Genomic DNA, 115,343 nt, shown 5'->3' on the forward strand with positions numbered 1-115,343 from the left:
TCGGCAACTCGATGTGCCGGTGATCGGCTTCTATCACTCCGACCTGCCGCTGCTGGTGGGCAACCGCATGGGCCACTGGGTCACGCCGAATGTCGATGCGTACGTGCGCAAGTTGTACGGCAATTTCGACCGGGTGCTGGCGCCCAGCCAGGTGATGGCCGACAAGCTCAGCGGGCTGGGCGTGCGCAACGTCTTCGTGCAACCGCTGGGCGTTGACCTGCACACCTTCCATCCGGATGCCCGCGATGCCGGACTGCGCAGCGAGCTGGGGATTGCCGAGGACGCGCGCCTGCTGATCTTCGCCGGTCGCGGTTCCAAGGAAAAAAACCTGCCGGTGCTGCTCGATTGCATGAAGCGCCTGGGCCCGCGCTATCACCTGTTGCTGGTCGGCTCGTCGATGCCGGCGTCCGTCCCGGACAATGTCAGCGTGATCGACCGGTTCTGCCCCGCCGCGCAGGTCGCGCGGCTGATGGCCAGTGCCGACGCGCTGATCCACGCCGGCGATCAGGAAACCTTCGGCCTGGTGATTCTGGAGGCCATGGCCTGCGGGATTCCGGTGGTGGCAGTGGCGGCCGGGGCGTTCGAGGAAATCGTCAGCGAATCCTGCGGCCTGCTCTGCGCGCCGAACAATGCGCAAGCCATGGCCAATGCCGTGCGCGAACTGTTCAGTCGCGGGACTGGCGTACTCGGCCAGCAGGCACGCCAACATGTCGAACGGCATTACGCCTGGGACACAGTGGTCGACAGCCTGCTGGGCCATTATCACGCCGTGCTCGGCGATTCGGTTCCTCGGGTGGCCAATGGCTGAATTTCACGAGCGCCCGGCGCTGATGCTGGTGCTGCATGACGTGGCGCCCTCCACGTGGGGCGATTATCAAGGGTTCGTCGAAGCCGTTGACCGGTTGGGCAATGTCCCGATGACGTGGCTGGTGGTCCCGGATTTCCATCGACACGATGCCCTTGAAGCCCATCCGGCGTTTTGTCGAATACTCGACGAGCGCGTCGCTCGCGGCGATGAACTGGCCCTGCACGGCCACTTTCATGAAGACACCGAACCCGGCCCGCGCACGGCACGCGACTGGTTCATGCGCCGGGTCTACACCCATGAAGGCGAGTTCTATCAGTTGTCCCGTGAAGCCGCCCTCGCCCGCCTGCGCCCGGGCATCGATCTGTTTCGGCGCCACGACTGGCCGCTACACGGTTTCGTCGCCCCGGCCTGGCTGATGAGCGCCGGCACGCGCCAGGCACTGCGCGAATTGCCGCTGCGCTACACCAGCGATCCGCAACATCTTTATCACTTGCCGGATTTCACCGCGGTCGAGGCCCCGGGACTGGTGTGGAGCGCACGCAGCGCCTGGCGTCGCGGCATGTCGAAGGTCATCAGCGAACAGCGTGAGCAGCGCTGGCGTCAGGCGCCGGTGATTCGTCTAGGCTTGCACCCGGTGGACATGCGCCACCGGTTTTCCCGGGATTACTGGTGGCGCACCCTTGAACGATTGCTGGCGGACGGACGCGTGCCCATGACCAAAATCGACTGGCTGACGCGCCAGTGCACTCAAGCCGAGCGTGCCGCTTGAGCCGCGGCATTCTGTTGCTGATCGGCCTGCTGGTGGCCGTGGCGGTGCCCGTCCTGCTCGGGGGCGGCGAGACCTGGGAGCGCCTGCAAGCCTTTCCGCTGCGCTGGCTGTTGATCATGTTCGCCATGGTTCTGCTGTGCTGGGGCATCAACACCTTGCGCCTGCGGCTGCTGCTCGGCGATCAGCGTGACCGGGTCACGCCCGTCAAAAGTCTTGGGGTGGTGATGGCCGCCGAATTCGCTTGGTGCGCCACGCCCGGCGGCAGCGGAGGGCCGTTGACGATCATGGCGCTACTGGCGCGCAGCGGCGTTCGTCCGGCCCGGGGCAGCGCCGTGTTTGCGATGGATCAGTTGAGCGATCTGCTGTTTTTTCTCTGCGCCCTGAGCGGGATCCTGATCTACGCGCTGTTCCAGCATCTCAGCGACCGTATGGAATGGCTGCTGATCGTCAGTGCCCTGTCCTTGACCGGTGGTCTGTTCAGTTGCGTGCTGGTCGCGCGCTATCACCGTCGATTGATTCGCCTGAGCGGGCGACTGCTGGCCGGGATGAACGTCGAACCGCGTACCCGACGGCGCTGGGCGCGGCAGTTGCTGCACTTTCTGGCCGCTTTCACCGATGCGCTGAAATTGCCGTGGCAGACATTGATCAAGGTGTTCGTGCTGACCTGCGTGCATTGGTCGCTGCGATACAGCGTGCTGTATCTGGCGTTGCGCGGGCTGGGGGCGGATGTGCAGTGGGCCTGGACGTTTCTGATCCAGATGCTTTCGCTGGGTGCGGGGCAATTCAGCCTGTTGCCGGGCGGTGCCGGTGCAGCGGAATTGACCTCGGCGGCGCTACTGGCGCCGATGGTCGGCAAATCGACCGCGGCGGCGGCGATCCTGATCTGGCGGGTGGTGACGTATTACTTCTATCTGCTGGTGGGTGGCCCGGTGTTTCTATTGATGCTGGGCCGGCCGTTGCTGAAAAAACTGCTGAGCGTCAGACAGGCTTCTTGAGCTCATCCTCTTCGTCCTTGAGTTGTTCCCACAGTTCGGCAGCACCGGGAAACTCCGTACCGTCCTCCGGGCTCAGGTCATCCGGGTCATAGCGGCTCAGGCAGCCCTCGCCGAGGGTGGCGGGTGCCTTGGAAGTGGCTTTGTCCAGTGGATCGCTCATCGGTATGTCCTCAAGGTCCATGAATCGCTCCCACGCTCTGCGTGGGAGCGCACCTGAATCAGAACACCACGGTCTTGTTGCCGTGCACCAGCACGCGGTCTTCCAGGTGATAACGCAGGCCACGGGCCAGCACCATCTTCTCGACGTCACGGCCGAAACGCACCATGTCTTCGATGCTGTCGCTGTGGCTGACGCGTACCACGTCCTGCTCGATGATCGGGCCGGCATCCAGCTCTTCGGTCACGTAGTGGCAGGTTGCACCGATCAGCTTCACGCCGCGCATCGAAGCCTGGTGGTACGGCTTGGCACCGACGAACGACGGCAGGAAGCTGTGGTGAATGTTGATGACCTTGTGCGCGTACTCGCGGCACATGTCCGGCGGCAGGATCTGCATGTAGCGCGCCAGCACCACCACTTCGGCGTCGTGCTGCTTGACCAGGCGCGACACTTCGTCGAAGGCCGGTTGCTTGTCCTGCGGATTGACCGGCACGTGGTAATAAGGAATGCCGTGCCACTCGACCATGCTGCGCAGGTCGTCGTGGTTGGAAATCACGCAGGAGATCTCGCAATCCAGCTCGTCGCTGTGCCAGCGGTGCAGCAAGTCAGCCAGGCAGTGGGATTCGCGGCTGGCCATCAGCACCACGCGTTTTTTCTGCTCGGTGTCGGTGATGCGCCAGTCCATCGAGAACTCTTCGGCGATCGGTGCAAACTTCTCGCGCAACACCTCGATGCCGAAAGGCAGGGAATCGGCACGGATTTCGTGACGCATGAAGAACCAGCCGACCTGGTTATCCGAGTGGTGGCTCGCTTCGGTGATCCAGCCATTGTGGGCCGCCAGAAAGTTACTGACTTTGGCAACGATGCCAACGCGGTCCGGGCAAGAAATCACCAGCCGAAAAGTGCGCATGAGGGGGAAACTCCAGAACTTCGCAAAGGCCGCCATTCTAGCGACTGCGCGGGAAAACTGCAGTATTGATGACCCTCGCAGGCTCACGGCAGCCCGTCGCAGCCTTTTTGACGCTCGTAAACGCCAGAATGATGGCACTGCAACAGCCATGATTGAACAGACCTGTGTGAATATCTGTGAAGACTCCATCACATTATTTAACTGAACATTCAATTCAGGGCTTTTCAACGTAACTAATTCAAATAAAAACCCCGGTTAAATGTTTACTTGATGAAACAGCCTGACTATTATTGCCGCACTGTCCCCTGCCATCGCGCACTTCCACATAAGGTAGTAATCATGTCCTTGATCAACGAATATCGTGCCACCGAAGAAGCTATCAAAGAGCTGCAAGCCCGTTTGAAGAACCTGTCGCAAGACGACAAACTGCAAGCCGAGCTGGAATTCGAAGGCAAACTGCGCACACTGATGGGCGAATATTCCAAATCCCTGCGTGACATCATCGCGCTGCTGGATCCAGAGTCCAAAACCAAAGCACCACGTGGCGGCGCAGCCAAAACTACCGGCACCAAGCGTGCTCGCAAAGTTAAACAATACAAAAACCCGCACAACGGCGAAGTCATCGAAACCAAAGGTGGCAACCACAAAACTCTGAAAGAGTGGAAAGCCAAGTGGGGCGGCGACGTGGTTGAAGGCTGGGCTACCCTGCTGGGCTAAGCCGCAACCCTTGTCGCAGAGCGCTTCTGTGACACAAAAAAACGCCAGCGAATGCTGGCGTTTTTTTATGCCCGGCATTCAAGCGCCGGACATGTTCGATTTCAAAGATCCAAACGTTTGCGCAATGCCTGGACATAGTTCTGCCATTCAACCAACACCTCGGCCTGCATCGGTGCAGCACTAAGCAGCCATTGCTCCATGGCCTCGGCAAAAGATTGCAAGGTATTAGGGGCGCCCCACTCCGGCGCGGACAAGCGTTGCCGGCAAAAGATTTTCCAGCGTTCTTGCTCTTCGAAATTCAACGTATCGGGAAAGTTACGTGCTCGATATCGAAACAACAATTCAGGCAAACGTTCATCATCGAACGGCCATTGCTCTCGCGCCAATTGAGCAGGATCGGTCGTCCTCACTTGCTCACATAAACGACGATCGCGATCACCGATAAATCCGTCGTACAACTGTTGTTCGGGATCTTCACTCGAGGTGAAATCTTCGCTGGCATAAATCGCCGAGACTTTATCTTTCCAAACTTGTTGTGCGTCACTTAGTCGCAATGCACGCGCCTGATACAACGCCATGTCCAGACCCAGACGCTGCTGATCTTCAGCTCTCAGCACCGACAACGGCGCCACCACCGGGCACTTGTTGATGTGAATAAGCTTGAGCGGTACCGGCAACTCGCCTTCGGCCAGGTCGTCCCGCCGGGTATACAGGCGCTGGCGCAACGTTTCGACATCAAGGTCGAGCAGCCCCTGCGGGTCCAGGTGCAGATCACAGACGATCAACGCGTTCTTGTTGCGCGGATGCCAGGCCAGTGGCAGCACCACGCCGACATAACTGCGCGCAGCGGAGAAGCGGCCGGAAATGTGCACCATCGGCTGCAACAGGCGAATCTGATCCATGACCTTCTGTTTGCTGCGCAGCTGGAACAGCCAGTCATACAGCTTCGGCTGCTTCTCGCGGATCAACCGGGCCAGGGCAATGGTGGCGCGCACGTCCGACAAGGCTTCGTGCGCATTGCCGTGATCGATGTTGTTGGCGGCGGTCAGACGTTCGAGCTTGAGCGTCACCTTGCCTTCGTCATCGGTCGGCCAGACCAGACCATCGGGGCGCAATGCGTAGGCAGCACGCACTACATCGATCAGGTCCCAGCGACTGTTGCCGCCCTGCCATTCACGGGCATAGGGATCGAAAAAGTTACGGTACAGGCTGTAGCGGGTCATCTCGTCGTCGAAGCGCAGGGTGTTGTACCCCGCGCCGCAGGTGCCGGGAGCCGCGAGCTGGGCGTGAACCCGAGTCATGAAATCAGCTTCGCTCAAGCCCTGTTCGGCGAGACGGCTCGGGGTAATGCCGGTGATCGCGCACGCCGCCGGGTGCGGCAGGATGTCTTCGCTGGGCTGGCAGTAGAGATTGACCGGCGCGTCGATTTCGTTGAGTTCGTGGTCGGTGCGGATCCCGGCCACCTGCAACGGGCGGTCGCATCGGGGATTGATGCCGGTGGTTTCGTAGTCGTACCAGAAAATGGAAGTCACGGGCGGTTCCTGAACTGAAGATCGGCAAAGTCTAGGCGTTCAAGCGCCGTCGCGGCCAGCGCCGCATCATTCAGTCACCTTTGGTTGAAGGATGTGTATGACATAGTTATGTCGTTTCCCCCCGAGAGACTGCTAGCATCGGACGCACTTGCATCCCGATCCGGCAACATCAGGTAGCCCATGCTCGAGACCACAGCACCGCCAAGGAAAGCACCGCTGGCCCCGCCATTGGATACGCGGCACCAGGTCGAAACGCCGGAAGGCATCGATCTGCCGCTGCGCCCCGCCGGCCTGATGGTGCGTGCCGTGGCGTTCACCATCGATCTGGGGTTGCGCGGGCTGATCCTGGGCCTGCTGCTCATGGTGCTGGCGCTGCTTGGCAAACTCGGTATCGGCCTCGGTTCATTGCTGCTGTTCGTGGTGAGCTGGTGGTACATGGTGTTGTTCGAAGTGCTGCGTCAGGGCCGCTCGCCGGGCAAGCAATGGATGGGCCTGCGGGTGGTGCACGACGATGGCACGCCGGTCGGCTGGTCGGCGTCGCTGCTGCGCAACCTGCTGCGTTTTGTCGACCTGATGCCGTTCGGCTATTTCCTCGGTGCGATCAGTTGTCTGCAACACCCGACCTTCAAACGCCTCGGCGACATCGCTGCCGGCACGCTGGTGATCTACAGCGAACGTCCGCTCAAACGTCCGCAATTGCCCGATGCCGAACCCCGCCGCTCACCGATCCCGCTGACCCTGACTGAACAACGCGCCCTGCTCGCCTTCGCCGAACGCCAGGGTGAACTGTCGACGGCGCGGGTCAACGAACTCGCTGCACTGCTGGCCCAGCCGCTGCACATCAGCGCGCCGAAAGCCGTCGGCGAACTCAACGGCATCGCCCGCGGCCTGTTGGGTCCGACATGAAGCAAAGTCTTTTCGAATCCCGCCACAAGGCCGAATGGGAGCGTTTCACCCTCGCCCTCGAACGACTTGAACGCGGCAAGGACACGTCGCAGGTGGCGGAATTTCCCAAGGCCTATCGGCGACTTTGCCAGCATCTGGCCCTGGCACAGGAACGTGGCTACAGCAGTTTTCTGGTCGACTCGTTGCAACAGCAAGTGCTGCGCGGCCATCAACAGCTTTACCGGCATCGCAGCCAGCTCGGCGCTAACGTGTTGGGCTTCATCCTGGCCGGCTTTCCACGGTTGGTGCGCGCCGAATGGCGCTTCGTGCTGGCCGCCGCCCTGTTGTTCTTCGGCAGCCTGGCCGGTTTCGGTTTACTGGTTTTCCTGTTTCCGGAGCTGGTCTACAACCTGATCCCCGCCGATCAAGTCCGCGAGATGCAGAGCATGTACGACCCCGCCGCCGGCCATCTCGGGCGTTCGGCCGAGCGCGCGGCGAGCGAAGACTGGGTAATGTTCGGTTACTACATCATGCACAACATCGGCATCGCCTTTCAGACCTTCGCCAGCGGTTTGCTGCTGGGAGTGGGCAGTGCGTTTTTCCTGCTCTACAACGGGCTGATCATCGGCGCGGTGGCCGGGCATCTCAGCGAGATCGGCTTCGGCCAGACCTTCTGGTCGTTCGTGATCGGGCACGGTGCGTTCGAACTCAGCGCCATCGCTTTGGCCGGTGCGGCAGGACTGAAACTGGGATGGGCACTGATCGCGCCGGGACGCCTGACACGAATCGAAGCCCTGCAGATTGCGGCGCGCCAGAGCATCCTGCTGGTCTGTGGCGTGATGCTGTTTCTGTTGATAGCCGCGTTTATCGAAGCCTACTGGTCGTCACGCACCGGAATTTCGCCGCAGACCAAATACCTGGTCGGCGCCGGGCTCTGGCTCTGCGTGGCGCTCTATCTGCTGTTCGCCGGAAGGACCCGCCATGCGCCTGAGTGACGCGACCGTAGCGATCCGTCCGCGCACTACCTGGGAGGCCATGGACCTGGGCGTGCTCATGAGTCAGCAACATCGGCGCCTGCTGATGACCAGTTGGGCCATCGTCACCCTGCCGCTGTTCGCGGTGCTCAGCCTGTTGCTGTGGGATTCACCGTCACTCGCCGTGTTCATCTTCTGGTGGCTGAAACCGGCCTACGAACGCCTGCCGCTGTACATCCTGTCCAAGGCGCTGTTCGGCGAAACGCCCACCTTGAAACAGGCCTTGCGCCAATGGCCGCGCCTGCTCAAGCCGCAACTCATCGCCAGCCTGACCTGGCGCCGCTTCAGCCTGAGTCGCAGCTTCCTGCTGCCCGTGCTGCAACTCGAAGGCCTCGGCGGTACTGCCCGCCAGCAGCGTTTGCAGGTACTGCTGCAACGCAATGCCGGCGCCGCGCAGTGGCTGACGATCATCGGCGTGCATCTGGAAACGGCGTTATGGATCGGCCTGATGGTGTTGTTCTACCTGCTTCTGCCACAACAGGTCGAAACCGATTGGGACTGGCAAAGCCTGATCTTCGCGGCCGACTACGAATGGCGCTGGCTGGAGCATCTGACCAATGCGTTCTATGCGCTGATCCTGGTGATCTGGGAACCGGTGTATGTCGCCTGTGGGTTCAGCCTGTATCTGAACCGCCGCACCGTCCTCGAAGCCTGGGACATCGAACTGGTGTTCCGCCGCTTGCGCCAGCGTTTGAACAACAGCGCAATCGGCTTGCTGCTGGTGGTGTGTCTGCTATTGCCGGGCGTGCCTTCAGTCTGGGCTGCCGACCCAGTCACTGCTCCGGATGCACCGCGTCTCTTGAACCAGCCGCTGACCAGCGAGGCGTCCCGCAACAGCATCAAGGCCTTGCTTGAACAATCGCCATTCAAGAACAAGGAAACCGTCACCCGTTATCGCTTTGGCGAAGATCCCGAGGCTGCCGAAAAACCCAGGGAAGGCGAAGCACCACAATGGCTGAAAACCCTGCTCGACTGGCTGGACGGCCGACACCTCGACGGCCTGGCCAAGGCGATTGAAGTCGTGCTGTGGGGCGCAGTGATCATTGGGATTGGCTGGCTGGTCTGGCGTTATCGGGATTTTCTGCAAGCGTTCGTCGGCCGCCGTCCGCGCTTGCCCGAAGCGAACAAAAGGCCCTTGCCGCATCAGGCTTTCGGTCTGGATCTGCAAAAGGAAAGCCTGCCCGATGACATCGCCAGCCATGCGGAACAGCTCTGGCAAACTGAACCGCGCGCTGCACTGGGTCTGCTGTACCGGGCGCTACTCAGTCATCTATTGCACGACTTCAACCTGACCCTGAAACCCGCCGACACCGAAAACGAAGTGCTGGCCCGGATCGAACAGTTGCAGCGTCCGGATCTGCTCACTTATAGCCGTCATCTCACCGGCCACTGGCAGAACATGGCCTACGGGCACCGCGTACCGGCGGCGCATCTGCAACAGGAATTGTGTGAGGGCTGGCGCAACCTGTTCGGCCACGGAGCCAGCCGTTGAACCGGCGCGCGCTCTGGCTTTTGGGTGGCGCGCTGATCGTTGCCCTGCTCGGTGCGCTGGGCATTTATCTGTACCTCAAGGCCACGCCTTACCAGGCCGAGGTCGATCACGGTCCATCACCCGCTGCACAAGCCAATCCTTATCTGGCGGCGGAGATGTTTTTGCGGGAACGCGGGATCGACGTCAGTCATGCTGAAAGCCTCGCCGTGTTGCCCGATATCGATCCGCGCCAGCACACACTGCTGATGTTCAACGACCGCTCGAAAATGACCCCGCGTCAGGTCGATCAGGTTCTGAACTGGGCCCGGGCCGGCGGAAGGCTGGTGTTCGTCGCCGAATCGATCTGGGATGAAAAGACCGGCCAGAGCAACGACCTGCTGCTCGACCGCGTGCAACTGCATCAATCCTTCAGCAAGGATCTCAAGGATCCGCCGCCGGATGCTGCCGAAGACCCCTGGCCCAATCTGACCAAGCTCTATCTGGAAGACGAAGACGCCCCGGCCTATGCCGGGTTCGACACCGCGTTCCACCTCGACGACCCGAAAAACCTCGCCCAGGCCTGGGCCAACAGCGCAAAAGCCACGCACATGATGCAACTGGCTTTCGGCCTCGGCACGATCACCGTGGTCACCGATGCCGATCTATGGAAAACCCCGGCCATCGCACAACACGACAATGCCTGGCTGCTCTGGTACCTCAGCGCCGACACGGCCGTGACCTTGTTGTACAACACCGAACACGACGGTCTGCTGACCCTGCTTTGGCGTTATTTCCCGCAAGCCATCGTCGCCCTGCTGGCGCTGATCGGCCTGTGGCTATGGCATGTCGGCGTGCGTCACGGCCCGGTGCAGGCGCCAGCTCCGAGTGGTCGTCGACAGTTGATGGAACACCTGCGCGCCAGTGCCGATTTCATCCTGCGACACAACGGCCAACAGACCTTGCTGCAAGCGTTGCAGCAGGACGTCCTGCGCCGCGCCCGTCACCGTCATCCCGGTTTCGACCAGTTGAACGTCGCCGAACAATGGCTGGTGCTGTCGCGCCTGACCCGCCAACCGACCCGTGCCATCAGCCAGGCCCTGAGCCCGGGACCGAAGCGGCGTCTGTCCAGCGCCGAATTCTGCCGTCAGGTCGCCCACCTGCAAGCCTTGAGGAACACGCTATGACCGAACACATCGAACCCGGCTCGCCCAGCCACGCGGCCCAGCAACGCCAGCGCGCCAGCCAGTTGGCCCAAGCGGTGCGCGGTGAATTGCAGAAGGCGCTGATCGGCCAGAACGCTGTGATCGACGACGTGCTGACCGCGCTGATCGCCGGCGGTCACGTGCTGCTCGAAGGCGTTCCCGGCCTCGGCAAAACCTTGTTGGTACGCGCCTTGGCGAAATGCTTCGGCGGCGAGTTCGCGCGCATTCAGTTCACCCCGGACCTGATGCCCAGCGACGTCACCGGCCACGCGGTCTACGACCTGCAGACCGAACAATTCAAACTGCGCAAAGGCCCGCTGTTCACCAACCTGCTGCTGGCTGACGAGATCAACCGCGCCCCGGCCAAGACGCAAGCCGCCCTGCTCGAAGCGATGCAGGAACGTCAGGTCACCCTCGAAGGCCGGGCCCTGCCGATCGCTCAACCGTTCATGGTGCTCGCCACGCAAAACCCGATCGAACAGGAAGGCACTTATCCGCTGCCGGAGGCCGAACTCGACCGCTTCATGCTCAAGGTGCGCATGGATTATCCCGACGCCGATCAGGAGCTGGACATGGTGCGTCAGGTCAGCCGCTCGACCCGCGCCGACATGCTCGACGTGCAGCCGCTGCGCACCGTGTTGCAGGCCAAGGACGTGCAAGCCCTGCAACGCATCGCCAGCGATCTGCCGCTGGACGATCAGGTCCTCGACTACGCCGTGCGCCTGGCCCGCAGCACCCGCACCTGGCCGGGGTTGACCCTCGGCGCCGGGCCACGCGCCTCCATCGCACTGGTGCGTTGCGCCCGCGCCCGGGCCTTGTTGCGCGGCGGTGAATTCGTGATCCCGGACGACATCAAGGGCTGCGCACTGGCGGTGTTGCGCCATCGCGTACGCCTTGCACCGGAGCTGGACATCGAAGGGCTGCAAGTCGATCAAGTCCTTCAACAACTGCTCGACCAAGTACCGGCGCCGCGCCTGTGAAACCCTCGCGCCTGCTGTTGATCTGGCTGGCGATCCTGCTGGCCATCGGCATTGTGCTGGGCGCGTTGCAGGCGCTGAACGTCGAGGTGCCTTCGAGCCTGCTGTCGATCAACTGGGGATTGTTGCTGGCGCTGTTGGCGTTGAGCCTGCTGGACGCGCTGCGCCTCAAACGCCTGCCCTCGCCCCGCGTGCAACGACAGATGCCCGGCAGCCTGGCCCTCGGTCGCTGGAGCGAAATCCGGCTGGAAGTCGAACACGACCTCGACCCACCACTGACCATTCAACTCTTCGACCACGAACCCGACGGCCTCAGCCACGAAAACCTGCCGCTTTCCACCGAGCTGCAACCCGGCCAGCGCAGCCTGATCGGCTATCGCCTGCGCCCGCTCAAGCGCGGCCACTTCACCTTCGAAATCTGCGAACTCAACCTGCCGAGCCCCTTGGGCCTGTGGTCCGGCAAACGCCTGCTGAACATCACCGACCACACCCGCGTCTACCCCGACTTCGCCCGCCTTTATGGTGGCCAACTGCTGGCGGTCGACAACTGGCTCAGCCAGCTCGGCGTACGCCAGCGCCAACGCCGTGGCCAAGGGATGGAATTCCATCAACTGCGAGAATTTCGCGAAGGCGACAGCCTGCGCCAGATCGACTGGAAAGCCACCGCCCGCCATCGCACACCGATTGCCCGGGAATACGAAGACGAGCGGGATCAGCAGATTGTTTTCATGCTTGATTGCGGGCGACAGATGCGCAGTCAGGACGGCGAGCTGTCGCATTTTGATCATGCGTTGAATGCGTGTCTGCTGTTGAGTTATGTGGCGCTGCGGCAGGGGGATGCGGTGGGCTTGTCCACCTTCGCCAGCGATCAGCCGCGGTTTATTGCACCGGTCAAAGGTACGGGGCAGCTCAAGGTGTTGCTCAACGGTGTTTACGATCTGGATAGCACGCGGCGTTCGGCGGATTATCCGGCGGCGGTGAATCAGTTGCTGGCCAGACAGAAGCGTCGGGCGTTGGTGGTGATAGTGACTAACTTTAAGGATGACGATGATGAGGCGTTATTGGTTGCTGTCCAGCATTTGAGCCAGCGACACAGAGTTTTGGTGGTATTCCTACGGGAAAGAACACTTGAGGACGTTCGGCTATCACCCGTTCAAACCATTGAACAAGCGCTGAATTATTGCGCGACAGTGGACTACCTCAATGCCCGAATAGAGTTTTATGAAAAGGTAAAAACTCGCGGAGTATCCGTGCTGGATCTGTATCCACGTGAGTTGGAGGCAAATCTACTGTCTCGGTATCTACAGTTGAAGATGGCAGGCGCTTTTTAATCTGCGAGCATCAACAACTCCCTATTCTGAAGGGTTTTGTTGACGCTCCATTAGCCATGCCAGGAATTCGTGATTGGCGATCAGACAACTAGTTAAACTTAACCCAAAACAAAAGATTTCGATCTTTCTGACCACGAACTTCCAACTCAACAAAAGCGTGCGGGCCCAAAGCATTCGTACAGTCAAATATCCAACCCACTCCGTCATTGGCGTCCATCAGCTGATAGTCTATCGTTGGCGGGGTAACCAGCACTCCAATGTCTTGCGCAGGGTAGTAACTACGTTCAGACCAGATCAACCGTACTTCTTTTCCAATATAAAAATTATCAAATGGAAGTAAACGCACCGTATGTATTTGTCCTTTTTCAAAGGCAAAATGTGGCTGAACACGCCCGTCGATCAACAGCGTCAGCGAGTCGCTATGTCGCACCAATCCCGAAAGTGGCAGATCCGGTAGCTGCGGGCTGCTGAACTTCAGTTTGAAACGCCCGATAGGCGAGAACTCGCCGTCAATTGACACCTTCCATTGCATTGGCGACTTATCAAGAACACGTTTCTCTCCCAGTTCCGGATCAAACTTTAATCGCTTGAGCTCTGTATCTTGAACGTCTTCCAGCGCGACACTTACCCACTTCCGCAACCAGCTTTGCTCTGCAAAATGAAGCTCAAGAAAACCGCCCTGCTTATCTTTCGAAAACAACTGGAGCTCTCCATCAACCAGTCCAATGGGAAAACGATCCATTGTAAGCTTGAACTCTCGCTGCCATGTAATCGAGTCTGTTTCCGCTGAAATCTTCATACTCTTCACCTCCCGCCCAATTAGACCACCCTCAACAATTGCATCCAGCCTTCCATCTCGAATCGGAGGAATCCGGAACACCACCCGGCTACAGCCGTCCGCACCAGTTTCTGTTGGTTCAATCTTGATTCCATAGAGTGCCCACTTTACTGAAACATTACGCAGCGGCTTACCTGAATGGGCCGAAATAACCGAGACAGTCGCAGTAACCTCTTGTCCAGGAAGACCGCTCGTCACATCAACGATCAGTTCTTCAATCCGGCGAGGTTCATTCACTGAATAATTCATATAAACAGAAGTCGAGACTGCGCCCCCGACAACGACTGCACGAACAGTGCCTGGTCCAGCGTGTTGGGGGATGAAATCTATTGTCGTCAAACCATGAAAGTTAGTAGTCGTTAATTTTCGCGGCTGCTCCGGTAACTCAAACTCGACCTGCACATTTGCCATCGGCTTGCCGGTCAACGCATTCGTCAATCGAACTTGGAAAACAACAGGCATTCCCCAATCGACAATCTGAAGTGCACCGGTTCTCGCTTCGATGTTCGCGGCGATGGCTTTAGAACCCAATGACATGGGTTGAGGTGGAGACAATTCCAGCAAACGACTGGCGGCCAATCTGACAGACATACTGTGATCCTTGACGCCATCCGCAATGAACGAGCATGTCAGCCCATTTGCCGTCATATCGCGAAACTCACCCAATGGTTCAGTGAACTTGAGTCCGAGCTCGCTTGACCCGGGATTACTCAGACCAAACGCCAGCGCTTGATGGCGCAAGGGATTGTTTTCATCGGCCACAATGCGAAAGTCGAACTCTTCGCCATGCCTCGGAAAAAGAGCGCGTTGCGCCCAAGGTTGATCGAATGAATCTGTGATCAACCGCAGACTTGGCCACGGATCGACCGGCAAGGTATTGAGTTCAAAATGCTGCTCGACCTTTGTTTGATCGTAGAGATTGAGCGCAGTCGCGCTTAAGGCACTGATACCCGCGCTCTGCGACTGTGCGTCATACACTGACCAGCCATTTGAATCTGTCGGAGTGCTAACTGGACCTGCACTCCCCACCCGCCATCCAATCAGCGAAGACTCGACCGGCCGTTCGGCAAATGCCGAGTAGAACTGCGCTTGCACTCGCGCACGCTGTCCCTTGCTTAACACCGGATCAATGGCCGGTCCGCGAGCGGCAACTACTTTGATTTTATTGTGGCCCAGTTTCAATTGAGTCTGCGCCGTTAGCGACTCATCACCGATCATGACGGTCTCGGTCAACGTCATCTCGGCATTGGCCGAGCTATCGGCTAAATCCATTTCCCTGCGTGCGCCCCCCGCTGTCATGACAACATCAGTTGGCAATGGTGGGGTGATTATCAGCCCGGCGGGCATCGGTGAAACGGTGGTCTTCACCGGCAATCCGTGCAAAGCACTGATCCCTTTTGGCATCAGTGCATATTGGTGAGTAGCCCAGTGGCAAAGGTAAAGCGTGTCGATACCCGGTACAGCCGAAACATGATCAAGCATCACGAGGGATTCTGTTTCGAGCTTTTCATGCAACAGCCGCAGAGGGAGTTCGCACTCTTGCGCCAAGTGAGAACTGCTGAACACCAGACTTGCCAGTCCACTGACATCGGCTAATGAACCTATCAACCATTCGAGACCATCAAGCCCCATTGAACGGGATACACCCGGCAACGGATCCATATCGAATCCCGGCAGGGCTGGCACTCGTTTACCCCAACCCAGAGCAATCGACCTGCCGATAAAGGTACTGCCCTCAACAGGGTCAATGCGCAAGTTATGCGTCCTGCCTCGTCGGCAGACTGCACCCAGCAACACCCGATCAAGCGGCTTCCCGTCCAGAGAAACTCTGACTTGCCCGTTCCAGGAGCTGGTTGCCACTGATTCGATGGAAAATGAATGTTCCTGCACAGGAGCATCCTCGTGACGCTGGACTTGCGCAGTAATAGGGTAGTCACCGGCAACGGTTGGCCGATTATCCACACTCGCCCAGCCATCCACTCCCGTGAGGGATTTGACCCTACCGGTCGGTGTATAAAACTCGACCTCGACATTGCTGACAGGTTGTCTGTCGCGCCTTTGCACTTTCACCATGCACGTAACGACGTCGCGCTCGCCCACCACCGGCGATTTGTTCGGCCCCCAGGTCTCGCCGATCTCGATTCTGTTGTAAGCCAGCGACAGGGCATTGCCTGGCGATAAATGCTGCAACCCGGAACAACCGAGGGCCCAGTAAAACTGGCCGTCGCGCTTGTCCTCGAAGTTCGTTGTCCAGAGGACTGTACCGTCAACTACAGGCGCAGGAGCCCCGAAGTCCGGTTGAGCGGTTGCTCCGACGTCCTCTGGAGAATCACCACGTGCCCAGATCAGGAAAAACTTGGCGTTGCTCAGAGGATGCCCCGCCGGTATGTCCAGATTGACGAGGAAGCGCTCACCGCGTTCCGGATAGCGGGTCTTCGCCCCCCAGACGGCCGGTGCCCCACCATCGAACCGAGCCTGAAAGGTTTTGAACGGATCTATAGCAAACGCCTGAATCTCGAAGGTTTGCGTCGCTTCGCCATCGTCGGACAAAGGGCTGGCAACCACGGCGATAACCCTGCTCACCCCCTCCTCGGTTGGCGTGTGCCGATACGTCGCACAACCTTGAGCATCAGTGAGTGCCCGGTGCAGAACCTTCCCGGCCTTACCCTCTACCCGCCAGACCACCTCACTCGCAACCGGTGCATGGGTATAGGAGGATCTGACCTGAACCTGCAGCTCCACCCATTGGTTGTACTCGATGACCGGGCACGTCTCGGCCTGTTTGAGCACGAGCAGCTCCAAGAGGTGATGCCCCCAGGAAACCAACAGCGGACACGCCGGCGCCGAGTATTTGCTGTAAATCTTCGCCTCCAGTTCACGAGGCGCTTCGCCTGACACGTCTGGAGAATCCAGTAACCAGTGCAGACTGATGAGCTGAGATTTTCCCAACTTGGGCTGGGCGGTAATGGCCTCCATCGGGTTGGTGTCAAACCACAGGTTGGCCTTGAGATCTTTCCAAACACTGCGCGGATGAACCTCAAACGAAACCTTGTGATGTTGATCCCCGGTAGCCCCCAGGCAGATCGGGACGACGTTGCCCGCGTCGAAACGTTTGCCATCAATGAGAACGGCCAACAGCCCCAACTCAGGAAGATTCAGCCTTATCTCTATCCCGGTCAGACGAATTTCCACAGAGTTGGGTTCGCCCACAGCCCTTGCCGGGCTTCTCAAATAGATCTCCAGCTCATCACCCGCTTGTAAACCCAGCCTGTCCGGCAAATCCTCCTGCCTCTCGATCAGATCAATCGTCAAAGGATCGACATCCTGCAACTCTGGTTTCGTCGGCAATTCGATTTCGAGCTTTTCGTTACTCTCCCTTTTGTTGACAACCACTAGCCCGGGCGATGACGAATAGGTGTTCTCGTAAAGAAAACGCAGGCTATAACGGACCGCCTCCTGCTGTCCGATCGGCACGATCATCCTTTGCCGAACCGCCGCGCGGTGGGTCAGCGCCATGTACGATACGTTACCGTCGTTCCGGATTTGGACGCCACTCGGATTGTCCACATCCTCCCAGTGGTCATAGCTCTCAGTCATGTCGCCGTTCATCACGAAGTTGTGATCCGTGTCGATGTCTCTTTCGCTCATGATTGCGTCCTCTTAGCCTCGACCTTGCGCTCAGCCTCGTTCACCAGCTCCTGTACTTTTCTGGAGAAAGCCAGATCCCCAACCTTGGCGGTGTAAAACACCTTGATCACGATATCGGTCAGCGATAACAGCATCGGCTCTCGCTTCAAGTGCCAGGGAAACACGATCCGCCAGCGCGAGACGGCACCGGTGTTTTCGAACGGCAGCGTCATGCCTTCGTCAGCTCTAAGCGAAACCACACCGGTATCATCCAGCCCGGTGGACAGGGAGACCTGCTGCCCGCTGCTCAGGTTGATCAGCACATCGACAGGCGCAACGCCCTCACCGGAGTGCAGATACTCCAAAGACTCGTTCGACGGTTTTGTGGCGATATAGCTGCCGACCTGGATCAGATTCGCCACCACATTTTCGAAGGGACCGGTGAGCAACGGCAGACTGACTTCAACGCGAGAAATCTGGCGGCAGTAATGATCGTGGTAGTCGCGATCGAACAGCAGCTGGATCAGCCCGAAATCCAGTGTGCCCTCATTCTGCAAGTGCTTCAGCGCATCATCCCAGTCGTCAAAACCCTTTGGCCGGGTCGCCGGATCATTGAACAGCCTTTGTAGCGAAACGGTCTTGACGATTTCCTGGCGTCGCTCATTGCGTTGCAAATATTCCGACCGCATTCGCAACAGACCGGCCTGCAATGTCGCGCCAGCCGTCAAGCCGCGCCGCTGGTCATGCCAGACATCGGTATCCAGTCGATAGGCATCGAACTCACAGGTTTCCGCTCGCAAGGCTGTCTGAGCGCTCAAGCACAGTGCAACAGCGGCGTCATACGCCTGAAAGTGCAGGGTCTGCAGTTGCCCCATCAGCCACTGGTAAAGTTCCAGATTGGTCGCCCGGGTCTGCAGGAACTCGAACAGATTGAGCGCCTGGCTATTCACGGCAAGAGTGTGTTCCAGATTGATCCTTGCGGCATTGATGGCCCGTTCCTGGCCCGCAATCTGGGCACTGATCGCATTCTTTTCAGCAGTGGCCTGATTACGCAGCAACAGCCATTCCTCTTGGCGACGACGATAGTTTTCGGAGGTGGCCGTCTTGTCGGCCTTGGCGCGCTGCACGTCTGCAGCGATCTGGAAACCAAACCCCACGGCGCTTACCAGGTGACCTGGCTCATGACCACCACTGGCCAATCCGAAAATGTTGGGGAGCGCATGCATGACTGACGCCCCCATTTGAAAGCCGGTGGCCAGAGAAACGAAGCCCGAAGCAGCTTCAATATGCTCTATGACTTTGGACTCATCGGAAGAAATGGGCTTTTTGTACAGGTCGGTGTAGTGCCGCTCACGCTCTTCGGCCATGGTTCTGCTGTGCTGCAACGCGGTAAGGCTCTCGACCTCACGTGCAATGGATTCTTCCTGTGCCCGACGAGCGAATTCGCCCAGCTCAGTCAAATGGCGTTGCTGCAATGTTTCCTGCTGGACACGATCCTGATGTTCAAGCAGACGCTGTACTTCGTTCCCCAGCTCCTGCAAGTGCTGCACGATCTGCAACGCTGCATCGAACAGTACGTTCCAGCGATAGACCGCCACTCGCAACTGTCCGCCCATCGGTCGCACCGGTCCCGCGTTACCGGCTGCCAGGCGGCTCAACAATTCCCTTGGATCCATGGCGGTAAAAAGAGGGATGGACGCAAGCTTGCCGTCGATTGTTCGACCATGACGAATGTTGTCGATACGTTGATCAGGCAGGTCAAAGAACGTCAGCAAGCGCGGGCTGACCGGTATCTTGAAAGAACGCGTGCCGTAGACACCCAAATTCTGAGTACGCGCAGCCCTGACAGGTAAATCCTCTGCTCGCAGCTGCAGTGTCTTTTCAAAATCCGCGAGGGCCGGTCGGGTCTGCATCTCCTTCACGAGATCACCCAGTTCCCTGGCAACCCAGCGATTGACGCTACGGGTATCCGGCCTCGCACCCATCAGCGATCGGGCCCGGACATACTGCAGTTTGGCGGCCGTCAGGCTGTCTCGCGTCATCTGGCGATAGAGCCAGTCGCCCCAGGCGATGAGGTTGTTCACGTAGTCGAGGAAAATCACGATCTTGTAGTGCCAAGGCGATGAATAGGCGATGGCATCCGCATCCCCCGTTGCGGAGACTTCATAGCAATAGCTGATATCGGGCTTTTTCACGTCCAGAGGCCGGCAATGCCAGTATTGCGGTCTTGCCGGAGTATCACCCTGCGCCGGTTTCGTGGGCGACTGCGGCTCGAATATGAAATGCAGCCAGCGCTGGGCCGCTTCAAAACGGTTCTCGTCACGCAGCCGGGCGGCAATCAGGTGCGGCAGGTGAAAAAACAGCTCCCAGAAAAACAGACCGTTGGCGCCGTCAAACGAGCCGTTCGGCTCGATCTGGTTTTCGGGCAAAGGCGGTTCCTTCGGAAACTGCGTCGCCCAGTCAAGCAAAGTCCCGATCGATTTACTGGAGGCCAGCACAAGTTCGTGCCCGATCAACGTATTGAGCCGGACGTATTTCAACTTCAAAACGGTTGCCGGTTGGTTGAAGGCCAGAAACTGGGCGCCCTGCGCATCGGTGTCATGGATATACGGCAATGGCCCATGATCACCGAGCGTGGCGGGGACCCTCAGGACGAGGGTTCGCTCACCGTTGCTTGCGGCGCCTGTCAGCGTCACGGTGATTGTGCTGCTGTTGAACGCCGACCGCTTGATTTCCAGCCATTTGGTTGCCCATCCACCGGAAGACGGGTACTTGTCAGTCAATGGCTGCGGGTCGGTACCGGTGGAGAACTTGATGGCCAGCGTGAAATCGATCCCAGTGCCATCGCCACGTGAGACATGAGCACAATACCCCTGAACCCAGAATGAGTGCTCAGTAGGGCTGTTGCGCACGATATAAGCCTTGATCCCCAGATACTCAGCCAGCGTACCGGGCGTGGTGATCTGGCTTTCAACGGACGGAAACAGCTTCGGCTGCATCTTCTGCTGAAGCGTACGGCGCTCGACAAACAAGTGATTGGCCAGGTAATCCATGACCGCCGTTTCGTCCTTCACCTTGCGAAACAGCGAGTCACGGGTTTCATAGATAGCGACAGACAGCACTGACGACGTACCGACTTTGGGTTGGGCATTGGTCACATGTACCGCCAGCCTTCCCTTGGGATACGAGGTATCGATCTCGTCGCGCAAAATCACCGCAACCAACCGGCACCCCTTCGAAACGTCCTTGTCCGTCTGCAGCAGATGCAAGCGAAAGGGTGGCGACCAACTGTCGTCCAGCGCGATGAACGCCACCAGGACTTCCAGCTCATGGAGGTTTTGCAGTTTACCCTCGTTATCGAAAACGCCCGGGCGCCATTGGACCCAGACCATACATGGCCGGCCTTCCCAAAAGACCATCCGACAGTCCAGCACGGTGTCATCGGTGGGAATGTCGGCAGGTTTCCATTCTCGCCAGGCAGTCGGGTTGACCGATGGCGAGTCGACGGCGAGTTCAATGTGCGCTTCACGCCAGAACCAGTCATAAGGTGCAACGCGTTGCCTGCCCACCAGGTAATAACGCGTGTCCAGCGGATTGGCACCATCCAGATAACCGGTCTCGACTTTCAGATTGCACCTTTCTTCAAAGCTGCGCAGGTAGCGCTGTGCGCCCTTGAGCACCGAATCGTCAGTGATCGCGGTCTGATTCACATGACTCTCAAGAGCCCTGAACAACTCGGTTTTACGGATGCGCACATAAGGCGTGATGTAATCCTCAGGTTTGCACAACAGCAGCATGCTTGCCGACCATGGCCCGTAACTGCCCGCGAGCTCCCACTCTTCCACAAATTTAGGATCGAACTCCCGCCCGTCGTACCCCGGTTCGAGTTTCTGGAACACCGCATGGATGTAGGCCTGCAAACAGCTCACGGCCTCCGCCACCCACGAGGTTTCAATCTCGTCGCTGTCCAGCGGGTCGGAGCGCAGCCATTCCCAGAGCTCATCCGCCGATTGGGTATTCATCGGAAAGGGATGACCGGCCTTGTCATGCTTTGCGTGAAGACAGAAATCAATCAACGCATTGCGACGCAGGGCTGACAGCTCACCTGAGGTTTTGTTGAGCATCACCGTCTCCTGTCACTGTTTGCGTTGCTTGCGGGGCACTGGCACTCGCCGGCGCGCAGGAAGGGCTTCGACAAACTTCACATCGCGAAACGTAACGGACGTCGAATTTTCAGCCGTCGCTTTGACCTTCACGGTAAGCGGCTCGGCACTGGTGAATGTCACCTCGGTGCCTCCTTGCCGGTCAGTCACAGTCTTGATCTCACCCTCAGGCAGCGGATCGAGCTTCCAGGTCACCGATTCGCCTTCGATGGGGTTGTCGTAGTCGTCCAGAGCGATGGCGCGGTAGGTCACCGGCGTTCCGATCAGCACCGTTCTGTCGGGCACGGGGAAAGAGTTTTGGGATCTCAAATGGAGTGAGGCCATATCCGGACCGATCTCGATCCTCGGTGCGGCCGTTTCCTCACCCAGATCCAGCCAGAAAACGGGAGTGACGCTGCCCATCCGGCTGTCCGGGAAAAACTTCACCGTCGCCGTGCCGTTGATGCCGGTGGTGATCATTGAAGGTTCAAACCGGCCCAGCGTGGTGGCGCAATGGACATTGACGTTCAATCGCGGCTGGCCTTCGCGGTTCTCTACCATTACGGTAAATTTGGCAGACTCGCCCGGTTTGTTGGCGATCAACCTGAGGGGATCGGGCCTCGTCGTCCAGCGCACGATCACGTCCAGCCCCACGGCCATGACGTCGTCAGCATAAGTCGGTTCGGCCGTGGTCGTCAGGCTGGCTCTGACAAGGTTTGCGACGTACTCATAGTCGGCATATTCGCTGTCCGGTGGCAGCTTCCCGAGCTCGAGGAGTGTCCTGGCACTCTGACCGGTCTTTTGGGCAAACAAGCGAATGCGTGTCAGCACATCGAGCTGTTGCAGGGTCACGACCAAACCTTTCGACGGATTCACATGGACAGCGCAGATGCGCACCTCATCCACGCTCCAGTTGAACAGCTCGGCGAGCCACTTCGCGGCACGCTCCTGAACCAGCACAAGACCGTGATTGCTCAGGTTGGTCGGCAACGCGTTAATGCGGCGCAGGTAGTCAACCAGCCTCGTTTCCGGCTGATCGCTCATGCCCAGGGCACGTTTGTAGACGGTCAGGTAATACAGTGTTGAAAGGTCGAATGTGTCGGTCGAATTCAGACCGAACCATTGGTGATACCCGGTCGCGATGAAGTGAGTGAGGAACTCGACGCTGAGTTCCAGCCTCGCGACCACGGCGCTGCGTCTCGAGAACTCGGCCAACACCTGCAGAACAGGATCGCTCGGAGGACCCTCCCGCCGCAGCACAGTACCGCTGTCCTTTAAAGCTTCCGGCAATGCAAGCACTTGAGCCAATACGAAATGCACATTTGCGCCGGACCAGCCAAGCACCCGCAGAACCAGATCCGGCTTCAGGCCGCTAAACGCAGCCAACCCTTCCTGCACCATACTGTTCTGACTGGCGCGGCAACGCAGCACGACCGCCAGAATCAGCTCCACCAGACCTGTATTGAGGCTCCCCGTCTCCGACACCACGACCCGCTCCGTCATTTCCCGGGCATAGGCTTCGTAGGTCTGATTTGCTGATTCAACAAAATCACGAATCAGTCCCTGTTCGTCAATCAACGCCCTCAACGCCCGCAACCACTGGCGATTGTTCGACAAGGGTTCGATACCAGCCATTTTCAGTACTTCTTCCGTCACCCGAGCCACCGGGACCTGCCGACGCCATTGATCGAACAGCGAGAGTTGTCTTTCATCGGGCCGGCTCGGCGGCCAGACTGTTGCTTGTTGCACCACCCAGTGCATCGGTAACTGCACGGACTGAGCCCATTGCACGCCATCCTTCAACGCATGCATCACACTCAGTACGTCCGGCTTATCAGCTAATTGTTGGTTGTTGATCTGCGGCACGCCGGCCAGTGTGTTCACCCAGACCAGACCTCCCTTCAGGTTCAACAACAGGACCGCCTCGATCGGAGTAATCCCCAGTAACCGAGGCAGCCTGACCATGCGATAAAAACTGGACACGATCAGCAAGCTGCATTTGAGCTCAGTCAGGCCGTGAGCGGCGGCAATCAGGTTGGCGAGGTAAAAATAGGTTTCCAGATCAATGCCCAGACCTGCGCACAATCGCTTGACCGTAAGCAGATCAGCGGCGGTCACGGGAATCACCGGGAAGATTCGGTCATCAAGTTTCAAAGGACGAGAACCGGTGACACCACTGTTGAAAACTCGATCATATTGGGCACGCTCCGTACCGCGCCCGAATACGGAAAGCGGCCCGATAAAGGCGGCGAAGTCTTCTGCGGTGCATCCAAAGACCTCCCGCAGTTCCTGGAACAGGCCGAGAGCTCGCAGAGTATTGGCTGTGATCCAGTAGCGAGAGGGGGTCGGCGAGGGCACTTCAGCGAGCATTGCCGCAACGATCACTCGATCGGTTTCGTGACTGGCCAACTGCAACCAGTCAGTCAGTCGCACTATACGATGGGCACGTTCAACCCGGCCGGGCTCCATATTCTCGAAACGATTGAGCAGTTCCACGTCGGAATTGACGATGCTGATGGGCGGGGCCTTGGCCTCGTGAACAAAGACAGACCAATGGTCCTTGCCTGTTACAGGGCCCGTGATGAAATCCGGCGCATTTTCGGACAGGAAGGGAGTAAAACCTTCAATCGAAAGCAATGCCTCAAGCCCCGGCGTATCCAGTTTCATTCTTTCATTGAAAACGTGGACGAGCCTCAGATTACCAACCGAAATTCCCTTGAGACCGAGGTATTTCCGGTAGAACTCGTCCGCCCCGCCTGGAAAATAACTCGCCTCGGTCAGGATTGTCCGCTGCGATGGGCTCAACCGTGTTGCTTGAACGAGGGCGTCATCCGACTTGTCGCTCCACGGTGCCGAACGAAGAAAGTACGGATACTGCAAATCGCACAGGCGCACCACGCTGCCCACCGATTCGCCATGCCCCTTCAGTACATGATCGAGCGTGACCCATGGCCAGTGAAAGGGCAGTTCACGAGGAAATGCACTCTGGTTCAATGCCTCGTCGAGGTTTTGAATGGGCCCCAGCGTGGCGGTGATGAAGTGTTCCATGATGTGGCTGATGACTTCCACCGACGACACTGCACCATGAACCGCGTTGACATCGATCAACAGTTTTTCGAGGTCCGTACGTCGGTCAACCAGCGGAAAGTCCTCGCCATCGGTCACGCCCAGCCGATGCATTGCCCAATGCAGAAGGAATGCCAGATACGCCGCAGGCGAATGAATGGCTTCGATCGCGTTCGGCGGGCACAAAGTGTCGAATTTCGGCTCGAACAACAAGGTGTAATTCGGACCGTTATTGAGCCCCGTACGCGCAACAGCCCTGACATCTATGGCGGTCGACTGGTGCTCGATGAACTGCCGCAATACCACGGTCGACAGCACATTGAGGCGCTGCTGGAACTCCCCGGCCTGCTGCCGGTTCAGGCCAAAATCGTGCATCAACCCGTCGACGCCTTTCTGCGCCAGTACGGCAACCGATCCCCCCGCCTTGAAAAAACGTGTCAGTGCCGTCGTGGACGAACGTTTGGGTTTACCGACCGCTTGAGTGAACATCTTCTGAGCGATCTGAGCGGGAGAGCGGTTCATGTTGATGCTCCTGGGTCCGAAACGGTTTCCAGTGAAGGAACGGCGCATTTCGCATGGTGCCTGCAAAGGATTTGGCGTCATTGAGCGGGGCGGCGTCTACTGTCAGAACTGACAGTAGACGCGACCATTGGTCGGATTAAGCCAGGCCTGGCGGTTCGTCAGACGGCGCGACTTCGAATCGCTTGCTGTCCGCTGGCATGGAATGTTTTCCACCCACGACCTGCACGGCACGAGCCCATCGCGGGCCAGCAGGCAGATTTCGCTCCGATGTACCGGTCCAATGTCCGTTGCTGGTATCAATATCCTTGGCATGTTTATCCTCGGAGTCGTACCAGGCGACCACTTCAACCTTCGGACCCGCCAGAGCACCGCCTGCGAATCTGGGCGTTGCTCCCTCCCAACTGCCCTCCGGCGGTTCGTTGAATGTGGGTGAGGGCGCAAGGCGCTGCAGGGGTCTTGCCTCGGACCAACCCGAGTGGAACTCACCCTTGCGCTGCTCGGTGACGAGTGAAAGGTCGGTGCCGGTCCCTGGGATTTCGATCCAGCAAAACCATGTCCCGTCCTCATGGACCTTTGCCCGCCCCAGCTCCGTACTACCCGGCAAAGCAACCACGACGTCATCTTCCGGATATCCGAACCCGCTGATCACCGCAGTACGTCCGACAGCCTCACCAATACCTGGCGTTTCGATGTGTGCCATGTCAGGAACGATCGTGATCTGCACATCCTCGCTAAGTGGCGACTCCTGATCCTTGAAGTACTGCCTGGCGTTCAGTACGCATGGTCCCACTGGCCGTGTGAAATGCTGTTTGAAATACCCATCGCCAAAATGCGGATAAACACGATGGGCAACACCGTCTAGGTATACGTCGACCTCGGTCCGGTCGAAATCTTTCCCTGCTCTGGCATAGCCTTCTACCGTGAATGTCCGGGGGACTGATGTTCTTGTTGTTGGAGAGTTGATCCTTGGCGCATACAAAACCACTTTGAAAGCGACCGAATTGCTGGGCAGCGATTTCAAGTCACCCAGCTCCTGGATGGCGAAAACGGTGTGGGTCACGTAGTCGAGCTCATTGAGCTGTACCGACCAGTCATTCCCTGTTGCGAGCGTCTCTCCCAACCGGTCGAGGGTCACGAAATCGAAAACGATGATCGTGAAACCGTCGATCCCGCCGGTGCCGTGCACTACCGGCAAATGATCCGTTTCCCCTCCGGGTGGCGGGGTAATCACCAGTACGCTCACCACTATGTCGAAGGACATGGATACCGGATTAGAGGGTTGCCCACCGAAAGTTTGCGTGACCGTGACCGTGTGCCTGCCGGGGCGAAACGCCGTGGGGCGCGGGAAGTCCCATTGCCCGTTCTTGTCCGTATCCGTAACCGGATAGGGGGTAGTATCGTCGCTGAACTTGATCGTCAGCACCGCTCCCGGCCAGCATTGGCCAGCAACCGTTGCAAACAAGCCGTTCGGGGTCACTTTTTCGATAACGGCAGGGGGGGCGGAGATGACCACCGAAACAGGCGGCTGAACCAATTCCGATTGCAGCCTTATAAACCTCAAAATGGCCGTTACCTGATACGTCCCAGGAGCCCAACGTGCGGTTGCCGTGCTGGTCCAGGTCGAATCTGCGCTTACTGCAACAATCGGCACGGCCGCAGAATTGGCGCTGTTCAACCGGACCTCGACTCTGGAGGCCGGTTGATTGGGCCAGTTCCTGCCCGTACCGGAGAACGTGGGAATGCCATCCGAGGTGACACTGACACGCAATGTCGGCGGGGGAACAGGCACAGCGACCGTGGTATTCTCCGGCGTGTATTCCGAATAGATCGGCAGCCCTTGAGCGTCGGGCACACTTTGTCGGCCAACGATCGGCGAAGTACCCGGCAACCAATCGGCAAAGAGCAGCGTCCAGGGAGATGTTGTCACGGGGAAGGAGTGAAAAGGCGTCCCGTTGTTCTCGACGTAGAGATAGAACGTCGCGCCGATGTGTCCGACACCTCCGAGGGTCACCTTACCCTGGGCATCGACCTGTACCGTCAGTTTGGTCGGTTGTGGGGGTCTTAGTCTGAACGGGCGATACGGACTTCGATCAGAAGGAATACCGTTGAGTATCTGCTCGCAAGCGAGGCGGACTTCCCCTGGCGGGATGTCGCTCGGGAGAGTGACAGAAGCGCTCCAGCTATCGCCTTGCGCTCGAGTGTTACCAACCACCCTGTCCTCAATATCAAGCATGACCTTGATATCGGCTCCCGCTGCACCACCGGTCCCGCTGACATCAAATGTACGGTTCACGATTGTATTGGCGGGAGGAGCGGTGATGAGCAGGGTGTCGGGTTTGAGATTTACTCTGACGAGCACCGTGTTGGACCATTTTCTGTCCTGCGATGAGGTGACCTGTTCGGCATGAAAAATGAACTCGCCGCTCGGCAAGGATTTGGTCAGCTTAACGCTCCAGCTCGTACCCTGAACGGTGCCCGTCCCATAGATCCCGCCAGTACCTCCTTGCCTCCAGATATTAATTGTTGCGCCGTTGTGGCCTTTGCCAGTCAGCGTTGGCGTGGGAACGGTGATGACATCACCTGCTCTCGGGGACTCGATGGTAACGTCTGCCACGCGGTATACGATCGTGACGACATTGGACTTATCGGACGTCCTTTCACGAATGCTTTGTCTTGCATAGACGGTCAACGTATTCGATGCCGGCATGGAGATACGTGCGCTCCAGTTTTCACTGGTCTGCACAGGCGCTGTGCCTATGACCTGATCACTGCTGTCATAGACACTTACCGTGGCTCCCTCCACTCCGCCCGGCCCCGTCAAATCGAATTCACGCACCTCCGTTTCAGTTCTATAAGTGATGCGAGGAGCAGGGGGCTTGTAGGTGAACGTGTGATACCCCAGAAGAGTGAAATCCTGTTGGGAAGTGTCATACCTCCAATACCATGTAGTGGGAACTTCGTCGTTATTGACCAGAACGGTTCCGGAATACGAGTGATCATGCCAATCACCATCTTGTTCGCCGATTTCATCCCACTTCGGATTCCAATCAGTTGCTCCACGCGCATGGATTGAAAGATTGCCGTCATATCGGTCGTTGTCATAGGCACAGTAACGATGTGTTTGACACGTGAGCGTTCGCCCGTCACGACTCCAGATTCCTGAGATATCAATCTCGGCCCAATACGGAAAACTAGCGTGTGTAGCCTTGATGATGAGTCGCTCTTCCACCAGTGGTGCAAGATCGTTCAATGAGCCCGACGTTGGCAAGTTGTCCGAATTCTGGCTGCCGTTTTCACCAATGACTTCCTCATGATTGTTTATCCAGCGGTCCTTCATCGCCGACAGTGACTTTGTCAGACTGGTCAACCAACGAATCAGTTTAGAAAACATCATGGGTCTCCATGACTCCGCACATTCAACGGAGGCGATATGGGCTCGTTTGCCCATTCAAGTCGAACCACGCCGCCTTTCGCACCTGACAGATCTGACAGTCCCGACAAACGGTAACTCTTCCCACAGCCCGGTCCGGCAGCGTCCTGCAAGTCGTAACAGCGGGCTACGACGCCTTGTGCCATTGCCTACAAATCCATCAGAATCCGCCGGCTTGTGCGCCTTGGCGTTGGCCCGTAACTTGATCCGTGTCGCTGCCAATCAGCGGCCGGGTTTAGTCGCCCGGGAGCAAAGTGCATTGCGTATAAGCGTCATCCAGTCGGGTATTCCCTATCCCCGCACTCGATGGTGGCTGTTCGCAGGGCGCCCTAGGGCGCGCCGGTTTATGCACTCCCGGTCGACTAACCTGCTTACAGCCGCCACCCTTCTCGTTTAGTCGCGAGCCTGGTGGTGGCCCCAACGAGAAGAGTGCTAATACATGAAAAAGCCAACACCAAATCCCCCTTCGGACACCGATCCAAAGGACCCGACCGATCAACCCGACCCGGTTTCCCCCTACGCTTCAGTCGATTCAAAGAAACTCCACGACGCGGCCCATCGAGCCCTCGACTTCTACCTCAACCCCAAAGCTGAAAAATCACGCAACTCCGTGGATCGCGGCATGCAGATGTTCAAGGTCGACCCGGACATCAACCCCGAAGCAATCGCCATCCAGACCTACGAAACCTTTTCTTCGGTGAGCATCCTGCTGCTGGATCTGGCCGACAGCCTGGACGACAAGCCGCGGCATCTGGCGATGGCGATCTATCAGTTAAGCGAGATGGGATTGTTACTGGCAGAGAGGACGCTGGATAACGAGCGGGCGATTGCGATAAACGAGTAAAAAAAGGGCCACAACCTTCGGCAGGTTGTGGCCCTTTTTGTTTTCAGGCCGAGGCAGGCAACGGCTGAAAACTGAAGTACTGCTTCAACGCCTCGACCAGTTGCCCATATTCGGGCGGCGTCCGGTACAGGCTGAAGCCGGCGTCGTAGTGTCGGGGAGTCGCGTCTTCGTGGCACCACAGGCAGCACGCGGTCAGGTCGATGACCTGTTGGCAGCCTTCGCCCAAGGGGATTTTCAGGCGCAGGTTGAATTCGGCACCGATCATCATCGGCAACTGGCTGATCAGCATCAGCCCGTCTTCGGAGACGTTGCCCAGAAAGCCAATGGGTTTGTCGGTGACGCTGTTGAACACTCGCAGAAAATACGGCAACTGGTGCCGTTCGATTCGACGGTCGGTAAACATGAGCGTATCGCCATGCATGGCCCGGTAAACGGGCCGCACTGTGCTTCGGAACGAACCTGCCCGACAGGTCCGCTCTCCCCGCTTCCGGTGTGGCGCTCGCCACGTACTGCTCATGCCAGTCGCAGGTGTTGCGCCGGTACAGAATTCGATCTGCACCGGTGTCATTCGACTATAGCTCACCCTATACAAGCAGCCAGCTTTTGTATGACAACTGCCATCAGAAACGAGTTGGACGTACCACGGCGGCAGCGCTGCGAGTCGGGTAGTGACCCAGGCTCTGCAGGGTTTCCAGACGCGCGCGGGCGCGATAGGCGTATTCGCTGTCGGGGTACGAGGCGATGATGAACTGATAGGTCTGCGCCGCATCGACAAACATTTTTTGTCGTTCCAGGCACTGGCCGCGCATCATCGACACTTCCGGCCACACATAAGGGCGGGCGCGGCTGGCGCGTTCGACCTTGGACAGTTCGAGCATCACTTGCTCGCAGTTGCCCCGGTCGTAGGCGCTGTAGGCGTTGTTCAAATGATGGTTCATCGACCAACGGGTGCAGCCCGTGACGGCGAGGACGCTGAGGGCAAGGGCGGCAATGGGCAAGAATCGCATGGGGGGTTCTCCTGTCTTGTGCTCTGTATCGACCCCTGGTCGGAAATCTTCAGGCGCGTTTGTCCCAAAGTTGCCGCGTTCAATAAAGAAACTATTAAGTAGTGCAAACGAACAATGACTACACCCTTCGAGCATAGTAGCCTTCGCTGGCGCTTGAACCTGAGGAGTCTTTGCATGTCCGTCCGTCGTACCAAAATCGTCGCTACCCTTGGCCCGGCCAGTAACTCGCCGGAAGTTCTCGAACAGCTGATTCTGGCTGGCCTGGACGTCGCCCGTCTGAACTTCTCCCACGGCACCCCCGACGAGCACAAGGCTCGCGCGAAGCTGGTGCGTGACCTCGCTGCCAAGCACGGCCGCTTTGTCGCCCTGCTGGGTGACCTGCAAGGCCCGAAAATCCGTATCGCCAAATTCGCCAACAAGCGCATCGAGCTGAAGATCGGTGACCAGTTCACCTTCTCCACCAGCCATCCGCTGACCGAAGGCAACCAGCAAGTGGTCGGCATCGACTACCCGGACCTGGTCAAGGACTGCGGTGTGGGCGACGAGCTGCTGCTCGACGACGGCCGCGTGGTCATGCGCGTTGAAACCGCCACCGCGACCGAGCTGAACTGCGTCGTGACCATCGGCGGCCCGCTGTCCGACCACAAAGGCATCAACCGTCGCGGTGGCGGCCTGACCGCTCCGGCCCTGACTGAAAAAGACAAGGCCGACATCAAGCTCGCCGCTGAAATGGAAGTCGACTACCTCGCGGTGTCCTTCCCGCGTGACGCCGCCGACATGAACTACGCCCGTCAACTGCGCGACGAAGCCGGCGGCACCGCCTGGCTGGTGGCGAAGATCGAACGCGCCGAAGCCGTGGCCGACGACGAAACCCTCGACGGCCTGATCAAGGCTTCCGACGCTGTGATGGTTGCCCGTGGCGACCTGGGTGTGGAAATCGGCGACGCCGAACTGGTGGGCATCCAGAAGAAAATCATTCTGCACGCACGCCGCCACAACAAGGCGGTGATCGTGGCGACCCAGATGATGGAGTCGATGATCCAGAACCCGATGCCGACCCGCGCCGAAGTGTCCGACGTGGCCAACGCCGTGCTCGACTACACCGACGCCGTGATGCTGTCTGCCGAATCCGCTGCCGGCGCTTATCCGCTGGAAGCCGTGCAGGCCATGGCGCGCATCTGCGTCGGCGCTGAAAAGCACCCGACCAGCAAGACTTCCAGCCACCGCATCGGCAAGGAATTCGAGCGCTGCGACGAAAGTATTGCGCTGGCGACCATGTACACCGCCAACCACTTCCCGGGCGTCAAGGCGATCATCGCGCTGACCGAAAGCGGCTACACCCCGCTGATCATGTCGCGTATCCGTTCGTCGGTGCCGATCTACTGCTTCACCCCGCACCGCGAAGCCCAGGCCCGCGCGGCAATGTTCCGTGGCGTGTACACCGTACCGTTCGACCCGGCTTCGCTGGCACCGAACGAAGTCAGCCAGAAAGCCATCGACGAGCTGGTCAAGCGTGGCGTAGTGGAGAAAGGCGACTGGGTCATCCTGACCAAGGGCGACAGCTACCACACCACCGGCGGCACCAACGGCATGAAGATCCTGCACGTGGGCGACCCGCAGGTCTGAGTGACCGGTTGCTGAAAACGAAAAGCCCTGCCATGTGAATGGCGGGGCTTTTTCATTTCAGGACTTTCAATGCCGTTTGATGAACCCGGTCAACGCCGCCAACGCCTCCGGCGAGCGCAACCGCTGGGTGAACAGCGCGCCCTCCTCTTCGATCACCTTGCGAATCAATTCGCGATCCGGCGCCCGCATCAACTGCTTGCTGATGCGCACCGCCTCGGCCGGCAACTCGTCAAACCGCAGCGCCATCTCCCGCGCCTTGGCCAGTGCCGCTTCGCCACTGCTCAGCGCCTCGGTAGCAATCCCCCATTGCGCCGCCTGCTCACCGGTAAAACCTTCACCCAACAGTAACAACTCCGACGCTTTGGCCTGCCCGAGCAATCGCGGCAGGATCAGGCTGGAACCGAACTCCGGGCACAACCCGAGATTGACGAACGGCATGCGCAACCGCGCATCCCGCGCCACGTACACCAGATCGCAATGCAGCAACAGCGTCGTGCCAATCCCCACCGCCGCGCCGGCCACGGCGGCGATCACCGGTTTGCGGCACTCCAGCAGATTGAGCATGAAGTGAAACACCGGGCTGTCGAGGTCGCTCGGTGGTTGCTGGATGAAGTCGGCGATGTCGTTACCGGCGGTGAAGCACTCGGCGCTGCCGGTGATCAGCACGGCGTTGATCTCGGGGTCGTGATTCGCCTGCTTGAGCGCCTCGGCCAACTGGCTGTACATGGCGCGGGTCAGGGCGTTTTTCTTGTCCGGGCGGTTGAGGCGCAGGGTCAGCAAACCGCGTTCGCGGTGCAGCAGGATGGCTTCGGGCATGGTGTGTCTCGCGTCTGAGAATTCAGCGCTCAACCACGGCTCAGGAAGACATCGGCCAGCAGTTGATTGCGCGGCAGTCCGGCCAGGAACAGACGCTTGGCAAACGCGTCGACGCTGGCAGTCGAGCCGCAGACTAAGGCCAGGGTTTGTCGGGAGACAAGGCGCAGTTGCGCCAAAGCGCCCGGCAACTCGGCCGCCGTCCAACATTCGACGCTGAGGTTTTCCCGCTGCGCGGCCAGTGCTTCAAGGGGTTTGGCCAGGTAATGCCCGTCGGCATCATGGGCCAGATGAATGACGCGGATGGCGCCTCGATGATCGTGACGCAAGGCTTCGCGCAACACGCCGAACAACGGGCCGAGCCCGGTGCCGGCGGCCAGCAGCCACAGCGGACGGTCATGCCAGTCCGGGTCGTAATGCAACGCACCGCCGCGCAGTTCGCCGAGGCGGATCGGGTCGCCGATCTGCAAGCGGCGCGCAGCATCGCTGAATTCGCCGGGCTGGCGGCAATCGAGGTGGAACTCAAGAAAGCGGTCTTCTTCCGGCAGGCTCGCCAGCGAATACGGCCGCGCAATGTGGCCGGCCCACAGCACCAGATGCTGACCGGCGCTGTAGCGCAACGGCCGCTGAGGTGTCAGGCGCAGTCGCAACACGCTGTCGCCGAGCCAGTCCAGCGCTTCGACCGTGGCCGGGCGCCCATCGGTGACGGGGTCGAAGGCGTGTACCTGCAAGTCTTCGATCACCTGACACTGGCAGGCCAGCCGCCAACCCTGATCACGCTGCTCGGCGCTCAGGGCATCGGGGCGACTGTCAGCGGGCAAACCCTGCACGCATTGCACCAGACACGCATGGCAACTGCCGGCGCGGCAGCTATAAGGCACCGCCACACCGTTCTGATTGAGGGCATCGAGCAGGTTGCTGCCCGCCGCCACCGACCACTGTCGTTCACCGACCCGCAGTTCAGGCATCGACGTTCTCCCACGCCGCCGCGCAACGGTTGCGCCCGTCGCGTTTGGCCCGGTACAGCGCCTGATCGGCACGCTGCAAGGCATCGTCCAGATCATCGCCCAGTTCCAGCAGGGTCATGCCGGCGGACAGGCTCAGGTTTTTCACGTTCAGGCCCACCAGTTCAACATCGGTGAAGGCGATGCGCAGGCGTTCACAACAGGCGGTCAGGCGCTCGGCGTTGCAATCGGGCAGCAGCACCACGAATTCTTCACCACCATAACGCGCCAGCACATCGCCGTCGCGCAGACAGGCCCCGGCGACGCCGGCGAAGGCTTGCAGCACCTGATCGCCGGCGGCGTGGCCGTGAATATCATTGATGCGTTTGAAGTGGTCGAGGTCGATCAGCGCCAGACCATGCACCACGTCGGCCTCCATCGCATTCAGCTCGCGGGTGGCCAGCCGCAGGAAGTGCCGGCGGTTGAACAGCCCGGTCAGTTCGTCGGTGGCCACCAGGTCTTCGAGCTGGCGCATCATCCCGCGCAGGGTGTCCTGATGCGCCTGCAAGGCGAACCGGCGCTGGCGCATGCGTTGGCGCGAGGTCTGGACGAAGCGGGCGTAAATCACCAGCCATACCAGCACGATCAGCAGGATGCACACCTGCAACGCGGCCAGCGCCGGGTCGGGTAACTGGAAGTGATAGCCGTCCCACAAGGTGATGGCGCAGAAACTGAAGAACACCAGCATCGCGCAGCGCACGAACGCCCGGCGCGAAAGATGGAACAGACCGAACAGCAGGATCAGCACATAAAAGACCAGGAACTCGCCCCTGGCTTCGTCCAGATGCGCGATCAACCACGTCTGCCAGCCAAGGCCGAGCAGCACCTGGACTTCGGTCAGGCTCGGGTCGGAGAAGCGCAGGTTGCAGCCGGAAAAGAAGATGGCGAACAGGGTCGCCTGGCTGATCACCACCAGCGCGCTGCCGACGGCGACGCCCGCCAGCGAGTCGTTGTAGTGTCCGGTGAAATACGCCAGCCACAGCAGCAGCAAGGCCAATCCATAGGTGGCTGCAGCGAGGGCGAAGCGTTTGAGCAAAAGACGTTGAATGGCGTTATGGGTCAATCGTTGACTCACCGTGCGATAAGAGGCTGACCGAGTGTCCTACTCTACAGACCGGTTGCCACTTTAGTGGCCCAGTCGATAAATGACCATTGATTTTCGGGCCGGGTATTTGGCGTCAAAAACCTGCAGCCATGCGACCAACGAATGACTCCCGGCAGATGTGCCCGCCACCGAGGCGCGGTATACTGCCGCGCCTTTTTAGCGTCGCGCCAGCAGCCCCGGCGTGCCTTGAAAGGTGTCTGCGACCGACCGATGCACCCAAGCCGCAGGCACCTTATTGAATGTTCCCGTCTTTTAGAGGAGCGCGACTCATGACCGTGATCAAGCAAGACGACCTGATTCAGAGCGTTGCCGACGCCCTGCAGTTCATTTCCTACTACCACCCCGTGGACTTCATCCAGGCGATGCACGAAGCCTACCTGCGCGAAGAATCGCCAGCGGCCCGTGACTCGATGGCGCAGATCCTGATCAACTCGCGCATGTGCGCCACCGGCCACCGGCCGATCTGCCAGGACACCGGCATCGTGACCGTGTTCGTGCGTGTGGGCATGGACGTGCGTTGGGATGGCGCGACCATGAGCCTGGACGACATGATCAACGAAGGCGTGCGCCGCGCCTACAACCTGCCGGAAAACGTCCTGCGTGCCTCGATCCTGGCCGACCCGGCCGGTGCGCGTAAAAACACCAAGGACAACACCCCCGCGGTCATCCACTACTCCATCGTTCCGGGCAACACCGTGGAAGTGGACGTGGCGGCCAAGGGCGGCGGTTCCGAGAACAAGTCGAAAATGGCCATGCTCAACCCGTCCGACTCGATCGTCGACTGGGTGCTGAAGACCGTTCCGACCATGGGCGCCGGCTGGTGCCCGCCGGGCATGCTGGGCATCGGCATCGGCGGCACCGCCGAGAAAGCCGCTGTGATGGCCAAGGAAGTGTTGATGGAATCCATCGACATTCACGAGCTGAAAGCCCGCGGCCCGCAGAACCGCATCGAAGAAATGCGTCTGGAGCTGTTCGAGAAGGTCAACCAGCTGGGCATCGGCGCCCAGGGCCTCGGTGGCTTGACCACCGTGCTCGACGTGAAGATCATGGATTACCCTACTCACGCCGCCTCCTTGCCGGTGTGCATGATCCCGAACTGCGCCGCCACCCGTCACGCCCACTTCGTATTGGATGGCTCCGGCCCGGCGACCCTGGAGGCGCCACCGCTGGACGCCTATCCGGAAATCGTCTGGGAAGCCGGCCCGTCGGCCCGCCGCGTCAACCTCGACACCCTGACCCCGGAAGACGTGCAGAGCTGGAAGCCGGGCGAAACCGTTCTGCTCAACGGCAAGATGCTTACCGGTCGCGACGCCGCGCACAAGCGCATGGTCGAGATGCTGAACAAGGGCGAAACCCTGCCGGTGGACCTCAAGGGTCGCTTCATCTACTACGTCGGCCCGGTTGATCCGGTCGGTGACGAAGTGGTTGGCCCGGCTGGCCCGACCACCGCCACGCGGATGGACAAGTTCACCCGTCAGATCCTTGAGCAGACCAGCCTGTTGGGCATGATCGGCAAGTCCGAGCGCGGCCCGACCGCCATCGACGCGATCAAGGACAACAAGGCTGTGTACCTGATGGCCGTCGGCGGTGCCGCTTACCTGGTGGCGCAAGCGATCAAGAAGTCCAAGGTTCTGGCGTTCGCCGAGCTGGGCATGGAAGCGATCTACGAGTTCGAGGTCAAGGACATGCCGGTCACCGTTGCGGTGGACAGCAAAGGTGAATCGGTACACATCACCGGTCCTGCGATCTGGCAGCAGAAGATCAGCGAAAGCCTGGCGGTTGAAGTGCAGTAAGCGCTTCATCTGCCTGTAAAAAAACCGGGCGGTCAGCGATGACCGCCCGGTTTTTTTTCGCCTGCCGTCAGTCGGCACCTGTCAGATCTGACAGGTGCCGCGCCCCATGTCCTCTGTTAGCGTGGAAACTCGGCGTTCAAAGGTGGCGTTGCCATGGACCTTGATGCAGATTCGCTCGTCATTCCGCCCTCCATTATCCCGACAGCGTCCATCGCTACGAAAGGTCGCAGTTGGGGGGAGATCGGTGCGACCGGACAGCGGTCCTACACCTTGCCGCTGCCAACACTGTCAGCCCCCGGCCGCACACTGTTTCCCGAGTGGCAGCTGGTTTATAACGGCAATACGGGCAACAGCAAGTTCGGACTTGGCTGGGATCTGCCGTATCCAGCCATCTCGCGCAAGACCAGCAAGGGAGTACCGCGCTACCTGCCCACCGACTACATGCTGGCAGACGGCGTCGAACTGCGGCCTGAAGTGACGACGCGCGGCAAGATCAAGGCAAAAAAACGTACGCGCGGAAAAGGCAGGAGCGCCAGAACCTATTCAGTGGTGCTCTATATTCCGCGTCTGGAAACGACCTTCACCCGCTACGAACTCTGGACCCCCACCGATGGCGGTCACCCGTTCTGGGTGGTCTTTGGCGCCGATGGCACTCGGTATTGCTATGGCAATACCCTGGATTCCTGCATCCATGACCCGGCAGACCCGAAACATGTCGCTATGTGGTTGGTGAGGGAAGTCAGGAACACCGTGGGCGAAAACATCCTTTACCAGTACAAGGCCGACGACAAAGTCGCTGACGCCCGTTTTGACTACAGCGCCCAACGCTATCTGCGCCAGATCTGTTATTGCAACAAGACCGCCAGTGCCGATCTGTACTGTCTTGATCACGCGCAACCGGAGTTACTGAACTGGCTGTTCCGACTGATCATTGATTACGGCGAACGCGAATGCGGGCATGACGATGTTCCACCGTACGCCGCCGACGAAACCGCCTGGAAGGTTCGTTCCGACCCCTTTCGCATGCATCGCGACGGCTTTGAAGTCGGCACTCGGCGCCTGTGCCAACAGTTCCTGCTGTTCAACGCCATCGGCCCTGCTCCGGTGCTGGTCAATCGCCTGTTGCTGGAACATGAACCGACATCGCATCGATACAACCACCTGAAAGCCGCCCACTACATGAGTTACGACGCGCAGGAGCATATCAAACACGTTACCCCGCTGGAGTACTTCTATGAACGGTTCAGGCCCAATCCATTCCCCCAGGCCTTTCTGGCCCTCGACCACATGCCTGGTCTCGACGACGGCCAGCCCTACCATTGTGTCGATCTTTTCGGTGAAGCCCTGCCCGGTTTTCTCTGCCGGTACGACGGTGCCTGGTATTACCGCGAACCTCTGCGCGGCACGCCCGGCACCGACGAAATCGTCTACGGCCCCTGGACCCTGCTGCCGCTGATTCCGAACATCGACAGCAGCAAGCCGGTGACCGTAATCCTGATTGACCTTACCGGTGATGGCCATCTGGACTGGGTCGTCGCCCAGCCCGGTGGCAGCGGGTATTACACGCTCAACCCGGACGGCACCTGGTCGTTGTTCAAACCGTTCAGCCAGTTTCCCGTGGAGTTTTTCCACCCATTGGCCCAGATGGGCGACTTGAGCGGCGCCGGTCTGGACGACCTCGCGCTGATCGGCCCGAACAGCGTACGGGTGTACGCCAATGCGCGGGAGAAAGGATTCGCGCCCGGCAAGGATGTACCGCATACCCCGGATCAATTGCCGCTGTTCAGCGCCGCCCGCCGCGAACTGGTGATGTTCGCCAACCTGCACGCCAGCGACCGCTCGGGACTGTGCAGGGTTCGCCACGACAAGATCGAAGCGTGGGCCAATCTGGGTCATGGCAGATTCGGCAAGGGTGTCGAGATCAGCGACCTGCCTTTCGAATACAAGCACTTCAATGCTGATCACATTCGTTTCGCCGATCTCGACGGTTCCGGCGCGCCTGCGTTGATCAAGCTCTGTTCCGATCACTTCGAGATCTACTGGAATTACGGTGGCAATGCCTTTGCGCAAGTACCGGAAATCGTCCGGTGGCCCAGAGGCATTCGCTACGACAACCTCTGCCAGGTGACCCTCGCCGACGTGCAAGGCATTGGCTGCGCCAGCCTGATAGTCACCAAACCCCACATGAAACCGCAGCACTGGGTGTATCACTTCGTCAATGCAAGGCCATACCTGCTCACTGGCTGCAACAACAACATGGGCTACAGTGCCACGTTGCAACATCGCAGCAGTGCGCAATTCTGGCTGGACGAAAAACGCCGGGAACTGATGGCTCGCAGGCATCCGGTCTGCCGGTTGCCATTTCCTCAGATGGTGCTCCACTGGCTGGAGCAACTCGATGAAATCACCGGCAACCGGTTGAAGCAGTCATTCGACTATCGCGAAGGTTACTACGACGGTTTCGAACGGGAATTCCGCGGTTTCGGCCGGGTCTGTCAGATCGACAGCGAACTGGAGCCGGGCAAGGCCGAAGACGGCCACACGGCGCCGATGCGGACGACCCACTGGTTTCATACCGGTAGAAGCATCGATCTCGTCCTGAAGGGTATTTGCGAACTCGACCCTGAAATCACACCGCTGGGCCCCACGGTCCTTTCAGCGTTCGATGCCAAACGCCGTAAAGAGCGCATTCGCATGCGGCGCAAGACCGACGATGATCGCGAAATCGCCTACGCCCTCGCCGGTCGCCTGCTGCGCACCGAAGTCTGTCAGGCAGACGACCCCGACCCTGTGCGCCTGTATTCCCTGAGCGAATCGCGCTACCTGGTTCGAGTGGTCAAGGAAAACCCGTCCAGCCTGCTGGTACTGGAACTGGAGAACCGCATCCAGCAATACGAGCGTTGCATGAACGACCCGAACTGTCAGCATGGGGTCAATCTGGCGTGGAACGAATACGGTCAGTTGACTCACGGTGTCGCGGTCGCCTGCGCACGCCGCCGCACCGACGCTGACGAACCGCCCTTCGATCAGGAAGATCAACGACGCGCCTGGCTCGACAGCCACGATGAGCAACAGCAGTACTTTTATCTGACGGAAACCCTTGCCGAACTCATTCACTTGACCACTGACGGCCACTGGCTGCTCGGTTTGCCCTGGCGCCAGCGCGGCAATGCGATGAGGCTCCCCAAAGGCGCACTGCCGGGCCGGTTGCGCGCGGCGGACATCAGTTTCGAAAACTTCGACCGGCATAAAGACAGCACCGAGTGGAAAGTCGCACGCGAACTGACCTCGCTTTCGCAACACACGTACAAGGAGGCTGCCGACAAGATTCTCTACCCGCCGCGCCAAGGACCGACAGAACAGGCTGTGTTCGACAAGACGGCACTGGCAGCCTACGACGGCGTCCCGATTGTCATTAAGAACGAGCTGAGAAAGATCGGCTATAAGCCGATGAATCTGTTTCTCCCCGAAGATTCGAAAGAGGACGAACTGGAAAACCTGTGGTCAGCCCTGAGCGGTTTTTTCACCTTCGCCGACGCTGCCGGTTTTTTTCACGTCACCCACGTGCAACAGACCGAAAGCCATGGCGTGACGCAAATCTGCTGGGATCCAGACCATCTGGTGACCATTGCCATCACCCTGCCGGACGGCTGCGTCACGACCGTGACATACGACTGGCACACCCTTCAGGCGTGCAATGTCAAGGATCCCAACGAGAACATTGAGGAAGTGCTGTACGACGCAGGCGGTCAGCCCATGGTGCTCAGTTTTCATGGCACCGAGCGCGGCGTGCCGGCCGGTTTCGCTCCCCTGTCCGTTTACCCGCCACAGACTGACCTGAGCGTCGAATACGCCCTTGCCAATCCGAAAAAAGTGCTGGTGTCCGCTGCCAGCGTGGTGCGCACCAACCTGGAAAGCTGGATGCCGGTGCTCCCGCTCAAAACCCTGCCCATCAAAAGAAAGGAGTGGATAGCCAAGGGTTTTATCCTGCCTGACGGCCACATTCGTGCCTCGGCGCTGCGCTGGCTGAACCAGCTGAAAAAACGCAGCACCAGCGAACAGACCCTGTTCAAGATCATCCACACGGCTGCCAGGCAACCAGTGCACAGCCTCAAGCTGGTGGGCGACCGCTACTACAACGACCCGCAGCAACAGATTCAGATGAAAATCAGCTACGTCGACGGCTTTGGCCGCGCGCTGCAAAGCAAACAGCTCGTCACGCCGGGCAATGCCCTTGTGGCCAACCCTGATGACGATCTCGCGACCGGTGCCGATGGCAATCCGATCGAACTCCCAGCCATTCAACGCTGGCGAGTGCAGAGTCGTGTGGAATACAACCACAAGGGCGAGACCATCCGGGTCTACCGCCCCTACTTCCTCAATACCCATCGCTGCATCAATGACAGCGCGATGCGCGAGCACGGCCATCACGACCAGATGTTCTACGACGCCTTGGGGCGACCGATCAAAATCATCAATGCACTCGGCCATCTGGCGTTCGACCTCCTGCACCCGTGGTTCAAATGCAGCTACGACTTCAATGACACCGACGACACACCGGCGAGAAAGCCTGCAAAACCCGCGAAACAGCCCGCCAAACCTGCGAAGAAGGTCAAGCCATGAACGCCGGCGTGCATTGGCGCACCCCGACGGTGGCCGTCAACGGACCGCGCGGCGAGGCCATCAGACAGGTCGACTACCTGCGCAGGGTGGCTGGAGAGGATGTGCAGGTACTCATTACCCGACAGCAATATGACGTTGCCGGCCGACTGGTTGCCCAGCGAGACCCGCGTCTGCCCACGCCCAATACCACAACGGTGCAAAGACTTGACGGCGTGGCGATCAGGACGATCAACGTTGACGGTGGCGAAAACACGGTGCTGCAGGGTGTCGGTGGCGAGCTTCTCCAGAATTGGGATGCTAACCGCAATCACCGCGAAATGACCTACGACCCGCAACTGCGTCTGCGGGTCGTCACGGAGAACGGTGCAGCAAACTACGAAACCTTCCGCTACCTCGACGCTTCGGCCGACCCGACGCACAATCTGCGCGGACAGATGACGGCGCTAAGCGATCCATCGGGCACGCTTGCCCTCGACAGCTTCGGCATGCACGGGCAGACGCTGGAAGAAACCCGCACCTTCACGGACGGTAAAACCTGCACCAGCCGTCTGGTCTTCAGCGCCGTCGGCGCACTGTTGCAAACCACTGACGCCGGCGGCCACATACAACAGTCGACCTATGACATCGCCGGGCAACTCGTCCAGGTGCAACTGCGGCTCAGCGGGCAAGCCTTCCAGCCGGTGTTGAAAGGTGCGGATTACAACGCCGCCGGCCAGATCACCGAACAACGGCTCGGCAATGGTGTGACCAGCCGCTGGCACTACCGGGAAGCCGACGGACGCCTGCTTCGGCAATATGCGCAAAAGGCTTCCGAGCCGGCGGTTCATGATCTCGAGTATGAATACGACTGGGTGGGCAACCCCCTCCGCATTGTCGACCACACCTACACACCGACGTTTTTCCGCAACCAGCGGGTCGACGGTGAACGCACCTTTGGCTATGACTCGGTGTACCGCCTGACTTGCGCCACCGGTTACAGCGACGTCCCGCCCAAGGACAACACGGGCCCGCCTCAGCCAACCGACCCACGGGACCGGCGCAACTATGTCGAGACCTTCGAATACGACGACGGCAACAACCTGAAAAAACTGACCCACGTACGCGACGGCAACACCTACACCCGCGAGATGTTCATCGACCCTGCCAGCAATCGCGGGGTGCGCTGGCAACAGGGGGACCCGGTGCCTGACTTCGGCGCCCTGTTCGACCCGACCGGCAATCTCAGGCACCTGCAGGCTGGCCAGCCGCTGGACTGGAACAGCCGCAACCAACTGCAATCGCTGACCCTCGTCGAACATGTCGGCGGGCCACCGGATCAGGAGTTTTACCAATACAGCCAGGGCACAAGGGTCTACAAACGTCACGAAACCCACACCCGCAAAGTCAGCCATGTCGATGAAGTGCATTACGCGGGGTCCCTGGAAATCCGCAGCAAAAGCTCGGGCGAAGAACTGCATCGGATCACCGTCGCAATCGGCGTCGGCGAAGTGTCCTGCCTGCACTGGGTGGCCGGCAAACCATCAGACATCGACGCTGATCAATTGCAGTACTCGCTGAGTGACCACCTGGGCTCAATCACAAAAACACTCGATGGGCGGGCGCTATTGATCAGTGCCGAGGGCTATTTTGCCTTTGGCGGCACCACCTGGATGGCCGCGCGTTCGCAGATCGACGCGGACTACAAGTTCATCCGCTATTCGGGCAAGGAAATGGATGTGACCGGGCTTTATTACTACGGAGCGCGGTATTACGCGCCGTGGTTGTGTCGCTGGGTGAGTGCCGATCCGGCCGGGGATGCGGACGGGCTGAACCGGTATGCGTTTGTCGGAAATAATCCGCTGCGATACGTCGACTCTGTCGGAGCATACAAATCGGAAAGCACAATCAGACATTATTCGGACTTCATTTCCGTCGTCTTCGGACACTCCGAACATTTGCTCCAGCAGCTTCACAACATCTCTCATCAGAAAAACATCAAAAGAAATTTGATGGCGAACCTCGCAGTCGAGACGGTCAAAGGTGTTGCTGGCTACGAAGCAGGCGTTTTCGGCGGAGGGCTTGTTGAGTCGGTGCTTCCAAGCCCCCTGTCCTTTATCCCCTACCTGACCACTGGCGGGCTGATTGGTGGAAACATCGGCGGTGACATCGTCGGAGCGATGATTGACCCGTTCACAAACGAAATCGCCTCCAGAACCGGGATCATGCTCGGCCCGCTGATCCCGCAAACGTCGAAAATGTCAGTCAGTGAAATCAATAAAGGGTTAGGGATCACGGATCCCGTGAGGCAAAACAGAACGTGGCGAGAGACCTCGGATGATCTGGCCCTTCAGATGCCTGAATTTCTCATGAACCGAGTGATGGCGTCGTGGATATCGATTATCCCCGCCGCTCTCGCCATGTTTGCTCGAGCAGTGGAAGCCGAAGACATAAAAAACGGGCTCGACCCGGTGAAGATTAGAAAGATCGAGACAATGCTCTCTGACTGGCAAGCGGCCGTCGAAAGTTATTCCGCCGCAGCAGAGGGAGCGTTTGCTGCATTAGAAACCGATGCTCTGGACCCAGACGGAATTGCTCCGATCAGCCGCTCAGACCTGCAGCAGCAAACCCACGAGACACTTGCCAACATCAGCCGAGCGAAAGCTTCTGTTGCCGCTTACAGGGAGTCGCGGTCCACCGATAACCTGTTTTTACAGCGCCAGCTGCGTCATACCCCGGAAAAACACTCCAGGCTTTACAACTGGTGGACCAAATCTGTCGGCCCGCACGCTCCCTGACTATTGAGATCAGTTGAGATCCGCCAGTCCGTCTCCGACGACTCCATACAAAGACTCGTCATACCTTGGGTGCCTGCCTAAAAAGCCGTCGTGTGATCAATGGCTTTTATGCAGCGATAGCACTGTAGCCGCTCGACGGCGTGCTATCGTGCCCGCCCGTCCTGCCATCCGTTTGCTCCAGCATGCTGCCGACTTCCCGTACCCTGCGTCTGTCGTTGTACACCCTGCTGATCCTCGCCGGCGCCGCCCTCGCCGCGACGCTTGCGATCCGCCATGCCGAACGCCAGGCGCTGGAAGAAGACGCCGCGCGGGCCAATCAGCAACTGGCGCTGTACGCCAATTCGCTGCACACCCTGATCGACCGCTACCGCGCCCTGCCCGCCGTGCTGGCGCTGGACCCACAATTGCGTGCGGCGCTGGCAGGTTCCGTCGATGCCGAACAGCAGGCTGCGCTGAATCTGAAGCTGGAAAAGATCAACGGCGCGGCGCAGTCCTCGACGCTGGAACTGCTCGATCATACCGGCCTTGCGGTGGCGGCCAGCAACTGGCGCCTGCCCAGCAGTTACGTCGGTCACAACTACGGCTTTCGCCCCTATTTCAGTCAGACTCGCACCCAGGGCACCGGACGTTTCTACGCGGTCGGCGTGACCAGCGGGATTCCCGGTTACTTCCTGTCCAGCGCGGTGCTCGGCGACAACGGCGAGTTTCTCGGGGCGATGGTAGTCAAGCTCGAATTCCCCGAACTCGAGCGCGAATGGAGCCAGGGCAATGACACCCTGCTGGTCAGCGATGCGCGCGGGATCATCTTCATCGCCAACCAGCCCGGCTGGCGTTATCGCCTGCTGCACCCGCTGAGCCCGGCGGATTACCGCGAGATCAAGGCCACCCGCCAATACGACAAACAGTCGCTGGTGCCACTGACGCATCTGGCGCTGCGCAGCTTCGACGACAACAGTGATCTGCGCCGCGTCGAAGGCCCGCAAGGCACGGCGGATTACCTGTGGGAATCGCTGCCGTTGAGCGCCGAAGGCTGGACCCTGCATCTGCTGCGGCACCCGCAGGTCTCCTTCGAGGATCAGCGCAATGCCGGGCTCGCCGCCGCCGGAGTATGGCTGGCGCTGGTGTTCCTGTTGCTGTTCCTCAACCAGCGTTGGCGTCTGGCGAAGATGCGCCAGCGCAGCCGCGAAGAGCTTGAGCAACTGGTCGAGGAACGCACCCGGGATTTGCGCACCGCCCAGGACGGTCTGGTGCAGTCGGCCAAACTCGCCGCGCTGGGACAAATGTCGGCGGCGCTGGCCCACGAAATCAATCAGCCGCTGACCGCCCAGCGCATGCAACTGGCGACCCTGCGCCTGCTGCTCGATCATGGCCGGGTCGATGACGCCTACAAGGCGCTCAAACCGGTGGATGAAATGCTCACGCGCATGGCCGCCCTCACCGGCCACCTGAAAACCTTCGCCCGCAAGAGCCCCAGCGGCTTGCGCGAACGGCTGGATCTGGCGACGGTGGTCGATCAGGCCCTGCAATTGCTCGATGCGCGCCTGCGCGATGAACAGGTCAGTCTGGTGCTGCACCTGACCCGTCCGGCGTGGGTGCGCGGCGATGCGATCCGCCTGGAGCAGGTGTTGATCAATCTGCTGCGCAATGCCCTCGATGCGATGCAGGGCAAACCGTGCAAGCGTCTGGAAATCCGCCTGGAAGCCGACGAGCAACTGTGGCGCCTGAGCGTCATCGACAACGGCGGCGGCATCGCCGAAGAACATCTGGGTCAGGTGTTCGATCCATTCTTCACTACCAAACCTGTGGGTGACGGGCTGGGTCTGGGGCTGGCAGTATCGTTCGCCATCGTCCATGAATCCGGCGGGCGCCTGTGCGCCGAGAATGGTGACAACGGCGCGGTGTTCAGCCTGACCTTGCCGATCGATCTGGAGGCGCACATCTGATGCTCAATTCGGTGATGGTGGTCGATGACGAAAGCAGCATTCGCAGTGCGGTCGAGCAATGGCTGAGCCTGTCCGGGTTCGAGGTGCAGCTGTTCAGCCGCGCCGAGGAATGCCTGGCGGCGCTGCCCGCGCATTTTGCCGGGGTGATTGTCAGCGACGTGCGCATGCCCGGCCTCAGCGGTCTTGAACTGCTGGCCGAGGTGCAGCGCCGGGACGCCGACCTGCCGGTGATTCTGCTCACCGGCCACGGCGACGTGCCGATGGCGGTCGAAGCGATGCGCGACGGCGCCTACGACTTTCTGGAAAAACCCTTCAGCCCCGAGACCCTGCTCGGCAGCCTGCGCCGGGCGCTGGACAAGCGTCGGCTGGTGCTGGAAAACCGCGCCCTGCACGAACAGGCCGACAACCGCGCCAGACTGGATGCAACGCTGCTCGGTGTATCCCGTGGCTTGCAGACCTTGCGCCGGCAGGTGCTGGACCTCGCGACGCTGCCGGTCAACGTGCTGATCCGTGGCGAGACCGGCAGCGGCAAGGAACTGGTCGCCCGCTGCCTGCACGACTTCGGTCCGCGCGCCGACAAGCCGTTCGTGGCGCTGAACTGCGCGGCGATCCCCGAGCAACTGTTCGAAGCCGAGTTGTTCGGGCATGAGAGCGGCGCGTTCACCGGGGCCTCCGGCAAGCGCATCGGCAAACTGGAATACGCCGACGGCGGCACGCTGTTTCTCGATGAAATCGAAAGCATGCCGCTGGCCCAGCAGGTGAAACTGCTGCGGGTGTTGCAGGAACAGAAGCTGGAGCGGCTGGGGTCGAACCAGAGCATTCGGGTGGACTTGCGGATTGTCGCGGCGACCAAACCCGACTTGCTCGATGAAGCCCGGGCCGGACGTTTTCGCGAGGACCTGGCGTATCGCCTGAACGTCGCCGAATTGCGCCTGCCGCCGTTGCGTGATCGTCGCGAAGACATTCCGCTGTTGTTCGAATCTTTCGCCCAGAACGCTGCTCAGCGATTGGGCCGGACCTTCCCGCCGCTCAGTGGCGCGCAGTTGAGCCATCTGCTGAGTCATGACTGGCCGGGCAATGTGCGCGAGTTGGCGAACGTGGCCGAGCGGCAGGTGCTGGGGCTGGATGAACCGGTGCAGGGGATCGATCCGGGGCAGTCGCTGGCGGCGCAGCAGGAGGCGTTTGAGGCGCAGTGTCTGCGGGCGGCGTTGACCCGGCACAAGGGGGATGTGAAAGCCGTGCTTGAGGAACTGCAACTGCCGAGGCGCACGTTCAATGAAAAGATGCAGCGCCATGGTTTGACCCGGGAGATGTTTGTCCCCTAATGAAACATAGCGACCAGTGACCGCCCCCCCTGTCAGATCTGTCAGGTTACGCTGCGCTTTGTAACCTCTAGACTCAGGTATCTTCGTCCTGCCATGCGGCAGAGGCACAATGGCATGAATACCTCTCCCCATTGGCGCACACCCTCACTTTCGGTCCACGACAGCCGTGGCCTAGTGATTCGCCAGGTCGCGTACCTGCGCACGGTTGCCGATGAACCTGTAACGACCCTGATCACGCGACAGCACCATAACGCAGCCGGGCAGAGGGTGGAGCAACGGGACCCGCGTCTTGCCATTGCCAATATCTCCAGTGTTCTCAACCTGGCCGCAGAGCCGCTGAAAGTCGACAGCGTGGACGCCGGTTGGCGACTGAGTCTGCCAGGGCTGGGGGGTGAACCCTTGCACCAGTGGGACGAGCGTGGCAGCCACTGGCAAAGTACCTTTGACGATCAACTTCGCCTGGTGGCTGTGGCGCATGACACCCGCCCCGACATAGAGACCTGCGTCTACGCCGATGCAGCGGCCGACGCAGGTTTCAACCTGCGTGGCCAGTTGATCCAACGGGAGGATTCGTCAGGTCATTTGATATTCGACAGTTACTCGATGCTGGGTACATCACTGCGCGAAACCCGCACTTACTTTGATGGCAAGGCGTTCACCAGCAGCCGCGTCCATAGTCCAGACGGCAACGTGCTGGAGCAGACCGACGGCGGCGGACACCGCCAACTGTTCAATTACGACATCGCCGGGCAGATCAATCACGTACAGCTGCAGATCAAAGGACAGATTGACTGGCAGGCAGTCCTGCAGGACGCGAAATATGACGCGGCCGGGCACATCATCGAACAACTGGCAGGCAACGGTGTGGCCCGACGCTGGTTTTACGACCCGGCCAGTCTGCGTCTTCTACGCCAATCGGCTCAGCTCAATGCGCTGCCGCCATTGCAGGACTTCGAATATGAATATGACCCGGTGGGTAACATCACCCGCATTCTCGATCACGTATTCACGCCGCGTCATTTCGCCAATCAGCGAGTCGATGGTCAGCGCGAATTCAAGTACGACTCGCTGTACAGACTGCACAGCGCCAGCGGTTACGATGACGCCGCGCCTCAAGACAACCCGGGGCGACCGCACCCCACCGATCCCAATGACCGGCGTAACTACATTCAAACTTATTCCTATGATGCCGGTGACAATCTATGCCGGATCCAGCATGTGCGTGATGGCCACAACCATATCCGCGAAATGCTCATCGATCCCGGCAGCAACCGGGGAGTACGCTGGACCTCGGGCGACCCCGCCCCCGACTTCGGCTCCCTCTTCGACCGTCATGGCAATCTATTGGCCCTGCAACCTGGTAATCCCCTGCAATGGGATTCTCTCGACCAACTGGAGTGCGTCACTCTGGTACATCGCGATACGGCTCCCGACGACACTGAGTTCTATCGCTACAGCCAGGGTTCGCGAGTTTACAAACGCCATGCGACCTACTCGGCCTCGAACAGCCACTACCACGATGTTTACTACCTGCCGGGGCTGGAAGTCCGGTGCAAAGACAATGGCGAAGAACTGAATGTCATCACCCTCGCCATCGGCGTCGGCACTGTACGTTGCCTGCACTGGGTCGCGCGTGCACCCGCCGGTCTCGATCCGGATCAATTGCGTTTTACGCTGGATGATCACCTGGGTTCGTGCCTGATGGAGCTCGATCATCGGGCACGATTGATCAGCCACGAAGGCTATTACCCGTTTGGCGGCACATCATGGATGGCAGCACGCTCGGAAATCGAGCTGGCCTACAAGTTCGTTCGCTATTCAGGCAAGGAAATGGATGAAAGCGGCCTGTATTACTATGGCGCGCGGTACTACGCGCCTTGGCTGCAACGCTGGCTAAGCGCCGATCCGGCGGGAGTGGTCGACGGGCTGAACCTGTACGGATTCGCAGGCAACAACCCAATCAGTTTTATCGACAACGACGGACAGGGACGTACCCCGTTCCTCGAAACGCGACAAGAACGCGATGCAAGGAAAACGCAAAGCACTGCGGATCAACGGGCCCTCTCAGCCAGCAAGGAACTTTCACACGCAATTGACCGGCATATGAAGATTCTGGAGGTCACCGACCTGCGGGTCCGGGCCGTTGAATCACAACTCGACAATCTCCAGTCGGGGAAAGCGCTGGCCGGGAATGCCGCCAAACGCACCGGTACCTTCGTCGCAAAACAAGCGATCAGTTACAGCGTCGGGATCGGTGTCGGCGCGGTGGCAGGTTCATTGGGCTCAGTCGCAGGCCCCGTCGGTACAGGGATGGGCATCGCTCTCGGGATCGCAGCCAAGACGGCCACCGGTCTGGCTGTCGACTACATTACGGAACAGCAGGGCCTGTCGACGTCAGTCATGCTCAAATCCAGAAAGCTGGATCCGGATAGTATCGTGCGAAAAGGCGAATACAAAACCGCGTCCCTGTCAGGCTACGCTCACATGAAATACCGGAAAACGCTCGAAGGCGCTATGGCCCCCACCGAGCTCAACGTGCTCAAGGCTAGCAAGGAAGCGTCGTCACCGCTCATATCCATTGCAATGACGGCTCACGAATCTCCATTCTCGGGGGAGATTGGTGCCGTTGTAAGCACCCTGGTCGGCGCCACCGAAATCATGTACGAAATCGAAAACGCAAAAAACGGAATGATTCCCGCGGTGCAGGAAAAAATCGAACGGATCAACCAGCACCTGCCCAATTTGATTGATGTATTGGAAGTGGAATTGGCCAAGGTCAATACAGCGTTCAATACTGCCAACCGCGACTCGATTCATACCTTTCGTATGTTCAGCAAGCTCTTCGGCAATGCGCCGGGCGATACTTACTCAAGCGTTGCGGATGCGACAAACGCAACGATTTCAAACCTGAGGAATCTTCACTCCAGAATTCAACACGGTTTCAACTGAGCCATGCTTCCCATGCGAGGAGTTGCCGAAGCTTGAAATCTCGGCAATTTTCCGCTCAATCACCATCGGCAATAAGCGGATTTCCGCTCAACCAATCTTCCCAGCCCCTCTAAACCGGCCCTCCCCCCGTTGGCACAGCTCCTGCTATAGCCCTCGCAGGCTGCGTTTCAACGCGCTCCACAAAAACAATTAAACGAAGGATCCTTCAATGGATAACTCCAACGCCCTGCCTCTTGGGTCGGCTGCCGTGCCGGCCAAAGAACGAACCACCGCCAGTCGCATCAAGTCGATCTTCAGCGGTTCCGTCGGCAACATGGTCGAGTGGTACGACTGGTACGTCTATGCCGCCTTCTCGCTGTACTTCGCCAAAGCATTCTTCCCCAAAGGCGACACCACCGCCCAACTGCTCAACACCGCCGCGATCTTCGCCGTGGGCTTCCTGATGCGCCCGATCGGTGGCTGGCTGATGGGCCTGTACGCCGACAAGGTCGGACGCAAAAAAGCGCTGATGGCCTCGGTTTACCTGATGTGCTTCGGCTCGCTGATCATCGCCCTGAGCCCGGGTTATGAAACCATCGGTGTCGGCGCGCCGATCCTGCTGGTGTTCGCCCGCCTGCTGCAAGGCCTGTCGGTCGGCGGCGAATACGGCACCTCGGCGACTTACCTGTCGGAGATGGCGACCAAGGAGCGTCGCGGCTTCTTCTCCAGCTTCCAGTACGTGACTTTGATTTCCGGCCAGCTCATCGCGCTGGGCGTGCTGATCGTGCTGCAACAGTTCCTGACCACCGAAGAGCTGTACGCGTGGGGCTGGCGCATTCCGTTCGCCATCGGCGCGCTGTGCGCAATCGTGGCGCTGTACCTGCGTCGTGGCATGGAAGAAACCGAGTCGTTCACCAAGAAAGAGAAGTCCAAGGAAAGCGCCATGCGCACCTTGCTGCGCCATCCGAAGGAACTGCTCACCGTGGTCGGCCTGACCATGGGCGGTACGCTGGCGTTCTACACCTACACCACCTACATGCAGAAATACCTGGTGAACACCGTCGGCATGAGCATCTCCGACTCCACCACCATTTCTGCCGCCACGCTGTTCCTGTTCATGTGCCTGCAACCGATCATCGGCGGCCTGTCCGATAAAATCGGTCGTCGTCCGATCCTGATCGCCTTCGGCGTGCTCGGCACGATCTTCACCGTGCCGATCCTGATGACCCTGCACACCATCCAGACCTGGTGGGGCGCGTTCTTCCTGATCATGGCGGCGCTGATCATCGTCAGCGGCTACACCTCGATCAACGCCGTAGTGAAAGCCGAGCTGTTCCCGACCGAAATCCGCGCCCTGGGCGTCGGCCTGCCGTACGCACTGACCGTGTCGATCTTCGGCGGCACCGCCGAATACATCGCGCTGTGGTTCAAGAGCATCGGCATGGAAACCGGTTACTACTGGTACGTGACCGCTTGCATCGCGGTGTCCCTGCTGGTGTACATCACCATGAAAGACACCCAGAAACACTCGCGCATCGTCACTGACTGATCGCAAAAAAACGCGCGAAGGTGCAAGACCTTCGCGCGTTTCTTTCCTGTCCGATTTCCCGATCAGGACAACTCGGCAACGCCCTGTTTGCCGCCATAGCGCTTCTGCGCATAAGACGCGCCCACGATCATCACCAACAGAATCCCCGCCAGCACTGCCGACGAACCGATGGTGCCGAAATCCAGCCCACCCTTCTCATGGGACTTGGTCATCAAGTCGCCCAAGGTCGCGCCAAACGGCCGGGTCAGCACGAACGCCACCCAGAACAGCGCCACCGACGAAATCTTCGTGAAGTACTTGAGCAACACGACCACGCCAATCGCCGAGCCGATCAGCAGCGCGCCACCGGCAAAGCCCAGGCCCGAGTCGTCCGCCAGGTAATCGCCGAGCGCGGTGCCCAGGGTGTTGGAGAACAGAATCGCCATCCAGTAGAACATCTCGCCGCGAAAGCTCTGCACCTTGGTCACGTTGAGCGAGTCGCCGCTCAGGCGCCATGCCGCGAAGATCGCCAGCAGGATCGCGATCAGGATCATGGAACCGGTGGCGTAACCCAGTTCCAGCGTGCGGTCCATGAAGTCGGACATGGTGGTGCCGGCGGTGCTGGTCGACAGGATCACGATCCAGTACAGCAACGGCTTGTAAGTCTTGGACATCAGCTGCGCGATCAGCGTCAGTACAAACACACTGATCAGGATCAGCGAGCTGATGGCGTAGCCGACGTTAAGGGTCATCGACAACAAATCCCCCGCGGTTTCCCCCAGGGTCGTCGCACAGATTTTCATGACCCAGAAGGCCAGGGTGATTTGAGGCAGTTTGTTCATCGCGGGCAACGCTCCAGTGTGTGACGGCCGGTTTTTGGCTTTATGGCCGTGGGCAGACTGGCGTTGCACGGGTGAAAAACCGGTCGGGAATCCATGAAAAATCTGTCACACACGCAAAAAACGGCGATTAATCACCGGTTAATGCCCCTGCCGCATCCTGCACCTACCTGATCGATTAACTGCGCGACGCTCGCTCCGACGACGAAAGCGAATTGAATGCGTCGCCCTTAACATCAAGTTAATCGATTGTTTTTAGCATTATTTTGCGCTTTTTAATCAATTTAGTTGGCGTAGCATGAACCCCATGCGAAACACATCGCCAACGAATTTCGAATCTGGAGAACGACCATGAAAACCAAACTGATCCTCGCCCTGACCCTGTCCGTACTGGCCGCCAACACCTTTGCCGCCGACGGTTCGGACAAAACCAAATCCGCCGACTTCATTTCCGGCGCCAGCGCTGCCATCGAAACCAGCCACTCGGGCGCCTACGCTGCCGACGGCTTCGACAAGACCAACGTCGGCAAAGCCGTTGCTGCTGATGGTTTTGACAAGACCGGCACTGCTGCGGCTATCGCAGCCGACGGTTTCGACAAAACCGGCACCGCCGCTGCCATCGCTGCTGACGGTTTCGATAAAACCGGTACTGCTGCAGCCATCAGCTGATTAGCAGAATGCAGACACCAAAGCCCGGCCATTGCCGGGCTTGTTCATTTCCAAAGGTCGGTATTTGATCTTCGCGGATCGGACTTGCACTATTGGTCGCTTATAGAAGCCTTCAGGATCACCCCGCCATGCCCGATGACATCCATTTCTACGAACCGGCCAACGGCCACGGCCTGCCCCACGATCCGTTCAACGCCATCGTCGGTCCGCGTCCCATCGGCTGGATTTCTTCGCAGGATGCCGAGGGCCATTTGAACCTGGCGCCCTACAGCTTTTTCAACGCGTTCAACTACATTCCGCCGATCATCGGGTTCTCCAGCGTCGGTCGCAAAGACAGCCTGAACAACATCGAGCAGACCGGCGAATTCGTCTGGAACCTCGCCACCCGCCCGCTGGCCGAGCAGATGAACCAGAGCTGCGCGATGGTCGGGCCGCAGGTCAACGAGTTCGAACTGGCGGGGCTGACGCCGGTGGCGTCGAAGGTGATTGCTGTGCCGCGCGTGGCCGAAAGCCCGGTGTCCTTCGAATGCAAGGTCACCCAGATCATTCAGTTGCAGCGCGCCGACGGCGAGACCGTGCCGAGCTGGCTGGTGCTCGGCGAAGTGGTCGCCGTGCACATCGCCAAGTGGCTGTTGAAGGACGGGATCTACGACACCGCCGCCGCCGAACCGATTCTGCGGGGCGGCGGGCCGGCGGACTATTTCCAGCTGGGACCGGAAGCGTTGTTCAAGATGTGGCGCCCGGGGGCGACGAAGTAAGCGCTTACCAGATCAGCTCGGCGTCGTCGGTGACGCCCTTGAGCTTGTCCAGTTCGTTGATCGCGGCTTCATCCGCGGCGATGGCGCCGGGGAAAACCTGATCGTTCAGCAGTTTGTGAAAGCGCGGTGCGCCGCCGTCGACCAAGGCCTTGACGGCGATTGCCGCGTGATAACCCTTGTTGCCGCCCAACTCGACGGGGACTACAGCGGAAACCGCTTCGAAGTGTTCGAACTCTTTACGTGCCATATCGCAGGTCCTGGCTCAATCGGATAAGCCCGACATTAAACATTCAACCGGCGAGTTTGTGTATCGGCGCAGTGCATTGCCCTACGGCCTGTGCGGCCGAGACTTCCTTGAAGGTGTGGAAATCCAGGCTGTTGACCACCAGCTCCTGCACCAGCTCGGCAAAGATTTCCATCGACGGGCTGCTGAAATATGCGGTCATCGATTGCTGGTTGTTCCAGAAACCGGAGACCAGCCACAACTCCGGATCACACTGCGAATGCTGCAAGGCGAAGCTCAGGCAACCGGGGGCGGCACGGGACGGTTCGATCAGGGCGCTCAGGCGCATGCCGAGTTCCGCCGAGCGCCCGGCGCGCGCTCGAACGAAGGCCATATGACTGACGGGAATCTGCTTGGACATGTTCAACCCTCCCAGGGAGTCGCGTGGCAGCCGGGGACGGGCTGCGACAGGATCCAAGGTTAAGGGCCGGGCACGGCTCGCCGTTAGTCGATTCCTGCCGTCGCGTTGCACAATCCTGCGAGACTGTCGTGCAGACCTGTAACAAGTCGTGAATTGCTGTCACCGTCCTGTCACACCGGTTTCGAGCAAGTTTTCCGAAATGCGCCCTGTCATGTCTGGGCAGGCACGCAACGCCATGCAGGATCAGGCAAGCATTTCGCAGGATGTGTCTACCGCTTGCGCTTGCACAAACTTATGCTCTGCTCCCATTCCATCCCTTGCCGAGGAGGCTGTGCATGACGTCATTCGATCGTTTTCAGGCGCCGCCCGATGCCGACATGGAAAAGCAGCGCGCGGAACTGGCGGCCATCATTCGCCGCAACACCTCCGAAGATGGCAGTTATGCCACTGCCGTCGGCTCGCTGTTCATGTCGCGCCACACCCAGTCCCATGACTTCGCCCCGGTGCTCGCACAACCGGCGCTGTGCATCATGGCGCAGGGGCGAAAAGAGGTACGGCTGGCGGACGAGTTCTTCAATTACGACCCGCTGAATTACCTGGTGGTATCGGTCTCGATGCCGTTGAGCGGTCGGGTGGTGAATGTCTCGCCGGAGGAGCCGATCCTCGCCGTGCGCCTGGACATTGATCCGGCGGAAATCACCGCGCTGATCGCCGATGCCGGCCCTATGGGCGTACCGACCCGGCCGACCGGGCGTGGTTTGTATGTGGAGAAGATCGACAGCGCCATGCTCGATGCGGTGCTGCGTCTGGCCCGCCTGCTCGACGCGCCGAAAGACATCGCCATGCTCGCACCGCTGATCCGCCGGGAGATTCTCTATCGCCTGTTGCGCAGTCCGCAGGGCCATCGGCTGTACGAAATCGCCATCGCCAACAGCCAGAGCCACCGCATCAGCCAGGCAATCAAATGGCTCAACGGCAACTTCGAACAGCCGTTGCGCATCGATGATCTGGCGAAGGAAGTGAACCTCAGCGTCTCGACTTTGCATCACCGTTTCAAGGCGATGACGGCGATGAGTCCGTTGCAGTATCAGAAGCAACTGCGCCTGCAAGAGGCGCGGCGTTTGATGCTGGCTGAGGGGCTGGAAGCTTCGGCGGCGGGGTATCGGGTGGGGTATGAAAGTCCTTCGCAGTTCAGTCGTGAGTACAGCCGGTTGTTTGGCGCGCCGCCGTTGCGGGATCTGGCGCGCCTGCGATTGAGTGTCTGATCAGGCGCCGAGCACCCGACACGCCTCACTCGGCAACGTCACCGACACCGGATGCCCGATCCCCAGACCGAAGCCCTGACACGGCGTGCTCAGCGCCGTGAAGGTCACCCCGGAACATTCCACTGTGGTCTCGATGGTCGTGCCGATATCCCGCACAAACGTCACCTTGCCCAGCAGACGATTGCCCGCCGTAGCCTGCGGCGCCGACAGTTGCAGGTCTTCAGGACGAATCAGCATTTTCACTTTCTGCCCGACCACGATGCTGCTGCAGATCGGCACTTGCAGGGCATCCCCGCCCGGTAGCACGACCTTGCCATCACCCAGCGCGGTGGCCGGGAAGATATTCCCGGAGCCGATAAAGTCCGCGACGAATTCGTTGGCCGGGTGCCGATAGATTTCAATCGGCGTCCCCACCTGCTGCACCCGATGCTCACCGAGCACCACCACAATATCGGCCATGGTCATGGCCTCGCGCTGATCGTGGGTCACCATGATGGTGGTGATGTTCAGGCGTTGTTGCAGTTGACGGATTTCCACCTGCATCGACTCGCGCAACTTGGCGTCGAGCGCCGACAGCGGTTCGTCGAGCAGAAGGATTTTCGGATGCGAGGCAATCGCCCGCGCAATCGCCACCCGCTGACGCTGACCGCCGGACAGCTTGGCCACCGGACGGTCGATCATCGGTTGCAGCTGGATCAACTCAAGCAACTCAACGACTCGCGCCTGTTGATCGGCCTTGCTCACACCGCGCAGTTTCAGCGGATAGGCGATGTTCTCGCCCACCGTCATGTGCGGGAACAATGCCAGCGACTGAAACACCATGCCGAAGTTGCGCAGGTGCGCCGGGGTGTGGCCGATGTCCTCGCCGTCCAGGCGGATCTCGCCGCCGGTGAGGGTTTCCAGCCCGGCGATCATTCGCAGCAACGTGGTCTTGCCACAGCCCGACGGGCCGAGGAAGCACACCAGTTTGCCCTCGGGCAAATGCAGGTTGACGTCTTTCACCGCGCAGGCCGAGCCGTAATGTTTCTCGACGTTTTCCAGAATCAGACCAGACATAAAAATCACCTCAAAATCAGAAGGAAACGCCGCCTTCACCGACCAGCTTCTCCAATGCCCAGATCAGGACGAAGTCGATCAGCACGATCAGCACGGCAAACGAGAACACGGTAGGGTCGAGCGATGACACGGTGCGGCTGTACATCCAGATCGGCACGGTCATGACGTCGATGGTGTAGAGGAAATAGGTCACGGTGAATTCGTTGAACGAGACGATGAACGCCAGCAGCATCCCCGCCAGAATCCCCGATTTCATCAGTGGCACCACCACATCGACGATGGCCCGCAATGGCGAGGCGCCGAGCATCTGCGCGGCTTCTTCGACTTCGCTGCCGATGGAAAGCATGGCCGCGGTGCAGTTCTTCACCACGAACGGCAGCGCCAGAATCACGTGAGCAATCACCAGCCGCGAAGTGGTCATGTGGAACGGCAGGCTGTCGAACACCAGCAACAAGGCCAGCCCCAGCACCACCATCGGGAACACCAGCGGCAGCGACATCAATTGCAGCGCCACGCCCTTGCCACGGAACTCGCAACGGGTCAGTGCGTAGGCCGCCGGCACCGCGATCAGCGTGGCGAAAATCATCGTCAGGCACGCCACCAGCAAACTGGTGCCCATGGCCTGGCCGAGGCTCAACACATCGCTGGCATCGGGCGAGACGAAGGTGTGCCACGCCGCCTTGTACCATTGCAGGCTGTAGCTGCTCGGCGGGAAGTCGAGGTTCGACGCACCGCTGAACGACATCACGATCATGGTCAGGATCGGCAACACGGCCAGGAACAAAATGATCCCGGAGAGGATGCCGGCAAACTTGCCGGTATCGCCCGGCAACAGCGACTGACGCTTCTTGATCAGGGCACTCATTGCGAAGCCTCCAGCAGACGGCGACGGCGGCCGGTGATGTATTCGGACAAGGTCATGATGGCGAGCGTGGTGACGATCAGCACCACACCAGCGGCGGACGCGGCAGGCCAGTTCATCAGCGGTGCGATCTGATCATGCACCATCACCGCGAGCATCGGCACGCGCCGACCGCCGAGCAGCAACGGCACCACGAAGCTGCTGGCGTTGTAGGCGAACACCAGGGTCGCGCCGGTGATGATCCCCGGCAGACTCATCGGCAACACCACCTGGCGGAACACCTGAAAGCGGCTGGCGCCGAGGGTGGCGGCAGCTTCTTCGTAGCTGCGGGCGACACCGCGCATGGCGCTGGCAATCGGCAGCACGGCGAGCGGAAACGCGGTCTGCACCAGGCCCATCAACACGCCGTTCTGGTTGTACAGCAACATGATCGGCCGCTTGATCAGACCGAGGCCCATCAGGGTCTGGTTGAGCATGCCGCCGGGGCCGAGGATCACCAGCCAGCCATAGCTTTGCAGCAGCAGGTTGACCAGCAACGGCAACAGCACCGCCGCCAGAAAAATCCTCCGCACGAATGGCGAGGTCAGGCGCGACATGGTGTACGCCACCGGGATCGCCAGCACCACCGCGATCACCGCGCTGATCAGCGCCAGACGCAAGGTCAGCAGCAACGATTTGAGGTAGTAGGGTTCGAGCAACTGGGCGTAACTGGCCAGGCTGAAACCGGACCACTCCGCGCCCTTGGTGCCTACGCTCATGCGCAGCACCAGCAGGCTGGCGGCAATCAGCACGCCGAGAAACAGCATCGACGGCGTGAGGAAAAACCACGCCCGCGCCGTCGGCGAAACACCGCGCGCCGGGCGCACGTCACCCGCGCCGACCGGTTGGGTCAGGGATTGATGTTCCATAGCAATGATCTCGTCAATGGAGAACGAATCTCCCGGGCACCCCGATCATGCGGTGCCCCGGAAGGTCGGCGTCAGGAAGAAAAGATTTCCGTGTAGCGACGAATCCACTGGTCATGCACGGTCGCCAGGAAGGCGTTGTCGTGCATGATCGCCTTCTCCGCGATCTGCTCCGGCGTGAGGATGAACGGGCTCTTGCGCGCTTCGGCGGAGATGATCGCCTTGGCGTTGACCGGGCCGTTGAAAATGTCTTCGGCCATCTTGCCCTGCACCAGCGGGTCGAGGGAGTGGTCGATAAAGGCGTAGGCCAGGTCGGTGTCGCCCGGACGGTTCTTCGGCATCACCGAGAGCATCAGGTCGGTGTAGAAACCTTCCTTCATGCCGAACGTGGCGCCGAGGCCGTAGTTCGGATCGCGGATCTGCTTGGGGAAAAACGCCGGGGCATACAGGCCGCCCATGTCCAGAGAGCCGGTGCGGAACAGCTCGGCGATCTGGTTCGGGTTTTCGCCCAGAGTCACCACGCGGTCTTTCAGCTCCGCGAGCTTCTTGAAGCCCGGTTCGATGTTGTGCTCGTCACCACCGGCCAGTTTGGCGGCGATGATGATCAGGTCCATGGCCTCGGTCCAGTTCGGCGGCGGCAGGAAAATGCTCGGTGCCAGATCGGCGTCCCACAGTGCGGCGTAACTGTCCGGCGCTTCCTTCTGGGTGCGGGTGCTGTAGACCAGACTGTTGCACCACAGCAGGTAACCGATGCCGTGACCGTTGGCCCCGGTGCGGTATTTTTCCGGGACGTCGACCAGATTGGGAATGCGGTTGAGATCGGGTTTTTCCAGCAGTCCGGCAGCGGCCAGACCTTCAGCGCCGACGCCAGCCAGGGTGATGATGTCGTACTGCGGACGGTCACCGCCGGCCTTGAGTTTGGCGACCATTTCCGAGGTGCTGCCGGTGCGGTCGGCAATCACTTTGGCGCCGGTCTTGGCTTCGAAGGTTGCCGCGATATTGCGCAGTGCGGCGAGGCCCGTGTCATCGGACCAGGTCAGCAGGCGCAGGGTCTTGCCGGCAAAGCGGGTGTCGCTGGCACTGGCCCGGATGAAGGGCATGCTCATGGCCGCCGCAGCCACCGAGGCCACGCCGACGGTTTTGATGAATTGACGCCTGTTCAGATCTTGCTCGCCCATGTAGGACTCCCATTATTCTTGTAAGTATGAGACTGATCGCAACCCTTGCATCTGCCTGACCGGAACTGCTCAAGCGCCCGGTTTCAAAGGGCTTGAGCGTGGTCTGCGGGTTCATCCTGAGGTCGTGCAAAACACCTGACTATCGATAAAAACTCATTGGAGCCATGACGCCGGCGCATGCCTCGTTGCGAGGCATGCGCTGACCTTTTTCGGGCATTCAGAGCGCGCGGATCACGTGCTTGATTTCCTGAAATGCCGCCAGGCCCCACGGCCCTAACTCGCGACCGATGCTGCTCTGCTTGTAGCCGCCCCACGCGGTCTGCGGGAAGATCACCTGCGGCGCGTTGAGCCACACCAGCCCCGCCTGCAAGGCGTTGGCGACCCGATCCGCCGTCTCGGCATTGCGCGTGACCACGCTGGCGACCAGACCGAACTGACTGTCGTTGGCCAAGGCAATCGCCTCGGCTTCCGTAGCGAAACTGCGCACGCAGATCACCGGGCCGAAGATCTCTTCACACCACAGCGCACTGTCGAGGGGCACTTCGGTGAAAATCGTCGGCTGCAAGAAATATCCGCGCGGCAGATCGGCGGGACGATTACCGCCACAGATCAGCTTGGCCCCGGCACTGAGGCCCCGGTCGATGTGACCGAGCACTCGCTGGTACTGCGCCTGATTGACCAGCGCGCCCATCTCGACTTCAGGATCGAACGGATCGGCCACACGGATTTTTTCCGCACGGGCCTTCAGACGAATCAGGAATTCATCGGCCAGTTCATCGGCGACCAACACCCGGCTGGTGGCCGAGCACATCTGCCCGGCGTTGAAGAAACCACCTCCGCAGGCCAGCTCCACCGCCAGATCCAGGTCGGCATCTTCCAGAATCAGCAGCGAGGATTTGCCGCCCAGTTCCAGGCTCACGCCCTTCACGGTTTCCGCGGCGCGCTGCATCACTTGCACACCGACGGCGTTGCTGCCGGTGAAGGAAACCTTGGCGATGCGCGGGTCCGCCGACAGCGGCGCACCGACTGCCAGACCGGTGCCGCACACCAGGTTGAACACGCCTTTGGGCAGACCGGATTCGGCGATGATGGTCGCCAGTTCCAGCTCCGGCAGCGGCGTGACTTCCGACGGTTTGAGCACCACGCAGCAACCGGCGGCCAGGGCCGGGGCGAGTTTCCACGCGGTGGTGACCATCGGGAAATTCCACGGCACGATCAGCCCGACCACACCGCACGGCTCGCGACGCAGACGTGCGCTGAAGTCATCGCTGGGCAGCGGCACATTGCTGTCCTGTTTCGCATCGAGGCCTTCGGCGAGTTCGGCGTAGTACTCGAACGTGGCGATCACGTCGTCGACATCGATGCCCGCTTCGAACTGCGGTTTGCCGTTGTTGCTCGACTGCAACTTCATCAGATGTTCGCGGCCGTTGCGCACGCCATTGGCGATGTTGCGCAGGATCGCAGCGCGCTCGGTACCGGTGGTTTTCGACCAGCCTTTGAAGGCTTCGGTCGCTGCCGTTACAGCCTGGTTGACGGCGCTTTCGTCACCGCCATTGACCGTGGTCAGCAGCGCTTCGGTGGCCGGATTGATGACGCGCAGGTGTTCGCGACCGGCGGACCATTGGCCGTTGATGTACAGGCCGTCGAGTGTGGTCGGGAAATTCATCATTGGGCCACCGCCTTCATCCATTGGGTCTGGTCGATTTCGATCAGGGTCGGGCCCTGACGATCGGTGGCGGCGCGCAGTGCACCGCGCAGGTGTTCGGCCGAGCTGATCGCTTCCGCCGCGCAGCCCAACGCCTTGGCCACTCCGATGAAATCCGGGGTGTAGATGTCCACGCCCACCGGCTCGATGGCGCGGTTGACCATGTATTTCTTGATCTCTTCGTAACCCTGGTTATTCCACAGCAGGATGATCACCGGGGTGCGCGCTTCGACGGCGCTGGCCAGTTCCGGCAGGGTGAATTGCAGACCGCCGTCGCCGATCAGGCACACCACCGGCGGACGTGCGCCGTGTTCGAGGTTGCCGCCGAGCCACGCGCCAATCGCCGCCGGCAAGGCGTAACCGAGGGTGCCGTAACCGGTGGACGAGTTGAACCAGCGGCGCGGGCGCTCCGGGTTGAACGTGAGGTTGCCGGTGTACACCGGTTGCGTGGAGTCACCGACGAACACCGCGTTCGGCAATTCGTGCAGCACGGTTTCGAGGAAACGGGTCTGGGCCAGCGTTGGTGCATCCCAGGTCGCGGCCAGGTCTTCACGCAGACGGGCGGCGCGTACCTGACCCCAATCGTTGCGGCGCTCGGCCAGCGGTTTGTGCGACAACGCGCTCAGCAATGCTTGCGCCGCGTTGCGCGAGTCGGCCACCAGCGCCACGTGAGGCGGGTAGTTGCGCACGGTCTGGTCGGGATCGATATCGACGCGCAGCAGTTTGCCGGGGATCTCGAAACCGCCGGCGAAGGTCACGTCGTAGTCGGTTTCCGCCAGCTCGGTGCCGATTGCCAGGATCACGTCGGCATCGGCCACCAGAGCGCGAGTCGCCACCAGGCTCTGGGTCGAACCGATCAACAGCGGATGGCTGGACGGCAACATGCCTTTGGCGTTGATGGTCAGGGCCACTGGCGCGTCGAGCAGTTCAGCCAGTTCGGTGAGTTCGGCAGCCGCATCGATGGCGCCGCCACCGGCGAGGATCAGCGGACGCTGGGCGCCGGCCAGCAGTTCAGTCATGCGGCTCACGGCGGCCGGCGCAGCACCGGCGCGGTCGATGTTGACCGGCACGCTGGTCAGCAGTTCGTCGGCCTCTTCGACCAGCACGTCCAGCGGAATTTCGATGTGCACCGGACGCGGACGCCCGGCCTGGAACAGCGCAAACGCACGGGCCAATACACCCGGCAATTCGGACGCCGACATCAGCGTGTGAGAGAACGCTGCCACGCCGCCGACCAGTGCGCTCTGGTTCGGCAGTTCATGCAACTTGCCGCGACCGCCGCCCAGTTGACTGCGCGACTGCACACTGGAGATCACCAGCATCGGGATCGAATCGGCGTAAGCCTGGCCCATGGCGGTGGTGATGTTGGTCATGCCCGGGCCGGTGATGATGAAGCACACACCCGGTTTGCCGCTGGTACGGGCGTAGCCGTCGGCCATGAAGCCGGCGCCCTGTTCATGGCGCGGGGTGACGTGGTTGATGCTCGAACGGGCCAGCCCGCGATACAGCTCCACGGTATGCACCCCGGGAATGCCGAACACCTGCTCGACCCCATAATCTTCGAGTAACTTGACCAGTACTTCGCCACACGTCGCCATGTCTTTGCCCTTCTTGTTCGTTGAGGCACCGGGCTTTAAAGGAACCGGTGATTGGCCTCATTGAAACGGGCGACCCGTAGCCGCAACAATCGATAAAAGCTCATACTAGCCATGTCCTCACGTCATACCTTGGATCCACATGAAACGACTGCCTCCCCTGCCCGCCCTGCATACGTTTCTGATCACCGCGCAGTGCTGCAACTTCACCCGGGCCGCCGAGCAGTTGCACATCACTCAGGGTGCGGTGAGCCGGCAGATCGCCGGGCTGGAGGAACATCTGGGTTATGAGCTGTTCATTCGCCTGGCCCGGGGCCTGGAGCTGACGGCCGAAGGTCGCGAATGGCTGCCACGGGTGCAGCAGGTGTTCAGCCTGATCGGCGACTCGGTGGAGCAGATCGGCGCCAAGCGCGAGACCCTGCAACTCAAGGCGCCGAGCTGCGTGATGCGCTGGTTGTTGCCGCGCCTGCTGCAATGGCAGCGCGAACGCCCGGACGTGCCGGTGAAACTCACGGCGTCGCTGCAGCACGGGGTGGATTTTCATCGCGAACAGTTCGACGCGGCGGTGATCTACGGCACCGCGCCCCACGACTCACCCGCGACCCTGCATCTGTTCGATGAACAACTGACGCCGGTCTGCTCGCCGACGCTGCTCAACGGTGGGCCGGCCCTGCACACACCGGCAGACCTGCAACAGCATCTGCTGCTGCACCCGACTCACACGGATGACGACTGGACACTCTGGCTCGAAGCCGCCGAACTGCACTTGAGCAATATCGCCAGCGGTCAGCATTTCGAGACGCTGGATCAGGCGATGTCGATGGCGTCCCACGGGACCGGGGTGGCGATCGGCGACTGGTCACTGATCGGCGACGATTTGAACGCCGGGCGACTGGTGATGCCGTTCGATCTGAAGGTGAAGACGGGATTGGGCTATTACATCGTGGCGCCAGCGTCGGAGCCGTCGGCGAAATTGCAGGAATTGATGGGGTGGTTGGTGGAGCAGGCTCATACCCGCTAATCGAGGATGATCTTTCCCACGCCGAACCGGTGATCGTTCCCACGCTCCGCGTGGGAACGATCCAGTACTTAATATCCGACGGTGAACCGCTGACGCGAATGCTTCGGCGTTTCCACTTCGTCGATCAGCGCAATCGCATAGTCGGCAAACGTAATCGAGCTCTGGCCTTCAGCACTCACCAGCAAGTCATCCTTGCCGACCCGGAACTTGCCGGTGCGCTCGCCTTCGACAAACAGCGCCGACGGCGACAGGAACGTCCAGTCCAGCTCCTTCTCCTGACGCAGCGCATCAAGGAACGCTGCACCGGCGCTGGCCTCAGCCTTGTACTCAGCCGGGAAACCGGCGCTGTCGATCACTCGGGTGCCGTCCGGCAGCAACAGCGAACCGGCACCGCCGACCACCAGCAGACGTTTCACCCCGGCCTGTTTCACCGGACCGATCAGCGCGCTGGCCGGCACCGTAGCGAAATGCGCGGCACTAATCACCACATCGTGACCGGTGACGGCGTCTTGCAACGCGGCGGCGTCCAGCACGTCGACATTCTTGCTGACCACACCGGCGCGGGCGCCGATCTTCGAGGTATCCCGGGCGATGGCGGTGACGCTGTGGCCGCGACGCAGGGCTTCTTCCAGCAGTTGGCTGCCGGCACGGCCGGTGGCACCAATGATTGCGATCTTGCTCATGACATTCTCCAGTTGGCTTGAGAGTGCTGCGTTTTTCAGAATCGGGTTACCACTTCATCTCACCCTTGGCGACTTTGGCGCTCAGCTCCAGCGAGCTTTCTTCGCCCAGTGTCGGGTAGCGTTTTTTCATCGCGGCGATCAGCGCGGCAGAGTCCTTGGCCTTGGCGGTTTCTGCGTCGAACGCCTTGATGTAGTCGGCGGTGAACTTCACAGCAGCCAGTGAACGGGCGCTGTCACCCAGGTAGTGACCCGGCACCACGGTTTTCGGTTTCAGGGTTTCGATCGAGTGCAGGGTTTCCAGCCAGTCGGCGTGGGATTGCGCGGTCTGGGTGTCGGCCATCCACACGTGGATGTTCTCGGCGACAACCACACCGCCGACCACGGCTTTCAACGAAGGAATCCACACGAAGCTGCGATCCGGTTGCTTGCCTTCCAGGCCGACCACCTGAAGTTTCTGCCCTTCGAGCATCAGACTGTCGCCCTTGAGCACGCCCGGCACGATGGTTTTGGCCGGCACGTCGGCGCCCATTTTCGGACCCCAGAACGCGAGTTTGCCGTCGACGGTTTGCTTGATGTGATCAACGGTTGGCTGCGAGGCCAGGACCTTGGCATTCGGGAAGGCCTTGGTCAGGGTGTCGAGACCGAAGTAGTAATCCGGGTCACCGTGGCTGATGTAGATAGTGGTCAGTTGCTTGCCGCTGGCGCGGATCTTTTCCACCACTTGCTCGGCCTGGGATTTGCCGAACTGCGCGTCCACCAGAATCGCATTTTTCTCGCCGCTGACCAGCACCGAAGTCACCGGGAAGATCGCGTTGGTGCCCGGGTTGTAGACATCGAGGGTCAGGTTCGCGGCCGCTGCATGGGCAGCAAAGCCGAGGGTGGCGGTGGCCAGTAAAACGCGCTTGAGGGTGGTGAAGCCGATCATGGGTTGCTCCGCTGTTCGAATGCCGTGCTTGGCGATGGGGACAGAGCTTAGTTGCCAGACTCGTAACAAAAAATGCGATGCTTGAACATAGTTTGTTTCTGAAAGCGGGCAAATCATGGATCGTCTCCAAGCAATGCGGGTGTTTGTCACGGTAGTGGATCTGGGCAGCCAGTCGGCGGCGGCCGATCACCTGGACCTGTCGCGGCCGGTGGTGTCGCGCTATTTGGCGGAACTGGAAGACTGGGTCGGCGCGCGCCTGATGCACCGCACCACGCGCAAGTTGAGCCTGACCGCCGCCGGCAACGAAATCCTGCCGCGCTGCCGGCAGATGCTGGAGCTGTCCGGCGACATGCAGGCCGCCGTCAGCGAACCTGCCGATGCACCACGGGGTTTGTTGCGGATCAGCGTCAGCACCTCGTTCGGCCAGGCGCAACTGGCCGATGCCATGGCGGCGTTCGTCAAAGCGTATCCGGGGGTGAACATCGACCTGCAAATGCTCGATCGCACCGTGAACCTGGTGGACGAACGCATCGACCTGGCGATCCGCACCAGCAACGACCTCGACCCCAACCTGATCGCCCGGCGCCTGACGGTCTGCCGTTCGGTGGTTTGCGCCGCGCCCGTCTATCTGCAGGATCATCCGCAGCCGCAGCGCGTAGAAGATCTGAGCCGGCACAACTGCCTGACCCATTCCTACTTCGGCAAAAGCCTGTGGCATTTCGAGGAGGATGGCGAACCGGTCTCGGTGCCGGTGCAGGGCAACATCAGCGCCAACGAGGCCAGCACCCTGCTGCGCGCGACCCTGGCCGGCGCCGGCGTGGCGATGCTGCCGACCTATCAGGCCGGCGTGCATGTGCACAGCGGTGAACTGGTTCGCCTGCTGCCCCATGCCGAGCCGCGGCAGATGAACATCTACGCCGTCTATGCCTCGCGCAAGCACATGCCGGCGGCGCTGCGCTGCATGCTGGATTTTCTGGTGCAGCGCTTTCCCGAAAACCCGCAGTGGGATATCGGGCTGTAATCCCGTTCGCAGAGCCGCTGGCAACTCCACGGCGCTGACCTATGCTGAAAGTAGTACCCAAGGGTATTCGTTCAGAGGTCAACGCCATGAACACCAGAACAAGAAGATACCTCGCGATTTTCATCACCTGCGCGGCCACGCTGGCGCTGTATGGCACCGCGGCGTGGCGCGTGGAACAGTTGCGGCAACTGCCCCGTGAGTACGCGAGCTGCAACTTCGAGCGCTGCATCCCTCACAACGCCACCCTCAACGCCCTGCGCTGATACAGGACGTCAGGCGTCGTCGTTCTGCTCGGCCTTCAAGCGGTCGCGGAACGCCTTTGGCGAGATCCCCACCCGGCGCCGGAACAGGCGCGTGAAGTTGGTCGGATCGGAAAACCCCAACACCTCGGACATCTCGTAAATGGTCATGCTGGTGTAAGTCAGCAGACGCTTGGCTTCCAGCAATTGACGCTCGTGCATGATCTGCAACGCCGGCTGCCCCGCCAGTTCACGGCAGGTGCCGTTGAGGTGCGAGACGGAAATCCCCAGCCGATGGGCCAGGTCTTCGACCTTGACGTGCTGTCGGTACGTCTCCTCTACCAGTTGAATAAAACCATTGAGGTATTCGCGCTGACGTTGCGGGCGTTGCGTGGCGTTGTGACGGTGGATCGCCTGGCGGCTGACCCAGACCATGATCACGCTGACCAGCGAATGCATGAGCATTTCCCGCGCCGGTTGATGGCCGTTGTACTCGGCCTGCAACGCGGCAAACAGACTGTTGAGGTAGTCCGCGTCCTTGCCCGCCGGATAACTTTCGGCCTGGGCCAGGGCCTGCACCGCGCTGCCCAGTTGCGCCTGCAAATGGTTGATCAACGGTGTGGCGAGGGTGACGACAAATCCTTCGACGTCCTCGGAAAAACGGAATCCATGCACCGATAATGGCGGCAGGATCTGGATCGCGGCTTCGTTCAGTTGCGTGCGTTGGCCTTCGATTTCAAGCTCTGCCTGACCTTTGAATACGAAGAGCAACTGGCACAAATCGGCGTGGCGGTGGGGTTTGATTTCCCATTGGTGTTCGCGGCTGCGTTTGGAAATGGTTTCACAGTGCAGCAAGTCAGGGGTCGGCCAGTCCAGGCTTTCACCGTAGAGCTTGAACACCGGAATCGAAGGCAGGTCAGGCTTGTTCATCACTTCAATCCAGGCCTCGAGGTTTGCGGGCGATAATCGCACCGATTGGCAGAATGTACAGGTATCGGCTCAGTTTTCACCTTCAATTGACAGACCCGCAAGGGAAAAATGCAAGCACTCGAATCCTGAAAATCATTCACCGGCCGTTGTCGCGTGAAGCTTGCGAGTCATAAAAACAATGAAAACGCTGAAAACCCAAGTCGCCATCATCGGCGCCGGTCCGTCCGGATTGTTGCTCGGCCAACTGCTGCACAACGCCGGCATCGACACCCTGATTCTGGAGCGCCGGACACCTGACTATGTACTCGGCCGAATCCGCGCCGGCGTCCTTGAACAAGGCATGGTAGAGCTGTTGCGCGAGGCTGGCGTGGGTCAGCGGATGGATGCCGAAGGTCTGGTGCACGGTGGTTTCGAACTGGCCCTCGACGGGCGCCGGATCCACATCGACCTGCAAGCCCTGACCGGTGGAAAAACCGTGATGGTCTACGGCCAGACCGAGGTCACCCGCGACCTGATGGCCGCTCGTCGGGAGACCGGCGGACAGACAATCTATGAAGCCAGCCATGTCGTTCCCTGTGGCATGAAAAGCGACGAAGCCTACGTCACCTTCGAAAAGGACGGCGAAACCTGGCGCGTCGATTGCGACTACATCGCCGGTTGCGACGGTTTCCACGGCGTGGCCCGACAGTCGATTCCCGAGGACTGCCTGAAAGTCTTCGAACGGGTTTATCCGTTTGGCTGGCTGGGGATTCTCGCCGACACGCCACCGATTCACGATGAACTGGTCTACGCCCGTCACGAGCGCGGCTTCGCCCTGTGCAGCATGCGCTCGGCGACTCGCACCCGCTATTACCTGCAAGTGCCGGCCGAAGAAAACGTCGACGACTGGTCGGATCAGCGTTTCTGGGATGAACTGCGCAATCGTCTGCCGGAGGATCTGGCGCACAAACTGGTGACCGGTCCGTCGATTGAAAAGAGCATCGCGCCGCTGCGCAGTTTTGTGGTTGAGCCGATGCAGTACGGGCGGATGTTTCTGGTCGGGGATGCGGCGCACATCGTTCCGCCGACCGGTGCCAAAGGTCTGAATCTGGCGGCCAGCGATGTCAGCACTTTGTTCAGGATTCTGCTGAAGGTTTATCGCGAAGGTCGCACCGAGTTGCTGGAAAAATACTCGGAGATCTGCCTGCGCCGGGTGTGGAAGGCCGAACGGTTTTCCTGGTGGATGACTTCGATGCTGCACCGCTTCGACGAGCATGATGATTTCAGCCAGCGAATCTGCGCTTCGGAACTGGACTACTTTGTCAGCTCGGAGGCCGGTCAAAAAACCATTGCAGAAAATTACGTCGGGCTTCCTTATGAGGCTATCGAATAGCTTCCTACCGACTTACACTGGCGAGCACTCACCCGCTCGCCGTGGCACTGCGGGTCAATCACTGCCCGCAGGTTCGCCCGTGACCAATCTCAACCATCCCGAAACGCCCAAACCGGCCATTCGCAGCGTGCTGGTCGCGCTGATGATGGCGATCTTTCTCGGTGCGCTGGACCAGACCATCGTCGCGGTTTCCATGCCGGCCATCTCCGCACAGTTCAAGGATGTCAGCCTGCTGGCCTGGGTGATTTCCGGCTACATGGTGGCGATGACCGTGGCGGTGCCGATCTACGGCAAGCTCGGTGACCTGTACGGGCGGCGCAAACTGATGCTGTTCGGCATGGGCCTGTTCACCCTCGCCTCGCTGTTCTGCGGCATGGCCCAGAGCATGGAGCAACTGGTGCTGGCGCGGATTTTCCAGGGCATCGGAGCCGGCGGGATGATTTCGGTGAGCCAGGCGATCATCGGCGACATCGTGCCGCCTCGCGAACGCGGGCGTTACCAGGGCTATTTCTCCAGCATGTACGCGGTGGCCAGTGTGGCCGGCCCGGTGCTCGGCGGTTACATGACCGAGTACCTGTCATGGCGCTGGGTGTTCCTGATCAACCTGCCACTGGGCCTTGGCGCGTACTGGGTGGCGCGACGCAACCTGATCGGCCTGCCGATTCCCCAGCGCAAACCAATCATCGATTATCTCGGCACGCTGCTGATGATCATCGGCCTGACCGCGCTGTTGCTGGCGATCACTCAGGTCGGCCAGGGCCATGCGTGGCGCAGCAGTGAAGTGCTCGGGCTGTTCGCTTGCGCGGTGGCGGTGTTGGCGGTGTTCGTCTGGCACGAACGACGCGCCCGGGAGCCGTTGCTGCCGATGCACCTGTTCACCAACCGCAGTGCGCTGCTGTGCTGGTGCACGATTTTCTTTTGCAGCTTCCAGGCGATTTCGTTGATTGTGCTGATGCCGCTGCGCTTTCAGAGCGTGACCGGCGCCGGGGCCGACAGCGCGGCATTGCACTTGCTGCCGCTGGCGATGGGCTTGCCGATCGGCGCGTATTTCGCCGGACGTCGCACCTCGATCACCGGTCGCTACAAACCGCAGATTCTGACCGGTGCGCTGCTGATGCCGATCTCGATCCTCGGCATGGCCTTCAGCCCGCCCGATGCGACGCTGCTCAGCAGCCTGTTCATGTTGCTCAGCGGGATCGCCGGTGGAATGCAGTTCCCGACCTCGCTGGTCGGTACGCAGAATTCGGTCGAGCAAAAGGACATCGGCGTAGCGACCAGCACTACCAACCTGTTCCGCTCTTTGGGCGGTGCGGTGGGCGTGGCGTTGATGTCGGCGCTGTTGCTGGCGTTGTTGCAGGACTCCAGTTTCGCCCACCTGGCCGGCAGCTCGCTGATGAGCGAAGGGCATTCCGGCAACGTGCTGCTCGACGGCCTGAACGCGGCGCCCGGCGATGCGCAGAATGCCTTGCGTGCCGAATTGCTGGTGACGTTCCGGCATTTGCTGATGGTCAGCGCGGCGGTGTCGCTGCTCGGGCTGGCGGCGGCGATTGCGATGCCGAACCGGTTGCTGCGGGGCCGTGAGCACGGCGCCCGCTGATTGATGCCGATGGCTCCCACGCGCGGCGTGGGAGCTTTCAGCAATCAAGCACTGTAATAACCGACCGCCACCAGCATGTTTCCGACCTTCTTCAAGTAGGCATGCTTGTCCTCGACCTTGCCGGTCACCGGGTTTTTCCAGCGGTACTCGTACTCGCCCTCATCCTGTTTGCCGATCAGCGCCAGAATCGGCTCGCCCACCGGTTTGCCTTCCGGGTCATCGACCTTGGCGAAATCGGTGTTGATCAGCCGCAGATTGGTGCCGTGGGCGACGTAGCGCTTGTTGTCGAGATTGACCACGAACACATACAGGTCGTCCTGCAGGTAACCGCCCTTGAGTGAGTTGATCGCGGACAGCGTGCCCTTCTCGTCCTTGGTCAGGTCGGTGGCCGCTTTGTCGAGCAACGCTTTCGCCTGCTCCGCCGACGCACGCGGCAAGTAGTAACCCACCGCCAGAATCCGCTGACCGATGCGTTGATAGTAAACGTGCTTGCGCTCGACCTTGCCGTCGGACCAGTTCTGCCAGCGGTATTCGGCCTGCTGGATGCCGTTGCCTTCCGGCACTTTCAAGGCGTCCTTGAAGGACTTCTGCAAGTCCGGCCCGAGGACTTCGCTGACGTCGCGACCGATCAATGCCGACGACGGCCCGCCACTGGCAAGCATCACGCCCTTGGTGTCGACCACGAACACGTAACGGTCCTTGTCGACGAATTCGCCCTGACGGCTGAACGCCGCGAACGCCTTGTCGCCGTTGTCGTGGTAATAGGCCAGCGCCTTTTCCAGCAAGGCGATGGCGGCCTTGCTGTCATCTTTTTCCGTGGTGGCCGCGTTGGCCTGACCGAAACTCAACAGCAGCACCGCGCCGAGCCAGGCCAGCTTGTGCACAAACCCCATGACGCATCCCTCGTTCTTGTTGGTGTTTCAAGAGCGTAGACGGCCTGAACGCATGTATGGATATTCAGAAAGCTTCTGAATGTTGCTGTGGCGAGGGCGTTCGCGCCCTCGCCACACAAGTGGCTTACGGACGAGCGTTGAGTTGCTGTTGCAGGTTCTGGATCTGCGCTTGCAGGGTGTTGATGTTGCGGGTCATCTGCCCACGGAACGCATCGAACTCGGCGGTGTTGGTGCCACCCTGCGCAGCGGCCGGACGGTTGTCCTGCTCGCTCTTGAGGATGACGATTTCCTGCTCCAGACGATCGATCGCAGGGTTCGACCCACCTTGTTTCTTCAGGGCCGTGATGTCGGCACCGAGGCTCTTGAACTGCGCATCGAAACCCTTCACCTGTGCATCGAAGCTCTTGAGCTGGGCGTCGACCTTGCTGGTGTCGGCCGGCGTGCTTTTCAGCGTGGCCAGTTCGGCGCTCAGGGTTTTGACCTGGGCCTGCAACTGAGTGTTGGCGTTCTGTTGTTCAGTGGCCTGGGCGGTCATCTGCGCCAGGCGCTTGTCCAGATCCGTCGCCTGCCCGGCCACGCCCTGCTGCTGTTTGCTCTGATCCTGAAGCGCACTTTGCAGCTGTTTGATCTGCAGCTTCAGGGCTTCGCTGTCGGTGGTGACATTGGTCTGGCTGGCCACGACTTTGCCGGAAATGTCCTGCAAACGCCCCGCCGCTTCCTCACTGATGCGCGCGAAACTTTCCTGAGTCGCCACCAGTTGCTGCTCCATCAGCGAAATCTGCTGGAAGCTCCACCAGGCCAGACCGATGAATGCGAAGAACAATGCACCGACGAGTGCCCACAACGGTCCGGTGCTGGCGGCTTTGACCTTGACCACCGGCGGCGTGCGCGAATGCACGGAGGTCCGGGCGGTGGTGGTAGGAAAATCGTCGTCATCGAGGGTATCGGCGCGCAGGCTCGGTACATCGTCGAAATCGTCGTGGGCATCGTTACGCATGGACATTGAGGCAACCTTTGTGAAACGCAGTGATGGCAGATTGGTGCGAAGTATAAACCCCTCAGCCGCAGGGATTGACCCTCAAGCGGCAGAGCGGTTCATTGCCGGCCGGCCGATTCGTTTCAACGAATGTCCTGGGCTTTCCACCAACTGCAGAACTCATCGAGAGCCGTCCACAGACTGACTTTCGGATCGTAGTCCAGATAATGCCGGGCGCGACTGATGTCGAGGGTGAAATTTTTGTTCATCACCTGCATGCCCAGGCGCGACAGGGTCGGCTCGGGACGCCCGTGCCAGAGCTTGCACACACCTTCGTTGAGCGCCGCCACGCTGTAGGCCAGACCGTAGGAACGGTACTTGGTGACCTGTGGGACTTCCATCTTTCGCATCACGTAATTGACCACATCCCACAGCGGCACCGGGGCGCCGTTGCTGATGTTGTAGGCCTTGCCCAGCGCGGAGGTGTCGGCCAGCAGGCTGCTGAGCATCGCTTCGTTGAGGTTGTGCACGCTGGTGAAATCGACCTTGTTCAGACCGTTGCCGATGATCGCCAGGCGGCCCTTGCGCTGCATGTTCAGCAAGCGCGGGAAGATGCTCATGTCACCGGCGCCGGTGACGAAACGCGGGCGCAGGGCAAGGGTTTCGAGGCCGAATTCCTGGGCGCCGAAGACCTTTTGCTCCGCCAGGTATTTGGTCGCGGCGTAGTGATGCTTGAAGCGCTTGGGCACTTGTTCTTCGGTCAGGCCGAGATGATCGCGACCGTCAAAGTAGATCGAGGGCGACGACAGATGCACCAGCCGCCGAACCCGTTGTTTCAGGCAGGCCTCAACCACGTTTTCGGTGACTTGCACGTTGCCCTGATGGAAGTCCTGATACCGGCCCCACAAGCCGACCGCGCCGGCGCAATGCACCACGGCTTCGACATCGCTGCACAGCGCACGCACCAGATCCGGATCGCTCAAATCGCCTTGAACGAACTCGGCACCGCGACGCACCAGATGCTCGACACCCTCGGCCCGGCGACCGTTGACCCGCACGTCCAGGCCCTGCTCCAGGGCGAAACGCGCAAAGCGTCCGCCAATGAAGCCGCTTGCGCCGGTGACCAGAATTTTCATGTAGAGCTCCGCTGTCTTTCGTTTTGCCTGATTCGTGAGTCTTGACGCTGGCCGTCAGTCCAACGGCACCAGCCATTGCGCCGACGAGCGCACCAATTGCTCGGTCAACAGCCCGAGCAACTGACCGCCATTGCGCCAATGATGCCAGTACAAGGGCACGTCGATCGGTTTATCTGGCAACAGTTCGCGCAGTACGCCGCGCTCCAGTTGCTCGCGCACCTGTAATTCCGGCACCAGTCCCCAGCCGAGCCCGGCTTCGGTCAGGCGGATGAAACCTTCGGATGACGGGCACAGGTGATGTTCGAAACCGCCATCGACGCCGAGAAAGGCGAGGTAACGATGCTGGAGAAAATCGTCCGGGCCAAACACCAGCGCCGGGGTGCGCGGTAACTGTTCGGCCCGCACGCCGTCGGGGAAATGCCGCTCGATGAACGCCGGGCTGGCCAGCGCCCGATAGCGCATCGCGCCGAGCAACACGCTGCGCGCGCCTGCCACCGGACGCTCACTGGCGCACAGACAACCGGCCACTTCACCGGCGCGCATGCGTTTGAGGCCGACGGTCTGGTCTTCGACGATCAAGTCCAGCAAAAGGTGTTGTTCGGCGCAGAAATCGCCCACCGCCTCCGCCCACCAGGTGGCGAGGCTGTCGGCATTCAGGGCGATGCGCAGGCGCTCCGGCAGGCCTTCTTCATCCAGCGCCGGCACCAGCGTCTGCAAATCCCGTTCGAGCAGGCGCACCTGCTGCACATGGTTGAGCAGGCGCCGGCCAATTTCGGTCGGCGACGGCGGCGTGCCGCGCACCAAAACCGGCTGGCCGACCCGCGCTTCCAGCAGTTTGATCCGCTGGGAAATCGCCGATTGCGAAAGGCCCAGCACCTGCGCCGCCCGTTCGAATCCGGCCTGCTCGACCACGGCGGCCAGAGCGGAAAGCAATTTGTAGTCGAACATCAGTTTTCCTAATGAGCGATCAGCACTATTGGTTTTTCTTATACAGCGTCAACCGGGAGAATAGCCAGCAAGTACTCTTTATCAAGGACCACCCCCATGGCTGGCGAAACCTCATTGACCACCCTGCTGCGCAGCATGAGCCCGCAGCTCAATGCCGGCGAATACGTGTTCTGCACCTTGCGCGACGGTCAGTTGCCGAGCGGTCTGGAGGTCGTAGGCAGTTTCCGTGAGCAGGAAGGCCTGACAGTGATTATTGAACGGTCCCACGCCGAGCGCGCCGGTTTCAGCTTCGACTACGTCGCGGCCTGGATCACCTTGAACGTGCACTCGGCGCTGGAAGCCGTCGGCCTGACCGCCGCATTCGCCACCGCACTGGGCAAGGCCGGCATCAGCTGCAACGTGATTGCCGGTTATTACCACGACCATCTGTTCGTCGGTCAGGCCGACGCCGAACGCGCCATGCAAGTGCTGCGCGATCTCGCAGCCAACGCGGAGTAACCGTCATGTGGCAAAGCTATACCAACGGTTTGCTGGTGGCGTTCGGACTGATCATGGCGATCGGTACGCAGAACGCCTTTGTCCTGGCGCAGAGCCTGCGGCGTGAACATCACCTGCCGGTCGCGGCGCTTTGTGTCGCCTGCGATGCGTTGCTGGTAGCGGCCGGTGTGTTCGGTCTGGCCACGGTGCTGGCGCAGAACCCGACGTTGCTGGCGGTTGCCCGCTGGGGCGGCGCGGTGTTTCTGATCTGGTACGGCAGCCAGGCGTTGCGCCGGGCCTTCTCGAAACAGAGCCTGCAACAGGGTGAAAACCAGACCGTGCGCTCACTGCGGGCGGTGATGCTCAGTGCACTGGCGGTGACGCTGCTCAACCCGCACGTTTATCTCGACACCGTTCTGCTGATCGGTTCTCTCGGTGCGCAACAGTCGGTGCCCGGCGCTTATGTCGTCGGCGCGGCGAGTGCTTCGCTGCTGTGGTTCTTCACCCTCGCGTTCGGCGCGGCATGGCTCGCCCCTTGGCTGGCACGGCCGAGTACCTGGCGGATTCTCGATCTGCTGGTGGCGGTGATGATGTTCACGGTGGCGGGTCAGCTCATTCTGGCTTCGTGATTATTCCAAACAGCTCTGGAACCTCTATCCCACACAGTTGTTGCGTGGTTAAGCCGCACCCCCGGTGCTATGATCCGAACCCTGCGCCGCAAAGAGTAAAAACTCGCCGGTGCATTTCTGGCCGCCCGTGATCGGCCTTGCGCTCACCGCAACAGACCTGATTAGGAGAATCATCATGGCTTTCGAATTGCCGCCGCTGCCTTACGCACACGATGCCCTGCAGCCGCACATTTCCAAGGAAACCCTGGAATTCCACCACGACAAGCACCACAACACCTACGTCGTGAACCTGAACAACCTGGTGCCAGGCACCGAGTTCGAAGGCAAGACCCTGGAAGAAATCGTCAAGACTTCCTCGGGCGGCATCTTCAACAACGCCGCTCAGGTCTGGAACCACACCTTCTACTGGAACTGCCTGGCGCCAAACGCCGGCGGTCAACCAACCGGCGCACTGGCTGAAGCCATCAACGCGGCTTTCGGTTCGTTCGACAAGTTCAAGGAAGAGTTCAGCAAAACCTCGATCGGCACCTTCGGTTCCGGCTGGGGCTGGCTGGTGAAAAAGGCTGACGGTTCCCTGGCTCTGGCCAGCACCATCGGCGCCGGCAACCCGCTGACCAGCGGCGACACCCCGCTGCTGACCTGCGACGTGTGGGAACACGCTTACTACATCGACTACCGTAACCTGCGTCCTAAGTACGTCGAGGCGTTCTGGAACCTGGTCAACTGGAAGTTCGTGGCCGAGCAGTTCGAAGGCAAGACCTTCACCGCTTAAGCTGCACGCCAGACAAAAAACCCGGCTATTGCCGGGTTTTTTTCTGCCCGCAGAAATCATCGAGGGTGCGTCCCATCACAAACAGGGCCTTTTCCCACACGCAAAGCAGCGCTTCTCGCCTTGCTCCCAAGCCACGGCGAACTACCATCAAAAGAGGAAAAATTGTCCGACGCCCCTCAAGTTGGAGGCCAAAACTACCGACACAGTACAAATAGGGCAAATACTCCAGACAGCAGCATTTCGGCCAAGGCCACGGACAAATTTTCCGCGGCTCGATTGTCCCTTTGACTGCCAACACGGGATTGCCAATACTCATGGCAACTTGACGCTACCCGCACGGAACAAGGAATAACCCTTTGAAGCTGGAACTCAAGAACAGCTTGTCGGTGAAGTTGCTCCGGGTCGTGCTCCTGTCGGCATTGATCGTCGGCGTGGTCTTGAGCTGCGCGCAGATCGTTTTCGATGCCTATAAAACACGCCAGGCCGTCGCCGGCGATGCCGAACGCATCCTCGACATGTTCCGCGATCCCTCAACCCAAGCTGTCTACAGCCTGGACCGGGAGATGGGCATGCAGGTGATCGAAGGCCTGTTCCAGGACGACGCCGTGCGCCAGGCCTCCATCGGCCATCCCAACGAAGCGATGCTCGCGCAGAAATCCCGTGAGCTGCAGCATTCCAACAGTCGCTGGCTGACCGACCTGATCCTCGGCCAGGAACGCACGTTTACCACCCAACTGGTGGGACGCGGCCCCTATAGCGAATATTACGGCGACCTGAGCATCACCCTCGACACGGCCACCTACGGTCAGGGTTTCATCGTCAGCTCGGTGATCATCTTCATTTCCGGCGTGTTGCGCGCCTTGGCCATGGGCCTGGTGCTGTACCTGGTCTATCACTGGCTACTGACCAAACCACTGTCGCGGATCATCGAACACCTCACCGAGATCAACCCGGACCGCCCCAGCGAACACAAGATTCCGCAACTCAAGGGCCACGAAAAAAACGAACTGGGGATCTGGATCAACACCGCCAACCAGTTGCTCGAATCCATCGAACGCAATACCCACCTGCGCCACGAAGCGGAAAACAGTCTGCTGCGCATGGCCCAGTACGATTTCCTCACCGGCCTGCCGAACCGTCAGCAATTACAGCAGCAACTGGACAAGATCCTGGTGGATGCCGGCAAGCTGCAACGCCGGGTCGCGGTGTTGTGCGTCGGGCTGGATGACTTCAAGGGCATCAACGAACAATTCAGCTACCAGACCGGCGACCAGTTGCTGCTGGCACTCGCCGACCGCCTGCGCGCCCACAGCGGTCGCCTCGGCGCCCTCGCTCGTCTCGGCGGCGACCAGTTCGCCTTGGTGCAGGCCGATATCGAACAGCCTTACGAAGCGGCGGAACTGGCGCAGAGCATTCTCGATGACCTGGAAGCGCCGTTCGCCCTCGATCATCAGGAAATTCGCCTGCGCGCGACCATCGGCATCACCCTGTTCCCGGAGGATGGCGACAGCACCGAGAAGCTGTTGCAGAAAGCCGAGCAGACCATGACCCTGGCCAAGACCCGCTCGCGCAATCGTTATCAGTTCTACATCGCCAGCGTCGACAGCGAGATGCGCCGCCGTCGCGAACTGGAAAAAGACCTGCGCGACGCCTTGCTGCGCGATCAGTTCTACCTCGTCTATCAGCCGCAGATCAGCTATCGCGATCATCGCGTAGTCGGCGTCGAGGCATTGATCCGCTGGCAGCATCCGGAACACGGTCTGGTGCCGCCGGACCTGTTCATCCCGCTGGCCGAGCAGAACGGCACCATCATCGCCATCGGCGAATGGGTGCTGGATCAGGCCTGCAAGCAACTGCGCGACTGGCACGATCAGGGCTTCGTCGACCTGCGCATGGCGGTCAACCTGTCCACCGTGCAACTGCACCACGCCGAGCTGCCACGGGTGGTCAACAACCTGTTGCAGATGTACCGCCTGCCACCGCGCAGTCTCGAGCTGGAAGTTACCGAGACCGGCCTGATGGAAGACATCAGCACCGCCGCCCAGCACCTGCTGAGCCTGCGCCGCTCCGGCGCCTTGATCGCCATCGACGACTTCGGCACCGGTTATTCATCGCTGAGTTATCTCAAGAGTCTGCCGCTGGACAAGATCAAGATCGACAAGAGCTTCGTCCAGGACCTGCTGGATGACGACGATGACGCGACCATCGTTCGTGCCATCATTCAACTGGGCAAGAGCCTGGGCATGCAGGTGATCGCCGAGGGCGTGGAAACCGCCGAACAGGAAACCTACATCATCTCCGAAGGCTGCCACGAGGGTCAGGGTTACCACTACAGCAAACCGCTGCCGGCGCGCGAGTTGAGCATTTACCTCAAGCAGGCCCAGCGCAGCAACGCAGCCATCCTCTGAAACCTGTCTGCAACGCCCGGTCCGCCGGGCGTGCTCTACGCTGTTGATCCAGCGCAACCCCCGCGCAAATAGGAAATATTTCCAGCTACAACCCTTTACACATAATGCGAAAGATTTGCATTATGTCGCAGCTTTTGCGCACCCCCGCGCCTGTCCACTCAATTACCGAAGCAGGATGTTCGCCATGATTCGTATGCCTCTGGCTACCGCCAGTCTGCTGGCCATCGCTATTTCCCTCGCCGGTTGCGGCGAAGGTAAAGACAAAGAAAAGGCCGCCGCTCCTGCGCCGACTCCGGCTGCGAGCACCGCTGCACCGGCTGCGCCTGCTGCTGCCGGTAAAGTCGACGAGGCCGCCGGCAAAGCCGTTGTCTCGCACTACGCCGACATGGTCTTCGCCGTTTACAGCGATGCCGAATCCACCGCGAAAACCCTGCAAACCGCCATCGACGCGTTCCTCGCCAAGCCGGACGCCGACACCCTGAAAGCCGCCAAGGCTGCCTGGGTCGCCGCCCGCGTTCCTTACCTGCAGAGCGAAGTGTTCCGCTTCGGCAACACCATCATCGACGACTGGGAAGGTCAAGTGAACGCCTGGCCTCTGGACGAAGGCCTGATCGACTACGTCGACAAGTCCTACGAACACGCACTGGGCAACCCGGGCGCCACCGCCAATATCATCGCCAACACCGAAGTACAGGTCGGCGAAGACAAGGTCGACGTCAAAGACATCACCCCGGAAAAACTCGCCAGCCTGAACGAGCTGGGCGGTTCCGAAGCCAACGTTGCCACCGGCTACCACGCCATCGAATTCCTGCTCTGGGGCCAGGACCTGAACGGCACCGGCCCTGGCGCCGGCAACCGTCCGGCCTCGGACTACCTGGAAGGCAAAGGCGCCACTGGCGGTCACAACGATCGTCGTCGTGCCTACCTGAAATCCGTGACCCAGCTGCTGGTCAGCGACCTGGAAGAAATGGTCGGTAACTGGAAGCCGAACGTGGCCGACAACTACCGCGCCACCCTGGAAGCCGAACCGGCTGAAAGCGGCCTGCGCAAAATGCTGTTCGGCATGGGCAGCCTGTCCCTGGGCGAGCTGGCCGGCGAGCGCATGAAAGTGTCCCTGGAAGCGAACTCCCCGGAAGACGAACAGGACTGCTTCAGCGACAACACCCACAACTCGCACTTCTACGATGCCAAGGGCATTCGTAACGTTTACCTGGGCGAGTACACCCGCGTCGACGGCACCAAAATGACCGGCGCGAGCCTGTCGTCGCTGGTGGCCAAGGTTGATCCGGCTGCCGACACCGCGCTGAAAGCCGATCTGGCCGCCACCGAAGCCAAGATCCAGGTCATGGTCGATCACGCCAACAAGGGTGAGCACTACGATCAGTTGATCGCGGCCGGCAACACCGCCGGCAACCAGATCGTCCGCGACGCCATCGCTTCGCTGGTCAAGCAGACCGGTTCGATCGAAGCCGCTGCCGGCAAACTGGGCATCAGCGACCTGAACCCGGACAACGCTGATCACGAGTTCTGATCACAGCGTCCGCGTTAAAAAAGGCGACCTTCGGGTCGCCTTTTTCGTTCAGGCTGACCTGACGTGCATCAAGCAAACGATAATTCCTCTTATTCAAACCCCCTCGCCCTGTTAGACTTTGCGCCTTTAAATTCGCCCCTCTTGCAGGAAGTCTGATGCCCTCGCTGCCTCTTCGCTTGTCCGCACTGTTTCTGGCCCTGGGCCTGAGTGCCTGCGATGACGCCCCGCGTTTCACCAAGGCCGAGCCGGGTGAGGCCCGTTCCGGCGGCGCGGCGACCGTGCGCAAGAGCGATCAGAACGCGTTTTCCCTGCCGGCGGCCAACCTGCCGCCCTCGCGGCGGGTGGACTTCAGTGTCGGCAACAGCTTCTTTCGCAGCCCGTGGGTGATCGCGCCGTCGACCACCACCGCACGCGATGGCCTCGGCCCGCTGTTCAACACCAACGCCTGCCAGAACTGCCACATCAAGGACGGCCGCGGTCATCCGCCGACGCCGGATGCGGCCAACGCGGTGTCGATGCTGGTGCGTCTGTCGATCCCCGATTCGCCGGCCTATGCCAAAGTCATCGAACAGGTGGGCGTGGTACCGGAGCCGGTCTACGGCGGCCAGTTCCAGGACATGGCCGTGCCCGGCGTCGCGCCGGAAGGCAAGGTGCGGGTCGATTACACGCCGGTGCCGGTCCGCTTCAAGGACGGCACCGAGGTCGAGCTGCGCAAACCGGTCCTGCAGATCACCCAGCTCGGCTACGGCCCGATGCACCCGGACACACGTTTCTCCGCACGCGTTGCGCCGCCGATGATCGGCCTGGGTCTGCTCGAAGCGATTCCGGAAGAAGCGATCCTCGCCAACGCCGCCGCACAGGCCAAAGAGAACAACGGCATCAACGGCCGGCCCAACCGGGTCTGGGACGATGAGCAGCAAAAGACCGTCATGGGACGATTTGGCTGGAAAGCAGGCCAGCCGAACCTCAATCAACAAAATGTTCACGCGTTTTCTGGTGATATGGGCCTCACCACCAGCCTAAGACCGTTTGATGACTGCACCGACGCGCAAACCGCCTGCAAACAGGCGCCGAACGGCAACGGCCCGGACGGCGAACCGGAAGTCAGCGACAACATCCTGCGCCTGGTGCTGTTCTACAGCCGCAACCTCGCCGTTCCCGCCCGCCGTGGGGTCAACGATGCGCAAGTGCTGGCCGGCAAGAATCTGTTTTTCCAGGCGGGATGCCAGTCCTGTCACACACCGAAATACACCACCGCTGCCAACGCGGCCGAACCTGAACTGGCCAATCAAGTGATTCGCCCGTACAGCGATCTGCTGCTGCACGACATGGGCGAAGGCCTGGCGGACAACCGCACCGAATTCCAGGCCTCCGGCCGCGACTGGCGCACCCCGCCGCTGTGGGGCATCGGCCTGACGCAGGCGGTCAGCGGCCACACCCAGTTTCTGCATGACGGCCGCGCCCGCAATCTGCTCGAAGCGGTGCTCTGGCACGGCGGCGAAGCGAAAACGGCGCAGCAACAGGTTTTGTCTTTCAACGCCGAGCAGCGTGCCGCGCTGCTGGCGTTCTTGAACTCACTTTAAACACTTAAAAGAATCGGGAGCCCGACATGTTCCGTCCCAAGCTGTTGTTCACCAGCCTTGCCGCACTGGCCCTCGGCGCGTGCTCGCCGCAGGATCCGCAAGCCGTCACCTCGGCGGCCATCGCCAAATCGGTGATCCTGCCGACCTACACCCGCTGGGTCGAAGCCGACAAGCAACTGGCCGTCAGCGCCCTCGCCTACTGCCAGGGCAAAGAGTCGCTGGACACCGCCCGTGCCGACTTCCTGCACGCGCAGAAAGCCTGGGCCGAGTTGCAACCGCTGTTGATCGGCCCGCTGGCCGAGGGCAACCGTTCGTGGCAGGTGCAGTTCTGGCCGGACAAGAAAAACCTGGTCGGCCGTCAGGTCGAGCAACTGGTCAGCGCGCAGCCGCAGATCGACGCCGCCGCCCTGGCCAAGTCCAGCGTCGTGGTTCAAGGCCTGTCCGCTTACGAGTACATCCTGTTCGACGCCAAGCCTGACGTGGCCAACGACGCACAGAAAGCCAAGTACTGCCCACTGCTGGTGGCCATCGGCGAGCGTCAGAAACAACTGGCCGAAGAGATTCTCAGCAGCTGGAACAACACCGACGGCATGCTCGCGCAGATGAGCAAGTTCCCGAACCAGCGCTACGCCGATTCCCACGAAGCGATCGCCGATCTGCTGCGGGTACAGGTCACTGCCCTCGACACCCTGAAGAAAAAACTCGGCACGCCGATGGGCCGTCAGAGCAAGGGCGTGCCTCAGCCGTTCCAGGCCGACGCCTGGCGCAGCCAGTCTTCCATGGAGTCGCTGGAAGCCAGCCTCGCAGCGGCCAAAACCGTCTGGGAAGGCGTCGACAACAAAGGCCTGCGCGGCTTGTTGCCGGCTGAGCAAAAGCCGCTGGCGGACAAGATCGATGCAGCCTATGCGGCGTCGCTCAAACTGTTCGGCAGCACCCAGCGCTCGCTGACCGAAATGCTCAACGATGACGCCGGTCGCCAGCAGCTCAACGACATCTACGACAGCCTCAACGTCGTCCACCGCCTGCACGAAGGCGAGCTGGCCAAGGCGCTGGGCATCCAACTGGGCTTCAACGCCAACGACGGTGATTGATGAGGGCACGTGCCATGCTGCGACGCCAGGCTCTGACTTTAGGTAGTTTGCTGCTGGGAGCAGTGACACTGGGCGGCTGGACGCTGTTCAAACGCAAGGACCAAAGCCCGCTGCTGTTGTCGGCGCGGGACGACACCGACGGCAAGCACTACGCCGTCGGTTATCGGCTGGACGGCACTCAGGTGTTTGCCACCGAAGTCGGCCAGCGCTGCCACGACATCATCAATCACCCGACGCTGCCGATCGCGCTGTTCGTTGCCCGCCGGCCGGGCACCGAGAGCTACCTGATCGACCTGCGCAACGGTGGATTGCTGCAAACCGTGACGTCGCAGCCGAACCGGCATTTCTACGGCCACGCGGTGATCCACCACAGCGGCGACTACCTGTACGCCACCGAAAACGACACCACCGATCCGGGCCGTGGCCTGCTCGGGGTGTACAAATTCGAAGGCGAACGGCTGGTGCACAGCGGCGAGATTTCCACCCACGGTCTCGGCCCGCATCAGGTGTCGTGGATGCCCGACGGTGAAACCCTGGTGGTGGCCAACGGCGGGATTCGCACCGAGGCCGAAAGCCGGGTCGACATGAACCTCGACGCCATGGAACCGAGCCTGGTGCTGATGCAGCGCGACGGCACTCTGCTGAGCAAGGAAACCCTCGCCCAGCAGATGAACAGCGTGCGCCACCTGGGGATCGCCAGCGACGGCACCATCGTCGCCGGCCAGCAATTCATGGGGCCTTCCCACGAGCGCTCGGAGCTGCTGGCGATCAAACGTCCCGGCCAGCCATTCGTAGCGTTCCCGGTACCGGAGCATCAGTTGCAGTCGATGGGGCATTACACCGCCAGCGTCGCCGTACACAGCGACCTGCGCCTGGTGGCACTGACCGCACCGCGCGGCAACCGCTTCTTCATCTGGGATCTGGACAGCGGCGAAGTGCGCCTCGACGCCCCGTTGCCTGACTGCGCCGGCGTCGGTGCGGTGAAGGATGGTTTTGTCGTGACCTCCGGTCAGGGACGTTGCCGCTACTACGATTGCCGTCAGGACGATCTGCTGGCCAAACCGCTGGATTTGCCCGCAGGGCTCTGGGACAACCATCTTCATCTGATGGCCTGAAATTCGCCGCCGACCGCTCGGTCGGCGGCAGCGCTTTTTTCTATCGCCGCCCTTCATACCCTGTAAAAACTGGCAGTTGGAATCCCTGCCGGACTCGGGGTAATGTGCCCGCCTGTCTCGCCTGATTTTCTCCAAGGAACTGGAAATATGCTGCGTCGCCGCATGCTGATCATGTTGGGTGTTGTACTGCTGATCGTTCTGCTTCTCGCCGGTTACAAGGCCTTCTCGATCTATACGATGATCCAGGGCTTTTCCAAGCCGAAGCCGCCGATCAGCGTCGCCGTGGCCACGGCCGTCGAGCGCCCGTGGCAGATGCGTCTGCCCACCGTCGGCACGCTGAAGGCGCTGCAAGGCGTCGACCTGAGTCTGGAGAACGCCGGCACCGTCACCGAGCTGAAGTTCGAATCGGGCCAGAAGGTCAAGGCCGGCCAGCCCTTGCTGCAACTGGACAGCGCCGTTGAAGCGGCCTTCCTCGAAACCGCCAAGGCCGATCTCGGTCTCGCGCAGCTGGATTACGGTCGCGGCAGTCAGCTCGTCGGCAGCAGCGCCATCTCCAAAGGCGAATTCGACCGGCTCTCGGCGCAGTTGCAAAAGAACAAGGCCACGGTCAATCAACTCAATGCGGCGCTGGCGAAAAAACGCATCGTCGCGCCCTTCAGCGGCACCATCGGCATCCGCCTCGTCGATATCGGCGACTACCTCGCCAGCGGCACCAAGATCGCCACCCTGCAGGATCTGAGCAGCCTCTACGCTGACTTCTACGTGCCCGAACAGTCAGTGCCGAAACTGGCCATCGGTCAGCCGGTACAGATTACGGTCGCGGCGTACCCCGGCCAGCACTTCACCGGCGCCATCACCGCGATCAACCCGATCGTCGAAAGCACCACCCGTAACATTCTGGTCCGCGCCACCCTGGCCAACCCCGACGGCAAGTTGCTGCCGGGCATGTTCACCAGCATCGAGGTGCTGCTGCCGGATCCGCAGAAACACATCGTGGTCCCGGAAAGCGCGATCACCTACACCCTCTACGGCAACTCGACGTACGTGGTCACCCAGAAAAAAGCCGAAGACGGCACCGTCGAAAAAGACGACAAGGGCCAACCGGTGCTGATCGCCGAGCGTCGGTTCGTCGAGACCGGCGAACGCCGCGAAGGTCAGGTGATGATCAACAAGGGCGTGCAGAGCGGCGAACAGGTGGTGACGGCCGGCCAGATCAAACTGGACAACGGCGCCCACATTGCCATCAGCGACGACAAGACCCTCGGCGAGCAGAACAGTCCGCCCCGCGCCGACTGATCAAGGAAATCCCATGGCTTTTACCGATCCGTTCATCCGCCGCCCGGTGCTCGCCACCGTGGTCAGCCTGCTGATTGTGCTGCTGGGCTTCCAGGCCTGGAGCAAACTGCCGCTGCGCCAGTATCCGCAAATGGAAAACGCCCTGATCACGGTGACCACCGCGTACCCCGGGGCCAACGCCGAAACCATTCAGGGCTACATCACCCAGCCGATGCAACAGAGCCTGGCCAGCGCCGAGGGCATCGACTACATGACCTCGGTCAGTCGCCAGAACTTCTCGGTGATTTCGATCTACGCGCGCATCGGCTCCAACAGCGACCGTTTGTTCACCGAACTGCTGGCCAAGGCCAACGAGGTGAAGAACAAACTGCCTCAGGACGCCGAGGACCCGGTGCTGAGCAAGGAAGCCGCCGACGCTTCGGCGCTGATGTACATCAGCTTCTTCAGCAAGGAACTGAACAACCCGCAGATCACCGACTATCTGTCGCGGGTGATCCAGCCGAAACTGGCGACCCTGCCGGGCATGGCCGAGGCGGAGATTCTCGGCAACCAGGTGTTCGCCATGCGCCTGTGGATCGACCCGGTGAAACTCGCCGGCTTCGGCCTCAGCGCCAGCGACGTGACCAACGCGGTGCGCCAGTACAACTTCCTCTCCGCCGCCGGCGAAGTGAAAGGCGAGTACGTGGTCACCAGCATCAATGCCAACACCGAACTGAAATCCGCCGAAGCCTTCGGCAAGATCCCGCTCAAGGTCAGTGGCGACAGCCGGGTGCTGCTCAGCGATGTGGCACGGGTTGAAATGGGCGCGGAAAACTACAACTCGATCAGTTCGTTCGGCGGCACGCCTTCGGTGTACATCGGGATCAAGGCCACGCCCGGGGCCAACCCGCTGGAAGTGATCAAGGAAGTGCGCAAGATCATGCCGGAGCTGGAAGCCCAGCTGCCGCCCAACCTCAAGAGCGAGATCGCCTACGACGCCACGCTGTTCATCCAGGCCTCCATCGATGAAGTGGTGAAAACCCTGTTCGAAGCGGTGCTGATCGTGATCGTGGTGGTGTTCCTGTTCCTCGGCGCCCTGCGTTCGGTGGTCATTCCGGTGGTGACGATTCCGCTGTCGATGATCGGCGTGATGTTCTTCATGCAGATGATGGGCTACTCGATCAACCTGCTGACCCTGCTGGCGATGGTGCTGGCCATCGGGCTGGTGGTGGACGACGCGATTGTGGTGGTGGAAAACATCCACCGGCACATCGAGGAAGGCAAGACACCACTGGAGGCCGCGCTCGAAGGCGCACGGGAAATCGCCATGCCGGTGGTGTCGATGACCATCACCCTGGCGGCGGTGTACGCACCGATCGGTTTCCTGACCGGGCTGACGGGGGCACTGTTCAAGGAGTTTGCGTTGACCCTCGCCGGGGCGGTGGTGATTTCCGGGGTCGTCGCCCTGACCCTGTCGCCGATGATGTGCGCCGTGCTGCTGCGCCACGACGAAAACCCCACGGGCCTGGCCCATCGCCTCGACCGGATTTTCGACAGCCTCAAGCGGCGCTATCAGAGCATGCTGCACGGCACGCTCAATACCCGGCCGGTGGTGCTGGTGTTTGCGGTGATCGTGCTGTGCCTGATTCCGGTGCTGCTCAAGTTCACCAAGTCGGAACTGGCACCGGACGAAGACCAGGGCATCATTTTCATGATGGCCAACGCCCCGCAGCCGACCAACCTCGATTACCTGAACACCTACACCGACGAGTTCATCAAGATCTTCAAGGAGTTCCCGGAGTACTACTCCTCGTTCCAGATCAACGGCTATAACGGCGTGCAGAGCGGCATCGGCGGTTTCCTGCTCAAGCCGTGGAACGAGCGCAGTCGCACACAAATGGAAATCCTCCCCGAGGTGCAGGGCAGACTCGAGGGCATTCCGGGCCTGCAGATCTTCGGTTTCAACCTTCCGTCCCTGCCCGGCACCGGCGAAGGCCTGCCGTTCGAGTTCGTGATCAACACCGCCAATGACTACGAGCTGTTGCTGCAGGTAGCCGACCGAATCAAGAAGCGCGCCATGGAGTCGGGCAAGTTCGCCTTCGTCGACCTTGATCTGGCTTTCGACAAACCCGAAGTGGTGGTCGACATCGACCGCGCCAAGGCTGCGCAGATGGGTGTGTCGATGCAGGATCTGGGAGGCACCCTCGCCACCCTGCTCGGCGAAGCCGAGATCAACCGGTTCACCATCGAAGGTCGCAGTTACAAGGTCATCGCCCAGGTCGAACGGGCCTACCGCGACAACCCGGACTGGCTGAACAATTACTACGTGAAAAACACTCAGGGCGAACTGCTGCCGCTTTCGACCCTGATCACCGTGACCGACCGCGCACGACCGCGACAGCTCAACCAGTTCCAGCAACTCAACGCGGCGAAACTGTCCGGGTTCCCCCTGGTGAGCATGGGGGAAGCCATCGACAGCGTGTTGCAGATCGCCCGGGAAGAAGCCCCGGCCGGTTTTGCCTTCGATTACGGCGGCGCCTCCCGGCAGTTCGTGCAGGAAGGCAGCGCGCTGTGGGTGACCTTCGCCCTGGCCCTGGCGATCATTTTCCTGGTGCTGGCGGCGCAGTTCGAAAGCTTCCGCGACCCGCTGGTGATTCTGGTGACCGTGCCGTTGTCGATCTGCGGGGCGCTGATTCCGCTGTTCCTCGGCTGGTCGAGCATGAACATCTATACCCAGGTCGGGCTGGTGACGCTGATCGGGCTGATCAGCAAGCACGGAATCCTGATCGTCGAGTTCGCCAACCAGTTGCGCAAGGAGAAGGGCCTGACACCCCGCGAGGCGGTGGAGGAAGCGGCAGCAATTCGTCTGCGCCCGGTGTTGATGACCACCGCGGCGATGGTGTTTGGCATGGTGCCGCTGATCGTGGCCACCGGCGCCGGCGCGGTCAGCCGTTTCGATATCGGGACGGTGATTGCCACCGGGATGTCGATCGGGACATTGTTTACGCTGTTTGTCCTGCCGTGTGTTTACACCGTGCTGGCGAAACCCGATCCCAAGCCATGACTCAATAAAAAAGGCCCCGCATCAGCGAGGCCTTTGGCTCTTGTAGAGATTTCAATCGATTCAACTCTGCGGCCTCATCCCTTGAGAAAGTCCGAACATGAACAGCAACAGATCATGATCGGGTTGTGTGGCCACGGCGGCTTTCGCCACCCGTGGCATCGGGCAATGCGGGTCGCTCGCCGAGGCGCCGATCACCTGCATGCGTGGCTGTTCCCAGGCCGCCACCGCCAATGATGCAACTGCCAAGGCTCCTACCAGAAACAAACCTCGAGCAATTTCTAGTTTCATCGCTATAAACCCTTGATAGCGCTGCCAAACGCCGTCTCATAAAAGTAGACGAGTTTTTTCCAGTCTGTTGCGCTGAACGACGAGTGGCGGCGCAATTGCTTCATGTCATGGGCGGCCGCGCGATGAGCGGTCAGACGCTGACGGCATTTTTCCAGATCGATCAGGGCGACTTCGACCTTGGCCGAATCACCTTCGCCCGTCACCCGCACAAACACGTGCTTGATGTAGATGCAGCTGTGCTGCCAACGGCCTTTGTGCATGCGAGCCAGGTTTTCGGCGAGGTCCTTGAGCACGCGCTCATAAACGGCTTCGCCATATTGCTCGCGACCGCCACCGGCTTCCCAATGCTCGAGTTCCTGAAAGCCATCGAGGGACTTGGTCACCAACAGTGCACGCCATTTGAATTGCGGGTCGGGCTGGGCACCGCAGAACACGATTTCAGGCACCCGGACACCGAGACGGGAAACCCCGGTCAGCGCATCCAGCTCGCGCAACACGGTCGGCCGCCCGAACGGGTGCAGCCAACTGCGATAGATATGGCCTGTCTGACGCTTGGCATACAGCAGTTGACCATCGCGCCCCACCACACGCTGCACACCACTTTCGCCACCGCGACGCACGTTGGGTTCTTCCACCCATTCACCACGCTGGTTCCAGTAGTAGTCGAAGCGATCCTTGGGAGCGACTTCCGTTTCTGCTGCAAATTGCACTGCCATCCTCTTACCTCTTGCGTAATACGTAGACTCGCCACATGGCATAGAGCGGAATAAAGTCCAGTTGTTCCTGGATCCGGAATCCTGCTTCTTCGAATTCCTTTTCAACTGTTGCGGCCGGTAACACAAACCGGTTCTGGTAACCCTCCTGGCCACGCTTTTGCTCGGCGCGCTTGCGTTTCCAGGCTTTGAAATTGCCGTCCACCCACAGCGAAATGATCACGCTGTCCCGGGTGACACGCTCGAACTCGCGCAGAATCGCCCGGCGGTGCTCGGCTTCGCCGATGTGATGCAGCAGTCGCATGCAGAAAATGCTGTCGACGGCGTTATCAGGCAAGGCAATGTCGAACGCAGACGTGTGCAAGGGTTGTACCCGTTTCACCACATCCGCCGGTTGTGCCTGCATGGCGGTCTTGATCATCGACTCGGAGTTGTCCGCCCCGATGATCACCCGGTTGGGTTTTTCCGCCAGCATCGGCCAGAAACGCCCCGCACCGCACGGCAGGTCGAGGACCAGTCCAGGCTCACCGACCAGGGTCAGCGCCTTGCGGGCCAATTGCAGATCCCGCCAGTTGGACAAACGACGGCCCAGACCGTCCTGGTGTTTACGCAGGTACTTCTGCGCATGCTTGTCGTCGTACTTTTCGGAAAAATCGAGTTTGATCGGGCCGGCCATCACCAGGACTCCTGAATTACTGATGACACCACCTTAAGCAGCGGTGTGTCAGCGTCAGGTCATCCCTTTGTGAAAAAAACGTCATGTAAATCGGCAAACTATTTCAAGGTTATACAGGAATTGGACAGGTTGGCGGGAGTACCCTCATCAACCGGCTGATCTTCAGCGCTTGCCCAGATCGACCTCGAAACGGCAGCCATTGGGCTCCATCGTGCTCAACGTGACGCTCCAGCCTTCGTTTTCACAAATGCGCTGAACCAGCGACAAGCCCAATCCAAGCCCCTCGCCGCGCTTTTCGTTGCCGCGTACAAATGGCTGGAACATGGCTTCGCGTTTTTCCTCGGGAATGCCCACGCCCGAATCCTCGACCACAAAACCGTTCTCATTGAGCGTCAGGCGAATAAACCCCTGCTCGGTGTAGTGCAAGGCGTTACGCAGCAGATTGCCCATCACGGCATTGAGCAGCGTCGCGTTATAACGAGTGTCGGGCGGGTTGCCCGGTTCGAAAATCAACTGCAAACCCTTGGATTCGATGGGCTCGCGCCACAGGCAGAGCAAGCTGTCGGCCACTTGCGCGAGGGTGTGCCGAGGGGCGGCGCCAGCATCTTCGCGCTGGGCACGGGCGAGCATCAGGAAGGTCTGCACCAGCTCGCGCATCTCCTCACTGGCCCGCGCAATGCGTTGAACCTGGGCCTTACCGCGCTGATCGATACCCGGATTTTCCAGCAGCAGCTCGCAGGAGCTGGCCAATACCATCAGCGGCGTGCGCAATTCGTGGCTGACGTCGCTGGTGAACAGCCGCTCCCGCGTCAGCGCCTGACGCAGGCGCCCGAGCGTGGCATCGAATGCCACCGCCAGTTCGCCCACCTCGTCTGCCGCGTAGTCCGGCGCCAGTGGAGGCGCCAGCCCGAGCAACTGGTCGCGATGGCGCACCTGGCGGGCAAGACGCACCACCGGAGCCATCACCTTGCGCGCCAGCACCCAGCCAAGGAACACCGCCAGCGCCAGACTGAGCACAAAGCCCACCAGCACCACGGCGAACAGCACGCGCTCGCGCTCTTCGAAATCGCTTTGATCCTGCAGCAGCACATAGCGGCGGCCATCAACCACCTCGACCATCGCGTGGTACGACAGCTGCTCGCGAAACACTTCATGGAAACCCGAATCCAGGTGCCGCAGGTCCTTGGGCAGCTCGAAGTCGCCCGGCCCGCCGCTGAAGTAGAACAGCTGATCCGGCTCCGGCCGATGGCTCCAGTCCGAGACGTTGTCCATCAGCAGCAGGCGTTGCAGATCCCCGCCCAGCCCGGCGGAAATCAGTTTTTCCTCGACCAGGTGCACGGTCGCGACGATGCCCATGGCAAACGCCCCGGCCACCAGCGCACTCATCAGCGCAAAGGCGATGATGATCCGCTGGGCAAGGCTTTGCTTAAACTCCATCGCGGCCCTCGGCCAGGCGGTAACCCACGCCGTGCACGGTGTGCAGCAATGGCTTGGCGAACGGTTTGTCGATCACCTGGCGCAATTGGTGGACGTGGCTGCGCAGGCTGTCGCTGTCCGGGCAGTCATCGCCCCACAGCGCTTCTTCAAGAATTTCCCGACGCAAAACATGCGGACTCTTTTGCATCAACACCGCCAGCAGTTTGAGGCCGACCGGGTTGAGCTTGAGCAATTTGCCTTCGCGGGTCACTTCGAGGGTATCGAGGTCGTAGCTCAGATCACCGACCTGCAGCGCACGACGACCGCCGCCCTGGGTGCGACGCATCACGGCTTCAACCCGGGCCGCCAGTTCCGACAGCGCGAACGGCTTGACCAGATAATCGTCGGCCCCGGACTTGAAGCCCTGCAAGCGGTCATCGAGCTGATCGCGGGCAGTGAGCATGATCACCGGCGTATCGCGACGGGCGTCTTCGCGCAGGCGCTTGCACAGGGTGTAGCCGTCGATCCCCGGCAGCATGATGTCGAGCACGATCAGGTCGTAATGCTCGGTGGCAGCCAGATGCAGGCCCGACAGACCGTCCTGGGCGCAATCGACGGTATAGCCTTTGAGCCCCAGGTAATCGGCCAGATTGGCCAGGATATCGCGGTTGTCTTCGACCAATAGAATTCGCATGGGCACCTCCTCCGTACACGGTAGCGGCCGTCTTGGCCCGCGCAGCTTACGACCATCGCCGACTCAGGGCTAGGGCGACAAGCCCCACAAATCGAGTCTTTCAACCAAATTCATTCCTTAACAAGTTTTTCACTATCGGTTCACAACCTGACTACAGTGACAACGCGAGACTCTCGCGCCATTAGATATAAGGAATGTAGACAATGGACTTTTTCAAGACGGCGCCTGTGCGCTTTCTGCTGCTGGTCACCGGCGCCTGGCTGGTGGTGTTTCTCCTGACCCGAACCGTGCTGTTGCTGACTCATCTGGATGAGGCCGGCGGCGTGGCATTTTCCCTGTTCGGCATCGGCTTGCTGTATGACCTGGGCTTTCTCGCCTATGCCGCGCTGCCGATGGGCCTGTATCTGCTGCTGTGTCCGCCGGCCCTATGGCGCCGACGCGGTCATCGCTGGTTCCTTCAGGGACTGTTGACGGTCAGTCTGTTCGCCATGCTGTTCACCTCCGTGGCCGAATGGCTGTTCTGGGACGAGTTCGGCGTACGCTTCAACTTCATCGCCGTCGACTATCTGGTGTATTCCGATGAAGTCCTGAACAACGTGCTGGAGTCTTACCCGATCGGCACGTTGCTGAGCATTCTTGCGCTGCTCGCCGTGGCGCTGAGTTTCGCGTTGCGCAAACCTTTCAACGCGGCGCTGGACGCCCCGCTGCCGCCACTGCGCGGTCGCCTGCTCAATGCCCTCGGTCTATTGCTCGTCGCGGGACTGAGCCTGCAACTGCTCAGTCAGGACGCGCCGCGCGCTCAGGGCGGCAATGCCTATCAAAATGAACTGGCAAGCAATGGCCCGTATCAGTTTTTCGCCGCGTTCCGTAACAACGAACTGGACTATGGCCAGTTCTACAGCAGTCTGTCGCCGGAAAAAGTCGCCGGCCAGATTCGTGCTGAATTGAGCGAGCCCAACGCGCGCTTCATCGGCCAGGATCCACAGGACATCCGCCGGGTGATCGACAACCCGGGCACCGTGCGTAAACCGAACATCGTGCTGGTGACCATCGAAAGCCTCAGTGCCAAGTACCTGGGCAGCAACGGCGATGAGCGCAACCTGACACCGAATCTGGATGCCTTGCGCAAGCAGAGTCTGTACTTCAACAACTTCTACGCCACCGGCACCCGCACCGATCGGGGCCTGGAAGCCATCACGCTGGCCATTCCGCCGACGCCGGGGCGTTCGATCGTCAAGCGCATCGGCCGCGAAAGCGGCTTCGCCAGCCTCGGCCAGCAACTCAGTGCCGTCGGCTACGACAGCGTGTTCGTCTACGGCGGACGCGGTTATTTCGACAACATGAACGCGTTCTTCAGCGGCAACGGCTACCGCGTCGTCGATCAGAGCAGCGTCGATGAATCGGAAATTCACTTCAAGAATGCCTGGGGCATGGCTGATGAGGATCTGTACAAGCAGACCCTGAAACTGGCCGATGCCGATTACGCCAAGCAGCAGCCTTTCCTGTTGCAACTGATGACCACGTCCAACCACCGCCCTTATACCTATCCGGACAATCGGATCGACATCAAGTCCGGCAACGGTCGCGATGGCGCGGTGAAATACACCGACTACGCCATCGGCCAGTTTCTGGACCAGGCGCGGCAGAAACCGTGGTTCGACAACACGATCTTCATCTTCGTCGCCGACCACACCGCCGGCAGCGCGGGCAAGGAAGACCTGCCGATCAGCAACTACCAGATCCCGCTGTTCATCTATGCACCAAAGTTGATCGAGCCACGGGAAAACGCGCAACTGGCCAGCCAGATCGATCTCGCGCCAACCCTGCTGGGGTTGCTGAACCTGGATTATCAATCGACGTTTTTCGGTCGCAACCTGCTGCAGGACAACCCGCTGCCACCGCGAGTCGTGGTCGGCAACTATCAACATCTGGGGCTGTTCGACGGCAAAGATCTGGCGATCCTCAGCCCGCGCCAGGGCCTGCGCCGGCATGACGATGCGCTGACCGAAAGCCGCGAGTCCCGGGCCGGCAGCGACGACCCGCTGATCAGCCGCGCCATCACCTATTACCAAACCGCCAGTTATGGCTTCAAGCAACAGCTGCTTGGCTGGAAGGCGCCCAAGGAGGGTGCCGAGCAAATCAGCGAACGTTAATCGAAGCGCCCCGGGCTGATGCCCCGGGGCGTTTCCCGCTCTGGATATGTCATGTCATCAAACGTTGTACGCCCTGCCCCTCGCCCGCTGAATTTCTGGTTGTGCCTGGGGATTCCCGCCGTGGCGGCCGTCATTCTGGTTTTGTTGGAGCTGACTGATCTGGACATGGATCTGGCCCGGCTTTTCTATGACCCGGCTGCCGGTGACTTCATTGGCCGCCACAGCTACTTCCTGGAAAACATCCTCCACGACCGCGCCAAACAAGTGGTGATCGCCTTTTCGGTGTTTGCCATCCTCGGGTTCATCGGTGCGTTTTTCATCGAGCGGCTCAAACCGTTCAAGCGTGAACTGGGTTGCCTGGTGTTGTCGCTGGGTCTGGCCACCTCTTTTGTCACACCGGTGAAAGCCGTGACGGCGGTGCAATGCCCATGGAGCCTCGAACAGTTCGGCGGCCACGAAACCTACAGCAAACTGTTGGATCATCGCCCGCCGACCGACAAGCCCGGTCGTTGCTGGCCGGGTGGTCATGCGGCCACCGGTTTTACCTTGTTTGCGCTGTTCTTCGTGCTGCGTGACCGTCGCCCACGGCTGGCCCGTCAGGCGTTCATCTTTGCCTTCGCGCTGGGTTCGGTGTTCTCGATCAGCCGGATGATGCAGGGCGCGCACTTCTTCTCCCACAACGTGTGGACGGCGATCTTTTGCTGGCTGATTTGTCTGGGCTCGTATTACTGGGTTTTGTATCGCCCGGCAGCCAAGGCTGAAACAAACACGCAGGCCCGTCCGGTCAACGCCTGACACCTGAAACGCGGGCAATAAAAAACCCCGTCTGCTCTCGCAGACGGGGTTTTTCGTTACAGGGGTAAGGCTGGCTTACATCATGCCGCCCATGCCACCCATGCCGCCCATGTCTGGCATACCGCCGCCAGCTGCACCTTCTTTCTTCGGTGCATCAGCAACAGCAGCTTCGGTGGTCAGGATCAGACCGCCGATGGAGGCTGCAGCTTGCAGAGCCGAACGGGTTACCTTGGTTGGGTCCAGGATGCCCATTTCGATCATGTCGCCGTACTCGCCGGTAGCAGCGTTGTAGCCGAAGCTGCCTTCGCCGTTCTTGACCTTGTCGACAACCACGCTTGGCTCGTCGCCGGAGTTGGCAACGATCTGGCGCAGCGGCGCTTCAACAGCGCGACGCAGTACAGCGATACCGACGTTCTGGTCAGCGTTGTCGCCTTGCAGTTCGGTCAGGGCTTCCAGAGCGCGGATCAGCGCTACGCCACCGCCAGGTACCACGCCTTCTTCAACGGCTGCGCGGGTTGCGTGCAGGGCGTCTTCAACGCGGGCTTTCTTCTCTTTCATTTCAACTTCGGAACCGGCGCCAACCTTGATCACTGCAACGCCGCCGGACAGCTTGGCCAGACGCTCTTGCAGTTTTTCACGGTCGTAGTCCGAGGAAGTCTCGGCAACCTGGGCACGGATCTGGGCGATACGGGCTTCGATGTCGCCTTGAACACCAGCACCGTCAACGATGATGGTGTTTTCCTTGGACAGGGTCACGCGCTTGGCGCTACCCAGGTGTTCCAGGGTGGTGCTTTCCAGGCTCAGGCCGATCTCTTCGGAGATAACGGTACCGCCGGTCAGAACGGCGATGTCCTGCAGCATGGCCTTGCGACGGTCGCCGAAGCCTGGAGCCTTGACGGCTGCGACTTTAACGATGCCACGCATGTTGTTCACGACCAGAGTCGCCAGGGCTTCGCCTTCAACGTCTTCGGCAACGATCAGCAGTGGACGGCCGGCTTTGGCAACGGCTTCCAGTACTGGCAGCATTTCGCGGATGTTCGAGATCTTTTTGTCGACCAGCAGGATCAGCGCGCCTTCCAGCTCGGCAACCATAGTGTCCGGCTTGTTGACGAAGTACGGGGACAGGTAGCCACGGTCGAACTGCATGCCTTCTACAACCGACAGTTCGTTTTCCAGGCCCGAGCCTTCTTCAACGGTAATCACGCCTTCTTTACCGACTTTTTCCATGGCTTCGGCAATGATGTCGCCGATGGAGTTGTCGGAGTTGGCGGAGATGGTGCCTACCTGAGCGATAGCCTTGGTGTCAGCGCATGGCTTGGACAGGGCTTTCAGTTCTTTGACGATCGCGATGGTCGCTTTGTCGATACCGCGCTTCAGGTCCATCGGGTTCATGCCGGCAGCGACGGCTTTCAGGCCTTCGTTGACGATCGACTGAGCCAGAACGGTAGCGGTGGTAGTACCGTCACCAGCGTCATCGTTGGCACGGGAGGCAACGTCTTTGACCAGCTGCGCGCCCATGTTTTCGAAACGGTCTTCGAGTTCGATTTCTTTGGCGACGGAAACGCCGTCCTTGGTGATGGTCGGAGCGCCGAAGCTCTTCTCGAGGATCACGTTACGGCCTTTCGGGCCCAGGGTCGCTTTTACCGCGTCAGCCAGGACGTTTACGCCAACCAGCATTTTCTTGCGGGCGGAATCGCCGAATTTAACTTCTTTAGCAGCCATGATCGATATTCCTTAAATACTTTGTAGTAGCGGGAAAATGAGCGGGAAATCAGCCTTCCAGTACAGCGAGAATCTCGTTCTCAGCCATTACCAGCAGGTCTTCGCCGTCGACTTTCACAGTGTTGCTGCCGGAGTAAGGACCGAACACAACCTTGTCGCCGACTTTAACGGCCAGCGCACGCACTTCACCGTTTTCCAGAGTCTTGCCTGGGCCTGCAGCGACGATCACACCGTGGTTGGCTTTTTCAGCAGCCGAACCTGGCAGGACGATACCGCCAGCGGTTTTCTTTTCTTCTTCGCTGCGACGGATAACGACGCGGTCATGCAGAGGACGAAGCTTCATTGTCGATCTCTCCTAATTGTGGTTTTCATCGGCCGGTGTAGTCCCGGCGGGTTTAACGAATCCGGCCTGCGCCGGTTGCGGCTCGTCGAGCGAACCGCGGAAGTCTGTCCGACTCAAAATGTCGGAAACCTTTCGGTGACCGATACATAAGGGCGCATAAGCTTATTACAAGGGCGGGGGCTAAAAAATTTTCACGCAGGCTGCATGAATTCGCCCCACAAACGAACACGGCACCCGAAGGTGCCGTGCCGATGCAGATGTTACTTGGTGTCGCGGTGTTCGAACTCGCCTTCGATCACATCACCTTCACGGCCAAGAGGCTGGCGCGGTGCAGGACCGCCGCGAGGTTGCAGGTCATCGGCGAACGCTCGCTGGCGCATGGCCTGCTCTTCGGCGCGCTGGCGCATTTTGTTGGCGACCAGTCGACGACTGAACGGCAACAACAGCACCAGACCGACCACATCGCTGATGAAGCCCGGCAGGATCAACAGACCACCGGCCAGGGCCAGCATCAGGCCTTCGAGCATGGTCTGCGCAGGCAGTTCGCCGCGGTTCAGGCTTTCACGGGCACGCAGTGCAGTGGCCAGCCCGGCGACGCGCAGCACGAACACGCCGAACATCGAGCCGAGAATGATCAGCAGCAGGGCCGGGAAAAATCCGATCGATCCTGCCACTTTGACGAATACGAACAGCTCCAACACCGGGAACAGCAGAAAGAGCAACAAAAAAGGGCGCATCAAAGTTTCCTCAACGCAAGAAATGCCTTGCAGTAAGCCTTAGATGACGTCGCCCTTTCGTGAATTCAAGCGTCGGCCACCGCATTTTTTGGCCAGACCTCGGCGTGAGCCAGAGAAACCAAGGCCTCGCGCACTTGTATCGGCGTATGACAAGGCGCTTGAAACGGCAGCCAGTACAGCGCCTGACCGATGCGCAGGTGCATGCCTTCGGTATCGATCCCGGCCATTTGTGCCGGGACGGTTTTCGGCAGCCCGGCGAGGTCGACGTAATGGGCGATGGCCTTGGCGTGGTCGCTGTTCATGTGCTCGACCATGCTGATTTCGGCCTTGCCGGCGAACGGGTTGGCCAGGGTCAGGTGATCGACCCAGTGGATCGCGCCGAAGCCGCCGATGTAGCGATGGCGTACCGGTTTGAGCACCCAGAAATCGAAATCGTGGGCCTTGTGGTAATTCTGCGAATCGGGGAAATAACGGTAGTAGCGCTCGGCGGCGGCTTCGATGGCGGTAGCGTCTTCGAGTTTTTCCGCCTCGGCCAGATAGGTCAGGCGACCAACGGCTTGCACATCGTCGGCCTCGCGCTCACCCACCAGCAGCGAGCATTTCGGATCTCTCTGCAGGTTATGGGTGTGCTGGGCGATGCGGCTGATCAGGATCAGCGGCCGGCCCTGCTCGTCCAGGCAGTAGGGAACCACGGAGCCGAACGGAAAACCGGGCATCGATTTGGAGTGGGTCGACAGCACGCCACGGTATTCCTTGAGAAGCAATTCTCGGGCATTCTTAGCCGCTTCAACGCTCAATTTATGACTCCTTAAATAGAATCCGTCGAAAAAACGGACAGGCGCATGGGATTTGTCCCGCACGCCATCGGGCAGTTCTCATGTGCAACAGGCCCTTGGCCGGTGCAGATCGAGAGGCTACCTATAAGGACCACTCTGACCTGCTCTCGGGGGCATGCGAATGCAACTCAACGACAAAGTAATCATTATCACTGGCGGTTGCCAAGGCTTGGGCCGCTCGATGGCCGAGTATTTCGCAGGCAAGGGCGCGAAGCTGGCGCTGGTCGACCTGAACCAGGAAAAACTCGATGACGCCGTCGCGGCCTGCAAGGCCAAGGGTGTCGAGGCGCGCAGCTACCTGTGCAACGTCGCCAACGAAGAGCAGGTGACGCACATGGTTGCCCAGGTCGCCGAAGACTTCGGCGCGATCCACGGCCTGATCAACAACGCCGGGATCCTGCGCGACGGCCTGCTGCTCAAGGTCAAGGACGGCGAGATGACCAAGATGAGCCTGGCCCAGTGGCAGGCGGTGATCGACGTCAACCTGACCGGCGTGTTCCTTTGCACCCGTGAAGTGGCGGCGAAAATGGTCGAGCTGAAGAACAGCGGCGCGATCATCAACATCTCGTCGATCTCCCGCGCGGGCAACGTCGGCCAGACCAACTACTCCGCCGCCAAGGCCGGCGTGGCGGCAGCAACCGTGACCTGGGCCAAGGAACTGGCGCGCTACGGCATTCGCGTGGCCGGCATTGCACCGGGCTTCATCGAAACCGAGATGACCCTGGGCATGAAACCCGAAGCGCTGGAAAAAATGACCTCGGGCATTCCGCTCAAGCGCATGGGCAAACCGGAAGAGATCGCCCATTCGGCGGCGTACATCTTCGAGAACGACTACTACACCGGCCGGATTCTGGAGATGGACGGCGGGTTGCGCATCTGACCTCTGTCACGCAATGAAAAACGCCCCGGTGCACAGGCACCGGGGCGTTTTTGTTTAAACCACAGGCATCAATCGTCGCTGATGGTGATGTTCGGCATCGCCGGCGAAGCCGCTTCCTGCAACACGATCCGCGCGCCGACGTGACGGGCCAGTTCCTGGTAAACCATGGCGATCTGACTGTCCGGCTCGGAAATCACCGTCGGTTTGCCGCCGTCGGCCTGTTCGCGGATCAGCATCGACAGCGGCAACGAAGCCAGCAGCTCGACGCCGAACTGGGTCGCCAGCTTCTCGCCACCGCCCTCACCGAACAGATGCTCGGCGTGTCCGCAGTTCGAGCAGATGTGCACGGCCATGTTTTCCACCACGCCCAGCACCGGAATGTTGACCTTGCGGAACATCTCCACGCCTTTACGCGCATCGAGCAGCGCCAGATCCTGCGGTGTGGTAACGATGACAGCGCCAGCCACCGGGACTTTCTGCGCCAGGGTCAGCTGGATGTCGCCGGTGCCTGGCGGCATGTCGATCACCAGATAATCCAGGTCGCCCCAAGCGGTTTGCGTCACCAGTTGCAGCAGCGCGCCGGAGACCATCGGCCCGCGCCAGACCATCGGCGTGTTGTCGTCGGTCAGGAAGGCCATCGACATCACTTCCACGCCATGGGCCTGAAGCGGCACGAACCACTTCTGATCCTTGACCTGCGGGCGGGTGCCCTCGGGGATGCCGAACATGATGCCCTGGCTCGGGCCGTAGATATCGGCGTCGAGAATCCCGACCTTCGCGCCTTCGCGGGCCAGCGCCAGTGCCAGGTTGGCGGCGGTGGTGGATTTACCCACACCGCCCTTGCCCGACGCCACGGCGACCACGTTCTTGACGTTGGCCAGCCCCGGAATCTGCGCCTGGGCCTTGTGCGCGGCGATCACGCTGTTGACTTCAACCTTGGCCGACACCACGCCATCGAGGTTTTCGATGGCCAGTTGCAGCAATTGCGCCCAGCCGCTCTTGAACAGACCGGCGGCATAACCGATTTCCAGCTGCACGCTGACGCGGTCGCCGGTGATTTCGATGTTGCGCACGCAACCGGCGCTGACCGGATCCTGGTTCAGGTAAGGGTCGGTGTATTGGCTGAGGACGGCTTCCACCGCTGCGCGAGTGACGGCGCTCATGGGCAACTCCGATAACAAGACTGGGAAAAGATGGCGGGTATCCTACCCCTTCTGTCCTCCGGACGGCATGTCCGGCAACGATTTGCAGAGGTGAAATATCTTTCCCGGCGCTTTATAGTGGCCGACCTCCGTTTCATCAAGTAGCGAAGCCCCACATGTCCGAACCACGCAAGATTCTCGTCACCAGCGCCCTGCCCTACGCCAACGGTTCGATCCACCTTGGCCATATGCTGGAATACATCCAGACCGATATGTGGGTGCGCTTCCAGAAGCATCGCGGCAATCAGTGCATTTACGTCTGCGCCGACGACGCCCACGGTTCGGCGATCATGCTGCGCGCGGAAAAGGAAGGCATCACCCCGGAACAACTGATCGCCAACGTCCAGGCTGAACACAGCGCCGACTTTGCCGAGTTCCTGGTGGACTTCGACAACTTCCACTCCACTCACGCCGAAGAAAACCGTGAGCTGTCGAGCCAGATCTACCTGAAGCTGCGTGACGCCGGGCACATCGCCCAACGTTCGATCACCCAGTATTTCGACCCGGAAAAGAAAATGTTCCTGGCCGACCGCTTCATCAAGGGCACCTGCCCGAAATGCGGCACTGAAGACCAGTACGGCGACAACTGCGAAAAATGCGGTGCGACCTACGCGCCGACCGACCTGAAGGATCCGAAGTCGGCAATCTCCGGCGCCACTCCGGTGCTGAAGGATTCCCAGCACTTTTTCTTCAAGCTGCCGGACTTCCAGGAAATGCTGCAGGCCTGGACCCGCAGCGGCACCCTGCAGGACGCCGTGGCCAACAAGATCGCCGAATGGCTGGACGCCGGCCTGCAACAGTGGGACATCTCCCGCGATGCGCCGTATTTCGGTTTCGAGATCCCGGGCGAGCCAGGCAAGTATTTCTACGTGTGGCTGGACGCGCCGATCGGCTACATGGCCAGCTTCAAGAACCTCTGCAACCGCACGCCGGAGCTGGACTTCGACGCGTTCTGGGGCAAGGATTCCACCGCCGAGCTGTACCACTTCATCGGCAAGGACATCGTGAACTTCCACGCCCTGTTCTGGCCGGCGATGCTCGAAGGCGCGGGTTTCCGCAAGCCGACCGGGATCAACGTGCACGGCTACCTGACCGTCAACGGTCAGAAGATGTCCAAGTCCCGCGGCACCTTCATCAAGGCCCGTACCTACCTGGATCACCTGTCGCCGGAATACCTGCGCTACTACTACGCGGCCAAACTGGGCCGAGGCGTGGACGACCTCGACCTGAACCTCGAAGACTTCGTGCAGAAGGTCAACTCCGACCTGGTCGGCAAAGTGGTCAACATCGCCAGCCGTTGCGCCGGTTTCATCCAGAAGGGCAACGCCGGTCTGCTGGTGGACAACAACGCCGCGCCGGAACTGACTGAAGCATTCCTGGCCGCCGCGCCGAGCATCGCCGACGCCTATGAAGCCCGCGACTTCGCCCGTGCCATGCGCGAAACCATGGCTTTGGCCGACCGCGCCAACGCCTGGATTGCCGACAAGGCACCATGGTCGCTGAACAAGCAGGAAGGCAAGCAGGACGAAGTCCAGGCAGTCTGCGCCACGGCGATCAACCTGTTCCGCCAGCTGGTGATCTTCCTCAAACCGGTGCTGCCAGTGCTGGCCGCCGATGCCGAGGCGTTCCTCAACGTCGCCCCGCTGACCTGGAACGACCACACCACCCTGCTGGCCAACCACCAGTTGAACGAATTCAAACCGTTGATGACCCGCATCGACCCGGTAAAAGTGCAAGCCATGACCGACGCCTCGAAAGAAGACCTGACCGCCAGCCAGACCGACACCGGCGCCGCAGCGCCTGCCGGCAACGGCGAACTGGCCAAGGATCCGCTGTCGCCGGAAATCGACTTCGACACCTTCGCCGCCGTCGACCTGCGCGTCGCGCTGATCGTCAAGGCCGAACACGTTGAAGGCGCGGACAAGCTGCTGCGTCTGACCCTCGACATCGGTGACGAGCAACGCAACGTGTTCTCCGGAATCAAGAGCGCCTATCCGGATCCGTCGAAACTCGACGGTCGCCTGACCATGATGATCGCCAACCTCAAGCCACGAAAAATGAAGTTCGGCATCTCCGAAGGCATGGTGATGGCGGCCGGCCCTGGCGGTGAAGAAATCTACCTGTTGAGCCCGGACAGCGGCGCCAAGCCGGGTCAGCGCATCAAGTAAGGTTCTGCCCTGACAGATCCCACAGGCGTGCTCCGTGCGCCTGTGGGATTTTTCATATCTGGCCCGCCCTCCACGGCTGCCGGATAATGCCTAACCTTAAGTGACACACGCCCGTTCCTGCCGGCAGAACCATGACCGAACTCGTGCTTACGCTCTTCAGTGCTGCGCTGATCAACAACTTCGTGTTGCACTGGCCGCTGGGCGTCGATCCGCTGCTGGCGGGCGAACGACGTCAGGTGCATGCGCTGGGGCTGGCTACGTTGTGTCTGATGCTGATTGTCGGCGTGGCGGGTTATGCGATCTGGCATTGGCTGCTGGTGCCGTTGCAACTGGAATTCCTGCGCCTGTTTGTGTTTCTGCCGTTGAGCGTCCTGCTGATCGCGCCATTGTTGAAACTGCTCGCACATTGGCGACCCACGCTGCCATTCGATGGCTTGTGGCCGCTGCTGCTGGGCAATGCCGGTGTGTTGGGGCTGACGCTGATCAACGCGCAAGCGGACAAAGGCCTGTTTCATGCGACAGCGCTGAGCCTTGGCGCCGGCCTGGGTTTCTGGCTGGTGTTAAGCCTGTTCAGCGATTTGCGTGAGCGCACGGCCGACAACGATATTCCCCTGCCCTTTCGTGGCTTGCCGATCCTGTTGATCGGCGCCGGACTGATGGCCGTGGCTTTTCTCGGATTCAGTGGACTGATCAAAACATGAGTCTGATTCAACGCATCGATGCCCTGCTGCCGCAGACCCAATGCGGCAAGTGCGGCCATCCCGGATGCAAACCCTACGCTGAAGGCATCGCCGACGGCGAGCCGATCAACAAGTGCCCGCCAGGTGGCGACGAAACCATCGCGGCACTGGCCGAACTGTTGAAAATCCCGGTGCTGGAGCTGGACATCACTCGGGGTTCGGCGCCCCCGCAAGTGGCGTTCATCCGCGAGGCCGAATGCATCGGCTGCACCAAGTGCATTCAGGCTTGCCCGATCGACGCCATCGTCGGCGCGGCGAAGCTGATGCACACGGTGATCATCGACGAATGCACCGGTTGCGATCTGTGCGTGGCGCCCTGCCCGGTCGATTGCATCGAGATGCACCCGCTGCCTTTGGGCACGCTGCCGGTGGTGGGTGGTCTGGCCGCCAGCCTTGAAGAACAACAGGCCCGCGCGGCCAAACGCGATCACGCCCGCCAGCGCTTCGAACGGCGTAATGCTCGCCTGCAACGCGAAGAACAGCAGAAGCAGGCCGAGCGCGAAGCCCGGGCGCAGCGTGCGGCACAGGTCGAAATCGCCGCCACCATGCTGGATCCGGTGCAGGCGGCGCTGGAACGGGTGCGCGCGCAAAAAGCCGCCAGCGCCGATGCTGCGCTGAAAAAAGCCAAGATCGACGTGGCCATGAGTCGGGCGCAATTGAACAAATCGCTCAAGGCCTTCGGTCATCCGCCGACCTTTGATCAGCAATCGCAACTGATCGTCCTGCAACAGCAGTTCGAAGCGGCCGAACAGGCACTGGCGAAGCTGGAAAGCAGCGCGGCACCTGCGCCGGTCGTGGCCGCCCCGGCGAAGGACGCCGATCTGAAACGGGCGAAAATCCAGTTGGCGATGCGCCGCGCCGAGCTGAAAAAGGCGCAAACCGCAGAAGCCCCGCCAACCGAGATCGCCGCGCTGGAGCAAGCGCTGTGTGACGCCGAACAGGCGCTGCACAACGCCGAAGCCGCCAGCGATCAACCGGCGCCGGAGCTTGTGCGTGTCGAGAAACGTCCCATCGACGACCAGCTGCGTCAGCTGAAAACCGAACTGGCCTACGCGCGTGCCGATCTGAACAAACTGCAACGGCGCGACGGCACGCCCGCCGACATCCTCGAAAAGGCCCGCGCCCGCCTGCAAGAAGCAGAGCGGCAGGTACAAGCCCATGTCATCCATTGAAACCAGAGACGAACGCCTGCAACAGGCAATGAAGCTGGTTTTACTGGCGACATTGCCGGGATGGCTGGCGTTGTTCTGGTTTTACGGTTGGGGCGTGTTGATCAACCTGATCCTGTCCGTCGCCACGGCTTTGTGTGTCGAAGCTGCCGTGACTCATCTGCGCCGGCAACCGCTGCAGTCCACCTTGAGCGATGGCAGCGCGGTGGTCAGCGCGACGCTGCTGGCGATTGCCCTGCCGCCCTATTGCCCGTGGTGGCTGACGGTCACGGCGATCGCCTCGGGCCTGCTGCTGGGCAAACATCTGTACGGTGGTATTGGCCGAAATCCATTTAATCCGGCCATGCTCGGCTTTGCGCTGGCCATCGTGATGTTTCCTCAGTCGATGACCCATTGGCCGGCCCATGGCATGGATCTGACGGCGGCTTTTGGCCAGGTGTTCAATCTGGGCGCGCAACCGGATGCCTGGGTTCAGGCCACCGCGCTGGACAGTCTGCGCATCAATAAAAGCCTGACCATGGACGAACTGTTTGCCGGCAATCCGGCATTCGGTCGCTTCGGCGGGCACGGCGTTGAATGGGTGAACCTGGCGTTCCTCGCCGGTGGGCTGTTCCTGTTGCAACGTCGGGTGTTTGGCTGGCACGCGCCGGTCGGCATGCTCGCCAGCCTGTTCGTCATCAGCCTGTTGTGCTGGAACGGTTCGGGATCCGACTCCCACGGCTCGCCACTGTTTCACCTGCTGAGCGGCGCGACCATGCTGGGAGCGTTCTTCATCGTCACAGAACCGGTGTCGGGGGCAAAAAGCCCGCTCGCCCGCCTGCTGTTCGGCGTCGGCGTGGGCTTGCTGACTTACGTGATTCGCACCTGGGGCGGTTACCCCGACGGCGTGGCGTTTGCGGTGCTGTTGATGAACCTGTGCGTGCCGGCGCTGGAGCGCTTCGCGTTGGCCCGTCAGGCGCAGGTGACACCATGAACCGCACGAGCAGCCTGATCACACTGGCGTTGATTACCGCGCTGGGCATCGGCGTGACGTGGCTGGTGCAACGCAGCAATGCGCCGCAGATCGCCGCCGAACAGCGTCTGCTTGAAAGTCGCAAATTGCTGGACGTGCTGCCGGTCGACTTTTACGACAATCAGCCGCTTGAACAACCTCTGACGCTGACCGACATCAACCTGAGCCATAGTCAGTTGCTGGGCGGTTACCGGGCGAGCAAAAGCGGCCAACCCGTGGCGGTGCTGTTGCGCAGCCGGACCCAAGGCTATGCCGGTAGCATCGAGTTGCTGATTGCCATCGACGCCAATGGCCGTTTGCTCGGAGTGAAAACCCTCGAGCAAAACGAGACACCTTCGCTGGGTGGGCATATCGGCGACTGGCCAAATGGCTGGCTTCAGACCTTTCACGGAAAATCGAGCAGCCAACCGAAGGACGCCGGGTGGGCCTTGAAAAAGGATCAGGGGCAATTCGACCAGATCGCTGGCGCAACCATTACATCTCGCGCGGCCATCAATGCCATTCACGATGCCCTGCGTTACTTCGATGAACACCGGACGACACTGCTCGGGAGCGCGCCATGAATACGTCAGCGACTTTGTCGACCTCAATGATGCTGGTGCTGTTGATCGGCACCACCGACTCCGTGGCGGGTGCGCTGGCGACTCTGTTGATGTTTGCGGTTGTCGTGGGCGTTTACGGTTTGTGCATGGCACCGGTGCGCTCGCGCCTGAGCAGTGAGAGCCTGTTGCCGGTCAGCCTGGTACTGGCCGCGACCCTGGCGGGCTGCGCCGATATTTTTCTGCAACGCGGTGCGCTGCAGTGGCATCAACTGATCGGTCTTTATGCCGGGCTGATTGGCTTGCAATGCGTGGTGCTGGAGCACAATGGATTTTTTCGCCGGCCTGTCCGTAATCGACTGAAACTGTGCGGCCTGTTTGCCGCGCTGATGATTGTGCTTGCGGTGTTGCGTGAGCTGATCGGTCAGGGCAGCATCGGCCATCATCTGTCGGAACACTGGCAAGGTTTGGTTGTGTTCAGCGACGGCCTGCATTTCGCGACGCTGGCGCCCGGCGCCTTCATATTGCTTGGACTGTTACTGGCTGCCCGTCAGGCCTGGACTCGCCCTGCCGCCCTACCCGAGGAAAAGCATCACCCATGAATGCCGCAAAACGTCTGGAGATCTTCCGCAGGCTTCACGAGGACAACCCCGAGCCCAAGACCGAACTGGCCTACTCCTCGCCTTTCGAACTGTTGATCGCGGTGATTCTGTCCGCGCAATCCACGGACGTCGGAGTGAACAAGGCGACGGCCAAGCTGTTCCCGGTGGCGAACACGCCAGCGGCCATTCACGCCTTGGGCGTCGAAGGGTTGTCCGAGTACATCAAGACTATCGGCCTCTATAACAGCAAGGCCAAAAACGTGATCGAGACCTGCCGCCTGCTGGTCGAGTTGCACAACGGTGAAGTGCCGCAGACGCGCGAAGAGCTGGAAGCCTTGCCCGGCGTGGGCCGCAAGACCGCCAATGTCGTGCTCAACACGGCGTTCCGCCAGTTGACCATGGCCGTGGACACCCACATCTTCCGGGTCAGCAACCGCACCGGCATTGCACCGGGCAAAAATGTGGTCGAGGTGGAAAAGAAGTTGATGAAGTTTGTGCCAAAAGAATACCTGCTCGACTCGCACCACTGGCTCATTCTTCACGGGCGCTACGTGTGCCTGGCACGCAAACCCCGTTGCGGCAGCTGTCGGATCGAAGATCTGTGCGATTACAAGCACAAAACTTCTGACGATTGAGCGGCTATTGGTTTTATTGATTTATCGATTGAAAAAATCTTTTTTACCATCTGCTGGAATATCGATATAAGGAGCGCCAAAGGCAGTCTTAGCCTGGAGTTGACCTTATGAGCACCAGCAAAGAGCAATTGGAAGCGGATGACGACTTTATCGCCACGGAGGCCGATGATGCCGAACCTGTGGTTGAAGTCGCCAAGACCAACTTGAGCAAACGCCGAACCATCGACAACCTGCTTGAGGAGCGCCGACTGCAGAAGCAATTGGCCGATTACGATTTTGATCTCTGACATTTGAAAGCCTCCCGAAACGGAGGCTTTTCTCTTTCTGCCTTACGCTGATTTCGATCCGCCCATGATCCGTCAGCGCTGAAACCCTCAGACCAGACCGTTGCGCTGCGCCAGTTCAATCAGATCCACCAGCGAGCGCGCGTTGAGCTTCAATAACAACCGAGTCTTGTAAGTGCTCACAGTCTTGTTGCTGAGGAACATACCGTCGGCAATTTCCTTGTTGGTCTTGCCCCGCGCCAGCTGTTGCAAAACCATCATTTCGCGCCCGGACAGGCGATCGACCATGTCCGCTTCGCTGGCGTTACCAAGACTGGTCCGCACGGTGTGCAACGCCTGGTTCGGGAAGTAACTGTATCCGGACAGTACCGCCTTGATTGCACTCAGCAACTCCGTCAGATCCTGTTGCTTGCAAACGTATCCCGCCGCCCCCGATTGCATGCAACGCATGGAAAAATGTCCCGGTGACTGGGATGTCAGCACGAGCACTTTCAACGGCATCGCACTTGTCGTAAGACGCGCAATGACTTCCAGTCCATCCAGCTTCGGTATGCCGATATCCAGAATGACGATATCCGGCATCTGGTCACGAGCAAGTTGTAACGCATCCACGCCATTATCGGTTTCTGCAATGACTTCGTAGCCATGACGTTCCATCAGCATACGTACCGCAAGACGAATGACGGGGTGATCATCCACGATCAGCACTTTATTCATGGGCAAGTCCAGTTTCGCTGTTCGAATTTTTAGAACCGGCACAATAACGTAGTCATTTCACCCATGGCATGGATAAGTTCCTCTGCACCACCACCGAGAGACGCCTCCTACAGCCAATAAAGATTATTCCTACAGAAAAGACTCACTAACACAAAAAATGAATTCACATCAGGAAGTTCGCCTCTGTCTCGCCTTCTGCGAGGGCGCTCACAACACAATGAAAAATCCTGAACCGGAGATCAACGACCAAAAATTAAAAACAACTGAAAAAACTGAAACAACTTACACATATCACACTTCTGAAATTTAATATAAACACCAAAGACCGATAGCCGTATTTACCCGACCACTTTTAATACGGCAATCCCAAATCAACCAAGACGACGAGAAAGACCATAATCATGAGTAAAGCCCATGCTAAAGATCAACAAGAGAATCACCAACCCCATCAGCGTTATCGCCATCTTCGCCTTTATATCGGAGACTTCCGCTGCAGTTTCCCTGCCCTTCCTCGACAATGACGAGCGGGAGATCTATATCTGGTTTCTGATCAGCTTTCCGTTCTACCTCTTATTTTTGTTCTTCATCACACTCAACTTCAATTACCGCTCTCTCTATGCTCCCTCCGACTTTGACAATGACAAAAACTTCCTCAAGGCTTTCGAAGAAGAATACACACCAACAAACGAGGCAATATCTGCGCCATCGAACATCGAACCGAACACGATAAAACTCCCAAAATCGGTAACCCGGATGTGCATCATCGACATTCGAAAGACACATACCGAATTGGAAATAGAGGAGCTATTGAAAAAACTCCTGCATCCAAACAAGCACTCGCCGAGACTACTCCTTTTTTTAACCGACTCAGTGTCAGACATTTTACTCAAAGAAAATATCGACACTTTGACCAAACAAGGCAGACACTCCCACAGAGCAACGCCCTGTATTATTTACGACACTTATTCATTGAACACATGCGTACTCGGAAAAATTTGAAAGAGAATAAAACGCGGAACAAGAGTCCCATGCAATGCACGATACGCAGTTGAAGGACACAGGAGCGTTGAACGATAACGATCAGCCAAAGGAGAGGGACATCAAAACAAAAACGGCCTTGTCACTACGACAAGGCCGTTTTTTCACATCAGGCCCGAAGGACTCAGAACAGCTTGCGGCCCTTGTTGGCAGCAATGCGCATGCGCAGCGCGTTGAGCTTGATGAAGCCCGCCGCGTCAGCCTGGTTGTAGGCGCCGCCGTCTTCTTCGAAGGTCGCGATGTTGGCGTCGAACAGCGAATCGTCGGACTTGCGGCCGGTCACGATCACGTTGCCCTTGTACAGCTTCAGACGCACAACGCCGTTCACGTTGACCTGGGAGGCGTCGATCATCTGTTGCAGCATCAGACGCTCAGGGCTCCACCAGTAACCGGTGTAGATCAGGCTGGCGTACTTCGGCATCAACTCGTCTTTCAAGTGAGCGACTTCGCGGTCCAGGGTGATCGATTCGATGGCGCGGTGAGCGCGCAGCATGATGGTGCCACCCGGGGTTTCGTAGCAGCCACGGGACTTCATGCCGACGTAACGGTTCTCGACGATGTCCAGACGGCCGATGCCGTGTTCGCCACCGATCTTGTTCAGCGTCGCCAGCACGGTGGCCGGGGTCATTTCGACGCCGTCCAGCGCGACGATGTCGCCGTTGCGGTAGGTCAGTTCCAGATACTGCGGGGTGTCGGGAGCCTTCTCCGGGGAGACGGTCCAGCGCCACATGTCTTCTTCGTGCTCGGTCCAGGTGTCTTCCAGCACGCCGCCTTCATAGGAGATGTGCAGCAGGTTGGCATCCATCGAGTACGGGGATTTCTTCTTGCCGTGACGCTCGATCGGGATCGCGTGCTTCTCGGCGTAGTCCATCAGCTTCTCGCGGGACAGCAGGTCCCACTCGCGCCAAGGGGCGATCACTTTCACGCCTGGCTTGAGCGCGTAGGCACCCAGTTCGAAACGGACCTGGTCATTGCCCTTGCCGGTTGCGCCGTGGGAAATGGCGTCGGCGCCGGTTTCGTTGGCGATTTCGATCAGACGCTTGGCGATCAGCGGACGCGCGATGGAAGTACCCAGCAGGTACTCGCCTTCGTAAACGGTGTTGGCGCGGAACATCGGGAACACGAAGTCACGCACGAATTCTTCGCGCAGGTCGTCGATGTAGATTTCTTTGACGCCCATGGCCTGCGCCTTGGCGCGAGCCGGCTCGACTTCTTCGCCCTGACCCAGGTCAGCGGTGAAGGTCACGACTTCACAGTTATAAGTATCCTGCAGCCACTTGAGGATCACCGAAGTGTCCAGGCCGCCGGAATACGCCAGAACGACCTTGTTTACGTCCGCCATGCCATCACTCCACGGGGTTCTACGGAAAGCCGAGGAGTCTACCGCTCAAACGCGATAATTTACAGAGGCGCGACAGCTTAAGACGACAAAGCGACAGAATCTGTCGAGAGGGCGACGATGACCGGCAGGTCAGGAAGTCGCCGCAGTGTTGGCAGGCGTGCTGGCCTGAGGCGCCGGAGCAGTCGTCGGTGCCACACGAGCCAGGTGCACGTTGACCCGGCGGTTCTTGGCCCGGTTGGCGGCATTGGTGTTCGGCACCAGAGGATAACGCTCACCATGGAAACGCACGGTGATCTGCGATTCCTGGATACCGTTGGCCTTGAAGAAGTCGACCACGGCCAGCGCGCGGCGGCGAGACAGTTCACGATTGGTCAGGCGATTGCCACTGTTGTCGGAGTGGCCGTCGAGTTCGATGTGATTGACCGTCGGATCGGCCTTCATGTACTCGAGCATCACTTGCAGCTTGGCCTTGGCGGCGGCGTCCAGTTCAATACCCTCGCCGGGGAAGCCGATCTGCGATTGTTTGACCTGATCGAAATTCTGCGGGAGCAGTTTCGCCACGCAGGTCTGGTAGTCATTGAACGCCTTGCTGAACTTGACCGGCAACAGGCGTACTTCAGACACACGACCATCGCCCGATGCCCGACGTACCACCGGACTGCGACCGTCCATGAGCCCGCTGATCAGTTGCCCGGCCTGGGACTGAGAACTGCTGAACAGCACGTTGCCGCTGCCCAGTCGAACCGTGCCCAGATTGATATCGCCACGTCCCGGCTGCCACGGCGCGGCCGCTGCCAGCAAGGTCGCCGATCCACCGCCGAGCATGGCGTTGTAGGCGTTCAGGCGAAAGGTCGCCTGCTCGCCGGCCTTGCGCACGAATTGCCCCGAGCCGAAGTCGGTGATCGGCTGTGTCAGACGGCACTCGAACTTGTCGCCCTCGACCGTCCACTCAATGTTCTCCAGACGGGTCTGGTAGGTCAGTGCCATCGCGGGAAGGCTGGCAAACACACTGAGCAAGGCTAAATATCGCTGGCGCACGGGAGGCTCCATTGGCTTCTACAACAAAAAAGACCGAGACATACATCTTTACGGCATACCTATGGGATATCGGACGCTCGTCGCAAAACTTGATAGCGAGTGCCTGCAAGAGTCTTTTCCGGTAGCATTCGCCTCAGTTTGACCCGCCTGGAATCCCCTCATGTCCGACCGCCTGACCCTGCTGCGTCCCGACGACTGGCACATTCATCTTCGCGATGGTGCCGTGTTGACCAATACCGTTGCGGATGTCGCGCGCACCTTTGGTCGCGCCATCATCATGCCCAACCTGGTACCTCCGGTGCGCAACGCCGCTGAAGCCGACGGCTATCGCCAGCGGATTCTCGCTGCCCGCCCGGCCGGCAGTCGTTTCGAGCCGCTGATGGTGCTGTACCTCACCGACCGCACCCAGCCCGAAGAAATCCGTGAGGCCAAGGCCAGCGGTTTCGTGCACGCCGCCAAGCTGTACCCGGCCGGCGCCACCACCAACTCCGATTCCGGGGTCACCAGCATCGACAAGATTTTCCCGGCGCTGGAAGCCATGGCCGAAGTCGGCATGCCGCTGTTGATCCACGGTGAAGTCACCCGTGGCGACGTCGACGTGTTCGACCGCGAAAAAATCTTCATCGATGAGCACATGCGCCGCGTCGTCGAGCGTTTCCCGACGCTGAAAGTGGTGTTCGAACACATCACCACCGGCGATGCCGTGCAGTTCGTCAACGAGGCTTCGGCCAACGTTGGCGCGACGATCACCGCGCATCACCTGCTCTACAACCGCAACCACATGCTGGTGGGCGGAATTCGGCCGCACTTCTATTGCCTGCCGATCCTCAAGCGCAACACGCACCAGGAAGCCCTGCTCGACGCCGCCACCAGCGGCAGCGCGAAGTTCTTCCTGGGTACCGACTCGGCGCCGCACGCCCAGCACGCCAAGGAAGCCGCCTGCGGCTGCGCCGGCTGCTACACCGCGTACGCCGCCATCGAGCTGTATGCCGAAGCCTTTGAGCAGCGCAATGCGCTGGACAAGCTCGAAGCGTTCGCCAGCCTCAACGGCCCGCGTTTCTACGGCCTGCCGGCGAACACCGATCGCATCACCCTGGTTCGTGACGAATGGACCGCCCCGACCAGCCTGCCTTTCGGCGAGCTGACCGTTATCCCGCTGCGCGCCGGTGAAAAACTGCGCTGGCGCCTGCTGGAGGAACACGCGTGAGTGAAGACCATTTCGACGACGAACTGGACGGTCAAGGTGGCGGCGGTTCGCGCCATCCAATGGCAGCACGCTTTCGCGGCTACCTGCCGGTTGTCGTCGACGTAGAAACCGGTGGCTTCAACTCGGCCACCGACGCTCTGCTGGAGATTGCCGCGACCACCATCGCCATGGATGAAAAGGGTTTTGTCTACCCGGATCACACCTACTTCTTCCGCGTCGAGCCGTTCGAAGGCGCCAACGTTGAAGCGGCGGCACTGGAGTTCACCGGGATCAAGCTCGATCACCCGTTGCGCATGGCCGTCAGCGAAGAGACGGCGCTGACCGACATCTTCCGCGGTGTGCGCAAGGCCCTGAAGGCCAACGGCTGCAAGCGGGCGATTCTGGTCGGCCACAACAGCAGCTTCGACCTGGGCTTCCTCAACGCCGCCGTCGCGCGGCTGGACATGAAGCGCAACCCGTTCCACCCGTTCTCCAGCTTCGATACCGCGACCCTCGCCGGTCTGGCGTACGGCCAGACCGTATTGGCCAAGGCCTGTCAGGCAGCCGACATCGACTTCGACGGCCGTGAGGCGCACTCCGCGCGTTACGACACCGAGAAGACGGCCGAGCTGTTCTGCGGCATCGTCAACCGCTGGAAACAGATGGGCGGCTGGGAAGACTTCGACGACTGATCCTCGTCGGGTTTCTTCCGAGCATGAAAAAACCGGCCACATGGGCCGGTTTTTTTGTACCTCGACATTGCGCCTTACAGGGCAGCAGCGTTCTCGGTCAGGTAAGCCGCAACGCCTTCTGGCGAAGCGTTCATGCCTTTGTCGCCTTTTTTCCAGTTGGCAGGGCAGACTTCGCCGTGCTCTTCGTGGAATTGCAGCGCGTCGACCAGACGGATCAGCTCTTCCATGTTACGGCCCAGCGGCAGGTCGTTGACGATCTGCGAACGGACGACGCCTTTGTCGTCGATCAGGAACGCGCCACGGAAAGCCACGCCGCCTTCGGATTCAACGTCGTAGGCCTTGGCGATGTCGTGCTTCATGTCGGCAGCCATGGTGTATTTCACCTGACCGATGCCGCCATTGTTGACCGGGGTGTTGCGCCAGGCGTTGTGGGTGAAGTGCGAGTCGATCGACACGGCGATCACTTCTACGTTGCGTGCCTTGAAGTCGGCCATGCGGTTGTCCAGAGCGATCAGCTCGGACGGGCAGACGAAGGTGAAGTCCAGCGGGTAGAAGAACACCAGGCCGTATTTGCCTTTGATGGCCGAGGACAGGGTGAAGCTGTCAACGATCTCGCCATTGCCGAGTACGGCCGGGACGGTGAAGTCAGGGGCTTGTTTGCCTACGAGTACGCTCATTGATATCTCCTGGTGTAAAAACTTGAAGTTCAGGGTTCGGGCCAGCCTGCCACCCTCAGGCGACAGCCCTGTGACACGAACCCCCTTCGCAAGGGCCGACCATCATACACTGCGTTTTTCGACTGTCCTCAAAGGTTTTTCGCGAAATCCGGGCTGGCATT

General features: G+C 60.2%; 93 protein-coding genes (1 of these 93 only partly in view). 51 read left to right on the forward strand and 42 right to left on the reverse strand.

Translation table 11 applies throughout. The features are described 5' to 3' along the window. The 3 genes in view from gpgS to gpgF are tightly spaced (each overlapping or abutting the next) and all read left to right on the forward strand, a layout consistent with a single transcriptional unit that may run on beyond the window. Positions 1 to 808, forward strand: partial view of an N-acetylglucosaminyl phosphatidylglycerol synthase gene (gpgS, locus tag AC1RT4_RS14885; protein ID WP_493085938.1) — the 3' portion only. The gene continues 305 nt to the left of window position 1, outside the view; the window shows 808 of its 1,113 coding nt (coding positions 306–1,113); its start codon lies beyond the left edge, outside the window; the stop codon is at positions 806 to 808. After that, positions 801 to 1,577, forward strand: a complete 777-nt coding sequence (gene gpgD / locus AC1RT4_RS14890) for an N-acetylglucosaminyl phosphatidylglycerol deacetylase (RefSeq protein ID WP_493085940.1) — start codon at positions 801 to 803, stop codon at positions 1,575 to 1,577. Before gpgS ends, gpgD begins: the two co-directional genes overlap by 8 nt. Next, positions 1,574 to 2,572, forward strand: coding sequence for a glucosaminyl phosphatidylglycerol flippase (gene gpgF / locus AC1RT4_RS14895; RefSeq protein ID WP_085701661.1), 999 nt, complete (start codon positions 1,574 to 1,576; stop codon positions 2,570 to 2,572). Before gpgD ends, gpgF begins: the two co-directional genes overlap by 4 nt. On the opposite strand, the gene AC1RT4_RS14900 is transcribed toward gpgF, so the two are convergent. Further along, positions 2,556 to 2,732: a hypothetical protein gene (locus AC1RT4_RS14900; RefSeq protein ID WP_493085942.1), complete on the reverse strand. Its 177-nt coding sequence runs from the start codon at positions 2,730 to 2,732 to the stop codon at positions 2,556 to 2,558. The two genes, gpgF and AC1RT4_RS14900, sit on opposite strands and share 17 nt — an antisense overlap. Positions 2,733 to 2,790: 58 nt before the next feature. After that, positions 2,791 to 3,639 (reverse strand): formyltetrahydrofolate deformylase, encoded by an 849-nt coding sequence (purU, locus tag AC1RT4_RS14905; protein ID WP_011335666.1) that lies wholly within the window; start codon positions 3,637 to 3,639, stop codon positions 2,791 to 2,793. A gap of 339 nt (positions 3,640 to 3,978) precedes the next feature. Between purU and mvaT the strand changes: the two genes are divergently transcribed. Then, positions 3,979 to 4,356: a histone-like nucleoid-structuring protein MvaT gene (gene mvaT / locus AC1RT4_RS14910; RefSeq protein ID WP_007951234.1), complete on the forward strand. Its 378-nt coding sequence runs from the start codon at positions 3,979 to 3,981 to the stop codon at positions 4,354 to 4,356. 101 nt (positions 4,357 to 4,457) lie between these two features. Here mvaT and sbcB read toward each other — a convergent pair whose 3' ends face one another. Next, on the reverse strand, positions 4,458 to 5,888 hold the full coding sequence (gene sbcB / locus AC1RT4_RS14915; protein WP_493085945.1) for an exodeoxyribonuclease I: 1,431 nt from the start codon (positions 5,886 to 5,888) through the stop codon (positions 4,458 to 4,460). A gap of 180 nt (positions 5,889 to 6,068) precedes the next feature. Here sbcB and AC1RT4_RS14920 point away from each other — a divergent pair, with 180 nt between their 5' ends. From AC1RT4_RS14920 to AC1RT4_RS14945, 6 genes are read left to right on the forward strand one after another with little or no spacing between them, the layout of a single operon-like run. Then, positions 6,069 to 6,794: an RDD family protein gene (locus AC1RT4_RS14920; protein WP_074688372.1), complete on the forward strand. Its 726-nt coding sequence runs from the start codon at positions 6,069 to 6,071 to the stop codon at positions 6,792 to 6,794. Continuing rightward, entirely contained in the window at positions 6,791 to 7,768 is a 978-nt protein-coding gene (locus AC1RT4_RS14925) for a stage II sporulation protein M (protein WP_493085947.1), read from the forward strand. The genes AC1RT4_RS14920 and AC1RT4_RS14925 overlap by 4 nt, the downstream gene beginning before the upstream one ends. After that, positions 7,755 to 9,299 carry a DUF4129 domain-containing protein gene (locus tag AC1RT4_RS14930; RefSeq protein ID WP_493085949.1) on the forward strand — a complete coding sequence of 515 codons (1,545 nt, stop codon included), beginning with the start codon at positions 7,755 to 7,757 and terminating at the stop codon, positions 9,297 to 9,299. The genes AC1RT4_RS14925 and AC1RT4_RS14930 overlap by 14 nt, the downstream gene beginning before the upstream one ends. Continuing rightward, on the forward strand, positions 9,296 to 10,462 hold the full coding sequence (locus AC1RT4_RS14935) for a DUF4350 domain-containing protein (RefSeq protein WP_493085951.1): 1,167 nt from the start codon (positions 9,296 to 9,298) through the stop codon (positions 10,460 to 10,462). The genes AC1RT4_RS14930 and AC1RT4_RS14935 overlap by 4 nt, the downstream gene beginning before the upstream one ends. Then, positions 10,459 to 11,460, forward strand: coding sequence for an AAA family ATPase (locus tag AC1RT4_RS14940; RefSeq protein ID WP_007951240.1), 1,002 nt, complete (start codon positions 10,459 to 10,461; stop codon positions 11,458 to 11,460). The genes AC1RT4_RS14935 and AC1RT4_RS14940 overlap by 4 nt, the downstream gene beginning before the upstream one ends. Then, on the forward strand, positions 11,457 to 12,788 hold the full coding sequence (locus tag AC1RT4_RS14945) for a DUF58 domain-containing protein (protein WP_493085953.1): 1,332 nt from the start codon (positions 11,457 to 11,459) through the stop codon (positions 12,786 to 12,788). The genes AC1RT4_RS14940 and AC1RT4_RS14945 overlap by 4 nt, the downstream gene beginning before the upstream one ends. Before the next feature lie 88 nt (positions 12,789 to 12,876). Here the strand turns inward: AC1RT4_RS14945 and AC1RT4_RS14950 are convergent, their stop codons facing one another. The 4 genes from AC1RT4_RS14950 to AC1RT4_RS14965 form a co-directional block, all read right to left on the reverse strand. Then, positions 12,877 to 17,274 carry an Ig-like domain-containing protein gene (locus AC1RT4_RS14950; protein WP_493085955.1) on the reverse strand — a complete coding sequence of 1,466 codons (4,398 nt, stop codon included), beginning with the start codon at positions 17,272 to 17,274 and terminating at the stop codon, positions 12,877 to 12,879. Beyond that, the gene (locus AC1RT4_RS14955) at positions 17,271 to 21,377 is read right to left on the reverse strand and encodes a Tc toxin subunit A-related protein (RefSeq protein ID WP_493085957.1); all 4,107 of its coding nucleotides are present in this window, start codon (positions 21,375 to 21,377) and stop codon (positions 17,271 to 17,273) included. The genes AC1RT4_RS14950 and AC1RT4_RS14955 overlap by 4 nt, the downstream gene beginning before the upstream one ends. A gap of 12 nt (positions 21,378 to 21,389) precedes the next feature. Continuing rightward, positions 21,390 to 24,983 (reverse strand): Tc toxin subunit A, encoded by a 3,594-nt coding sequence (locus AC1RT4_RS14960; RefSeq protein ID WP_493085959.1) that lies wholly within the window; start codon positions 24,981 to 24,983, stop codon positions 21,390 to 21,392. Positions 24,984 to 25,119: 136 nt separating this feature from the next. Then, positions 25,120 to 28,374: an Ig-like domain-containing protein gene (locus AC1RT4_RS14965; RefSeq protein WP_493085963.1), complete on the reverse strand. Its 3,255-nt coding sequence runs from the start codon at positions 28,372 to 28,374 to the stop codon at positions 25,120 to 25,122. A gap of 478 nt (positions 28,375 to 28,852) precedes the next feature. Here AC1RT4_RS14965 and AC1RT4_RS14970 point away from each other — a divergent pair, with 478 nt between their 5' ends. Further along, positions 28,853 to 29,257: a DUF6124 family protein gene (locus AC1RT4_RS14970; RefSeq protein ID WP_493085965.1), complete on the forward strand. Its 405-nt coding sequence runs from the start codon at positions 28,853 to 28,855 to the stop codon at positions 29,255 to 29,257. Positions 29,258 to 29,300: 43 nt separating this feature from the next. On the opposite strand, the gene AC1RT4_RS14975 is transcribed toward AC1RT4_RS14970, so the two are convergent. Together AC1RT4_RS14975 and AC1RT4_RS14980 are read right to left on the reverse strand one after the other, a co-directional pair. Further along, positions 29,301 to 29,660: a PilZ domain-containing protein gene (locus AC1RT4_RS14975; protein WP_007951248.1), complete on the reverse strand. Its 360-nt coding sequence runs from the start codon at positions 29,658 to 29,660 to the stop codon at positions 29,301 to 29,303. Positions 29,661 to 29,877: 217 nt separating this feature from the next. Next, the gene (locus AC1RT4_RS14980; protein ID WP_493085968.1) at positions 29,878 to 30,264 is read right to left on the reverse strand and encodes a tetratricopeptide repeat protein; all 387 of its coding nucleotides are present in this window, start codon (positions 30,262 to 30,264) and stop codon (positions 29,878 to 29,880) included. Between the two features lie 174 nt (positions 30,265 to 30,438). Here AC1RT4_RS14980 and pyk point away from each other — a divergent pair, with 174 nt between their 5' ends. Next, positions 30,439 to 31,890 (forward strand): pyruvate kinase, encoded by a 1,452-nt coding sequence (pyk, locus tag AC1RT4_RS14985; RefSeq protein WP_007951250.1) that lies wholly within the window; start codon positions 30,439 to 30,441, stop codon positions 31,888 to 31,890. A 66-nt stretch (positions 31,891 to 31,956) separates the two neighbouring features. Here pyk and AC1RT4_RS14990 read toward each other — a convergent pair whose 3' ends face one another. Genes AC1RT4_RS14990 through AC1RT4_RS15000 form a run of 3 tightly spaced genes read right to left on the reverse strand, consistent with a single transcriptional unit; the run spans position 31,957 to position 34,770 of the window. After that, positions 31,957 to 32,706 (reverse strand): enoyl-CoA hydratase-related protein, encoded by a 750-nt coding sequence (locus AC1RT4_RS14990; RefSeq protein ID WP_493085970.1) that lies wholly within the window; start codon positions 32,704 to 32,706, stop codon positions 31,957 to 31,959. 29 nt (positions 32,707 to 32,735) lie between these two features. Beyond that, complete coding sequence (locus AC1RT4_RS14995) at positions 32,736 to 33,671, reverse strand: iron-sulfur-binding ferredoxin reductase (RefSeq protein ID WP_493085973.1); 936 nt, start codon at positions 33,669 to 33,671, stop codon at positions 32,736 to 32,738. Then, the gene (locus AC1RT4_RS15000; RefSeq protein WP_493085977.1) at positions 33,664 to 34,770 is read right to left on the reverse strand and encodes a GGDEF domain-containing protein; all 1,107 of its coding nucleotides are present in this window, start codon (positions 34,768 to 34,770) and stop codon (positions 33,664 to 33,666) included. Before AC1RT4_RS15000 ends, AC1RT4_RS14995 begins: the two co-directional genes overlap by 8 nt. Before the next feature lie 311 nt (positions 34,771 to 35,081). Between AC1RT4_RS15000 and AC1RT4_RS15005 the strand changes: the two genes are divergently transcribed. The 7 genes from AC1RT4_RS15005 (at position 35,082) to AC1RT4_RS15035 (ending at position 51,747) form a co-directional block, all read left to right on the forward strand. Then, a complete protein-coding gene (locus AC1RT4_RS15005) occupies positions 35,082 to 36,605 on the forward strand; it encodes a fumarate hydratase (RefSeq protein WP_493085979.1) in 1,524 nt (507 codons plus the stop codon). 153 nt (positions 36,606 to 36,758) lie between these two features. Beyond that, entirely contained in the window at positions 36,759 to 41,228 is a 4,470-nt protein-coding gene (locus AC1RT4_RS15010) for a SpvB/TcaC N-terminal domain-containing protein (protein ID WP_493085981.1), read from the forward strand. Next, positions 41,225 to 44,002 carry an RHS repeat-associated core domain-containing protein gene (locus AC1RT4_RS15015; RefSeq protein WP_493085983.1) on the forward strand — a complete coding sequence of 926 codons (2,778 nt, stop codon included), beginning with the start codon at positions 41,225 to 41,227 and terminating at the stop codon, positions 44,000 to 44,002. Before AC1RT4_RS15010 ends, AC1RT4_RS15015 begins: the two co-directional genes overlap by 4 nt. Before the next feature lie 182 nt (positions 44,003 to 44,184). Continuing rightward, positions 44,185 to 45,945: a sensor histidine kinase gene (locus AC1RT4_RS15020; protein ID WP_493085985.1), complete on the forward strand. Its 1,761-nt coding sequence runs from the start codon at positions 44,185 to 44,187 to the stop codon at positions 45,943 to 45,945. Next, positions 45,945 to 47,270: a sigma-54-dependent transcriptional regulator gene (locus AC1RT4_RS15025; RefSeq protein ID WP_493085987.1), complete on the forward strand. Its 1,326-nt coding sequence runs from the start codon at positions 45,945 to 45,947 to the stop codon at positions 47,268 to 47,270. Before AC1RT4_RS15020 ends, AC1RT4_RS15025 begins: the two co-directional genes overlap by 1 nt. A 114-nt stretch (positions 47,271 to 47,384) precedes the next feature. Next, a complete protein-coding gene (locus AC1RT4_RS15030; protein ID WP_493085989.1) occupies positions 47,385 to 50,219 on the forward strand; it encodes an RHS repeat-associated core domain-containing protein in 2,835 nt (944 codons plus the stop codon). Between the two features lie 208 nt (positions 50,220 to 50,427). Then, positions 50,428 to 51,747: an MFS transporter gene (locus tag AC1RT4_RS15035; protein ID WP_007960177.1), complete on the forward strand. Its 1,320-nt coding sequence runs from the start codon at positions 50,428 to 50,430 to the stop codon at positions 51,745 to 51,747. Positions 51,748 to 51,809: 62 nt separating this feature from the next. Here the strand turns inward: AC1RT4_RS15035 and AC1RT4_RS15040 are convergent, their stop codons facing one another. Continuing rightward, positions 51,810 to 52,568, reverse strand: coding sequence for a COG4705 family protein (locus AC1RT4_RS15040; RefSeq protein WP_493085991.1), 759 nt, complete (start codon positions 52,566 to 52,568; stop codon positions 51,810 to 51,812). 348 nt (positions 52,569 to 52,916) lie between these two features. On the opposite strand from AC1RT4_RS15040, the gene AC1RT4_RS15045 reads away from it, so the two are divergent. Both AC1RT4_RS15045 and AC1RT4_RS15050 read left to right on the forward strand, forming a co-directional pair. Next, the gene (locus AC1RT4_RS15045) at positions 52,917 to 53,234 is read left to right on the forward strand and encodes a hypothetical protein (RefSeq protein ID WP_085730226.1); all 318 of its coding nucleotides are present in this window, start codon (positions 52,917 to 52,919) and stop codon (positions 53,232 to 53,234) included. A gap of 128 nt (positions 53,235 to 53,362) precedes the next feature. Then, positions 53,363 to 53,992, forward strand: a complete 630-nt coding sequence (locus AC1RT4_RS15050) for a flavin reductase family protein (protein ID WP_493085993.1) — start codon at positions 53,363 to 53,365, stop codon at positions 53,990 to 53,992. A gap of 4 nt (positions 53,993 to 53,996) precedes the next feature. Here AC1RT4_RS15050 and AC1RT4_RS15055 read toward each other — a convergent pair whose 3' ends face one another. Beyond that, positions 53,997 to 54,239, reverse strand: coding sequence for a hypothetical protein (locus AC1RT4_RS15055; RefSeq protein WP_007960172.1), 243 nt, complete (start codon positions 54,237 to 54,239; stop codon positions 53,997 to 53,999). Between the two features lie 43 nt (positions 54,240 to 54,282). Further along, positions 54,283 to 54,636: a putative quinol monooxygenase gene (locus tag AC1RT4_RS15060; RefSeq protein WP_007960171.1), complete on the reverse strand. Its 354-nt coding sequence runs from the start codon at positions 54,634 to 54,636 to the stop codon at positions 54,283 to 54,285. A gap of 335 nt (positions 54,637 to 54,971) precedes the next feature. Between AC1RT4_RS15060 and AC1RT4_RS15065 the strand changes: the two genes are divergently transcribed. Continuing rightward, the gene (locus AC1RT4_RS15065; RefSeq protein ID WP_039765922.1) at positions 54,972 to 55,901 is read left to right on the forward strand and encodes an AraC family transcriptional regulator; all 930 of its coding nucleotides are present in this window, start codon (positions 54,972 to 54,974) and stop codon (positions 55,899 to 55,901) included. On the opposite strand, the gene AC1RT4_RS15070 is transcribed toward AC1RT4_RS15065, so the two are convergent. From AC1RT4_RS15070 to AC1RT4_RS15095, 6 genes are all read right to left on the reverse strand, one after another. Continuing rightward, the gene (locus AC1RT4_RS15070; RefSeq protein ID WP_493085996.1) at positions 55,902 to 56,957 is read right to left on the reverse strand and encodes an ABC transporter ATP-binding protein; all 1,056 of its coding nucleotides are present in this window, start codon (positions 56,955 to 56,957) and stop codon (positions 55,902 to 55,904) included. A gap of 16 nt (positions 56,958 to 56,973) precedes the next feature. Then, entirely contained in the window at positions 56,974 to 57,822 is an 849-nt protein-coding gene (locus AC1RT4_RS15075; protein WP_064599073.1) for an ABC transporter permease, read from the reverse strand. Then, positions 57,819 to 58,727, reverse strand: a complete 909-nt coding sequence (locus tag AC1RT4_RS15080; protein WP_007960163.1) for an ABC transporter permease — start codon at positions 58,725 to 58,727, stop codon at positions 57,819 to 57,821. The genes AC1RT4_RS15075 and AC1RT4_RS15080 overlap by 4 nt, the downstream gene beginning before the upstream one ends. A 71-nt stretch (positions 58,728 to 58,798) precedes the next feature. Then, positions 58,799 to 59,902 carry an ABC transporter substrate-binding protein gene (locus AC1RT4_RS15085; protein WP_493085998.1) on the reverse strand — a complete coding sequence of 368 codons (1,104 nt, stop codon included), beginning with the start codon at positions 59,900 to 59,902 and terminating at the stop codon, positions 58,799 to 58,801. Positions 59,903 to 60,119: 217 nt separating this feature from the next. Continuing rightward, positions 60,120 to 61,568, reverse strand: coding sequence for an aldehyde dehydrogenase family protein (locus tag AC1RT4_RS15090; protein WP_493086367.1), 1,449 nt, complete (start codon positions 61,566 to 61,568; stop codon positions 60,120 to 60,122). Further along, positions 61,568 to 63,205 (reverse strand): 5-guanidino-2-oxopentanoate decarboxylase, encoded by a 1,638-nt coding sequence (locus AC1RT4_RS15095; protein WP_127799643.1) that lies wholly within the window; start codon positions 63,203 to 63,205, stop codon positions 61,568 to 61,570. Before AC1RT4_RS15095 ends, AC1RT4_RS15090 begins: the two co-directional genes overlap by 1 nt. A gap of 139 nt (positions 63,206 to 63,344) precedes the next feature. Between AC1RT4_RS15095 and AC1RT4_RS15100 the strand changes: the two genes are divergently transcribed. Continuing rightward, positions 63,345 to 64,223, forward strand: coding sequence for a LysR substrate-binding domain-containing protein (locus AC1RT4_RS15100; RefSeq protein WP_074688417.1), 879 nt, complete (start codon positions 63,345 to 63,347; stop codon positions 64,221 to 64,223). Between the two features lie 68 nt (positions 64,224 to 64,291). Here the strand turns inward: AC1RT4_RS15100 and AC1RT4_RS15105 are convergent, their stop codons facing one another. Together AC1RT4_RS15105 and AC1RT4_RS15110 are read right to left on the reverse strand one after the other, a co-directional pair. After that, positions 64,292 to 64,906: an NAD(P)-dependent oxidoreductase gene (locus AC1RT4_RS15105; protein WP_273899239.1), complete on the reverse strand. Its 615-nt coding sequence runs from the start codon at positions 64,904 to 64,906 to the stop codon at positions 64,292 to 64,294. Positions 64,907 to 64,952: 46 nt separating this feature from the next. Beyond that, complete coding sequence (locus AC1RT4_RS15110; protein WP_493086001.1) at positions 64,953 to 65,831, reverse strand: MBL fold metallo-hydrolase; 879 nt, start codon at positions 65,829 to 65,831, stop codon at positions 64,953 to 64,955. A 115-nt stretch (positions 65,832 to 65,946) separates the two neighbouring features. Between AC1RT4_RS15110 and AC1RT4_RS15115 the strand changes: the two genes are divergently transcribed. Further along, positions 65,947 to 66,852: a LysR family transcriptional regulator gene (locus AC1RT4_RS15115; protein WP_493086003.1), complete on the forward strand. Its 906-nt coding sequence runs from the start codon at positions 65,947 to 65,949 to the stop codon at positions 66,850 to 66,852. A gap of 86 nt (positions 66,853 to 66,938) precedes the next feature. After that, positions 66,939 to 67,115, forward strand: coding sequence for a hypothetical protein (locus AC1RT4_RS15120; protein ID WP_007953274.1), 177 nt, complete (start codon positions 66,939 to 66,941; stop codon positions 67,113 to 67,115). A gap of 9 nt (positions 67,116 to 67,124) precedes the next feature. Here AC1RT4_RS15120 and AC1RT4_RS15125 read toward each other — a convergent pair whose 3' ends face one another. Further along, positions 67,125 to 68,021, reverse strand: a complete 897-nt coding sequence (locus AC1RT4_RS15125) for a helix-turn-helix domain-containing protein (RefSeq protein WP_493086005.1) — start codon at positions 68,019 to 68,021, stop codon at positions 67,125 to 67,127. Between the two features lie 178 nt (positions 68,022 to 68,199). Here AC1RT4_RS15125 and pobA point away from each other — a divergent pair, with 178 nt between their 5' ends. Both pobA and AC1RT4_RS15135 read left to right on the forward strand, forming a co-directional pair. Continuing rightward, on the forward strand, positions 68,200 to 69,393 hold the full coding sequence (gene pobA, locus AC1RT4_RS15130) for a 4-hydroxybenzoate 3-monooxygenase (RefSeq protein ID WP_493086007.1): 1,194 nt from the start codon (positions 68,200 to 68,202) through the stop codon (positions 69,391 to 69,393). A 79-nt stretch (positions 69,394 to 69,472) separates the two neighbouring features. After that, positions 69,473 to 70,990 (forward strand): MDR family MFS transporter, encoded by a 1,518-nt coding sequence (locus AC1RT4_RS15135; RefSeq protein WP_273899232.1) that lies wholly within the window; start codon positions 69,473 to 69,475, stop codon positions 70,988 to 70,990. Positions 70,991 to 71,034: 44 nt separating this feature from the next. Here the strand turns inward: AC1RT4_RS15135 and AC1RT4_RS15140 are convergent, their stop codons facing one another. The 4 genes from AC1RT4_RS15140 to AC1RT4_RS15155 all read right to left on the reverse strand — a co-directional run bounded on the left by AC1RT4_RS15140 (position 71,035) and on the right by AC1RT4_RS15155 (position 74,943). Continuing rightward, entirely contained in the window at positions 71,035 to 71,883 is an 849-nt protein-coding gene (locus AC1RT4_RS15140; protein ID WP_007953267.1) for a cache domain-containing protein, read from the reverse strand. Between the two features lie 124 nt (positions 71,884 to 72,007). Next, positions 72,008 to 72,886, reverse strand: a complete 879-nt coding sequence (locus AC1RT4_RS15145) for an ATPase (protein WP_493086010.1) — start codon at positions 72,884 to 72,886, stop codon at positions 72,008 to 72,010. Between the two features lie 116 nt (positions 72,887 to 73,002). Continuing rightward, complete coding sequence (locus AC1RT4_RS15150) at positions 73,003 to 73,995, reverse strand: NAD-dependent epimerase/dehydratase family protein (RefSeq protein ID WP_493086011.1); 993 nt, start codon at positions 73,993 to 73,995, stop codon at positions 73,003 to 73,005. A 54-nt stretch (positions 73,996 to 74,049) separates the two neighbouring features. After that, positions 74,050 to 74,943: a LysR family transcriptional regulator ArgP gene (locus tag AC1RT4_RS15155; RefSeq protein ID WP_493086013.1), complete on the reverse strand. Its 894-nt coding sequence runs from the start codon at positions 74,941 to 74,943 to the stop codon at positions 74,050 to 74,052. Between the two features lie 96 nt (positions 74,944 to 75,039). On the opposite strand from AC1RT4_RS15155, the gene AC1RT4_RS15160 reads away from it, so the two are divergent. The 10 genes from AC1RT4_RS15160 to AC1RT4_RS15205 all read left to right on the forward strand — a co-directional run bounded on the left by AC1RT4_RS15160 (position 75,040) and on the right by AC1RT4_RS15205 (position 88,888). Beyond that, a complete protein-coding gene (locus AC1RT4_RS15160; protein ID WP_493086015.1) occupies positions 75,040 to 75,441 on the forward strand; it encodes an ACT domain-containing protein in 402 nt (133 codons plus the stop codon). Positions 75,442 to 75,446: 5 nt separating this feature from the next. Further along, entirely contained in the window at positions 75,447 to 76,049 is a 603-nt protein-coding gene (locus tag AC1RT4_RS15165) for a LysE/ArgO family amino acid transporter (protein ID WP_007953256.1), read from the forward strand. Between the two features lie 175 nt (positions 76,050 to 76,224). After that, positions 76,225 to 76,821, forward strand: a complete 597-nt coding sequence (locus AC1RT4_RS15170) for a superoxide dismutase (RefSeq protein ID WP_003227660.1) — start codon at positions 76,225 to 76,227, stop codon at positions 76,819 to 76,821. A 356-nt stretch (positions 76,822 to 77,177) separates the two neighbouring features. Beyond that, positions 77,178 to 79,229: a putative bifunctional diguanylate cyclase/phosphodiesterase gene (locus tag AC1RT4_RS15175; protein WP_011335711.1), complete on the forward strand. Its 2,052-nt coding sequence runs from the start codon at positions 77,178 to 77,180 to the stop codon at positions 79,227 to 79,229. Between the two features lie 184 nt (positions 79,230 to 79,413). Next, the gene (locus tag AC1RT4_RS15180) at positions 79,414 to 80,760 is read left to right on the forward strand and encodes an imelysin family protein (protein ID WP_179693920.1); all 1,347 of its coding nucleotides are present in this window, start codon (positions 79,414 to 79,416) and stop codon (positions 80,758 to 80,760) included. Positions 80,761 to 80,915: 155 nt separating this feature from the next. Next, a complete protein-coding gene (locus tag AC1RT4_RS15185; protein ID WP_493086018.1) occupies positions 80,916 to 82,343 on the forward strand; it encodes a di-heme oxidoreductase family protein in 1,428 nt (475 codons plus the stop codon). 26 nt (positions 82,344 to 82,369) lie between these two features. Beyond that, complete coding sequence (locus tag AC1RT4_RS15190) at positions 82,370 to 83,434, forward strand: imelysin family protein (protein ID WP_085610853.1); 1,065 nt, start codon at positions 82,370 to 82,372, stop codon at positions 83,432 to 83,434. A 14-nt stretch (positions 83,435 to 83,448) separates the two neighbouring features. Next, a complete protein-coding gene (locus AC1RT4_RS15195; protein WP_230733220.1) occupies positions 83,449 to 84,549 on the forward strand; it encodes a DUF1513 domain-containing protein in 1,101 nt (366 codons plus the stop codon). Positions 84,550 to 84,696: 147 nt separating this feature from the next. Continuing rightward, a complete protein-coding gene (locus AC1RT4_RS15200) occupies positions 84,697 to 85,845 on the forward strand; it encodes an efflux RND transporter periplasmic adaptor subunit (RefSeq protein WP_493086021.1) in 1,149 nt (382 codons plus the stop codon). 13 nt (positions 85,846 to 85,858) lie between these two features. Further along, complete coding sequence (locus tag AC1RT4_RS15205; protein ID WP_493086023.1) at positions 85,859 to 88,888, forward strand: multidrug efflux RND transporter permease subunit; 3,030 nt, start codon at positions 85,859 to 85,861, stop codon at positions 88,886 to 88,888. 60 nt (positions 88,889 to 88,948) lie between these two features. On the opposite strand, the gene AC1RT4_RS15210 is transcribed toward AC1RT4_RS15205, so the two are convergent. The 5 genes from AC1RT4_RS15210 to colR form a co-directional block, all read right to left on the reverse strand. Beyond that, a complete protein-coding gene (locus AC1RT4_RS15210) occupies positions 88,949 to 89,176 on the reverse strand; it encodes a hypothetical protein (RefSeq protein WP_011335717.1) in 228 nt (75 codons plus the stop codon). 2 nt (positions 89,177 to 89,178) lie between these two features. Next, positions 89,179 to 89,892, reverse strand: coding sequence for a lipopolysaccharide kinase InaA family protein (locus AC1RT4_RS15215; protein WP_493086025.1), 714 nt, complete (start codon positions 89,890 to 89,892; stop codon positions 89,179 to 89,181). A 4-nt stretch (positions 89,893 to 89,896) separates the two neighbouring features. Beyond that, the gene (locus tag AC1RT4_RS15220; RefSeq protein WP_493086027.1) at positions 89,897 to 90,565 is read right to left on the reverse strand and encodes a class I SAM-dependent methyltransferase; all 669 of its coding nucleotides are present in this window, start codon (positions 90,563 to 90,565) and stop codon (positions 89,897 to 89,899) included. 162 nt (positions 90,566 to 90,727) lie between these two features. Further along, entirely contained in the window at positions 90,728 to 92,002 is a 1,275-nt protein-coding gene (locus AC1RT4_RS15225) for a sensor histidine kinase (RefSeq protein WP_007953226.1), read from the reverse strand. Continuing rightward, complete coding sequence (colR, locus tag AC1RT4_RS15230) at positions 91,992 to 92,675, reverse strand: two-component system response regulator ColR (RefSeq protein ID WP_007953224.1); 684 nt, start codon at positions 92,673 to 92,675, stop codon at positions 91,992 to 91,994. Before colR ends, AC1RT4_RS15225 begins: the two co-directional genes overlap by 11 nt. A gap of 203 nt (positions 92,676 to 92,878) precedes the next feature. On the opposite strand from colR, the gene AC1RT4_RS15235 reads away from it, so the two are divergent. Together AC1RT4_RS15235 and AC1RT4_RS15240 are read left to right on the forward strand one after the other, a co-directional pair. Beyond that, positions 92,879 to 94,828 carry an LTA synthase family protein gene (locus tag AC1RT4_RS15235; protein ID WP_493086030.1) on the forward strand — a complete coding sequence of 650 codons (1,950 nt, stop codon included), beginning with the start codon at positions 92,879 to 92,881 and terminating at the stop codon, positions 94,826 to 94,828. A gap of 51 nt (positions 94,829 to 94,879) precedes the next feature. Then, on the forward strand, positions 94,880 to 95,623 hold the full coding sequence (locus tag AC1RT4_RS15240; RefSeq protein ID WP_493086032.1) for a phosphatase PAP2 family protein: 744 nt from the start codon (positions 94,880 to 94,882) through the stop codon (positions 95,621 to 95,623). 75 nt (positions 95,624 to 95,698) lie between these two features. Here the strand turns inward: AC1RT4_RS15240 and groL are convergent, their stop codons facing one another. The 4 genes from groL to AC1RT4_RS15260 form a co-directional block, all read right to left on the reverse strand. Continuing rightward, the gene (gene groL, locus AC1RT4_RS15245; RefSeq protein WP_493086034.1) at positions 95,699 to 97,345 is read right to left on the reverse strand and encodes a chaperonin GroEL; all 1,647 of its coding nucleotides are present in this window, start codon (positions 97,343 to 97,345) and stop codon (positions 95,699 to 95,701) included. A gap of 49 nt (positions 97,346 to 97,394) precedes the next feature. Next, positions 97,395 to 97,688 (reverse strand): co-chaperone GroES, encoded by a 294-nt coding sequence (locus AC1RT4_RS15250; RefSeq protein ID WP_003227685.1) that lies wholly within the window; start codon positions 97,686 to 97,688, stop codon positions 97,395 to 97,397. 260 nt (positions 97,689 to 97,948) lie between these two features. Then, positions 97,949 to 98,425, reverse strand: a complete 477-nt coding sequence (locus AC1RT4_RS15255) for an FxsA family protein (protein WP_007953217.1) — start codon at positions 98,423 to 98,425, stop codon at positions 97,949 to 97,951. 65 nt (positions 98,426 to 98,490) lie between these two features. After that, positions 98,491 to 99,222 (reverse strand): HugZ family pyridoxamine 5'-phosphate oxidase, encoded by a 732-nt coding sequence (locus tag AC1RT4_RS15260; RefSeq protein WP_493086037.1) that lies wholly within the window; start codon positions 99,220 to 99,222, stop codon positions 98,491 to 98,493. Positions 99,223 to 99,382: 160 nt separating this feature from the next. On the opposite strand from AC1RT4_RS15260, the gene AC1RT4_RS15265 reads away from it, so the two are divergent. After that, entirely contained in the window at positions 99,383 to 100,141 is a 759-nt protein-coding gene (locus AC1RT4_RS15265) for an SDR family oxidoreductase (protein ID WP_011335726.1), read from the forward strand. Between the two features lie 68 nt (positions 100,142 to 100,209). On the opposite strand, the gene apbC is transcribed toward AC1RT4_RS15265, so the two are convergent. Continuing rightward, a complete protein-coding gene (gene apbC / locus AC1RT4_RS15270) occupies positions 100,210 to 101,304 on the reverse strand; it encodes an iron-sulfur cluster carrier protein ApbC (protein ID WP_096818437.1) in 1,095 nt (364 codons plus the stop codon). Between the two features lie 155 nt (positions 101,305 to 101,459). Between apbC and metG the strand changes: the two genes are divergently transcribed. From metG to AC1RT4_RS15310, 8 genes are all read left to right on the forward strand, one after another. Continuing rightward, the gene (gene metG, locus AC1RT4_RS15275; protein WP_085709538.1) at positions 101,460 to 103,511 is read left to right on the forward strand and encodes a methionine--tRNA ligase; all 2,052 of its coding nucleotides are present in this window, start codon (positions 101,460 to 101,462) and stop codon (positions 103,509 to 103,511) included. A gap of 131 nt (positions 103,512 to 103,642) precedes the next feature. Then, complete coding sequence (locus tag AC1RT4_RS15280) at positions 103,643 to 104,212, forward strand: electron transport complex protein RnfA (protein ID WP_493086039.1); 570 nt, start codon at positions 103,643 to 103,645, stop codon at positions 104,210 to 104,212. Further along, on the forward strand, positions 104,209 to 105,423 hold the full coding sequence (gene rsxB, locus AC1RT4_RS15285; protein WP_493086041.1) for an electron transport complex subunit RsxB: 1,215 nt from the start codon (positions 104,209 to 104,211) through the stop codon (positions 105,421 to 105,423). Before AC1RT4_RS15280 ends, rsxB begins: the two co-directional genes overlap by 4 nt. After that, positions 105,410 to 106,393: an RnfABCDGE type electron transport complex subunit D gene (locus AC1RT4_RS15290; RefSeq protein WP_493086043.1), complete on the forward strand. Its 984-nt coding sequence runs from the start codon at positions 105,410 to 105,412 to the stop codon at positions 106,391 to 106,393. The genes rsxB and AC1RT4_RS15290 overlap by 14 nt, the downstream gene beginning before the upstream one ends. Further along, on the forward strand, positions 106,390 to 106,995 hold the full coding sequence (locus AC1RT4_RS15295; protein ID WP_493086045.1) for an RnfABCDGE type electron transport complex subunit G: 606 nt from the start codon (positions 106,390 to 106,392) through the stop codon (positions 106,993 to 106,995). Before AC1RT4_RS15290 ends, AC1RT4_RS15295 begins: the two co-directional genes overlap by 4 nt. Beyond that, positions 106,992 to 107,573: an Rnf-Nqr domain containing protein gene (locus AC1RT4_RS15300; RefSeq protein WP_493086047.1), complete on the forward strand. Its 582-nt coding sequence runs from the start codon at positions 106,992 to 106,994 to the stop codon at positions 107,571 to 107,573. The genes AC1RT4_RS15295 and AC1RT4_RS15300 overlap by 4 nt, the downstream gene beginning before the upstream one ends. Next, positions 107,570 to 108,208: an endonuclease III gene (nth, locus tag AC1RT4_RS15305; protein ID WP_007953205.1), complete on the forward strand. Its 639-nt coding sequence runs from the start codon at positions 107,570 to 107,572 to the stop codon at positions 108,206 to 108,208. The genes AC1RT4_RS15300 and nth overlap by 4 nt, the downstream gene beginning before the upstream one ends. A gap of 107 nt (positions 108,209 to 108,315) precedes the next feature. Beyond that, a complete protein-coding gene (locus AC1RT4_RS15310) occupies positions 108,316 to 108,495 on the forward strand; it encodes a PA3496 family putative envelope integrity protein (RefSeq protein ID WP_007953204.1) in 180 nt (59 codons plus the stop codon). A gap of 87 nt (positions 108,496 to 108,582) precedes the next feature. On the opposite strand, the gene AC1RT4_RS15315 is transcribed toward AC1RT4_RS15310, so the two are convergent. Continuing rightward, on the reverse strand, positions 108,583 to 109,209 hold the full coding sequence (locus AC1RT4_RS15315; RefSeq protein ID WP_007953203.1) for a response regulator transcription factor: 627 nt from the start codon (positions 109,207 to 109,209) through the stop codon (positions 108,583 to 108,585). Between the two features lie 414 nt (positions 109,210 to 109,623). On the opposite strand from AC1RT4_RS15315, the gene AC1RT4_RS15320 reads away from it, so the two are divergent. Further along, positions 109,624 to 110,208: a hypothetical protein gene (locus AC1RT4_RS15320; protein WP_493086050.1), complete on the forward strand. Its 585-nt coding sequence runs from the start codon at positions 109,624 to 109,626 to the stop codon at positions 110,206 to 110,208. Positions 110,209 to 110,371: 163 nt separating this feature from the next. On the opposite strand, the gene AC1RT4_RS15325 is transcribed toward AC1RT4_RS15320, so the two are convergent. Continuing rightward, positions 110,372 to 111,589: an argininosuccinate synthase gene (locus AC1RT4_RS15325; protein WP_007953201.1), complete on the reverse strand. Its 1,218-nt coding sequence runs from the start codon at positions 111,587 to 111,589 to the stop codon at positions 110,372 to 110,374. A gap of 129 nt (positions 111,590 to 111,718) precedes the next feature. Continuing rightward, the gene (locus tag AC1RT4_RS15330; protein ID WP_493086052.1) at positions 111,719 to 112,627 is read right to left on the reverse strand and encodes a flagellar protein MotY; all 909 of its coding nucleotides are present in this window, start codon (positions 112,625 to 112,627) and stop codon (positions 111,719 to 111,721) included. A gap of 160 nt (positions 112,628 to 112,787) precedes the next feature. Here AC1RT4_RS15330 and pyrC point away from each other — a divergent pair, with 160 nt between their 5' ends. Both pyrC and rnt read left to right on the forward strand, forming a co-directional pair. Further along, the gene (gene pyrC / locus AC1RT4_RS15335; protein WP_039765844.1) at positions 112,788 to 113,834 is read left to right on the forward strand and encodes a dihydroorotase; all 1,047 of its coding nucleotides are present in this window, start codon (positions 112,788 to 112,790) and stop codon (positions 113,832 to 113,834) included. Beyond that, positions 113,831 to 114,505, forward strand: a complete 675-nt coding sequence (gene rnt / locus AC1RT4_RS15340; RefSeq protein ID WP_007953196.1) for a ribonuclease T — start codon at positions 113,831 to 113,833, stop codon at positions 114,503 to 114,505. The genes pyrC and rnt overlap by 4 nt, the downstream gene beginning before the upstream one ends. 74 nt (positions 114,506 to 114,579) lie before the next feature. Here the strand turns inward: rnt and AC1RT4_RS15345 are convergent, their stop codons facing one another. Then, a complete protein-coding gene (locus AC1RT4_RS15345) occupies positions 114,580 to 115,182 on the reverse strand; it encodes a peroxiredoxin (RefSeq protein ID WP_007953195.1) in 603 nt (200 codons plus the stop codon). Between the last annotated feature and the right edge of the window lie 161 nt (positions 115,183 to 115,343).

This window comes from Pseudomonas sp. GW821-FHT11D10 (assembly GCF_058808435.1).

Coding starts and splice junctions, on each gene's coding strand:
- gpgD (WP_493085940.1), top strand. CDS start 801: ATGGCTGAATTTCACGAGCGCCCGGCGCTGATGCTGGTGCTGCATGAC.
- AC1RT4_RS14900 (WP_493085942.1), bottom strand. CDS start 2,732: ATGAGCGATCCACTGGACAAAGCCACTTCCAAGGCACCCGCCACCCTC.
- purU (WP_011335666.1), bottom strand. CDS start 3,639: ATGCGCACTTTTCGGCTGGTGATTTCTTGCCCGGACCGCGTTGGCATC.
- mvaT (WP_007951234.1), top strand. CDS start 3,979: ATGTCCTTGATCAACGAATATCGTGCCACCGAAGAAGCTATCAAAGAG.
- AC1RT4_RS14920 (WP_074688372.1), top strand. CDS start 6,069: ATGCTCGAGACCACAGCACCGCCAAGGAAAGCACCGCTGGCCCCGCCA.
- AC1RT4_RS14925 (WP_493085947.1), top strand. CDS start 6,791: ATGAAGCAAAGTCTTTTCGAATCCCGCCACAAGGCCGAATGGGAGCGT.
- AC1RT4_RS14930 (WP_493085949.1), top strand. CDS start 7,755: ATGCGCCTGAGTGACGCGACCGTAGCGATCCGTCCGCGCACTACCTGG.
- AC1RT4_RS14940 (WP_007951240.1), top strand. CDS start 10,459: ATGACCGAACACATCGAACCCGGCTCGCCCAGCCACGCGGCCCAGCAA.
- AC1RT4_RS14950 (WP_493085955.1), bottom strand. CDS start 17,274: ATGAGCGAAAGAGACATCGACACGGATCACAACTTCGTGATGAACGGC.
- AC1RT4_RS14955 (WP_493085957.1), bottom strand. CDS start 21,377: ATGCTCAACAAAACCTCAGGTGAGCTGTCAGCCCTGCGTCGCAATGCG.
- AC1RT4_RS14960 (WP_493085959.1), bottom strand. CDS start 24,983: ATGAACCGCTCTCCCGCTCAGATCGCTCAGAAGATGTTCACTCAAGCG.
- AC1RT4_RS14965 (WP_493085963.1), bottom strand. CDS start 28,374: ATGTTTTCTAAACTGATTCGTTGGTTGACCAGTCTGACAAAGTCACTG.
- AC1RT4_RS14970 (WP_493085965.1), top strand. CDS start 28,853: ATGAAAAAGCCAACACCAAATCCCCCTTCGGACACCGATCCAAAGGAC.
- AC1RT4_RS14975 (WP_007951248.1), bottom strand. CDS start 29,660: ATGTTTACCGACCGTCGAATCGAACGGCACCAGTTGCCGTATTTTCTG.
- AC1RT4_RS14980 (WP_493085968.1), bottom strand. CDS start 30,264: ATGCGATTCTTGCCCATTGCCGCCCTTGCCCTCAGCGTCCTCGCCGTC.
- pyk (WP_007951250.1), top strand. CDS start 30,439: ATGTCCGTCCGTCGTACCAAAATCGTCGCTACCCTTGGCCCGGCCAGT.
- AC1RT4_RS14990 (WP_493085970.1), bottom strand. CDS start 32,706: ATGCCCGAAGCCATCCTGCTGCACCGCGAACGCGGTTTGCTGACCCTG.
- AC1RT4_RS14995 (WP_493085973.1), bottom strand. CDS start 33,671: ATGCCTGAACTGCGGGTCGGTGAACGACAGTGGTCGGTGGCGGCGGGC.
- AC1RT4_RS15005 (WP_493085979.1), top strand. CDS start 35,082: ATGACCGTGATCAAGCAAGACGACCTGATTCAGAGCGTTGCCGACGCC.
- AC1RT4_RS15010 (WP_493085981.1), top strand. CDS start 36,759: ATGGACCTTGATGCAGATTCGCTCGTCATTCCGCCCTCCATTATCCCG.
- AC1RT4_RS15015 (WP_493085983.1), top strand. CDS start 41,225: ATGAACGCCGGCGTGCATTGGCGCACCCCGACGGTGGCCGTCAACGGA.
- AC1RT4_RS15020 (WP_493085985.1), top strand. CDS start 44,185: ATGCTGCCGACTTCCCGTACCCTGCGTCTGTCGTTGTACACCCTGCTG.
- AC1RT4_RS15025 (WP_493085987.1), top strand. CDS start 45,945: ATGCTCAATTCGGTGATGGTGGTCGATGACGAAAGCAGCATTCGCAGT.
- AC1RT4_RS15030 (WP_493085989.1), top strand. CDS start 47,385: ATGAATACCTCTCCCCATTGGCGCACACCCTCACTTTCGGTCCACGAC.
- AC1RT4_RS15035 (WP_007960177.1), top strand. CDS start 50,428: ATGGATAACTCCAACGCCCTGCCTCTTGGGTCGGCTGCCGTGCCGGCC.
- AC1RT4_RS15040 (WP_493085991.1), bottom strand. CDS start 52,568: ATGAACAAACTGCCTCAAATCACCCTGGCCTTCTGGGTCATGAAAATC.
- AC1RT4_RS15045 (WP_085730226.1), top strand. CDS start 52,917: ATGAAAACCAAACTGATCCTCGCCCTGACCCTGTCCGTACTGGCCGCC.
- AC1RT4_RS15050 (WP_493085993.1), top strand. CDS start 53,363: ATGCCCGATGACATCCATTTCTACGAACCGGCCAACGGCCACGGCCTG.
- AC1RT4_RS15055 (WP_007960172.1), bottom strand. CDS start 54,239: ATGGCACGTAAAGAGTTCGAACACTTCGAAGCGGTTTCCGCTGTAGTC.
- AC1RT4_RS15060 (WP_007960171.1), bottom strand. CDS start 54,636: ATGTCCAAGCAGATTCCCGTCAGTCATATGGCCTTCGTTCGAGCGCGC.
- AC1RT4_RS15065 (WP_039765922.1), top strand. CDS start 54,972: ATGACGTCATTCGATCGTTTTCAGGCGCCGCCCGATGCCGACATGGAA.
- AC1RT4_RS15070 (WP_493085996.1), bottom strand. CDS start 56,957: ATGTCTGGTCTGATTCTGGAAAACGTCGAGAAACATTACGGCTCGGCC.
- AC1RT4_RS15075 (WP_064599073.1), bottom strand. CDS start 57,822: ATGAGTGCCCTGATCAAGAAGCGTCAGTCGCTGTTGCCGGGCGATACC.
- AC1RT4_RS15080 (WP_007960163.1), bottom strand. CDS start 58,727: ATGGAACATCAATCCCTGACCCAACCGGTCGGCGCGGGTGACGTGCGC.
- AC1RT4_RS15085 (WP_493085998.1), bottom strand. CDS start 59,902: ATGGGCGAGCAAGATCTGAACAGGCGTCAATTCATCAAAACCGTCGGC.
- AC1RT4_RS15090 (WP_493086367.1), bottom strand. CDS start 61,568: ATGAATTTCCCGACCACACTCGACGGCCTGTACATCAACGGCCAATGG.
- AC1RT4_RS15095 (WP_127799643.1), bottom strand. CDS start 63,205: ATGGCGACGTGTGGCGAAGTACTGGTCAAGTTACTCGAAGATTATGGG.
- AC1RT4_RS15100 (WP_074688417.1), top strand. CDS start 63,345: ATGAAACGACTGCCTCCCCTGCCCGCCCTGCATACGTTTCTGATCACC.
- AC1RT4_RS15105 (WP_273899239.1), bottom strand. CDS start 64,906: ATGAGCAAGATCGCAATCATTGGTGCCACCGGCCGTGCCGGCAGCCAA.
- AC1RT4_RS15110 (WP_493086001.1), bottom strand. CDS start 65,831: ATGATCGGCTTCACCACCCTCAAGCGCGTTTTACTGGCCACCGCCACC.
- AC1RT4_RS15115 (WP_493086003.1), top strand. CDS start 65,947: ATGGATCGTCTCCAAGCAATGCGGGTGTTTGTCACGGTAGTGGATCTG.
- AC1RT4_RS15120 (WP_007953274.1), top strand. CDS start 66,939: ATGAACACCAGAACAAGAAGATACCTCGCGATTTTCATCACCTGCGCG.
- AC1RT4_RS15125 (WP_493086005.1), bottom strand. CDS start 68,021: ATGAACAAGCCTGACCTGCCTTCGATTCCGGTGTTCAAGCTCTACGGT.
- pobA (WP_493086007.1), top strand. CDS start 68,200: ATGAAAACGCTGAAAACCCAAGTCGCCATCATCGGCGCCGGTCCGTCC.
- AC1RT4_RS15140 (WP_007953267.1), bottom strand. CDS start 71,883: ATGGGGTTTGTGCACAAGCTGGCCTGGCTCGGCGCGGTGCTGCTGTTG.
- AC1RT4_RS15145 (WP_493086010.1), bottom strand. CDS start 72,886: ATGTCCATGCGTAACGATGCCCACGACGATTTCGACGATGTACCGAGC.
- AC1RT4_RS15150 (WP_493086011.1), bottom strand. CDS start 73,995: ATGAAAATTCTGGTCACCGGCGCAAGCGGCTTCATTGGCGGACGCTTT.
- AC1RT4_RS15155 (WP_493086013.1), bottom strand. CDS start 74,943: ATGTTCGACTACAAATTGCTTTCCGCTCTGGCCGCCGTGGTCGAGCAG.
- AC1RT4_RS15160 (WP_493086015.1), top strand. CDS start 75,040: ATGGCTGGCGAAACCTCATTGACCACCCTGCTGCGCAGCATGAGCCCG.
- AC1RT4_RS15165 (WP_007953256.1), top strand. CDS start 75,447: ATGTGGCAAAGCTATACCAACGGTTTGCTGGTGGCGTTCGGACTGATC.
- AC1RT4_RS15170 (WP_003227660.1), top strand. CDS start 76,225: ATGGCTTTCGAATTGCCGCCGCTGCCTTACGCACACGATGCCCTGCAG.
- AC1RT4_RS15180 (WP_179693920.1), top strand. CDS start 79,414: ATGATTCGTATGCCTCTGGCTACCGCCAGTCTGCTGGCCATCGCTATT.
- AC1RT4_RS15185 (WP_493086018.1), top strand. CDS start 80,916: ATGCCCTCGCTGCCTCTTCGCTTGTCCGCACTGTTTCTGGCCCTGGGC.
- AC1RT4_RS15190 (WP_085610853.1), top strand. CDS start 82,370: ATGTTCCGTCCCAAGCTGTTGTTCACCAGCCTTGCCGCACTGGCCCTC.
- AC1RT4_RS15195 (WP_230733220.1), top strand. CDS start 83,449: ATGCTGCGACGCCAGGCTCTGACTTTAGGTAGTTTGCTGCTGGGAGCA.
- AC1RT4_RS15200 (WP_493086021.1), top strand. CDS start 84,697: ATGCTGCGTCGCCGCATGCTGATCATGTTGGGTGTTGTACTGCTGATC.
- AC1RT4_RS15205 (WP_493086023.1), top strand. CDS start 85,859: ATGGCTTTTACCGATCCGTTCATCCGCCGCCCGGTGCTCGCCACCGTG.
- AC1RT4_RS15210 (WP_011335717.1), bottom strand. CDS start 89,176: ATGAAACTAGAAATTGCTCGAGGTTTGTTTCTGGTAGGAGCCTTGGCA.
- AC1RT4_RS15215 (WP_493086025.1), bottom strand. CDS start 89,892: ATGGCAGTGCAATTTGCAGCAGAAACGGAAGTCGCTCCCAAGGATCGC.
- AC1RT4_RS15220 (WP_493086027.1), bottom strand. CDS start 90,565: ATGGCCGGCCCGATCAAACTCGATTTTTCCGAAAAGTACGACGACAAG.
- AC1RT4_RS15225 (WP_007953226.1), bottom strand. CDS start 92,002: ATGGAGTTTAAGCAAAGCCTTGCCCAGCGGATCATCATCGCCTTTGCG.
- colR (WP_007953224.1), bottom strand. CDS start 92,675: ATGCGAATTCTATTGGTCGAAGACAACCGCGATATCCTGGCCAATCTG.
- AC1RT4_RS15235 (WP_493086030.1), top strand. CDS start 92,879: ATGGACTTTTTCAAGACGGCGCCTGTGCGCTTTCTGCTGCTGGTCACC.
- AC1RT4_RS15240 (WP_493086032.1), top strand. CDS start 94,880: ATGTCATCAAACGTTGTACGCCCTGCCCCTCGCCCGCTGAATTTCTGG.
- groL (WP_493086034.1), bottom strand. CDS start 97,345: ATGGCTGCTAAAGAAGTTAAATTCGGCGATTCCGCCCGCAAGAAAATG.
- AC1RT4_RS15250 (WP_003227685.1), bottom strand. CDS start 97,688: ATGAAGCTTCGTCCTCTGCATGACCGCGTCGTTATCCGTCGCAGCGAA.
- AC1RT4_RS15255 (WP_007953217.1), bottom strand. CDS start 98,425: ATGCGCCCTTTTTTGTTGCTCTTTCTGCTGTTCCCGGTGTTGGAGCTG.
- AC1RT4_RS15265 (WP_011335726.1), top strand. CDS start 99,383: ATGCAACTCAACGACAAAGTAATCATTATCACTGGCGGTTGCCAAGGC.
- apbC (WP_096818437.1), bottom strand. CDS start 101,304: ATGAGCGCCGTCACTCGCGCAGCGGTGGAAGCCGTCCTCAGCCAATAC.
- metG (WP_085709538.1), top strand. CDS start 101,460: ATGTCCGAACCACGCAAGATTCTCGTCACCAGCGCCCTGCCCTACGCC.
- AC1RT4_RS15280 (WP_493086039.1), top strand. CDS start 103,643: ATGACCGAACTCGTGCTTACGCTCTTCAGTGCTGCGCTGATCAACAAC.
- rsxB (WP_493086041.1), top strand. CDS start 104,209: ATGAGTCTGATTCAACGCATCGATGCCCTGCTGCCGCAGACCCAATGC.
- AC1RT4_RS15290 (WP_493086043.1), top strand. CDS start 105,410: ATGTCATCCATTGAAACCAGAGACGAACGCCTGCAACAGGCAATGAAG.
- AC1RT4_RS15295 (WP_493086045.1), top strand. CDS start 106,390: ATGAACCGCACGAGCAGCCTGATCACACTGGCGTTGATTACCGCGCTG.
- AC1RT4_RS15300 (WP_493086047.1), top strand. CDS start 106,992: ATGAATACGTCAGCGACTTTGTCGACCTCAATGATGCTGGTGCTGTTG.
- nth (WP_007953205.1), top strand. CDS start 107,570: ATGAATGCCGCAAAACGTCTGGAGATCTTCCGCAGGCTTCACGAGGAC.
- AC1RT4_RS15310 (WP_007953204.1), top strand. CDS start 108,316: ATGAGCACCAGCAAAGAGCAATTGGAAGCGGATGACGACTTTATCGCC.
- AC1RT4_RS15315 (WP_007953203.1), bottom strand. CDS start 109,209: ATGAATAAAGTGCTGATCGTGGATGATCACCCCGTCATTCGTCTTGCG.
- AC1RT4_RS15320 (WP_493086050.1), top strand. CDS start 109,624: ATGCTAAAGATCAACAAGAGAATCACCAACCCCATCAGCGTTATCGCC.
- AC1RT4_RS15325 (WP_007953201.1), bottom strand. CDS start 111,589: ATGGCGGACGTAAACAAGGTCGTTCTGGCGTATTCCGGCGGCCTGGAC.
- pyrC (WP_039765844.1), top strand. CDS start 112,788: ATGTCCGACCGCCTGACCCTGCTGCGTCCCGACGACTGGCACATTCAT.
- AC1RT4_RS15345 (WP_007953195.1), bottom strand. CDS start 115,182: ATGAGCGTACTCGTAGGCAAACAAGCCCCTGACTTCACCGTCCCGGCC.